This window comes from [Clostridium] aerotolerans DSM 5434, from assembly GCF_000687555.1.
GTDB classification, from domain to species: Bacteria; Bacillota; Clostridia; order Lachnospirales; family Lachnospiraceae; genus Lacrimispora; species Lacrimispora aerotolerans.
Map to the genome: position 1 here is coordinate 287,008 of NZ_JHWJ01000003.1, position 88,490 is coordinate 375,497.

General features: G+C 43.8%; 80 protein-coding genes (1 of these 80 running past the window's edge). 11 read left to right on the plus strand and 69 right to left on the minus strand.

Features of this window, described 5'->3' with window-relative positions:
* The 6 genes from T546_RS22930 to lgt all read right to left on the minus strand — a co-directional run.
* Positions 1-418: the 5' end (the start) of a peptidoglycan D,D-transpeptidase FtsI family protein gene (locus tag T546_RS22930; RefSeq protein ID WP_330371877.1), read on the minus strand. Its footprint begins 1,775 nt before the window's first position; only the first 418 of its 2,193 coding nucleotides appear in the window; its start codon is at positions 416-418; the stop codon falls past the left edge of the window.
* A gap of 40 nt (positions 419-458) precedes the next feature.
* Entirely contained in the window at positions 459-941 is a 483-nt protein-coding gene (locus tag T546_RS0106350; RefSeq protein WP_026890900.1) for an FtsB/FtsL family cell division protein, read from the minus strand.
* A 14-nt stretch (positions 942-955) separates the two neighbouring features.
* Entirely contained in the window at positions 956-1,897 is a 942-nt protein-coding gene (gene rsmH / locus T546_RS0106355; RefSeq protein WP_026890901.1) for a 16S rRNA (cytosine(1402)-N(4))-methyltransferase RsmH, read from the minus strand.
* Entirely contained in the window at positions 1,894-2,319 is a 426-nt protein-coding gene (gene mraZ / locus T546_RS0106360) for a division/cell wall cluster transcriptional repressor MraZ (protein WP_024836316.1), read from the minus strand. Before mraZ ends, rsmH begins: the two co-directional genes overlap by 4 nt.
* 465 nt (positions 2,320-2,784) lie before the next feature.
* Complete coding sequence (locus T546_RS24975; RefSeq protein WP_242842191.1) at positions 2,785-2,937, minus strand: Spo0E family sporulation regulatory protein-aspartic acid phosphatase; 153 nt, start codon at positions 2,935-2,937, stop codon at positions 2,785-2,787.
* Between the two features lies 1 nt (position 2,938).
* Positions 2,939-3,817: a prolipoprotein diacylglyceryl transferase gene (gene lgt, locus T546_RS0106370; protein WP_026890902.1), complete on the minus strand. Its 879-nt coding sequence runs from the start codon at positions 3,815-3,817 to the stop codon at positions 2,939-2,941.
* Positions 3,818-4,023: 206 nt separating this feature from the next.
* Here lgt and ychF point away from each other — a divergent pair, with 206 nt between their 5' ends.
* The 3 genes from ychF (at position 4,024) to T546_RS0106385 (ending at position 6,897) form a co-directional block, all read left to right on the plus strand.
* Positions 4,024-5,121, plus strand: a complete 1,098-nt coding sequence (gene ychF / locus T546_RS0106375; protein ID WP_026890903.1) for a redox-regulated ATPase YchF — start codon at positions 4,024-4,026, stop codon at positions 5,119-5,121.
* Positions 5,122-5,298: 177 nt separating this feature from the next.
* Positions 5,299-5,925 (plus strand): formate/nitrite transporter family protein, encoded by a 627-nt coding sequence (locus T546_RS0106380; RefSeq protein ID WP_026890904.1) that lies wholly within the window; start codon positions 5,299-5,301, stop codon positions 5,923-5,925.
* 165 nt (positions 5,926-6,090) lie between these two features.
* Positions 6,091-6,897, plus strand: coding sequence for an MBL fold metallo-hydrolase (locus T546_RS0106385; protein ID WP_026890905.1), 807 nt, complete (start codon positions 6,091-6,093; stop codon positions 6,895-6,897).
* A 42-nt stretch (positions 6,898-6,939) separates the two neighbouring features.
* On the opposite strand, the gene T546_RS0106390 is transcribed toward T546_RS0106385, so the two are convergent.
* From T546_RS0106390 to T546_RS0106465, 16 genes are all read right to left on the minus strand, one after another.
* Positions 6,940-8,427, minus strand: coding sequence for a glutamate synthase subunit beta (locus tag T546_RS0106390; RefSeq protein ID WP_026890906.1), 1,488 nt, complete (start codon positions 8,425-8,427; stop codon positions 6,940-6,942).
* Between the two features lie 13 nt (positions 8,428-8,440).
* Entirely contained in the window at positions 8,441-13,000 is a 4,560-nt protein-coding gene (gltB, locus tag T546_RS0106395; protein WP_026890907.1) for a glutamate synthase large subunit, read from the minus strand.
* Positions 13,001-13,571: 571 nt separating this feature from the next.
* Positions 13,572-13,838, minus strand: a complete 267-nt coding sequence (locus T546_RS0106400; protein WP_026890908.1) for an HPr family phosphocarrier protein — start codon at positions 13,836-13,838, stop codon at positions 13,572-13,574.
* Positions 13,839-13,949: 111 nt separating this feature from the next.
* On the minus strand, positions 13,950-14,567 hold the full coding sequence (locus tag T546_RS0106405; RefSeq protein WP_026890909.1) for an epoxyqueuosine reductase QueH: 618 nt from the start codon (positions 14,565-14,567) through the stop codon (positions 13,950-13,952).
* 82 nt (positions 14,568-14,649) lie between these two features.
* Positions 14,650-15,792 (minus strand): RNA polymerase sigma factor RpoD, encoded by a 1,143-nt coding sequence (rpoD, locus tag T546_RS0106410; RefSeq protein WP_024836325.1) that lies wholly within the window; start codon positions 15,790-15,792, stop codon positions 14,650-14,652.
* Between the two features lie 104 nt (positions 15,793-15,896).
* Positions 15,897-16,799: a diacylglycerol/lipid kinase family protein gene (locus tag T546_RS0106415; RefSeq protein ID WP_026890910.1), complete on the minus strand. Its 903-nt coding sequence runs from the start codon at positions 16,797-16,799 to the stop codon at positions 15,897-15,899.
* A 5-nt stretch (positions 16,800-16,804) separates the two neighbouring features.
* The gene (gene mutY, locus T546_RS0106420; RefSeq protein ID WP_330371879.1) at positions 16,805-17,899 is read right to left on the minus strand and encodes an A/G-specific adenine glycosylase; all 1,095 of its coding nucleotides are present in this window, start codon (positions 17,897-17,899) and stop codon (positions 16,805-16,807) included.
* 2 nt (positions 17,900-17,901) lie between these two features.
* Positions 17,902-18,879 (minus strand): biotin--[acetyl-CoA-carboxylase] ligase, encoded by a 978-nt coding sequence (locus T546_RS0106425; protein ID WP_026890912.1) that lies wholly within the window; start codon positions 18,877-18,879, stop codon positions 17,902-17,904.
* Between the two features lie 5 nt (positions 18,880-18,884).
* The gene (locus T546_RS0106430) at positions 18,885-19,193 is read right to left on the minus strand and encodes a DUF6637 family protein (RefSeq protein ID WP_034598059.1); all 309 of its coding nucleotides are present in this window, start codon (positions 19,191-19,193) and stop codon (positions 18,885-18,887) included.
* Between the two features lies 1 nt (position 19,194).
* Positions 19,195-20,130 carry an ornithine carbamoyltransferase gene (argF, locus tag T546_RS0106435; RefSeq protein WP_026890913.1) on the minus strand — a complete coding sequence of 312 codons (936 nt, stop codon included), beginning with the start codon at positions 20,128-20,130 and terminating at the stop codon, positions 19,195-19,197.
* An 85-nt stretch (positions 20,131-20,215) separates the two neighbouring features.
* Positions 20,216-21,373 (minus strand): patatin-like phospholipase family protein, encoded by a 1,158-nt coding sequence (locus T546_RS0106440; protein WP_026890914.1) that lies wholly within the window; start codon positions 21,371-21,373, stop codon positions 20,216-20,218.
* 82 nt (positions 21,374-21,455) lie between these two features.
* Positions 21,456-22,385, minus strand: coding sequence for an SPFH domain-containing protein (locus T546_RS0106445; protein WP_026890915.1), 930 nt, complete (start codon positions 22,383-22,385; stop codon positions 21,456-21,458).
* 2 nt (positions 22,386-22,387) lie between these two features.
* Positions 22,388-22,828, minus strand: a complete 441-nt coding sequence (locus T546_RS0106450) for an NfeD family protein (protein ID WP_026890916.1) — start codon at positions 22,826-22,828, stop codon at positions 22,388-22,390.
* 115 nt (positions 22,829-22,943) lie between these two features.
* The gene (locus T546_RS0106455) at positions 22,944-23,723 is read right to left on the minus strand and encodes a TrmH family RNA methyltransferase (protein WP_026890917.1); all 780 of its coding nucleotides are present in this window, start codon (positions 23,721-23,723) and stop codon (positions 22,944-22,946) included.
* A 13-nt stretch (positions 23,724-23,736) separates the two neighbouring features.
* Entirely contained in the window at positions 23,737-25,647 is a 1,911-nt protein-coding gene (locus tag T546_RS0106460) for an NAD(+) synthase (RefSeq protein ID WP_026890918.1), read from the minus strand.
* Positions 25,648-25,649: 2 nt separating this feature from the next.
* Positions 25,650-26,990 carry an MATE family efflux transporter gene (locus T546_RS0106465; RefSeq protein ID WP_034598210.1) on the minus strand — a complete coding sequence of 447 codons (1,341 nt, stop codon included), beginning with the start codon at positions 26,988-26,990 and terminating at the stop codon, positions 25,650-25,652.
* A gap of 200 nt (positions 26,991-27,190) precedes the next feature.
* Between T546_RS0106465 and T546_RS0106470 the strand changes: the two genes are divergently transcribed.
* Positions 27,191-27,631 (plus strand): RrF2 family transcriptional regulator, encoded by a 441-nt coding sequence (locus T546_RS0106470; RefSeq protein ID WP_024836337.1) that lies wholly within the window; start codon positions 27,191-27,193, stop codon positions 27,629-27,631.
* Positions 27,632-27,729: 98 nt separating this feature from the next.
* Here T546_RS0106470 and T546_RS0106475 read toward each other — a convergent pair whose 3' ends face one another.
* The 8 genes from T546_RS0106475 to T546_RS0106510 form a co-directional block, all read right to left on the minus strand.
* Entirely contained in the window at positions 27,730-30,099 is a 2,370-nt protein-coding gene (locus tag T546_RS0106475) for a ribonucleoside triphosphate reductase (protein WP_026890920.1), read from the minus strand.
* Positions 30,100-30,261: 162 nt separating this feature from the next.
* A complete protein-coding gene (gene hflX, locus T546_RS0106480) occupies positions 30,262-31,506 on the minus strand; it encodes a GTPase HflX (RefSeq protein ID WP_026890921.1) in 1,245 nt (414 codons plus the stop codon).
* Positions 31,507-31,519: 13 nt separating this feature from the next.
* Positions 31,520-32,296, minus strand: coding sequence for a tetratricopeptide repeat protein (locus T546_RS0106485; RefSeq protein WP_026890922.1), 777 nt, complete (start codon positions 32,294-32,296; stop codon positions 31,520-31,522).
* Positions 32,297-32,330: 34 nt separating this feature from the next.
* Positions 32,331-32,768 (minus strand): dUTP diphosphatase, encoded by a 438-nt coding sequence (locus T546_RS0106490; RefSeq protein WP_026890923.1) that lies wholly within the window; start codon positions 32,766-32,768, stop codon positions 32,331-32,333.
* Positions 32,765-33,427 (minus strand): SMC-Scp complex subunit ScpB, encoded by a 663-nt coding sequence (gene scpB, locus T546_RS0106495; protein ID WP_026890924.1) that lies wholly within the window; start codon positions 33,425-33,427, stop codon positions 32,765-32,767. Before scpB ends, T546_RS0106490 begins: the two co-directional genes overlap by 4 nt.
* Positions 33,420-34,244 (minus strand): segregation and condensation protein A, encoded by an 825-nt coding sequence (locus T546_RS0106500; protein ID WP_026890925.1) that lies wholly within the window; start codon positions 34,242-34,244, stop codon positions 33,420-33,422. The genes scpB and T546_RS0106500 overlap by 8 nt, the downstream gene beginning before the upstream one ends.
* 83 nt (positions 34,245-34,327) lie before the next feature.
* Entirely contained in the window at positions 34,328-35,182 is an 855-nt protein-coding gene (locus T546_RS0106505; RefSeq protein WP_026890926.1) for a metallophosphoesterase, read from the minus strand.
* 75 nt (positions 35,183-35,257) lie between these two features.
* Positions 35,258-35,476, minus strand: coding sequence for a hypothetical protein (locus T546_RS0106510; RefSeq protein WP_026890927.1), 219 nt, complete (start codon positions 35,474-35,476; stop codon positions 35,258-35,260).
* Between the two features lie 93 nt (positions 35,477-35,569).
* On the opposite strand from T546_RS0106510, the gene T546_RS22935 reads away from it, so the two are divergent.
* Positions 35,570-35,806, plus strand: a complete 237-nt coding sequence (locus tag T546_RS22935) for a helix-turn-helix domain-containing protein (RefSeq protein WP_024836346.1) — start codon at positions 35,570-35,572, stop codon at positions 35,804-35,806.
* Between the two features lie 82 nt (positions 35,807-35,888).
* Here the strand turns inward: T546_RS22935 and T546_RS0106520 are convergent, their stop codons facing one another.
* Together T546_RS0106520 and T546_RS0106525 are read right to left on the minus strand one after the other, a co-directional pair.
* On the minus strand, positions 35,889-37,259 hold the full coding sequence (locus tag T546_RS0106520) for a serine hydrolase (RefSeq protein ID WP_026890928.1): 1,371 nt from the start codon (positions 37,257-37,259) through the stop codon (positions 35,889-35,891).
* A gap of 139 nt (positions 37,260-37,398) precedes the next feature.
* Entirely contained in the window at positions 37,399-38,091 is a 693-nt protein-coding gene (locus tag T546_RS0106525) for an NUDIX domain-containing protein (RefSeq protein WP_026890929.1), read from the minus strand.
* 394 nt (positions 38,092-38,485) lie between these two features.
* Between T546_RS0106525 and T546_RS0106530 the strand changes: the two genes are divergently transcribed.
* Positions 38,486-39,142, plus strand: a complete 657-nt coding sequence (locus T546_RS0106530) for a phosphatase PAP2 family protein (protein ID WP_026890930.1) — start codon at positions 38,486-38,488, stop codon at positions 39,140-39,142.
* Positions 39,143-39,293: 151 nt separating this feature from the next.
* Here T546_RS0106530 and T546_RS0106535 read toward each other — a convergent pair whose 3' ends face one another.
* Both T546_RS0106535 and T546_RS0106540 read right to left on the minus strand, forming a co-directional pair.
* Positions 39,294-40,313, minus strand: coding sequence for a glycosyltransferase family 2 protein (locus tag T546_RS0106535; RefSeq protein ID WP_026890931.1), 1,020 nt, complete (start codon positions 40,311-40,313; stop codon positions 39,294-39,296).
* Positions 40,310-40,879: a CPBP family intramembrane glutamic endopeptidase gene (locus T546_RS0106540; protein ID WP_166429800.1), complete on the minus strand. Its 570-nt coding sequence runs from the start codon at positions 40,877-40,879 to the stop codon at positions 40,310-40,312. The genes T546_RS0106535 and T546_RS0106540 overlap by 4 nt, the downstream gene beginning before the upstream one ends.
* A gap of 396 nt (positions 40,880-41,275) precedes the next feature.
* Here T546_RS0106540 and arcC point away from each other — a divergent pair, with 396 nt between their 5' ends.
* Both arcC and pdaA read left to right on the plus strand, forming a co-directional pair.
* Positions 41,276-42,211, plus strand: a complete 936-nt coding sequence (arcC, locus tag T546_RS0106550) for a carbamate kinase (RefSeq protein ID WP_026890933.1) — start codon at positions 41,276-41,278, stop codon at positions 42,209-42,211.
* A gap of 343 nt (positions 42,212-42,554) precedes the next feature.
* Positions 42,555-43,304 carry a delta-lactam-biosynthetic de-N-acetylase gene (pdaA, locus tag T546_RS0106555; protein WP_242842193.1) on the plus strand — a complete coding sequence of 250 codons (750 nt, stop codon included), beginning with the start codon at positions 42,555-42,557 and terminating at the stop codon, positions 43,302-43,304.
* A 64-nt stretch (positions 43,305-43,368) separates the two neighbouring features.
* Here the strand turns inward: pdaA and T546_RS0106560 are convergent, their stop codons facing one another.
* From T546_RS0106560 to T546_RS22955, 20 genes are all read right to left on the minus strand, one after another.
* Entirely contained in the window at positions 43,369-44,121 is a 753-nt protein-coding gene (locus T546_RS0106560) for an ABC transporter ATP-binding protein (RefSeq protein WP_026890935.1), read from the minus strand.
* 6 nt (positions 44,122-44,127) lie between these two features.
* Positions 44,128-44,892: an ABC transporter permease subunit gene (locus tag T546_RS0106565; RefSeq protein ID WP_034598062.1), complete on the minus strand. Its 765-nt coding sequence runs from the start codon at positions 44,890-44,892 to the stop codon at positions 44,128-44,130.
* A gap of 14 nt (positions 44,893-44,906) precedes the next feature.
* Positions 44,907-46,016 carry an aliphatic sulfonate ABC transporter substrate-binding protein gene (locus T546_RS22940; protein ID WP_051629634.1) on the minus strand — a complete coding sequence of 370 codons (1,110 nt, stop codon included), beginning with the start codon at positions 46,014-46,016 and terminating at the stop codon, positions 44,907-44,909.
* A 4-nt stretch (positions 46,017-46,020) separates the two neighbouring features.
* Positions 46,021-47,124, minus strand: coding sequence for a histidinol-phosphate transaminase (hisC, locus tag T546_RS0106575; RefSeq protein ID WP_034598064.1), 1,104 nt, complete (start codon positions 47,122-47,124; stop codon positions 46,021-46,023).
* Positions 47,117-48,220, minus strand: a complete 1,104-nt coding sequence (locus tag T546_RS22945) for an iron-containing alcohol dehydrogenase family protein (protein WP_051629635.1) — start codon at positions 48,218-48,220, stop codon at positions 47,117-47,119. The genes hisC and T546_RS22945 overlap by 8 nt, the downstream gene beginning before the upstream one ends.
* 39 nt (positions 48,221-48,259) lie before the next feature.
* Positions 48,260-49,015 carry an amino acid ABC transporter ATP-binding protein gene (locus tag T546_RS0106585; RefSeq protein WP_026890938.1) on the minus strand — a complete coding sequence of 252 codons (756 nt, stop codon included), beginning with the start codon at positions 49,013-49,015 and terminating at the stop codon, positions 48,260-48,262.
* Complete coding sequence (locus tag T546_RS0106590) at positions 49,008-49,718, minus strand: amino acid ABC transporter permease (RefSeq protein ID WP_026890939.1); 711 nt, start codon at positions 49,716-49,718, stop codon at positions 49,008-49,010. Before T546_RS0106590 ends, T546_RS0106585 begins: the two co-directional genes overlap by 8 nt.
* Positions 49,715-50,416, minus strand: a complete 702-nt coding sequence (locus T546_RS0106595; RefSeq protein ID WP_026890940.1) for an amino acid ABC transporter permease — start codon at positions 50,414-50,416, stop codon at positions 49,715-49,717. The genes T546_RS0106590 and T546_RS0106595 overlap by 4 nt, the downstream gene beginning before the upstream one ends.
* 5 nt (positions 50,417-50,421) lie before the next feature.
* Complete coding sequence (locus tag T546_RS0106600; protein ID WP_026890941.1) at positions 50,422-51,249, minus strand: transporter substrate-binding domain-containing protein; 828 nt, start codon at positions 51,247-51,249, stop codon at positions 50,422-50,424.
* A gap of 17 nt (positions 51,250-51,266) precedes the next feature.
* On the minus strand, positions 51,267-51,689 hold the full coding sequence (locus T546_RS22950) for a NifB/NifX family molybdenum-iron cluster-binding protein (RefSeq protein ID WP_034598066.1): 423 nt from the start codon (positions 51,687-51,689) through the stop codon (positions 51,267-51,269).
* Positions 51,690-51,716: 27 nt separating this feature from the next.
* Positions 51,717-53,015 carry a nitrogenase component 1 gene (locus tag T546_RS0106610; RefSeq protein WP_026890942.1) on the minus strand — a complete coding sequence of 433 codons (1,299 nt, stop codon included), beginning with the start codon at positions 53,013-53,015 and terminating at the stop codon, positions 51,717-51,719.
* A complete protein-coding gene (locus T546_RS0106615) occupies positions 53,015-54,478 on the minus strand; it encodes a nitrogenase component 1 (protein WP_026890943.1) in 1,464 nt (487 codons plus the stop codon). Before T546_RS0106615 ends, T546_RS0106610 begins: the two co-directional genes overlap by 1 nt.
* Before the next feature lie 13 nt (positions 54,479-54,491).
* Entirely contained in the window at positions 54,492-55,331 is an 840-nt protein-coding gene (nifH, locus tag T546_RS0106620; RefSeq protein WP_334291586.1) for a nitrogenase iron protein, read from the minus strand.
* Positions 55,332-55,364: 33 nt separating this feature from the next.
* Positions 55,365-56,651, minus strand: coding sequence for a nitrogenase component 1 (locus tag T546_RS0106625; protein WP_026890945.1), 1,287 nt, complete (start codon positions 56,649-56,651; stop codon positions 55,365-55,367).
* 1 nt (position 56,652) lies between these two features.
* The gene (locus tag T546_RS0106630; protein ID WP_026890946.1) at positions 56,653-58,098 is read right to left on the minus strand and encodes a nitrogenase component 1; all 1,446 of its coding nucleotides are present in this window, start codon (positions 58,096-58,098) and stop codon (positions 56,653-56,655) included.
* Between the two features lie 20 nt (positions 58,099-58,118).
* Entirely contained in the window at positions 58,119-58,478 is a 360-nt protein-coding gene (locus tag T546_RS0106635) for a NifB/NifX family molybdenum-iron cluster-binding protein (protein WP_026890947.1), read from the minus strand.
* Positions 58,479-58,495: 17 nt separating this feature from the next.
* Entirely contained in the window at positions 58,496-59,368 is an 873-nt protein-coding gene (locus tag T546_RS0106640; protein WP_026890948.1) for a radical SAM protein, read from the minus strand.
* 90 nt (positions 59,369-59,458) lie between these two features.
* Positions 59,459-59,623, minus strand: a complete 165-nt coding sequence (locus T546_RS25875; protein WP_330371881.1) for a YezD family protein — start codon at positions 59,621-59,623, stop codon at positions 59,459-59,461.
* 526 nt (positions 59,624-60,149) lie between these two features.
* Positions 60,150-61,790, minus strand: a complete 1,641-nt coding sequence (locus T546_RS0106650) for a SulP family inorganic anion transporter (RefSeq protein ID WP_026890949.1) — start codon at positions 61,788-61,790, stop codon at positions 60,150-60,152.
* 124 nt (positions 61,791-61,914) lie between these two features.
* Positions 61,915-63,654: a restriction endonuclease FokI C-terminal domain-containing protein gene (locus T546_RS22955; protein WP_034598069.1), complete on the minus strand. Its 1,740-nt coding sequence runs from the start codon at positions 63,652-63,654 to the stop codon at positions 61,915-61,917.
* 139 nt (positions 63,655-63,793) lie between these two features.
* On the opposite strand from T546_RS22955, the gene T546_RS0106660 reads away from it, so the two are divergent.
* Positions 63,794-64,912 (plus strand): acyltransferase, encoded by a 1,119-nt coding sequence (locus T546_RS0106660; protein WP_026890950.1) that lies wholly within the window; start codon positions 63,794-63,796, stop codon positions 64,910-64,912.
* Here T546_RS0106660 and T546_RS0106665 read toward each other — a convergent pair.
* The 6 genes from T546_RS0106665 to T546_RS0106695 all read right to left on the minus strand — a co-directional run bounded on the left by T546_RS0106665 (position 64,909) and on the right by T546_RS0106695 (position 72,486).
* Positions 64,909-66,072 (minus strand): DUF4317 domain-containing protein, encoded by a 1,164-nt coding sequence (locus T546_RS0106665; protein WP_026890951.1) that lies wholly within the window; start codon positions 66,070-66,072, stop codon positions 64,909-64,911. The two genes, T546_RS0106660 and T546_RS0106665, sit on opposite strands and share 4 nt — an antisense overlap.
* 112 nt (positions 66,073-66,184) lie before the next feature.
* A complete protein-coding gene (locus T546_RS0106675; protein WP_026890952.1) occupies positions 66,185-66,559 on the minus strand; it encodes a desulfoferrodoxin family protein in 375 nt (124 codons plus the stop codon).
* A gap of 126 nt (positions 66,560-66,685) precedes the next feature.
* Complete coding sequence (locus T546_RS0106680; RefSeq protein ID WP_026890953.1) at positions 66,686-69,115, minus strand: hypothetical protein; 2,430 nt, start codon at positions 69,113-69,115, stop codon at positions 66,686-66,688.
* 29 nt (positions 69,116-69,144) lie between these two features.
* Entirely contained in the window at positions 69,145-70,020 is an 876-nt protein-coding gene (locus T546_RS0106685; RefSeq protein ID WP_026890954.1) for a carbohydrate ABC transporter permease, read from the minus strand.
* Between the two features lie 14 nt (positions 70,021-70,034).
* The gene (locus tag T546_RS0106690; RefSeq protein ID WP_034598071.1) at positions 70,035-70,964 is read right to left on the minus strand and encodes a carbohydrate ABC transporter permease; all 930 of its coding nucleotides are present in this window, start codon (positions 70,962-70,964) and stop codon (positions 70,035-70,037) included.
* Between the two features lie 88 nt (positions 70,965-71,052).
* The gene (locus T546_RS0106695; protein ID WP_034598073.1) at positions 71,053-72,486 is read right to left on the minus strand and encodes an ABC transporter substrate-binding protein; all 1,434 of its coding nucleotides are present in this window, start codon (positions 72,484-72,486) and stop codon (positions 71,053-71,055) included.
* Between the two features lie 213 nt (positions 72,487-72,699).
* Here T546_RS0106695 and T546_RS0106700 point away from each other — a divergent pair, with 213 nt between their 5' ends.
* Entirely contained in the window at positions 72,700-74,325 is a 1,626-nt protein-coding gene (locus tag T546_RS0106700) for a response regulator transcription factor (protein WP_026890957.1), read from the plus strand.
* Positions 74,322-76,112, plus strand: coding sequence for a sensor histidine kinase (locus tag T546_RS0106705; protein WP_026890958.1), 1,791 nt, complete (start codon positions 74,322-74,324; stop codon positions 76,110-76,112). The genes T546_RS0106700 and T546_RS0106705 overlap by 4 nt, the downstream gene beginning before the upstream one ends.
* 22 nt (positions 76,113-76,134) lie before the next feature.
* On the opposite strand, the gene T546_RS0106710 is transcribed toward T546_RS0106705, so the two are convergent.
* The 9 genes from T546_RS0106710 to T546_RS22960 form a co-directional block, all read right to left on the minus strand.
* Entirely contained in the window at positions 76,135-77,880 is a 1,746-nt protein-coding gene (locus tag T546_RS0106710) for an ABC transporter ATP-binding protein (protein ID WP_026890959.1), read from the minus strand.
* A complete protein-coding gene (locus tag T546_RS0106715) occupies positions 77,873-79,666 on the minus strand; it encodes an ABC transporter ATP-binding protein (protein ID WP_026890960.1) in 1,794 nt (597 codons plus the stop codon). Before T546_RS0106715 ends, T546_RS0106710 begins: the two co-directional genes overlap by 8 nt.
* Positions 79,667-79,764: 98 nt before the next feature.
* Positions 79,765-80,382, minus strand: a complete 618-nt coding sequence (locus T546_RS0106720; RefSeq protein WP_026890961.1) for a TetR/AcrR family transcriptional regulator — start codon at positions 80,380-80,382, stop codon at positions 79,765-79,767.
* A gap of 119 nt (positions 80,383-80,501) precedes the next feature.
* Entirely contained in the window at positions 80,502-81,374 is an 873-nt protein-coding gene (locus T546_RS0106725) for a cysteine ABC transporter substrate-binding protein (RefSeq protein WP_026890962.1), read from the minus strand.
* Positions 81,375-81,395: 21 nt separating this feature from the next.
* Positions 81,396-82,148: an amino acid ABC transporter ATP-binding protein gene (locus tag T546_RS0106730; protein ID WP_026890963.1), complete on the minus strand. Its 753-nt coding sequence runs from the start codon at positions 82,146-82,148 to the stop codon at positions 81,396-81,398.
* Between the two features lie 5 nt (positions 82,149-82,153).
* Positions 82,154-82,831: an amino acid ABC transporter permease gene (locus tag T546_RS0106735; RefSeq protein ID WP_026890964.1), complete on the minus strand. Its 678-nt coding sequence runs from the start codon at positions 82,829-82,831 to the stop codon at positions 82,154-82,156.
* Complete coding sequence (locus tag T546_RS0106740) at positions 82,791-83,471, minus strand: amino acid ABC transporter permease (protein ID WP_026890965.1); 681 nt, start codon at positions 83,469-83,471, stop codon at positions 82,791-82,793. Before T546_RS0106740 ends, T546_RS0106735 begins: the two co-directional genes overlap by 41 nt.
* 484 nt (positions 83,472-83,955) lie before the next feature.
* The gene (locus T546_RS0106745; RefSeq protein ID WP_026890966.1) at positions 83,956-85,899 is read right to left on the minus strand and encodes a methyl-accepting chemotaxis protein; all 1,944 of its coding nucleotides are present in this window, start codon (positions 85,897-85,899) and stop codon (positions 83,956-83,958) included.
* A gap of 366 nt (positions 85,900-86,265) precedes the next feature.
* On the minus strand, positions 86,266-88,344 hold the full coding sequence (locus T546_RS22960) for a methyl-accepting chemotaxis protein (protein WP_084326192.1): 2,079 nt from the start codon (positions 88,342-88,344) through the stop codon (positions 86,266-86,268).
* Between the last annotated feature and the right edge of the window lie 146 nt (positions 88,345-88,490).

Below are 88,490 nucleotides of genomic sequence, written 5' to 3' on the forward strand. Positions count from 1 at the left end.
TGTCCGTTTTGTATTTATCATATTTATTTTTATCATCATAGGTAAGCTGCTTGGCATAGAGAACGTATTGTTTGCCCTTCTTCTCCTGAATCAGATTCATGATCTCTGTACGGTCATAACCAAAACATTCTGTAAGGGCTGTTACCGACGGCTCTAGAAATGCATCCGGGTCAGACATGATCTGTTTTGGATCGAGGATCAAGTTATAAACCTTCTCGCTTGCGGCAAGATACGTTCCATTCCGGTCCAGAATGTCACCTCGTTTAAAGGGAATCACCCTGCTGTCATATTCCTGCTGAGACAACACAATCTGATTATAATCTTCTTTTTTATGGGTCATCAGATTATAAAGGACCATAACCAATGCAAACAAAGCCAGCGTAATTACAAGCACCGTAATCGCCAGCTTTTCCTGCATATAACGTGGGAATACTTTACTCTTATTATTCCTGCTTTTGTTAGTATTTCGGGATATCCTCATTCTGTCTTACATACTCACTTTCCGTTTTATCATAGTGAAGGATCTGGTCTTTATTTGCATAGACCATACCAAGTTCTTCAGTGGCCACCTTATACACATGATCCAAATCAACGGAAGTTTTAATACTCATCTCCAGTGCGTTGTTTTCAGTTCGTAGTTTTTCAAGCTTCGCTTCTTGTACCTCAATTCCGTGAATATTGGTTGTAATTGATGACTGAATATGCAGATACTTAATGCAGATAAAGAGGGTGCAGACGACAGCAGCCGTCAGCATAAGAACATAGGGTAAATCCATTTGCAGAGCTTTTTCACGATTTCGCCTTACTCTGTGATTGACAGATGTCCGGCGGACTTCATCTGGCGTACGGGCCGGCATAGATGCTGGCATGGCTTTACGGACAGTATTTCCGTGTACATAAGCAGTATTCCCGTAGGAACGCACATTTTTATTGGCAGCCACTCGAATTTCCTCCCTTAATCTATACGCTCAAATACCCTAAGCTTGGAACTCTTTGAACGCTTATTCTCTTCGATCTCTTCCTCTGTTGGTATGACAGGTTTTCTTGTAATAACCTTACCTTTGCTTTTATTACCGCAGACACATACTGGAAAACCCGGTGGACAAATACATGGATTTTCGTTTGTCTTAAATCTTGCTTTTACGATCCGATCTTCCAGAGAGTGGAACGTAATGATAGATAAACGTCCACCTGGATTTAGCAAATCGATCATGGTATCAAGGGACTGACTGAGTACCTCCAGTTCCTTATTGAGCTCAATTCGTATTGCCTGGAATGTGCGCTTGGAAGGATGTCCTCCCACTGCTCTTATCTTTGCAGGAATCGCATTTTTAATAATCTCTGACAATTCGCCCGTTGTCTTTATAGGCTTTATTTGTCTTTCTCTCACAATATGTTTTGCAATATTTTTCGCAAACTTGTCCTCGCCATAATCTCTTATGATCCGGTATAAATCAAATTCGCTGTATTCGTTAATGATATCAGCGGCCGTCTGATCGTTCCTCTGATCCATACGCATATCAAGAGGTGCATCTTCTTCTCTATAAGTGAACCCTCTCTCCGGCACGTCAAGCTGATGTGAGGATACCCCCAGATCCAGATAGATACCGTCCACCTTTTCAATGCCAAGTTCCTTCAGCACTTCTTTTATATTTACATAATTGCTTCTTACAACTGTAACTTTATCTTTATGGTCCTTGAGCCGTTCCGTAGCCGCTGAAATGGCAGCTGCATCCTGGTCAATTCCGATTAATCTTCCGTGTTCTGACAGGCGTTCGCATACGAAAAGAGCATGTCCTCCGCCTCCCAGGGTTCCGTCAACATAGATTCCATCTGGTTTTATATTCAGGCTGTCAATGGTCTCATTTAGCAGCACTGACTTGTGTTCAAATATCATATTCCAAGTCCTTCCATAGCTTCCGCAATTTCTTCCATATCATCATAGGTATTGGCTGCTGTCCATGCATCCTTGCTCCAAATCTCGATTCGGCTTCCTACTCCCACTAAAACTGCATCCTTATCAATGCCTGCATGTTCTCTAAGCACGGCTGGAAGAAGAATTCTTCCCTGCTTGTCCACTTCACAGGAGGACGCTCCGGCGAGAAAGAATCTGGAGAACTTTCTTGCATTGGTATTGGTCAGCGGCAGGCTTTTTAACTTTTCTTCCAGGGCAGTCCATTCCTTATTATCATACACAAATAAACAGCCATCTAAGCCCTTCGTCACAACGAATTCTTCTCCAAGCTGTTCTCTGAATTTCGATGGGACAATGAGACGTCCCTTGGCATCGACTGTATGATTGTATTCGCCCATGAACATACCAATCACCTGCTTGTACAAGGTAGAGTGGATTAATTACTTTCCCACCATTTTCTACCACTTTGTACCACTTTCCTCCACTTGTACTTTAATTTTAGTACATTTACCTGGAAATAGCAAGGAGATTTTTGATTATTTTTCATTGATTTCGGTTACAAAGGGGCGGAAATACAAGCTTTACCATTTTTTCCCAAAATTTGACATGGCTTTTCCATACCACTCTCTTTATCAGAGTTTCTTCATATTATAATGAACATTCTCCTCTAAAATATCATGGTAATTATTTGCATAATAAAGAGTCTGGCTCGCCAGACTCTAGCGCTGACGCGCTGGCACGTTAGTGACAATCTACATTTAGAGCGTCATGTGCATCCCGCCCGGCAGGTTTTTTTGTGTAATAGGGCGTAATTTCCTGTTACACAAAAAAAGTGGGAAGGCATCTGGCCTTCCCACTTTCATATAAAATTAATAACCCGCTTCTATATATTGCTCAATTAATTTATCCAGTTCTACACTCCTAAGATAAATAACATCTCCATCATCATGATCAATACTTTTATTCAGTCTTTCCCTAGCTTCTTCAATATTACGGATTAACTCTTCTTTTGAAATCATCATATCATGTTTCTCCTTTGCTCTTTAATCTAATCTGTCTGTGTTGGAAGAAGAGCACAAGAGTAGATACCACTACCAGGATCAATGACAGTGCCTGAGACACCGGAATGCCAGTACCAAAGAATATTAGCTGGTCCGTACGGATTCCTTCTATCCATACTCGTCCTAAGCCATAGCCAAGCAGGTAGATAAGAAACATCTCCCCATCAAACCGTTTGCGTTTACGGTACCAGAGCATAAAAACAAGCACGCAAAGGTTCCACACCGACTCATAAAGAAAAGTGGGATGCACCTGTATATACTCTACACCATTCTCAACGATTAAATGGTTTAACAGTTCCTTTGATATCATATTCTCGTTAACTAGCGCCCTTCTGATTCTCATAGCAAACAGGCCGTCTGTATATCCGCCAAACGCTTCGCAATTAAAGAAGTTTCCCCATCTTCCTATAATTTGCCCGGTTATCAGTCCAAGACATCCAGTGTCCGCCAAGGAAAAGAAGGAAAGTTTCTTCACCCTGGTATAGACGATCAGAGTTAAAGCTGCGCCAATGACACCGCCATAAATAGCCAGCCCCCCTGCTCTCAGGTTCAAAATTTGTAACAGGTCATTTTTATAATTAGCCCAATCGAAAATCACATAGTAAAGTCTGGCACTTATAATAGAAACAACGATAGCATACAGGGCAAAATCCAGATAGATTTCCGGGTCTTGTCCTCTTCGTTTTGCGTCATTAGAAGCAATCCAGAGGCCTGTTAGAATTCCGATCCCAATGATAATCCCGTAGAATGCAATGCGGAACCCAAATATCGAGATACTGTTTCGCAAATGAGCAATGGTAATACCCAAATGCACAAAACTAATATCCGCCGTATTTGCCATTCGTCTTCTCCTTTCGATTTTTCTTTATTTTACCCCGTGAAAACACAAAAATCAAACAGATTCGCCCGACATATTCAACTATATTTCGACAACTGCAGGGAATCTTATGTTTTTTATCTTTTTTTTTTGCGGATAATATGTTATTCTATATTAGTTGTAAATAAAAATCAACCATGAATATTAACAATATTAGGAAGGTAATTGCTATGAAATTAGGTATTGTCGGATTACCGAACGTAGGTAAAAGCACTTTGTTTAATTCTCTCACAAAGGCTGGGGCAGAATCTGCCAACTATCCGTTCTGTACTATTGATCCAAATGTAGGGGTCGTTCCCGTTCCGGATGCACGCCTGGGTCAGTTGGCTGAACTCTATAATTCTCAGAAAATAATCCCAGCTGCCATTGAGTTTGTGGATATCGCAGGTCTTGTAAAAGGAGCATCAAAAGGAGAAGGTCTTGGAAACCAGTTCCTCTCCAACATAAGAGAGGTTGACGCCATCGTCCACGTGGTACGTTGTTTTGAAGACGGCAATGTGATTCACGTTGACGGAAGTGTAGATCCCTTGCGTGATATTGAGACCATTGATTTAGAACTTATCTTTTCCGATCTTGAGATTTTAGACCGCCGTATCTCAAAGTCCACCAAGGGGGCAATGAATGATAAGTCTCTTGCAAAGGAACTGGATATCTTAAAGAGAATCAAGGCCCACTTAGAAGACGGCAATCTGGCAAGAAGCATGGAAATTGACGATGCAGATGAACTGAATTTCGTCTCTACCCTTAATCTTCTTACCTTTAAGCCTGTTATTTTTGCTGCCAACGTTTGCGAAGACGACCTGGCTGATGACGGTGCCACCAATGAGCACGTTGCCAAGGTCAGAGCTTTTGCAGCAGAAAACAACAGCGAGGTTTTTGTCATCTGCGCTCAGATCGAACAGGAAATTGCCGAACTGGAAGAGGATGAGAAAAAGATGTTCTTAGAGGATCTTGGTCTGACTGAGTCCGGACTTGAAAAGCTCATTGGCGCAAGCTACCATCTGCTTGGTCTTATCAGCTATTTAACTGCCGGTCCTATGGAAACAAGAGCCTGGACCATTGAGGAAGGCACAAAAGCACCTCAGGCTGCCGGTAAGATTCATTCTGATTTCGAACGCGGCTTTATCCGTGCAGAAGTCGTTAACTTCAAAGATCTTCTGGACTGCAAGAGCTACAATGCTGCAAAAGAAAAAGGACTTGTACGTTCCGAAGGGAAGGAATATGTGGTTAAGGACGGAGATGTCATCCTCTTCCGCTTCAACGTTTAAAGCTTATCAGCCGGTGCCTGAAAGCACCGGCCTTTCTTTGCCCAAATTAAGATGATAATTTAATATCAAATGTATCTTTATTCTTGCAAACTGTTTCCATTATGCTATAATATGACAGGGCAAAAAACCCCAACTAATTTAACGACATCAAGTGACAAAGGAGAAGGAGTATTTAAAATGAAAACAATTATTAAAGCAATTGCAGCAGGAGTCTGTATTGCCATGGGAGGAATTATCTATCTGACTCTTGAAAACCGGATTGCTGGTTCTTTTTTATTTTCCATCGGTTTATTTACGATTTATACGTTTGGTTTTAACCTGTATACCGGAAAAATCTGTTATATCGTTCACGAGGGTCCTGCATATTTAAAAGAAGTTCTGCTGGTCTACATAGGAAATCTGATCGGAACCCTTGGTTCCGGTATCATCTTCCGCAATACCAAACTGGAAAAATTAGTGGAGCATGCAACGGAAATCGTAGATTTAAAATTATCCGATACTTTATTCAGCACCTTTGTGATGGCTTTTATGTGCGGAGTGTTGATGTGCATCGCTGTCATCGGCTTTCAGACGATTAAGGACGGCGTAGGCAAGCACCTGGCTCTCATTCTTCCTATCATGGTATTTATCCTTTCCGGTTTTGAACATAGCATCGCGGACATGTTTTATTTCACAATGGCAGGAGCCTGGAGCACAAAGGCTGCCCTGTATATGCTTGTAATATCTCTCGGAAATCTGGTGGGAGCATGTATGATTCCTCTTTTAAAGAAAACATTCAAGGAAGATTTTCCTTCTTTACACTAAATACGATACGAATCTAAAAAAGGAGCACAGCCATAAGGTTTGTGCTCTTTTTGGTCATATTATGCATTTTTTATCCATATGCTGTATTTTTTTGTAATCTTAACTTTATTTTAACTCGTTTTATGCTATAATGAAGGCAATAAAACAGCCAGATCAGGAGTTCATATGTTAGTGAAAATAGTCGTAGACAACAATACTTTAGTAGACCAGTTTTATAAAGGGGAGCCTGCCGCAAGTTTTTACATCGAAATTGACGATTTAAGGATCCTATTTGATACCGGATTTTCTGACATAGTTCTTTCCAATGCAGAAAAGATGGGAATTGATTTGACCAAACTGACCCACATCGTACTTTCCCATGGACACAACGATCATACCAATGGATTGAAATATCTGGATGAAGCCATAGATTTATCCAAGGTTACAATCATCTCTCATACTGGCTGCTTTCACCCGAAGAAAGCAGGAAACCAAAACATTGGCGCCCCATTTACCGAGGATGAACTATTTGAAAAGACCGAATACATTCCCTCTGACACCCCGTATTTCTTATCCGATCATTGTGTATTTTTAGGTGAGATTCCAGAAAAGCATTCCTTTGAGCAGAGAAGTCCTTTCGGCAAAGTTATGAGAGAAGGTGAATGGCAGGATGATTATCTTATAGATGATTCTGCCATCGCTTTAAAGACCTCCAAAGGACTGTTCCTTATCTCCTCCTGCTCTCACAGCGGTATCTGCAATGCTCTTGATTATGCAAAGGAAGTCTGCAAGGAAGATCACGTTGCCGGTGTTCTGGGAGGGTTTCACCTGTTAGATGTAGGCGAGCGTTTTGTACAGACTGTGAATCACTTAGAAAGCTGCCAGGTGGATCAGATTTATCCATGTCACTGTATCTCTCTTCTTGCAAAAGCTAAGATGATGGACAAGTTACCGGTACACGAGGTAGGTGTCGGACTGACCATAGAGATATAAGAGTAAGCACAAAAAAGGGAGACTCAATTGTCTCCCTTTTATTTATGCCAGATTGGAATATCCCATTAAGTTCTTATCCACCTCTTTGGCCACCTCTCGGCCTTCTCTGATTGCCCATACAACAAGCGACTGGCCTCTGTGCATATCTCCGGCCACGAATACCTTATCCACGTCCGTGCGGTATTTCCCTTTTGGAGTCTCCACATTGGTGCGTTCATTTAATTTAACTCCAAAGGCATCAGCCACATAGCTCTGGGCTCCAAGAAATCCAGCTGCAATGAGAACAAGATCTGCAGGCACTTCCTTTTCGCTTCCAGCTACCGGCTCCATCACGAGCCTTCCGGTCTTCTCATCTATCTTCTGTTCCAGCTTCATTAAGACAGCCTTTACAAGCTTACCGGATTTATCTTTGATAAATTCCTTAACCGTTGTCTGATAGCTTCTTGGGTCCTTTCCAAACACCGCTATGGATTCCTCCTGGCCGTAATCGGTTTTTAACACCTTGGGCCACTGAGGCCAGCTATTGTCTGCAGCTCTCTTTTCCGGAAGCTTTGGCATCATCTCCAGCTGGGTAACGGAAGCACAGCCGTGACGTATGGCAGTTCCCACACAGTCATTTCCAGTATCTCCGCCACCGATTACAATGACATGCTTGCCTTTCGCAGAGATATAAAGATTATCCTGAAGATCGGAATCAAGAAGACTTTTTGTGGTGGACTTTAAGAAATCCACTGCAAAGTATATTCCCTGAGCATCTCTTCCCGGTACCTTTAAATCTCTTGGATTGGAGGCTCCGCAAGCCAGAATAATGCGGTCAAAATCCTTTAATAAATCCTTTACCTTGTGATTCTTTCCCACATCTGCTCCCGTTACAAAGGTAATACCTTCCTCTTGCATGATCTTTACCTTACGGTCGATGATATGTTTTTCCAGCTTCATATTGGGAATGCCATACATCAAGAGGCCACCAATACGATCCTCACGCTCAAATACAGTAACTTTGTGGCCTCTCTTATTTAACTGGTCTGCCGCCGATAAGCCGGCAGGGCCGGAGCCAATGACTGCAATCCGTTTGCCTGTGCGGATCTTCGGGGGATTAGGGGCTGCAATCCCCACTTCATATGCCCGCTCAATAATGGCAAATTCATTTTCTTTGATGCTTACCGGATCACCGTTTAACCCACAGGTACACGCGGCCTCGCAAGGGGCCGGGCATACTCTGGCGGTGAACTCCGGAAAGCTGTTTGTCTTTTTCAGTCTTTTATAGGCCTGCTGCCAATTTCCGGTATAAACAAGCTCATTCCATTCCGGTATCAGATTGTTGATCGGACAGCCGGACACCATGCCTTTGATGATCACTCCGGATTGGCAGAAGGGAACGCCGCAATCCATGCAGCGTGCCCCCTGGCATCTCTGTTCTTTCTCAGAAAGAGGCAGATGGAACTCGTCGTAGTTCTTAATACGAGTCTTGGGGTCTACCGTTTTTCCTGTTTTTCTGTCATATTCTAAAAATCCTGTTGGCTTTCCCATGTCCTACTCCTCCTCATCCTTTTGAATTGGCATAAAATGCTTCAATCTGTGCCTGTTCACTGCTTAAACCTTTTTCTTCCATCTGAACGATGGTATTCATCATGCGTCTGAAATCATGAGGCATGATCTTTTTGAATTTAGGCAGATACTCTCCAAAATTATCAAGGATTTCTTTTCCTTTTGCGGAATTGGTGTAAGCCACGTGCTCCTTGATCATCTCTTTCAGTTCCAGAACATCATATTTATTTGTAACCTCTTCAAAGGAAACCATTTCCTTGTTAAGTCTCTTATAAAGATCTGTCTTTTCATCCAGAACATAAGCAATTCCACCGCTCATACCTGCTGCAAAGTTCTTTCCGGTAGAGCCAAGGACCACAACGCGGCCGCCTGTCATATATTCACAGCCATGGTCGCCTACGCCCTCTACTACGGCTGTTGCACCAGAGTTACGGACACAGAATCTCTCTCCTGCCACACCGCAGATAAAGGCTTTGCCGCTGGTCGCTCCATAAAGTGCCACATTACCGATTACGATATTGTCCTCTGCTTTAAACTTTACGCCTTGAGGAGGATACACCACCAGCTTACCGCCGGAAAGTCCCTTACCGAAATAATCGTTGCTGTCACCTATCAGCTCCAGGGTCAGACCCTTTGGTATGAATGCTCCAAAGCTCTGTCCGCCGCTGCCGGTACAGTTAATGGTAAAGGTGTCTTCTGCCAGCCCCTCCGGATACAGTCTGGTGATTTCTGAACCAAAGATAGTACCAAGGGCACGGTCTGTATTGGAAACATCAATTTGAAGTCCCTTTTTCTGACCCGCTAAAAGTGCCTGCTTTAATTTCTTTAAGATGGTCTTTTCATCCATGGTCTTATCCAGTTCAAAGTCATAGATTTGCTTACTGCTGTAAGCTGCGCGCTTCTGGTCTGCATATGGATTACCTAAAATAGCACTCAAATCCACCTTGCGGGCACGCTCTGATGGGAGAGCTTCTTTTTTCTTTAAAAGATCCGTTCTTCCTACCAGTTCATCTACTGTACGAACGCCAAGCTTTGCCATATACTCTCTCAGCTCTTTGGCTATAAAATACATGAAGTTAACGACATACTCCGGCTTCCCTTTAAACCGCTTGCGAAGTTCCGGATTCTGGGTAGCAACCCCTACCGGGCAGGTATCCAGATTGCAGACTCTCATCATAACGCAGCCAAGGGTCACAAGGGGCGCTGTTGCAAATCCAAATTCTTCCGCGCCTAACATACACGCAATGGCAACATCACGGCCGGTCATCAGCTTTCCGTCTGTCTCCAGAATTACTTTATCACGAAGCCCGTTCATAATCAGGGTCTGATGAGCCTCAGCCACACCAAGCTCCCATGGAAGTCCTGCATTGTAAATGGAGTTTCTTGGAGCTGCTCCCGTTCCTCCGTCAAAGCCTGAGATAAGAATTACCTGGGCACCTGCCTTGGCAACACCAGCAGCAACCGTACCGACTCCTGCTTCTGAAACAAGCTTAACTGAGATTCTTGCTTCGGTATTGGAGTTTTTAAGGTCATAGATCAGCTGCGCCAAATCCTCAATGGAGTAAATGTCATGGTGAGGAGGCGGGGAGATCAGTCCCACACCGGTTGTGGAATGTCTTGTCTTTGCAACCCAGGGATATACCTTCTGTCCCGGAAGCTGTCCGCCCTCGCCTGGTTTCGCACCTTGGGCCATCTTAATCTGGATTTCTTTTGCACTTACCAAATATCTTGAGGTAACACCAAAACGACCGGAGGCTACCTGCTTGATTGCAGAACAGCGGTTTACGCCATCAACGCCTGGATTTAACCGCTCAAGGCTCTCTCCGCCCTCACCACTGTTGGATTTTCCGTGAATGCGGTTCATGGCGATGGCCAGAGTCTCATGTGCCTCCTGAGAAATGGAGCCGTAAGACATAGCACCTGTCTTAAACCGTTTTACAATGGAGTCCTCACTCTCTACTTCTGCCAGCGGAATTTCTTTTGACTTGGAATAATCAAGATCCAAAAGACTTCTTAAATTCACCATCTGGCCTTCATCTGTAAGAGCATGGGTGTATTCCTTAAATGTTTCATAGCTTCCTGTCCTGGTAGCTTCCTGAAGAAGATGTATGGTGAGAGGATTATATAAATGCTCCTCCTGTCCCGCTCTCTCCTTATGGCTTCCCACACTGTCAAGGGTGAGATCCACATCAAGTCCTAAGGGATCAAAGGCTGCTGAATGAAGATCATCTACATCATCTGCAATGTCTTCCAGAGTGATTCCCTCCACACGGCTTACGGTATCTGTAAAGTATTTATCGATCACATTCTTTGAAATACCAACCGCTTCAAAGATCTGGGCTCCCTGATAAGACTGTATGGTGGAGATTCCCATTTTGGATGCGATCTTGACAATTCCGTGAAGAACGGCTGAATTGTAATCTTCCACAGCTGCATAATAATCTTTATCAAGCATTCCGCTTTCAATGAGATAATGAATGGATTCCTGAGCCAGATATGGATTGATGGCACAGGCTCCATAGCCAAGGAGGGTCGCAAAATGATGGACTTCTCTTGGCTCTCCGCTTTCTAAAATTAAGGCCACGGAGGTTCTCTTTTTTGTTTTCACCAAATGCTGCTGCAGCGCAGAAACCGCCAGCAGGGAAGGAATCGGTACATGGTTCTCGTCAATATCACGGTCAGACAAGATGATGATATTTGCCCCATCCCTATGGGCCCGGTCCGCTTCCAGAAACAGTCTGTCAATGGCCTTTTCTAATGAAGTGTTCTTATAATATGTGATCGGGATCACTTCTACCTTAAAGCCAGGCTTCTTCATATGCTTGATCTTTAATAGATCGGTGCAGGTCAGAATCGGATTGCTCACCTTAAGTATCTTGCAGTTTTCTGCTTTTTCTTCCAGAATGTTGCCTTCCTCTCCTACGTAAACCGTAGTGGAGGTAACAATCTCTTCACGAATGGAGTCAATCGGAGGATTTGTAACCTGAGCAAACAGCTGCTTAAAGTAATTATATAAAGGCTGATGTTTTTTGCTGAGCACCGCCAGAGGACTGTCTGTACCCATAGCAGAAACTGCTTCCGCTCCATTTAAGGCCATAGGGAGAATCATGGTCTTATACTCTTCATAGGTGTAGCCATAGGTCTTCTGCATTTTGGCCCGTTCATCCCGGCTCAATACAGGAACTCCCTTATTAGGGATCTGAAGATTCTTAAGCTCGATGAGATTGGAATCCAGCCATTCCCCATAAGGCTTACGGGTTGCATAATATTCTTTTAACTGTTCATCTGTAATGAGACAGCCTTTCACCGTATCAATCAAAAGCATTTTACCAGGACGAAGACGTTCCTTTCTCACCACACGGCTCTGGTCAATATCAATGGCACCAACCTCAGAGGCCAGAATCATATGATCGTCATCCGTGATGTAATATCTGGAAGGACGCAGACCGTTACGGTCAAGGACAGCTCCTAAAAGATCACCATCACTAAAGACGATGGAAGCAGGACCGTCCCAAGGCTCCATCATGGTAGCGTAGTAACGGTAGAAATCCTTGATTTCCTGAGGCATGGACTTATCATGCTCCCATGGCGCCGGAATTGTCACCATAACAGCGAGGGGAAGATCCATTCCGCTCATGGTCATAAATTCCAGTGCATTATCAAGCATGGCAGAATCGGAGCCTTCCTGATTAATAATAGGAAGTACTTTATGCATGTCGTTCTGAAAGTACTCTGATTCCATATTTTCTTCTCTGGCCATCATCTTATCTACATTTCCGCGAATGGTGTTAATCTCGCCGTTGTGTACGATCAGACGGTTGGGATGAGCTCTCATCCAGCTGGGGTTGGTGTTCGTACTGAAACGGGAATGAACCACAGCGATTGCTGATTCATAATCCTTATCCTGAAGATCCTGAAAGAACTTTCTAAGCTCTTTTACCAGGAACATACCTTTATAAACGATGGTTCTGCTGCTCAAGGAAACCACATAAGTGTTATCATTGCTCTGCTCAAAAACTCTTCTGGACACATAGAGCTTCCGGTCAAAATCCAGTCCTTTATTTACATCAGAAGGTTTTTTTACGAAGCCCTGAGCAAAGTAAGGCATGCAATCGACAGCCTTCTTTCCAATGAGTTCCGGATGAGTCGGTACTTCTCTCCAGCCTAAGAACTGAAGCCCTTCCTTCTCCACAATAATCTCGAACATCTTCTTGGCCTGATTTCTGGCGAGTTCATCCTGAGGAAAGAAGAACATACCAATTCCGTATTCTCTTTCTTCTCCGATTTCAATTCCCAGGGTCTTAGCTGCTTTCTTAAAAAACTTATGGGAGATCTGAAGCATGATTCCAACACCGTCGCCAGTCTTTCCTTCTGCATCCTTACCTGCTCTGTGTTCCAGATTTTCGACGATATGTAGTGCCTGTTCAACGGTCTTGTGGGTCTTTTCACCTTTCATATTGGCAACAGCACCAATACCGCAGTTATCATGCTCAAAACGGGAATCATAAAGTCCCGGAGTCACTATTTTGTTTGGGGAGTATAAACTCTTATCCATAATCTCATCCTTTCCCAACTGCCAGTTTTGCTTTCGAGTGTTACAGTGTTACAGTAATTTTAGTTGATAATACTACATTTTTATCACTTTGTAAATGTGTTTTATTTGCTAATTGTCAGATAATTAGACATTTTGGTATTTACAAAAAATTATGTCAGTTTATTTATATTTGTATCCTATTATTAATCCTTATACAAGTGCAATTAAGGCCTCCACAGAAGAAAATGGCTAAAATTCCTAATTAAATTAAGCTATAACTTTCCAAGTTTAAGAGAGCCTTTATTTTTTTATAGCCAAAGCCATGAAACAGGACAATCTACCCCCCATCTGTTCCCTATTTACGCAAGTACGAGCAATGTATGGCGGTACTTTACAACCGGCGGCATTTTATATGCCGCCTGCGGAGGAGATACTTTATTTAATAAAGCATTTTATCTCATTGCCCATCATGCATATCCTGCCCGGCAGAGCTTTTTTATGTAGCAGGGCGTAATTCTAGAATACGTAAAAAAAGCCCTGGGAATATCTTCCCAGAGCTTTTGCCCGTTTCTTAATAAACCAAACGATACGATTACATCTCGCCAAGGCCGCTTTCAATTGCCTCAGTCATAGTCTGCATAGCTGCTGCTTCATCTTCGCCATCACAGATTAAAGTGATTTCAGCACCACTTTTAATTCCTGCTGCCATAACGTTTAATACGCTCTTTGCAACAATTCTCTTCTCGCCATACTCAACAATTATATCAGATTTAAACTTCATAGCTGTCTGAGACAGAACTCCTGCTGGTCTTAAGTGAAGTCCGGATGGATTTATTACAGTCAGTGTTTTAGATAACATTTCGTTCTCTCCTTTATCCTCAATTTTATATACTCCTTGCTGTTAATTTTATTACAATATCAAGTTTGTGTCAAGCCAAACCCGGCATGTCTTTTTTATTTTGCAAGGCGGTCAATCTTCCTTTCGCTGGGAAAATATGCAGCCGCAGTAATCCTGGCGGTACAGCCCGTGTTCCTTTGACAATTCCACCGAACGTTTATAACCATTCTTCTTTTTAAAGTCGGAAGGAAGGTAAGGAACCCGGTATTCCCTCGCAAGCTTTTCACCAATTTCATTTAACTTATCTGCATTCTTTAAAGGGCTGATGGACAGCGTGGTAGTGAAGTAATCAAAGTGCTCTGCCTGAGCGATTTTAGCCGCCTCCTGGAGGCGCAGCTCATAGCAGCGAAAACACCGCTCTCCACCCTCTGGCTCCTTCTCATAGCCCTTTATGATCTGGTAGAACTCCTGAGGCTCATAGGCGCCATTTACGATTGTTACCGGGTGTATAAAGTCCATACCGGCAACAAGACGCTCCTGTTCCTCTACCCGCCTGCCATATTCCTCCGGTGGGTAAATATTGGGATTATAAAAATAAATCGTTATAGCAAAATACTGGGATAAATATTCCAGTACATAACTGCTGCAGGGTGCACAGCAGCTGTGTATCAAAAGTCTTGGAACTTTCTTTTCCTCTTCCAGTCCCGCAATGATCTGATCAAGTTCCTTCTGATAATTTCTACGGTTCATGATGTCTCCCTTCGCCATACGAAAACAATGTACGAAAAAATGCAAAAAAGGCGTAGAATCTTTCTGCTACGCCTTTTGCTTCTTATAAGAAGTCCCGGATACGCTTGCTGCGTACAGGATTCCTTAACTTTCTAAGTGCCTTTGCCTCAATCTGCCTGATACGCTCTCGGGTAACATTAAATTCTTTTCCCACTTCTTCCAATGTACGTGGATGGCCGTCTTCCAGACCAAAACGAAGCACAATAACCTGACGCTCTCTCTCTTTCAAATCGCCGAGAAGGGCATCGATATGTTCTCTTAACATCACGGATTCTACGTTGCCTTCCGGAGTTACCACATTGTTGTCCGCTACAAAATCCCCAAGGTTTGAATCGTCCTCTTCACCAATTGGTGTTTCCAGGGAAGCAGGTTCTCTGGCGATCTGCATGATCTCCATGACCTTGTCCTCAGTCATGTCCAAAGCTTCCGCAAGTTCAGCCACCGATGGTTCATATCCCAGTTCCAGAGTAAGTTTTCTCTGCATCTTGGACATTTTATTAATGGTCTCAACCATATGCACAGGCACACGGATCGTTCTTGCCTGGTCTGCAAGCGCTCGGGTCACAGACTGACGTATCCACCAAGTAGCATATGTACTTAATTTATAACCTTTGGTATAGTCAAACTTTTCAACGCCCTTAATAAGACCCAGGTTTCCTTCCTGAACCAAATCAAGAAAACTCATTCCGCGGCCGGTATAGCGTTTTGCAATACTGACCACAAGACGTAAATTTGCTTCGATTAAACGTTCTTTGGCGTCATCGTCGCCATCTGCTTTTCTCTTAGCAAGGCGCAGTTCTTCCTCTGCGTTTAAAAGTGGTACTGTACCGATTTCCTTTAAATACATGCGGACAGGGTCCTCTGTGCCGATGCCTTCAAGCAAATCAATAGCGTCAAGATCGATATCTTCTTCATCGATGTCCTTTATGAAGCCATCATCAATATCATCGTCTAAAAGAAGATCTTCTGACATGAGCACATCATCAGCCAAAACGGAATCGTCAATGACCGGGACCACGTCAACGCCGCGGTTCTCCAGGTACGTATAAATCTGATCCATCTGCTCTGCAGTCAACTCTTCTCCTATGAAGAAGTTATTAATCTCCGTTACGTCCAAAGCATTCTGCTTTGTTTTTGCAAGATCGACAAGCTTACCCAGCTTCTCTAAAAAATTTTCCTTTTCCACTTAATAACGTCCTTTCGCTAAGAAGTATACATAAAGCCCACACAACATTTCATTATATACTACCATGCTTCATATTTCAACATATTTCTTTTGTAAAAGCAGAATTATTGCTTTTTTTGCGGATTTCTCAAAATCCGGATTTGTTTCTTCAAATTAAAAATTTCAACTTCCCTTCTGGATCCTCCAAACTCACCATCAAGGACCCAGTCGATGGGCTCTTCAGGGAATATCTTGATGCAACTAGTCCGTAGCTTGTGGACGTATTCGTTAGGTTCTTCTTTGAGAAACATATAATTAATGATATTGGTAAAGTCAAGAGGTGTTTTGGGAGTTCGGATCAGGAGGACCTCAAACTCTCCGTCATTTAAAGCAACATCCTGGGTGACCAGCCCTTTAAAGCCTCCAACGCTTATGGTGTTGGTGATCATGCCGAAGATAAAATTCCCTTCTAAAACAACAGAATCGCATTCGACACGAAGTACATAAGACTTGATGGAAGCAAGGCTTTTCATCCCCTCCATGATATATGCCTGATGTCCCAGAACATTTTTAAAATCCTGAGGCGTTAAATAAGCAACTTCAGTAAACGCTCCGAAGGCTGCGATGTATACAAAGTGCCTGTCCCTGCAGAAGCAGCCAATATCAATGGGGTAAGGTACACCTGATACAACCGTTCTGGCAGCCGTTATCATATTCTTTGATATCTTAAGACTGGAAGCAAAATCATTGGTGGAACCAGCAGGAATATAACCAAGCCTTGGGATTTTATCAAGCCTCATCAGTCCGTTGATGGTCTCATTTAAAGTGCCATCCCCTCCGCTGCAAACCACCAGATCCATTGATTCTCCAAAGGCAGCTGCCGCCTCGGAGGCATCTTTCGGCCCCTGGGTCACATGCACATGAAGCTCATACCCTGCTTTCGTAAAGATATCAAGAATTTCCATTAACTTGTTTTTGATCTGCGCCTTGCCGGATCGCGGATTAAATATAAAAAGCATCTTTTTCATTATAATCACCTGACCAACTTTGTATACGCCTTAAAAGCACCTGGCAGAGAATAAGTTTTTTTGATTTCTTCCGGAGTGACCCATAAATAGTCACCGCCCGGCATTTCTTCTAACTCAACACGGTATGCCGTCATATTCCATTCCACGTGGCTGAATATATGTCTGGAAGGAGGAAGCTCTTCAATGTTCCCTTCCTTTACTTGCAAAAAGGAAAGAAGCTGAGCTTCATCAAGGTGACCCTCTGCATTAGGGAATTCATACAGAGAAGCCAAAAGCCCGGTTCCCTCTCGTTTCCTTATGGCAACCCGGCCTTTTAGCCACAGCAGCATAACAGTTTTATCCTCAGATTTCCTTGGCTTCTTCGGTGTCTTCACTGGTATCACTCCAGTTAGATCCTTCTCTCTTGCAACGCAAAGTGAGCTTAAAGGACACCGGTCACAAAGAGGAGCGCCATTGGGAATGCAGACCACTGCACCGATCTCAATCAGGCCCTGATTATAAGAACTGGCTGCCTCCTTTGGCATTACTGCTTTTAGTTTTTCTTCTATGCCAGACTTAACTGACTGCTTTAGAATATCTTCCCTGCTTCCTGTGACCCTAGAAATCACCCGAAGCACATTCCCATCCACAGCAGGAACCGGAATTCCAAAGGCTATGGAGGCAATGGCTCCAGCTGTATAGGATCCGATTCCAGGAAGCTTTTTTAGCTCCTCATAGGAGGCAGGGAGTTCTCCCCCATACTGTTCTACGAGAAGCCTGGCTGCTTTCTTTAAATTCTTCGCCCTGCTGTAATAGCCAAGGCCTTCCCACAGCTTTAAAAGTTCGTCCTCCGAAACCTCTGAAAGATCGCCAATGTGCGGAAGCGCTTCCATAAAACGGGCGAAGTAAGGCTTTACCGCCTCCACCCGGGTCTGCTGCAGCATAATTTCGGAAATCCACACCCGATAGGGCCTCGGGTCTTCCCTCCAGGGAAGAATCCTTCGATGTTCCTCATACCAGGAAAGAAGGGGACGTTCCATTGCTTTTAAACGGTTTTGATCATCTAGTGCAACACCCTGTGGTTCCAGGGTCTGCAGCTTGTCATATAGCGATTGCTTCATTTCTATACATATCCATAGAGTCCCCGGACAGATACTTCACCGGAGATCACATGTTTTACCTCTCCTGACTGCATTTCAACAAGAAGCTCTCCCTTCTCGTTAATTCCCAAAGCTTTTCCAGTATAATCACCGGCATGATCCAGAATCTTTACCTCTTTGCCTGCATTGATCATACAGCTATTATAGACACTTATCAGCCCGGATAAATCACCCTGGCTGATAAATTCTTCATAATACCGTTCAAAAGCTTCTAAAACGGAGGCGATCAGAGAACTTCTTCTCACCTTTTTTCCAGTTTCCAGATATAGAGAAGTTGCCATAGAAGAAACCTCCTGGGGAAATTCCTCCATATTTACATTAATGCCAATGCCTGCTACCACGTAATGGATTCCTTCCAGCTCTGCACTCATCTCGGTCAGAATTCCGCACAGCTTTTTCCCGTTGGCAACAATATCATTGGGCCATTTGATGAAAGCTTCCAATCCGGTCTCTTGTCTGATTCCTTCATGAACCGCCAAAGCAGCCACCAAAGTAAGCATGGAAGCAGATCCCGGCAGAATGTCTGGTCTTAGGATCAAGCTCATAAACACATTGGTTCCAGAAGGAGAAACCCATTCCCTTCCTCTTCTGCCTCTTCCTGCTATCTGACAGTCCGAAACCACAAGCGTTCCGGACTGCGCGCCTTCCTCAGCCAGACGCTTGGCTCTTATATTGGTGGAATCAATGGCATCGTGGTATTCCACCACTCTGCCAAATTTCCCCCGGATACAACTTTCAATCTCCGTTTTCGTCATTATATCACAGGAATCGATGAAATGGTACCCTTTATTTCGAACCGCTTCAATTTTATAGCCTTCTTCCTCCAGCTGACGGATCACTTTCCATATGGCTGTTCTGGAAACACCAAAGCGTTCGCAAAGCTCCTGTCCTGAAAGATAGCCTTCACTTTCCTTCAGAAGTTTTAATATTTCTGTTTTCAAACTCCTCACCCCCGCCATATACTTACTGCACTGACAACGGAAAGAGCAAAAAGGCAAACTCCGAAAAGAGTTGCTGCAATGGCCGCTGCTTTTTTCTTTTTCTCTCTGCCGCTTAACCGAATCTTGTAGATTCCATGAATGAGGTTAAGCGCTCCGGCAAGAAAAAAGATGACCGGCAGCAATACCATATGTTCTTCTGGGTTTAAAAATGAAATAACTGACAGCACTACAATCAGGATACCAACTACAATGTGGACAAGATCCACGATCATGGAGGCATTTCTTAAGTTTCTTCCTCGTTCCTGTATATACATCTTACTCTCCTAAGGTTGCAACCATAACCGCCTTAATGGTATGCATTCTATTTTCTGCTTCGTCAAATACTACCGATGCGCCGGATTCAAATACATCCTCTGTCACTTCATATCCCTTGACAGCCGGCAGGCAGTGCATAAAGATGGTAGTATCCTTGCCTGTTTGTTTCATAAGTTCCTGGTTTACCTGATAAGGCTTTAAAATGGCAATTCTCTCGGCTGCCTTATCTTCTTCTCCCATAGAGCACCACACATCCGTGTAAATAACGTCTCCATCTTTTGCAGCGGCACAATCCTCTGTTATGGTGATCGTGCTTCCGCTTTCCTTTGCATATCCCTGGCACAGCTCCACCAGTTCTTCCTCTGGCCACAGACTTTTCGGTGCAAGGATGGTAAAATGAACTCCCATCTTACTCATTCCTATCATCAGACTGTTTGCCATATTATTACGTCCATCACCTGCATATACAAAATGAAGGCCTTTTAAATATCCAAAATGTTCTTTCATGGTGAGAAGATCTGCAAGTATCTGGGTCGGATGATCATCATCTGTCAGTCCGTTCCAAACAGGTACGCCTGCATATTTAGCCAGATCTTCTACTGTTTTATGCTTAAATCCACGAAACTCAATGCCGTCAAAAATCCGTCCAAGGACTCTTGCTGTATCCTCCACACTTTCCTTATGTCCGAGCTGGATATCATCCTTACCTAAATATTCCGGATGGGCACCTTCATCAACGGCAGCCACTACAAAGGAACATCTGGTGCGGGTAGAGGGCTTTTCAAAGATCAAAGCAATGTTCTTTCCTTTTAAGGAGCTTCCTGTGATGCCCTGCTTCTTTTTTGCCTTTAAATCCGCTGACAGATCCAATAAATATGCGATCTCCTCCGGTGTATAATCTTTTAATGTGATAAAACTTCTTCCCTTTAAGTTCATAGCGCTTCCTCCGTGATATGTTGTATTTTTATACATCATTATAGTATATTATGCATAAACATGCAACATCTTTTTATAAAAGAGGTTATAAAATGGGATTTTGTTCTTCCTGGAGTTTTATTTTTCTTTTTATTTCATCAAAAAGGCTTTCCACGGTATAGATCTGGAACCGTTTTACCTTCAGCCGTCTGGCCATGTCCTCTAAAAGTGCAAGGTACATGTCCTTATAATCCCAATCCGTTTTCAGTTTAAAATCAGCTGCCAGCTTGGGAAACAGCTTCTCTGTAAAAGCTCTGTATCCGGTTAAGGTTTCCAGCCCCTCTTCGGTCACAATATCCTTAATATAGTATTTTAACAGCTCCAGCTCAGACATCATACGGTCAAAATAATAAGGCTCTGAATTAGGTGCGTCAATGTAATAGACCTTGCCGCAAAGCCCGTACAAAAGTCTCTGGGCGTCATAATAACCTAATGTCATGTTTTTTCTGGCAAGCCGTTTATCAAACTCAAGGATTCCTCCTAAGTCCTGCCTGGGAGCGATGTGGGCCACGGTTACATTTTCCGGTATTTTGACCACCCGTTCCTTATCAAAGCCCCAGCCATAGATACGGATGACAATAATGTTCTGATATCCATGATCCAAAAGAACGTTGATTGGAACATTGTTAAAGCCGCCGCCATCTATATATTTCTTTCCATTCAGCTTCTCATTTTTAAAGGCAAGAAAATTGGCGCTGGCAAGCAGCATATCCTTTACCGTGCCAATCTCGCTGGTCCTGACATCGACAGCCAGCTCTTTTCTGTCTGATACCGAATAAGTCACCGCAAAAAGCTCTCTGCAGGAGTTGCGGATCTCCCCCTCGTCTCCTACTACCTCTGAAATCAGATTCTTTAAAGGTGTAACATCAAATCCTCCGTCCTTAAAAAACTGCAGTCCGCTGTTGATCAGTTCGGAGAGACCTAATGATTTGAAATTCTTGTTCTTTAGTGCTTTTATGGTATCGTCGCTGACTGCCATGACCTTGGAATAATCAATGTTCTTCCAGATCTCTTCCGCACGCTCTAGGTTATCCATACAAATCAGTGCGCCATTTAATGCGCCTACGGATACCCCTGCGATACCTTTTATCTTTACTCCGGCTTCTTTCAGTGCCTTCCAGGCTCCAATCTGATAAGCACCCTTAGCGCCGCCGCCTTCCAGTACAAGTCCATACTCCTTATCCAAATCCAGTTTCAGTTCCATAAGACCTCCTTAAAACCTTCCTGTGACTGAAAAACGCAGCAAGAAGCATTACGCCCCCTGCTGCGGTAGTCTAAAAATCCAATTATTCCATATCCTTAGGAATCTCTGTAATGGAAGAAACAAGTCCTGCCAATCCCTGAATCTCAGACGGGATAATGATTTTCGTTGCCTTTCCGTCAGCAGCTGCCTTAAATGCCTCCAGGCTCTTTAACACAAGAACAGACCGGTCAGCTCCTGCTTCTTTGATCATGCGGATACCGTCTGCAGTGGCTTGCTGTACTTTTAAGATTGCTTCTGCCTCACCCTCTGCTTCACGAACCCTCTTTTCTCTTTCCGCTTCTGCTTTCAAAATTGCTGCCTGCTTTTCAGCCTCAGCATAGAGAATCGAAGATTCCTTATTACCCTCTGCAACTAAGACAGTAGATTTCTTTTCACCTTCTGCTCTTAAGATCGCTTCACGACGCTCACGCTCTGCCTTCATCTGCTTTTCCATGGCATCCTGAATGGCAGCCGGAGGCATGATGTTCTTAAGCTCTACACGGTTTACTTTAATACCCCAGGGGTCAGTAGCAATATCAAGGGTTTCTCTCATCTTTGCATTGATGGTTTCTCTGGAAGTCAGAGTCTGGTCAAGCTCTAAATCACCAATGATATTACGAAGGGTGGTAGCTGTCAGATTTTCAATGGCCATAATAGGATTTTCCACACCATAAGCATAAAGCTTAGGATCTGTAATCTGGAAGAATACTACCGTATCAATTCTCATGGTAACATTATCCTTTGTGATTACAGGCTGCGGTGGGAAATCAGCTACCTGCTCCTTTAAATTCACACGCTTTGCTACGCGGTCAATGATTGGCAGCTTAATGTGCACACCTACTGACCATGTCTCTAAAAATGCTCCCAAACGTTCTACAACTAAAGCCTGAGCCTGTGGCACGATACGCACACATGAGGCCAGTAATACCAGAATAATAATCAGCACAATAATTACTAACGCAAAACCCAACATACTTATGTTTCCTCCTCTTCCTTACTTACAATCAACTTAACACCTCGGATATCCTTTACTTCCACCATTGTGCCTACAGGATAAATACTATCATCCTTAAGCGCCCTTGCAGTCCATTCCTGACCGTTAAGTAAAACAGCCCCTTTTGCCTCCACGTTATTGATTTCGGCTGTGACTCTTGCATGCTTACCGATAAGGCTGTCAATATTCGTCTTTACGGTGTTTTTGTTTACATACCGGAGTGCAAATGGTCTGGTGAAAAACAAAAGAACAAAGGACACGATTACAAATGCTGCCAGCTGTACCTGTACGTTCACACCGAATAAGGCCAGCAAAAATGCAATCAATGCTCCCCCTGCAAACCAGATGGTGGTAAGAGCCATGGTAACTGCTTCTATTCCTAAAAGCACCACGAAGGCAATCAACCAATAGATCGCTTCCATATTATCATTCCCCTTCCCTGCCGGTTACGGCAAATCTGTCTGTGTCACTATCATACTATATGTTTCAATATTTCTCAATATTTACGCCAATAAAAGCCTTACATTTTTCTGACGCTTATTGTCTTCGCTGTCTTGCGGCCTCGAACATAAGTACAGATGCAGCGACTGCTGCATTTAAGGATTCCACACGTCCCATCATAGGAATCCTTACCAGGGCGTCTGCCATAGCGGTGATTTCATCTGTAAGGCCGTTCCCTTCATTTCCAATTAAAAAGCCTGTATCAACAGTATAATCCTCTTTTTCATAATTATTCCTGCCTTCCAGATGAGCTGCATAAAGTCTTACTCCCTGGGCTTTTAAATTCTTTAACGTGCCGGGAAGGTCACTGGTGTAGAGAAACGGCACCCGGCAGACAGAACCCATAGTAGAACGGATCACCTTTGGATTGTAGATATCTGCCGTGGTATCATCCATAATAATGCCGGTGATCCCTGCACCTTCTCCTGCCCTTATTATGGTGCCTAAGTTTCCAGGATCCTGAATATTTTCAAGTATCATAAGGAATGCAGGAGAAGTGACGGATTGCAGATCCCCAACTTCATAGGAATACTGACGGACAAGAGCTAAAATGCCTTGAGGCGTCTGGGTATCAGACATAACAGAAAATACATCGTCCGCTACCGTTTCAAAGGGAAGTCCTTCTACCAGCTTCCGGCGGGATTCATCCTTTATAAAGCTTTCGGATACATAAACGCTGTCAATTCTGTCTCTTGGAATCTCCCGAAACATCCGTAAGCCTTCCGCTACAAAAAGTCCCGAAAGCTTCCTTGCCTTCGCTTTTTTTGCCAGATTCATTACCTGTTTTACTTTTGCATTGGCACTGCTGGTAATCATAACATACCTCTTTCTATAAATGATCCAATTCTTCCAGCCACAGACGACTTACTGCATCGCTTGGCATTCTTAAATCTCCCCTTGGTGATACCGCTACAGATCCAACCTTTGGACCATCCGGCATACAGGAGCGCTTGAACTGCTGGCTAAAGAATCGTTTGTAAAAGACCTTGAGCCATTTTAAAATAATCTCGTCCTCGTACTGGCCCTGAAATGCGTAAACTGCCATCCGATAGATTTTTTCCGGATGGTAGCCAAACCTTAGAATCTGGTACAGGAAGAAATCGTGAAGCTCGTAAGGCCCTACAAGGTCCTCTGTTTTCTGGGCGATTTCTCCGTCTTTTGGCGGCAGAAGCTCAGGACTGACCGGGGTATCAAGGACATCTAACAGTACCTCTTTTAAGGTCTCTTCCTCGCAGGTATCTGCATAATACCGCACCAGATGGCGCACCAAAGTCTTTGGTACCGACGCATTGACGCCATACATGGACATATGGTCACCGTTATAGGTGGCCCAGCCCAAGGCCAGCTCAGACATATCTCCCGTTCCGACTACCAGACCATTGAACTGGTTAGCCATGTCCATAAGGATCTGTGTTCTCTCCCTGGCCTGGGAGTTTTCGTACGTCACATCATGAACGTCAGGATCGTGTCCAATATCCCTGAAATGAATGGTAACCGCTTCTTTTATATTGACCTCAGTGAGCTCAGCCCCCAGTTCTTTTGTCAGCTGACAGGCATTCTGATACGTTCTGTCCGTAGTTCCAAAGCAGGGCATGGTCACCGCATGAATCTGATTTCTGGGTATCTCAAGCATATCAAAGGCTCTTGCTGTGATAAGAAGGGCAAGGGTAGAATCCAGACCTCCGGAAATACCGATGACCGCATTGCGGCATCCAGTATGAGAAAGTCTCTTTTTTAGCCCCATAGCCTGAATGGCAATGATTTCTTCACAGCGTCTACTTCTCTCCGCTTCATTATCCGGGACAAAGGGCCTTGGATCAATATGGCGTTTTAGATGAAGCTCTTCTTTTTTCATGCGGAAGGAAATGACGGTGTAATCGTTTCTGTCCGCAGGAGGAAATGTTGTCATCCGCCGTCTCTCATGATTGATGCGCTCTAAATCCATGTCTCCATATACGGTCTCGTTGCCAAACCGTTTGGATTCTGCCAGCAGCGTTCCATTTTCCGCAATGAGATTCTGGCCGCCAAACACGAGATCCTGCGTAGATTCCCCTTCTCCTGCATTGGAATAGATGTAGCCGCACACAAGGCAGGCAGAATGGCCTGTTATCAGGCTTCTTCTATATATATCCTTCCCTGTTGTTTCATCGCTGGCAGAACAGTTTACAATGACTGTAGCACCTGCCAGTGCGTGGCGGATGGAAGGCGGGTTTGGAACCCAGGCATCCTCGCAGACCTCGGCCGCTATCATAAGGCCTGGAATGTCCTCACAGGCAAAGATTAAGTTAGTTCCCATAGGGATATCCTGTCCTTCCCATTTGGTGAAAACAGGAATTTCATTGCCTGATTCAAAATAGCGGAGTTCATAGAATTCAGAGTAGTTAGGGAGATTCTTTTTTGGAACAATTCCAAGAATCTTCCCGTCCTGTACCGCTACGGCTGTATTATAAAGCTTTCCAAGGTTCTCCCATGGCATGCCGAGGAAAACAAGGATGTCATGGCCCTTGGTGGCCTTTAAAATCTCTTTCAGTTCCTTTTTTGCTTTGTGCAGCAGAGCATCCTGCCCAAAAAGATCTCCGCAGGTATAGGAAGTAAGACAAAGTTCAGGGAACACGATAATTTTTACATGGTTTCTAATTGCTTCTTTAATAAGCTCGCAGATTTTTTCCCGGTTAAATTCCGGATCTGCCACTTTTACGTCAGGGGTCGCTGCCGCAACCCGGATATATCCATGTTTCATCCTTATTTATCTCCTATCTTTTTATCAATGTCTTTAGGTATCCATTTTGTCTTTAAGGCGTAAATAATATCCATAATCGTCGTTGTTATCCATGTGATAGGATAACACCACATCACTGCTTCAAAACTGGGGAAAAATGGGACCAACAGATTAATGTATATCATTCGAAGAATACACATGTTTCCAACGCCGATCAGCATGGAAACTATGGTTCGCCCACTGCCTCTGATGCTGCCCATTAATATCTGATGAATGGCAAGAGTCCAGTAAAATGGGAGAAGAATCAGCATAGTGGCATTTCCATAAGCAATGACTTCTTTATCCGGCGAGAATATGGAAAGAATACGCTCGGCGTCTAAAAACAGTACAACGGAAATAAGCAGCGTGTATATCATGCTTATGATGATTCCCTGTAATATTCCCTGTTTCACCCGTTTCCATTTACCCGCACCGATGTTCTGACCGGTAAAGGTGGTTGCTGCCAGACAGAAGCTTTGAAGGGGCAGCATGGCGAAACCATCGATTTTCGAGTAAGCACCAAATCCAGCCATAGCAGCAGCTCCGTAGCTGTTTACATTGGCCTGGACCACAACGTTTGACAGAGAAATAATGGACTGCTGAATGCCGCTTGGGATTCCAAGCTTTAAGATTCTGTTCATCATCTTCTTATCGATTCGGATCTTTGATAAGATAAGCCGATGGCTTTCCTTTGTTTTCATCAGTGCCATCACTACCAGCACAGAAGAGACTGCCTGAGCGATAACCGTTGCAAATCCAGCGCCTGCCGTTCCCATTTGAAAGAGAACCACAAACACAAGATCCAGTACAATATTCACTACAGAGGAAACGCAAAGATAATAAAGAGGCCGTTTGGAATCTCCCACCGCCCTAAGGATTCCTGCCCCCATATTATACAACAGATTAAAAATGGAGCCCAGAAAGAAAATTCTCAAAAAGGAGATTGCGCCAGGCAAGACCTCAGCAGGTGTCCCCATCCAGATCAAAAGAACCGGGGACAAAATAACGCCAAGGATTGTCAAAAGGACGCCTCCTAACAGGCTTAAGGCAATGGATGTATGGACGGCATCATAAAGCTTTTCCTCATCCTTTGCTCCGTAATACTGGGATATGATAACTCCCGCTCCCGTACCGATTCCCATTGACATACCAATGATTAAATTGATCAGGGAATTGCTGGAACCTACGGCAGCCAGGGCTTCACTGCCCACGAAATTTCCTACAACGATGGAATCCGCGGTGTTGTAAAGCTGTTGAAATAGGTTTCCGATGAGAAGCGGCATGGAAAAAGCAAGTAGCTGTTTCCAAATAACACCTTCGGTCATAATTACATGATCTGCTCTTTGTTTTTTACTCACATGATCCTCCTGCTCTTCTCCAGTCCTCCCAATGTGTATTAGTATACATCCATTTTACCAAATTGGGAAGCCGGAGAATTTAAGGTTTACTTTTTCTGGTATTTCGTGTAAAATACACTAATATCCTACTAAACAGATAAGATTAATTAGGAAGGAGTTTTTTAGCAATGACATTTTCTACCAAGGGGCGTTATGCGCTTCGTATGATGCTTGAATTTGCACTTCATCCCAACGAATGCACAAAGATTAATCAGGTGGCTCAGCGCCAGGAAATTTCGGACAAGTACCTAGAACAGATTGTAACCATCCTAAGCCGGGCCGGTCTCGTGAAAAGCCGCAGAGGTGCCAAGGGAGGGTATTTTCTCACTAAGGATCCTTCGGAATATACCGTTGGCATGATTCTTCGGCTTGCTGAGGGCAGTTTAGTCCCAGTGGCCTGTATGGAGGATGAGGTAAACCACTGCCATCGTGCAGATATCTGTGCAAGCCTTATGGTATGGAAGAAGCTGGACGACGCAATCTCCGGTGTCATCGACAATATTACCCTTGCCGACCTGGTGGAAGAACAAAGAAGATTGGACCGTGAATATCATCATTATGAGATATAGTATCCGTAATACCCATACTTTAGCATGGAAATGCGCCTTGAGCGGCCTTTAAAGCCAATCAAGACGCATTTTTATTTATACTCTTTTAAGGCGGTTCGTTATAACTTTCCTGCCCTCTCCGCATACTTTCTGATGTCAGAAGCATTGGTAATCTTATGAATCAGACCTTCCTTTACCACTACCAGTGTAGGCGCCTGCATGATCCCAAGGGTCTGCGCCAGCTCTGCATTCTCCTCTGCATCCACAGCCTCATATTCTACATTCTCCAGGAATTCCTTTGCCGTGCGGCAGTTCGGACATGTCTTTGTGGTAAACAGATATGCTCCCGTTGGAATCTCTGTTTTCTTAGTAAGAATCTTCTCTGTTTTTTCCTCAGCAGCTGCCTTTTTCTTTGGCAGCCCCAGGGGATTATAGTTGATCCGGTTCTTATATTCCTGGGTTTTCCCCTCATTCCAGTTCTGTACCGGACGGTAATAACCAGTGATCCGGCTGTATACTTCTGCTGGCTTTTCACAGTGGGGACAGATCTTATGCTCTCCTGATAAGTACCCGTGCTCCGCGCAAATGGAATAGGTCGGGGACATGGTGTAATAAGGCAGCTTATAATGCTCCGCTATTGTTTTCACCAGCTTGGCAGCCGCCTGCCAGTCCGGGAGCTTCTCCCCTAAAAACGCATGGAATACCGTTCCGGAGGTATAAAGCGTCTGAAGCTCATCCTGGATATCCAGAGCATCGAAGATATCAGCCGTAAACTCCACGGGAAGGTGGGAGCTGTTGGTATAGTAAGGAGTATCTCCTTCCTTACCGGCAGTCTTAATTCCCGGATAGCGCTCTTTATCATGCTTGGCAAGACGGTAAGCCGTGGATTCTGCCGGAGTTGCTTCCAGATTATAAAGGTCGCCGTATTGCTCCTGATAATCGGAAAGCCTTTCTCTCATATGGTTTAATACGTCTTTTGTAAACTTCTGAGTTCTTGCCTTTGATAAATCTTCTTTCAGCCATCTGGCATTTAACCCTACTTCGTTCATTCCGATTAAGCCTATGGTTGAGAAATGATTTTCAAAGGTGCCAAGATACCGTTTCGTATAGGGATAGAGGCCCTGGTTTAAAAGCTTCGTAATGACCTCACGCTTTACTTTTAAGGACCTGGCGGAAATATCCATCATGTGATCCAGACGACTCATAAAGTCGGCTTCATCCTTAGCCAGATAAGCGATTCTTGGCATATTAATGGTCACAACGCCTACGGAACCGGTACTTTCGCCAGAGCCGAAGAAGCCTCCGGTCTTTCTTCTGAGTTCCCGCAGATCAAGGCGTAAGCGGCAGCACATGCTTCTTACATCGCTTGGCTCCATGTCGCTGTTTATATAGTTAGAAAAATAAGGAGTTCCATACTTGGATGTCATCTCAAAAAGAAGTCGGTTGTTTTCTGTGTCGGTCCAGTCAAAATCCTTTGTAATGGAATAGGTGGGAATGGGATACTGGAAGCCTCTTCCATTGGCATCCCCTTCGATCATGGTCTCGATAAACGCTTTATTGACCATATCCATTTCCAGTTTGCAGTCTTTGTACTTAAAATCCATCTCTTTCCCGCCTACGATGGCATTTAATTCTGCCATATCAGATGGTACCGTCCAGTCCAGAGTGATATTGGAAAAGGGTGCCTGTGTTCCCCAGCGGCTTGGCGTGTTTACGCCGAAGATAAAGCTCTCAATGCATTTTTTCACTTCTCCATAGGATAAGTTATCTGCCTTTACAAAAGGTGCCAGATACGTATCGAAGGAGGAGAACGCCTGGGCGCCAGCCCATTCATTCTGCATAATTCCAAGAAAATTAACCATCTGATTGCAAAGCACAGATAAATGCTTTGCCGGTGAAGAGGTTATCTTACCAGGAATACCGCCGAGCCCTTCCATTAAAAGCTGCTTTAAGGACCAGCCGGCACAGTAACCGGTCAGCATGGATAAATCATGAATATGTAAATCTGCATTTCTATGAGAATCTGCAATTTCCTGATCGTATATTTCTGAAAGCCAGTAATTTGCCGTAACAGCACCGGAATTGCTTAGGATCAGTCCTCCTACGGAATATGTAACCGTAGAATTTTCCTTGACCCTCCAGTCTTCCACCTTCACATAGTTGTTTACCACATCTTTGTAATCCAGAATCGTATTCTTCATATTCCGGACTTTCTCTCTCTGTTTTCTGTAAAGGATATAAGCCTTTGCCACATCCGTATAACCGGCCTGCTCTAACACATGCTCCACACTGTCCTGGATTTCCTCCACAGATACCTGGCTTTCTGACATCTTGGTCTGGAAATCTGCAGTTACCCGGAGAGACAACAACTGAAGAATCTCATCGTTATACTCCTTTTGTGTCGCCTTAAACGCTTTCTTAATGGCTTCTGTGATCTTAACTAGGCTGAATTCAGCTATTTCCCCATCTCTTTTAACTACCTGGATCATTAAAACCTAACTCCTTTCCTATAAGAACCCCTTTTTGACTTCAAAATCAAACACAAAAATATTATAACAGAGTGAAATCAAAAACACAATATGTAGATTGGTTTTTTAACACCACTTCTACATATTGTGTTTTCTTTCGTCGTTAATTAAATCGGCGCTGCCTTATAAACTGGCAAACAACTCCGATGGCACATAAGCACTTACATAGATACCGTCGTCCCGGTATTCTTCTGCCAACAGCTGTCCGTACTTACGGATCAGCTGGATCTTACCTGCTTCGTTGTAGGAATAAACTTTTTCTAAATGTATTTTCTGATTTCGTAAAATCGTTTCCACAAGGCTTAAAAGATCGTCAAGCCCCTCTCCTGTCCTGGCTGAAATCCTTACCTGATGATCAGAGGTAACGTCCCGAAGAGTGGTATGAGGGTCTGCTTCATCCATTTTGTTAAAAACAGTTACCATCACCTTATCGCTGACCTCCAGTTCCCTTAAGGTCTCATACACCACATACATCTGCATATCCATGTTAGGATTTGAGGCATCTACCACGTGAAGAATGATATCGCTGTATTTCGCCTCCTCCAGCGTGCTTTTAAAGGCTTCAATCAGATGATGAGGCAGCTTTCTGATAAATCCTACGGTATCCGTAAGAAGTATCTGCTGTCCGCCAGGAAGGTTTAGGTTCCTGGTGGTAGGATCCAGAGTTGCAAACAGCTTGTCTTCCGCCAGAATTCCTGCGTCGGTAAGCCGGTTAAGCAAAGTGGATTTTCCCGCATTGGTATAGCCTACAATAGCCGCCACGGTTACGTGATTCTTATCTCTCTGCTGCCTTGCGACTTCCCGGTGGCGTTTTACATCCTCAAGCTCCGCTTTTAAGATACTGATTCGGTCGTGTATCAACCGGCGGTCCATCTCCAGCTTCTTCTCTCCAGGTCCCCTGGTTCCGATTCCGCCTCCCAGACGGGATAAAGAGCTTCTAAGCCCCACCAGACGGGCGGCCCTGTATTTTAACTGGGCAAGCTCCACCTGAATCTTTCCCTCTCTGGTACTGGCCCTGGCAGCAAAGATATCGAGGATTACCATGGTTCGGTCCATCACCTTCATATCCAGCGCCTGTTCCAGATTCCGAAGCTGCGCAGGAGAAAGCTCATCATCACAAACAACACCTGTGGCGCCAAGCTCCCACGCCCGTTCCTTTACTTCCTGGATCTTCCCCTTTCCAAAATAGGTTCCTGGATGGATCTTCTCCCGGTTCTGTATCATCTTATCCACAGTCACTGCTCCCGCTGTTTTCACAAGCTCTTCCAGCTCATCAACGGAAGCGATGGTATCATCCCCATCTCCTGTACTGACAGCGATGAGAATGACCTTTTCTTCTATTTCTTTTAAATCAATTAGTTCTCCCATAGATTCAACCAACCTATCTCGTCTTTAAAAATGTGATCTCCCGCTCCGCCGCCTCATCCGGACCGTGAACGGAGACATACTTCTGCATCAATGTCAGGGCCTCTTTAAAATCTCCCTTATACTCCATGGCGACTGCCTGATTAAATAAGAGCTCAGGCACCTCACCGCTGTCTTCCAAGGAAAGACCCTGGTCATAATAACTTAAGGCGGAATCATAGTCTTTCTTTGCTATACTTAAAAGCCCCAGCTGATTGTAGAGTCTGGCACTTTTTTGCCCTGCTGTTATAGCCGCCTGGTAAAGAGCCATGGCATCATCGAAAGCTCCGTTCTTTTCCATAAGAGCTCCTACGGATAGAAGGGCGTTTAGTTTTCCCGGGGATTTAAAATCTTTTTCCGTTTCCCCGCTCTTTTTATAATCCTCCAAGGCTCCGGTTAAATCTCCGGCTTCCGCTCTTGATATGGAACGCAGATTTAAATATTCCGGTTTTTTACCGTCAGCTTTTATGAGTTTATCATAGGTTTCTCCAGCTTCCTTATAATTACCTGCTAAAAACTCTGCTTCCGCCCGATATTTTAATATATCGATATCCACCTTCTGGACCAGACCTTTTGAGGAATGAATGGCCTTATCAAAGGATGCGATTGCCTCCTCATAATTGCCTTCCTGTAAGGCAGTGATCCCTGCATCCCGGTACGTATATCTGCTGTCTTTGCCTCCGCAGCCCTGGGATAAGGTAATCACCAGACCAATAAGGACAGCAAATGCTGCATATCCAGTCTTTTTTCTCATGCTATTATCTCCAACTTTATAAAAGCTATGAATGTTATTGTTTTCCCGTGCTTCCGTGACCGCCCCGGTCCTCATTAGTCAGCATGTCCACCTCTGAAAATTCAAAGGCAGGCTGATGCTCCATGATACGGAATTGGCAGATTCTGTCATTGATATGAATGACGGTGTCTCTTAAGGCATAAGCTGGAAAGAACCACTGGTCATTATCTCCGCAATAGGTCTCGTCAATGATTCCCATGCTGTTCGTCTGAATAATGCCGTAATTTTTAAAGGTACTGCTTCTTGGAACCACGTGTGCCTCATAGCCAGCCGGAAGTTCCATGGCAATGCCAAGAGGAATCAGCTTAAACTCACCAGCCTTCATCTCCACTTCCTTAGCCGCTCTTAAGTCGATCCAGTCTGACTTTCCGCCGATATAGGAGAGACGCTCGATCTCCTCTGTAAAATACTTTATTTTAATGGTCCCTGTCACCTTATTTCCTCCTGTAAATCCTCTTTTTTCTTATCTTCTTCTGTCATTAGATCTCCGCTGCCAGTAAGTTCTTCTTCTACTTCCATACGGATCTCAGCCGCTACCACAGGATCTGCAACCGGCAGATTCTGAGTGGAGCCAATGCCGAATCTTCTTAAAAATTCTTCTGTTGTAGCAAACAGTGCCGGCCGTCCAGGGGCATCAAGCCGCCCTACCTCGTAAACCAGATTATATTCTACCAGCTTATTGACCGCATGATCTGATTTAACACCTCTGATTTTTTCGATCTCCAGCTTTGTAACAGGCTGTTTATAGGCAATGATGGAGAGAGTCTCCAAAACCACATCGGATAGTACCTGTTTTTTAGGTGTAGCTGCCACACGGATCAAATGTTCATAATATTCAGAACGGGTGCACATCTGATAGCTGTTTTCAAGCTCTATGATCTGCATGCCCCGCTTCCCTGTATCATAACGTTTTTTCAGGCGGAGAACTGCTTCTCTTGCAGCGTTTTCATCCTGTCCAATGGCTGCGGCAAGACGGCTTAATTCCACAGAATTGCCCATGGTAAAAAGAACTGCTTCAATCACTGCTTCCCAGGCTTTTTCCTCTTTTGTGATCTTCTTTAGCCCTTCCTCAAAAAGAGTTTCTTTATCCATCTGCTTCTTCTCCCCTGATTCCTTGTTCATCTTCCATCAAATCCGTTAAATCAAGCTCTCCTTCTTCCCCTTCCTCTTCCAGGGTCTCAATGAGCATATCATCAAACAAATACTCCTGGGTCAAACGGATCTTTCCGATCTTCATCAGCTCCAGGAGCGCTAAAAACGTTACTACAACTTCCACTTTATCCGTCTGCCTCTCCAGCATCTTGCGAAAGGAAAACTTACGGTGCTGTCTGGCATAGGTCATAACGGATAAGATCTTGTCCTCCAGACTGACGGCTTCCTTTTTGATGTTGCCGAAGCTGCTTCTGATCGGATCGATCCGGTCAGACTTTCGCTTCGTCACCTGTCTGAAAATTTCCTGGAGCTTTGCCAGGGTAAGTCCGTCAAGGAGCTTATCCAAATCAACCGGCGGCTCATACTTTGCCACCTCTGGCGGAAGGGTGTTGTCTTTATAAAACAGGCGGTCAGCTCCTACCTCCCGGTCCTTTAATTCCAAAGACATGTATTTGTAATATTTGTATTCTAAAAGACGCGCTACCAGTTCTGCTCTGGGATCTTCCTCTTCCCCGTCTTCGTTCACTTCTTTTGGAAGAAGCATGCGTGCCTTAATATCAATCAGTGTTGCTGCCATAACAAGGAACTCGCTGACAATGTTTAAATCCTCTGTTTCCATGTTACTGACATACTCCAAGTACTGTTCCGTAATGGTCGCAATGGGAATATCATAAATATTCACTTTATTCTTTTCAATCAAATGAAGCAGCAGGTCTAGCGGCCCCTCAAAAATATCCAGTTTATAAGAGATTCCCATACATTCCTCCAACGCACATCTAATGCACCACGGACTAGTATAACAAATCCTGCTTCATCTGTAAATATATGCCAGCCCCAAAATCATGTTTTCCGTTTTAAATCCACTACTACCAGTTGGGGTTTGTTGTTGAATCTGATATTAATGGAGTGGGTCCCAAGGCCTCTGCTGACTATCATATACCTGCCGTCCTCTTCAAAGGTCCCGGCGCAATAGGGGTTGAAAAACTGAAATTGGGGAGTCATTACCCCGCCTAGAACAGGAAGTCTTATGGTTCCTCCATGAAAATGTCCTGAAAGGGTCAAATCAGCTCCCCAGCTCTTGCATCCACGAAAATAAAGGGGGGAATGGCACAGAAGAATCTGAAACTGTTTTCTCTCTGCCTTTCCCACCTTTTTTTCAATGCGTTCCCTGGTCAATTCTTCCCGATGAAACTTTTTGTAATAAGGGTATTCCAAATCAATACCAGTCACAGCCAGATCCTGGCCAAAAAGCTCTGTTGCGTTTTCAAGAACCTTTACGCCCATGTTCTTTAAGCTGTCTCTGTACTCCTCGTACTGCTTTCCATAGACCTCCGGCTGCCAGCACATCCTGTTTTCATGATTGCCGTTTCCGCAGATCACCGGATAGCGGTCCGTCAGCTTCTCAAAAAGACTTAGAGGGACCATGGTATCCGCACTTCCCTTGCTGACGAGCATATCACCGCCCACAAGAATCAGTTCCGGACTGATCCGGTCAATGGCATCAAGTAACTTCTGGTTATTCTCACCGAATTCATGATTGTGTAAATCAGAAAGAAATAAAATCCGATGATCCTTTCTGACTTTATGGCTTTTAAGAACAATATGTTCCTCGGAAAGCTGTTCCTTTTCATATTCTGAACGCAATAAAAAGCCTGCGATGGCAGCGAGACAAAAAACTCCGGCAGCAAATAACATATGGTTTTCCTCAACTTCCGTTTTATTTTCCTGCTGTCTTTTCATCATACAATGAACTGCCTGCATCGTCAAGGCTTAAGAAAACCAGTCTCCTGCCAGATATTCAATGACCAGATTCGGCAGTATTACCATTAAGCCAATTCCTACGCTCATAACAATGGTACTAAAAAGATACTCTTTATATCCCTGAGTTCCTGGCTGAGGGGGAACCGTAAACGCAAGGCGGTAGATGGAACAACAAATAACCAAAAAACAAATCAGATAAAAAATTGCATTAAAGACATTTCTTTTCATTCGTATAATCCTCCTTGCATATAATATACGCCAATTATGGATAATATGCAATACCAGATACTCACGGTTTAATTATGGTTAGAGGTGACATATATGATTGTTTATGACAGGCTGTGGGAGACCATGAAAAAGAAAAACGTCAGCCAGTATCATCTGATTAAGTATTATAAGGTTAGTGCCGGACAAATCGGCAGGCTTAAGAAAAATAATTTTGTATCCACCCATACCATTGATATGCTCTGCAAAATATTAGATTGCAGCGTAGAGGAAATTATGGAATACCGGGCGGATATTATGGAAGTCTCCACCGAAACAGATCAGGAAACGTAAAAGCCAGGACTGACCGCTTTAAAGTATGACCCAAAATGAAAAAAGAGCCTGTCCGGCTCTTTTTTTACGTATAGAACAAGGATTACTTTACCCATACACCTGACCCGTTCACCTGATAACCATCGGGTGTTGTAGTATTCTTTAGCATAATCCCATCTCCGCCTAAATAATACCACAGGCCGCTGCTTTCTACCCAGTAATTGCGAGCCATGGCGCCGCTTGGTTTTAAGTAATACCAGGTGCCGCTTGATAATTCCCGCCAGCCGGTTGCCATGGTTCCATCTGGATTAAAATAATAATCTGCTCCATCGATATTCAGCCATTGACTGGCTGCTTTATTCCCATCCTGTCTTTTATAATACCAATGGCTGCCACTTTTCTCCCAGCCACCAGTAGAATTCTGTGTTAGAGTGTTCCCACTGCCTTTTACAGAAAACCCGTAGTCTAACAGAGCCTTTGTATCTGCGTAGTGGGTAGACTTACTTTTCATCACAACGGCAATCAGACGGACTCCGTTCTTCTCTGCACAAGTAACCAGGGTATTGCCTGCTGCTGAGGTATAGCCTGTCTTTCCTCCGATGACACCGGGATAATACCTTGCGTCTGTGGAATTAATCATCTTATGTCCCATGGTTATGGTTCTGGCCCCTGCTTTTTTCGTTGCAGGTATCTGGTAACTTACTGTGGAGGTCACCTTTCTCACCTTATCATTCTGGAACGCCGCTCTTGCAATGAGAGCCATATCCCGGGGCGTCGTATAATGGCCGGAATTTGTAAGGCCATTGGGATTGACGAAATTCGTATTGGTACACCCAAGCTCTTTGGCTTTTGCATTCATAAGAGCTGCAAAGCCACTGACGCTGCCTGAAACATGCTCTGCCAGTCCATTGGCCACTTCATTGGCGGATTTCAGCATAAGACCGTAAAGGCTCTGTTCCACTGTAAGGCGGTCACCTTCCACCAGTCCTAAGGTAACGGCTCCTGATTCCATATTGGTTGTGGCTGTCTTTGAATATACGACCGTATCCGATAAATTCGTCCGCTCAGCTACGAGGAGTGCTGTCATTAACTTCGTTATGCTGGCGGGGTAATATCTGGTCTCAGCATTCTTTCCATATAGAATCGTACCAGTCTGGGCATCTAGTAAGACTGCGCCCTCTGAGGCGATCTGAGGCTGAGCTACATTGGAAGCATTTGCGGTATTTGCTGCGTTGCCTGTGCTTACAGAGCTTCCTGAATTTGCTGTATTGCCTGTGCTTTGTGAAGCGGCTGGCTCTGTTGTTTGTGTGCTGCTTCCTGGTAGTCCTGCCCCTGGTCCGGTTGAGTTTTCCGTATTCTGGCCGGTAGAACCCGGAAAGGGCTGGACCACAGGAACATCACCATAGGTGGGCATTGATGCGAGTATACTGAAAACGATTGCCAGACTGCATCGTCTGAGTGATTTTTTTGTCATTTCCTCTTCTCCTGTAAATATGTACCTGCTCGTCTATTTTCTTCCAACAGTATATCACATAATCCAAATTTTTCCGCTTAAATTTTTCTTACAAACTTATGGCAAAAAGCGCATCACCCGGATGGATAATGCGCTTTTACTAAAAGTTCTGTTCCCTATATTCTTTTTCCAGCTCTTCCAGCCGGTCCATGGCAACATTTAAAATTTCCGCATGATCGAACGCCAGTTTCTCCTGTTCCAGCATATCAATCGCTGGTAAAAGTTCGATCTCCGTCTCCTTCTTCCACATCAGTCCCTGACGGTGATAGGTCTCGGTGATACGGTATGTCATATAAATATGATCTTCGTCGTTTTCAACTGTGAGTGAATAGGTCGATCCGTTTTCCAAATCGGAAAGCTTCTTTTTCCTTACCTTGAACCAGCCAGCTTTTTCTGCATCATCAGATGCCATAGGATTTAACTGATCTTTTGGTACGGCAGCCAGGTACGATACGGATATCACTCTGGTCCTGGGGTCCCTCTTTACAGCGCCCCAGGTATAGAGCTGCTCTAAGCTTATCCCTTCTACCCCTGTCTCTTCATAAAGCTCTCTGGCAGCCGCTTCTTCCAGCGACTCATCAAGACCTGCAAAACCTCCTGGTATTGCCCAATGTCCGATGTAAGGATGATTTTTCCGCCGGATTAAAAGGATTTCCGCTTCCGCATCTTCCTCTTCTAAATCCATCGCAAAAATCAGCACATCAACCGTCACGGATGGACGTTCATAATCCCCCGGACGATACTGCAAAAGAAACTCCTTTTCCGTCAATCCCTCTTCATTCTTTCGTTCCATTCTGTCCTTCTTCCTACCAGAATCTTAGAATACCGTTTGCAAAGTCCAATGATGACTACACTCTGCCACAGCTAGAATACTGGATTTCCTATGGTTATCAAACAGGCCTGCCCAGGGGCACTGCCTGAAGTCTTTCACCGTTATGTTCTCCTGATTTCCATCCTCTGCTAATTAAAGTCTGCTTATATACTATACACAAAGATTGACGCTGTATCAACTATTTTATAAAAAGATTATATTTACAACTGGTAAATTTTAACGGTAAAATAAAACTTCATGGAATAAAATATTAACATTTCTGAAATACTATTGTACTGTGAAAACGAGTATGATATAATCCACCAAAGTTGATCAATAAAATCCTGACCACAAGAACGGAGAATGGTGACTTATAATGAAAAGTCTATTAAAGAAATACAGCCACGCCTGGTTGCTGGGCTACGCTTTTATTTATCTTCCATGGTTTATGTACCTGGAAAAAACGGTAACAAGCAACTACCATATCATGTATATTGCACTTGATGATCTGATTCCATTTAATGAATATTTCATCATACCTTATCTTTTATGGTTTTTTTATGTGGCTGGTGCCATAGGATTCTTTTTCCTTACCGACGTAAAAAGCTATTACAAGCTTTGTACCATGCTTTTTACGGGAATGACTATCAGCCTTATGATCTGCACTGTATTTCCTAATGGAACGGATTTCAGGCCTGTCATAGACCCTACAAAAAATATTTTTGCTAAGACGGTTTCTTATCTTTATGCCGCAGATACTTGTACCAACGTATTCCCAAGCATCCATGTGTACAATTCCATTTGTGTGCATCTGGCTGTTATAAGAAGCGAAGGATTGAGGAAACATCATTTGGTCAAGACTGCTTCCTTTGTACTGATGGTTTCCATCTGTCTTGCCACTGTATTTTTAAAACAGCATTCCGCATTTGATGGCTTTGGTGCCATGTCTATGGCTTATGTTATGTATTACTTCGTTTACGCAGGAAATTATGAGCCCAGTAGAAAAAAGGTTTCCGAAAAGGCAATTGGGTAACAAACAGGGTATCGCAAAATCACATTTCATTGAGTGATTAGGCGGTACCCTTTATTTCTGCAGGATAACAAAAAGAGTAAACCACTCCCCACTGGATAAACACAGGACTATGAGTCTGTATTTATATTCAGGTTGTGATTTACTCCGGTTATTAATTAAACCCAAAGAACTTCTGAGTCATTTTATAAATTGCAATTGGAAATTTCATGCCACTTTTTCCGGGAAGATTGAGTCCCTGGCCCATGAATCCCCATCGAAGGCGGAGAAACAGTTTTAAATTCAGCTTTCTTAAATGCTGCCACAGCTCTCTTTTCTTTTCTAAGTTTTCCTCAGTTCCTGATTTGATTGCCAGAATGGAGGAAATCGTCATCATGATTTCCAGATACCGAACCATATAGCGGCGAAGCTTTCGCTGCTTGATTTTCATGATATCATAGTAACCAAGCATCAGCTTTGTCACTCGAATCTGCTGGTCAATCCGCCCGATCATCACCTGTTCGTTTACAGACTGATCTTCTCTTCCGATAAAATACCGGTAAAAATTTACGTCAAGGTAATACATGGTCTTAACGTGAGGTAAGGGCTGATATACAAAAATATTGTCTACATAGAAGGTATGCTTTGGAAGCTCCAGTCCGCATTGTTTTAAAAGGTCTGTCCGGTAAATCACCGAATGCATCAGAATGTACTGGCCAAGGATAAATACTTTAACATCATCCCAGTCAAATAATTCATTCTTTGGAAGAGCTGATCTGTAGTTCATCACCTTTTTCCGTTTTACCCCTTCTTTTTCATAAACAAAATTGCTGATCAGCATATCCAGGGTCTTTTCACCGTATACAAAGTCTCTTAAGGTATTTAATATTTCCATATAAGCGGAATAATCTACCCAGTCATCGCTGTCTACTACTTTAAAATAAATACCGGTGGCATTTCTAAGTCCGGCATTGACGGCCTCTCCATGGCCTCCGTTCTCCTGATGAATCGCTTTGCAGATGGTTGGATATCTGCTTTCATATTCATCAGCAATGGCTCCTGTATTATCTTTCGTTGAGCCATCATCTACGATAAGAATCTCAACTTCTTCTCCGCCGGGCAACAGTGATTCAATGCAGTGCCTCATGTAAGATTCAGAATTATAGCAAGGAATTGCTACAGATAAGAGTTTCACACCAAATCCTCCTTTAATTGATTTTTTCTATAAATCTGCATTGCACTAAATATCGATACGAGGAAAGACAAAATGGCTGTAACTGCCATCGCTGTCCCATTCTCCCTTCCTGCCAGCAATGTCCCTAAAGCTGTATTTGTAATAAGCAGGGACAGTAAATTGGCTGATATATGAAGAAGGATAGGTGCCAGCAAAGTATACGACACCTCATAAAGCCAGGCAAGTGCGATTCCAATGATAAAAGCGTACACTCCCTGAGGGAGATTTCCATGATAAATCCCAAATAATGCCGCGGATATCAGGGCAGACGGCATAAAGGAGAGTCTGTCCCTTAAGGCGGCAAAGCAAAGACCTCTGAAAATAAATTCTTCGGCAATGGGTATTAAAATTCCGGCAGCTCCAATCTGCATTAGAACCGGCGGTGTATAAATTGCTTTCTTCGCCTCTTCATAGGCTGGGGATAAGTTAGCCAGCCTTGTAATCGCCACGATTTCATTGCCAAACACGCATAAAGCTGCTCCAAACAGCAGAATATACCATAGAGAGCCATAAAGCTTGCTGTTCATGGCAGGTTTACTGCGCTCCCTTTGATCTCTCCGGTATAAGAGATAGAGAAAAGGCGTACACAGGATAGAGGACAAAGCAGCTGAAGTTAATGCACTTAACTTAAAATTCAGAAACAATAAGCTGGAAACTCCGGTATAAAAAAACATTGGAACTATGAGATGGAGTATCAATGGTATCATGAATAGGAGTCCTTTCGCTTTTTAGTTTCTTTCTAAACATTATACCACCTGATCTTAAGATATCCATAATTATTTTTATAATTCTTTCGAAAAATTACCATACCTTTTTCTTCATATTCTTCCATTCCTTAAAACCTGTTGCTTTTTTTACCGCCGGATAATATAATATCTTTATCTTTTTTAATAAAATTACGATGGAACTGAGAGGAAACTGATATGGCAAAAAAACGTATTGTTATGGCGTTGGGACATAATGCTTTGGGAACAAATCTGCCTGAGCAAAAAGAAGCGGTTGGCAAAACTGCCAAGGTAATCGCTGATTTTATTGAAGCCGGCTGGCAGGTAGCAATCACTCACAGCAACGCGCCCCAGGTTGGCATGATCCACACCGCCATGAATGAGTTTGGCAAGCTGCATGATGGTTATACTTCCGCCCCCATGTCCGTATGTTCTGCCATGAGTCAGGGCTACATTGGTTATGACCTTCAGAACGGAATACGCGCGGAGCTGTTAAAAAGAGGAATTTACAAGTCAGTGGCAACGATTTTGACTCAGATGATGGTAAATCCTTATGATGAAGCATTTTACACCCCTATGAAGCCCATTGGCCGTTTTATGTCGGCAGAGGATGCAAAATCAGAGGAAGAAAAGGGAAATTATGTAGAGGAAGTTCCTGGCAAAGGCTTTCGAAGAGTCGTGGCTTCTCCAAAGCCTGTTTCCATTGTTGAGATCGATATCATTAAAGCCATTATGGATGCCGATCAGATCGTGATCGCATGCGGTGGTGGCGGTATCCCGGTCATGGAGCAGGGCTATGTATTAAAGGGAGCCAGCGCTGTCATTGAAAAGGACCGTGCAGCCGGGCTTCTTGCAAAGGAAATTGATGCCGATGTGCTTATGATCCTTACAAGCGTGGATCATGTGGATTTAAATTTTGGAAAAGAAAATGAAACTCCAATCAGTCAGATGAATTTAAAAGAGGCTTCTGATTACATTCAGGACGGTCAGTTTGAATCCTCTTCTATGCTTCCAAAGATTGAAGCTTCTGTTGATTTCATTGAACACGGAAGAAATAGAAAAGCGATTATTACTTCTTTAGAAATGGCTAAGGCAAGCCTTGAAGATAAGGGCGGCACCATTATTGCAGAATAATACTTATAAGATAGAATTAAAAATTTTGGCAGGGGTATGATACCATATCTCCTGCCTTTTTCTTATCCTCCCATTTCTACGGATATAATCACATTTTACGTTTTTTCTTTCACATTATTATCAAAAACGGTATACCCTCTATAGGTTCTTTGGTTTCTCCATGAAATTATGTCGAATAGGAATGCATCTGACTTCATATATTGAAACAAATATACTGACGGAGTTTATCGATATGAAGTTTCTAAAAAATCTAAAGATAACGGAAAAGATCCGGTCGATTCCTGTTTCTCCGGAAACGGGCATATGGTCTCTTAAGATTTTTCTCCTGTTTCTCTGTGCTTTTATGGCTGGCCGCATGGGCGCTATGTTTACCTCACATCAAAAAGCGGTTACAGCGGCCTCTGACGGAAACTGGGGTCTTAGCTTCCAACAGGAAGGCCAACCTCCCGTAGCCAATGCCACCATGGATTATTTAAAACAATTTGATTCCTATTACGCTCAGAAAACACCGGATAAAGTCTTATACCTTACCTTTGATGCCGGTTACGAAAACGGCAACACTCCTGCCATACTGGATGCGTTAAAGAAACACAATGCCCCAGCGACCTTTTTTGTGGTGGGAAACTACATAGAAACCGCACCTGATCTTGTAAAGCGTATGTTAGCAGAAGGCCACACGGTAGGAAACCACACCTACCATCATCCGGATATGTCTAAGATGTCTTCTAAGGATTCCTTTGAAAAAGAGCTAAAGGATTTAGAGACCTTATACGAAAAAACCACAGGACAGCCCATGAAGAAATATTACCGTCCGCCTCAGGGAAAATACAGCGAAGCCAATTTACAGATGGCAAAGGATATGGGATATAAGACCTTTTTCTGGAGTCTTGCCTATGTTGACTGGTATCAGGATAAACAGCCCTCAAAGGAGGAAGCCTTTAAAAAGCTTCTTGGCAGAATTCATCCCGGTGCCATCATCCTTCTTCACAGCACTTCCACTACCAACGCTCAGGTTCTTGACGAACTGCTGACCAAATATGAAGAAATGGGTTATAAGTTTAAATCTCTGGATCAGCTGGTGTCTGAGCAGTAATCATATCAAATGGATGCAAAACGGCCGCTTCTCTTAGGAATCGGCCGCTTTCTATGTACAGGAATCATATGGCATAGTCTCTTGTTATTTCGTTTTCCCTCATGATATGAGACAGTATGATTTTTTCATAATAGCTCCTGTCATTTCCTGTCACTCTTGGGCGTGGAAGTTCAATGTTTATATCCAGCCGGATATCATTATCTTCTATAATAATGACCCGGTCTGCCAGCTTCACTGCTTCACTTACGTCATGGGTTACGATAATTGCCGTAAATCCAAGCTCCTTCCACAAAGCTTCAATCAGGTCCTGCATCTCCAGTCTTGTTAAAGCGTCAAGAGCTCCTAATGGCTCGTCAAACAAAAGCACCTTGGGATGCCCGGCAAGGGCCCTGGCAAGGGATACCCTTTGTCTCTGACCTCCGCTTAGTACGTGAGGCCACTGCGTCTCCTTTTCTGACAGACCGACACGTTCCAGAGCCAGCTTTGCCAGATTTTCGTCATGCTTTGATGCCCCCAGGGTTACATTGTCAATGACTTTTTTCCAGGGAAGGAGTCTGGGTTCCTGAAAGACAAAGCGGATATTGCTGTCGACTCCTGTCTTTTTTACTCCGTTAATTTTTATTTCCCCTTCTGTTGGAGTTTCCAGTCCCTCCATCAGTCTTAAAAGAGTGCTTTTCCCACAGCCGCTTTTCCCTACGATTGCAATAAACTCACCTGGTTTTATGGTCAGATTGATGTCTTTTAGTATGGTGTTAACTCCGAATCTTTTCGTAAGGCTTTCAATCTTTATCTCATAACCCTCTTGTTTCGTTTCCATAGAATATCACTCCCTCCATCGAATTAATGTCCTTTCCAACCAGGTGGCTGCAAAATCTGACAGCTTTCCAAGAATTGCATAGAGTATAATTGCAAGTACGATTTTATCCATCTGCAAAAGTTCTCTGGCGGACATTGCCATATAGCCGATTCCTGCGTCTGTGGCTATCTGTTCGGAGGCAATTAAAAGCAGCCACATGGTTCCAAGAGAGAGCCTGAGTCCTACCAAAATGGAGGGAAGGGCACCTGGCAGGATAATTTCTGTAAAGATGCGGATTCTGCCCAGTCCATACACTGCCCCCATTTCCATTAGGCCTTTATCTATGCTTTTAATCCCATGGTAAGTATTGATATAAATGGGGAAAAACACGCCGAATGCAACCATGTACACCTTGACCCTTTCTCCGATTCCAAACCAGATAATCATCAAAGAGATTGCCGCCAGAACCGGTATGGTCCGAAGCATCTGTATGGACGTATTTAAGGTCAGATCCAGCAGCTTATTTAAGCCTGTCAGAAATGCCAAGGTCAGACCAATGAGGCCTCCAAGCAAAAGCCCTTTTGCCGCCCTTTCTGTGCTGACTGATAGATATTCTAACAGCTGGCCGCTTTTTATCATATCCCCTACACGGATGATAACTTTATCAGGGGAAGGCATTAAGGTATTATTCATACCTGGGCGAGTAGATAAATACCACAGGAGCAGAGCGAGTGCCGGTATGATCCATGGGATCCCTAACTTTAATATACTTCCTCTTTGTTTTACCACCATATCTGCATTCCGCCTTATTTTAGATTATTCAGAGCTTTTTCGTATATTGGATAAAAAGACTTATCATAAAAGGATGAAACATCTGCTTTTTTATCCAATACCTTTAGCTCATAAAAGGAATCCGCAACACTCTGTTCTGAAGAAACGACGTTATCATCAATCCCTATAAAATGATATAAATATCCTCTGTCCTTATAGGTCCTTTTTAGTAAGTCAAGTGATTCTTCATAGGTGCTTCCCGTAGGCTCTGCCTGTATTTTTGCCCATTCCTCCAAGTGAGTTTCTGCCCATTCATAGCCTTTTTGAACTCTGGCAAAATAATCGGCGATTGCTTCTGTTTTTTTCTCGTCTTTGAAAGCAGTATTGGATATTTCAAAAGGAAAATTACCGGAAAGGATATTGACCGCATCCCCTATTGTGACAGCTCCATTGGCTTTTGAAGCATTGATAGAATTTCCATAGCTGGCAAAGGCATCAATCTGACCTCCAATGAGTGCAGTCACTCCATCCGCTGTGGTTATTTCCACAGGATCGATATCACTCCAGGACAAACCTTCCTTTTTCAGCATTTCGTTTAAAAAGTAATGGGCCGTCGTATTTTTTATGTACCCTACTTTTTTCCCTTTTAGATCTGCAATTGAATTGATTCCTGATGTTTTTAACGCCACGACCTCCTGATTCTGAGGGCTGCTGCTGTTGATTAAAATGATCTTAAAATTGCCTCCTCCCTGTGCCTGGGAAGCAGCAATTGGAGGAATCTCACTGGTGCCGGTAAAATCAATCTGGTCCGACGCCAATGCCTCCAGACAGAGATTTCCGCCCTGGAATACAAAGTATTCCACATCGTAACCATCAAAATCATCAAGTCCCGCTGCCTTTAAAAGTGCTTCGTGAACCTTCCAGCCTGTAATTCCATAACGCAGATGAATCTTTTCCCCGGCTGCTGATTGATCCTTTGGCTGGGACTGAGACTGGGACTGAGACTGGGACTGAGACTGGGACTGTGACTGTGTCTGGGCTTCTTGCTTTGCCGGCTCCGTTTGTGCCTTAGGGCCTGATGCTGCTGCACAGCCAGTTAAAAATATTGCCATGGCTGCCGATATGATTGCGATTTTTTTCTTCATTCTCTTACTCCTCCTGATTGCGCGTCTCTATTATGTTTTTTTTAAGTATTTCTAAGACCTTAACATTCTCTTCATAAGTACCCACAGATACCCGTATGAACCCATCAAGGCCAAATTCAGAACCATTTCTTATAATAATGCCATTCTTTAGAAACAGGGCTTCTGCTTCCTCTCCCTTCATTCCTGCCTGAAACAATATAAAATTTCCATTGGAAGGTATGTATTTTAACCCCAGTCCTTCCAACTCGGAATAGTATAAATGGAGGCTTTTCCTGTTATTTTCTAAAACCCTTTGTTTAAAATCCTCATCCTCCAGGCTTACTATGGCAGCCTGCTGAGCAGTATAGCTGACATTTATGGGGTTTCTGATTTTATTGATTCTTTGAATCAGGGAACCACTTCCTATGCCATAGCCAATACGGAAGGAAGCCAGCCCGTATAGCTTTGAAAAGGTGCGGAGAAGTATTACATTCTCATGGGTTTTGATGATATCTATGGTATTGAAATACTCCTTCTCCACAAAATCAATGTAAGCCTCATCAAGAACGATCAAGATAGATTCTGGAACCTTTTCCACAAAGGAAAGTAACGATTCTTTGTCTAAAATGGTACCGGTGGGATTGTTGGGATTGCAGATCCAGATTACCTTTGTTTTATCAGTGATACTTCGTGTAACTGCTTCTAAGTCGATAGCAAATTCCGTTAAAGGTACTAGTACCGGGATTGCGTTCATCTGCAAGGTCACATTTAAGTACCAGCCAAAGGTGGGATATGGAATGATGGATTCTTCTCCCGCCTCCAGATATGCATGAGCGATGAGAGCGATTAGTTCAAAAGAGCCATTTCCAAATACCAGCTGTTCCGGTTCTACTTGATGAAGCTTACTTAGGGTTTCTCTCAGCTCCGTACAGTTGGGATCTGGATAATAAGACAGCTGGCTGTGCCGATCCTTTAAAAGGTCCGCCACCTTTAAGGAACAGCCTAACCGGTTTTCATTTCCCGCTAATTTAATAATTTCAGTCAGACCATATTCCCGTTTCACAGATTCTAAGGATTTAGCCGCCTGGTAAGGGGCGATTTTTTCTACTCCGCTTCTTTCCTTAACCATAGATTTCTTCCCCTTCCCTTCTGACTGATTTTACATAGGCATCGGCTTCAAATGCAGCATTTACGATGGCTTTCTCATCAGAATTACCTTCCAATAGTAAAAGGTCAGGAAAAACTTCATGGATTCTGTCAGAAATGATTTGCAGCTTAGCTTCTGCCTGTTCAGAGATTCCGATTTCTTCCAGGGTGAAAGCAACCTTAAGCTCCTGAAACTTTCTGACAATCCCTTCGATCTGGTCCTGGGGTTTCTTTTCCAGAATTGCCTGCATGATCAGTCCAAAGGCAACCAGCTCTCCATGAAGTGTATTCCGTGTTTCTTTTATGATTCTGGAGGAATGGTAAAAGGGATGGGCAAACCCGGAGAAAGCCTTATCCCCTACATAGCTTCCCACATTGCCTGCAAGAAAAAGTATGGCATCTACGGTTTTTACTGTTTTCTCATCAATGGATTTATCAATGGAAGCATCAATTACTTTTGCTGCGTCCTTCACAAGAAAGTCAAAGGCCAGCTTTGCACTATTAACGGAATTTAAATAAGAAAAGCTGTTTCCCTGATGCACGGCTGTCTCATACCATTTTGCAATCGTATCCACTACACCTGCTCTTAAATACCGGACAGGCGCCTTGGCCAGTATGTTGGTATCTGCCACAATCAGCTTTGGTGACTGCTTATTATGCCTGAAATGGTTGAAATTTCCCTCATCTGTATAAAGTACGGAAAGGGCTGCCCATGCTGCACAGGTGGCAGCAATCGTAGGTACGGATGCCACCGGCAGCGAAGAGAGATCACCGGCTGCTTTTACTGTGTCAATGACTCTTCCTCCTCCGACTGCAATCAGAATCTCTATGTCGTTCTCCCTTGCAAGGGCTGCAATTTCCTCTGCTTTTTGCAAGGTGGGATAGCCTTCAAACTGATACTCCATATAATGGATTCTTTCCACTCCAAGACTTTCGATTACATCATCTTCCGTAACCTTCCTTGCTGTCTTTGACCATATGATTAGTGTACGCTTTCCATATGGTTTCACCAAAGAACCCAATAATTTGATGGCTCCTGGCTCGCTTATGTAAATTTCTGGTGTTTTAATTTGCAGCATCACAGTCTCCTTTCGGTTTTTCTGTCAGATTGTATCCACCTAAATGGAATAATTGGGATCCAGGGAAATGATCCTGGATAAAAACTGTCTGGTCCGCTCCTCCCTGGGATTTGAAAAAATAGCTTCCGGAGTCCCCTCCTCAACCACAACCCCGCCATCCATAAATATGACTTTGTCAGCCACATCCTGGGCAAAGGACATCTCGTGGGTCACTACGATCATGGTTATTCCCTTTTCTGCCACCCGTTTGATGATGTCAAGTGTCTCACCCACAAGCTCAGGATCCAGGGCAGAGGTTGGTTCATCAAAGAGTATCACTTCAGGGTCTAAAACAAATGCCCTGGCAATTCCTACTCTCTGCTGCTGTCCGCCGGATAACTGTGCAGGATAATAATCGTATCGGTCGGATAATCCCACCCAGTTCAGTGCTTCTTCTGCCTGCTCTCTCGCCTTGGCCTTTGGTACACGTCTTGCTGTCACCAGGCCCTCCATCACATTTTCAATGGCCGTCTTATTGGCAAACAGATTGTAGTTTTGAAACACAAATGCGGTCTTCCTTCTTATATTTAAAATCTCCTTTTTCCCTGCCCTCTTTAAGTCCACCTCCGTATCACCAATGGTAAGTCTTCCGCTGTCTGCATTTTCAAGAAAATTGATACAGCGAAGCAGGGTAGTTTTGCCTGATCCGCTGGGGCCTAGTATAACCACCACCTGACCGTCTTCTACCTTTACCGATACGTCCTTAAGGACCAGATGCTTTCCAAACTCTTTTTTGATATTTTTCACTTCAATCATAAAGATTCCTCCTGAATTTACCGGTATACTTCTTTAACTTCTGGGCCAGACCTTCCACAACTGCCGTAAATGCCCAGTAAATCATTGCGGCAGCGGCATACCCTTCGAAAAATGCATAGGTTCTGGAGCTTGGTATTGTTGCACCCGCCACGATTTCCACAATGCCGATAGCCATAACAACGGAAGAAGCTTTAATCAGTCCTACCACATTGTTAATCAGCATGGGAATGGCCACTGGAATCATCTGGGGGATAATGATTCTTACTATCGTCTGGACCTTTGTAAGCCCCACGGAATCACCAGCCTCATTCTGCCCTTTATCAATGGAGAGAAGGGCTCCCCGGATTGCCTCTGATATGGAACAGACAGACGTCAGGCTTAAAGCAAATATTCCCACCCAGATGTTATTTACATCGGAAACCTCACTTTTAAGATGGAGAAAGGCTGCCAGGTCGTTAAATTTCAGCATAAATATCAGATTATAGATCATAAGAGCCACAACAATAGGAACTCCCTGATAAACAGTGACGAATAATGCCAATAGCGAGCCTATGACTGGTACTTTGTATACACGTACCAGTGCAATCAGAGTTCCCAGACTCAAACCGATCACCAATGGAATGAATACCAGTCTTAAGGTATTTGGCAGATAGATAAGACCATATATCAGACTTTCTTTAAAATGATCCAGGTTAAAATTCATCCGATTTCCTCTTTTCCATAGTTCATTTTATTGTTTAACCGAAAGAACACCAGCCTGACAGAAAGGCTAATAACAATATAGATAATTACCACTAACACATAAGCTTCCAGTACGTGCTTTGTGGCGGTGCCAATGGTCTTTGCTCTTCCCATGATATCAGTGACTCCAATCAGGAATACAAGGGAGGAATTTTGGAACAGACCCACCAGATCTGATCCAAAGGGAGGCAGAGCCGTCTTAACCATCTGAGGCAATACGATCCGGTAAAATGTCTGAAATTCCGTAAGTCCTGCGCTTAAGCCAGCTTCTGTCTGCCCATAGGGAATGGAGGTGATGGCACTGTAAAAAATAGCGGAAAGAAATGCCCCCTGATTGAGAATAAAGGTTACATAAGCAAAATTAACTGCCCCCCACTCCCGGTTTATCTTCGTTCCAAGAACAGGGTCTAAAAGTGCCGGGATCCCATAATACACCAGCATCAGCTGTACCAGCATGGGTGTTCCTCTCATAAAGGATACATAGACTTTGACCAATTGACTTAATCCCGGTATTTTCTTTATCTGAACCAGAACGATGACCATTCCAAGAAGAACTCCAAAAACAGTTGCATAGACCACAATGGAAAAGGTAACTGACAGGTACGGAAGAATCTTAGGAATATTTTCGTAAAACCGATCCCAGGCAAACAGTTTCCCCATATGAATTACTCACTTTCTGTATAATCTCCGCCGATGACATCCACGGATATCTTAGCAAGTGTTCCATTTTCTTTTAACTGCTTTAACGCTCCATCCACTGCCTCCTGTAATTTTGTATTATCCTTTGCAAACACAAAGTAAGTGGAGGATGTCTGAACCGGATCACCGGTTACTTTAATCGACGGGCTTCCCTTTTCATAGCTTTTATTTAATTTATCAACATCCCGGGCAGTCATAATGGTAGCGTCCCATACTCCGTTTAAAAGCCCGGTAATGGTCTCTTCATCTGTGGAATTATTTACATAATCAACTCTGATCGGATTATCCTTATGATCCTTATTATAGTTTTCCAATATGTAAGCGGAATTTGATCCGGAGGAACTCTTTACCTTTTTCCCTTTTAAGTCGTCAAGAGACTTTACATCATCCCGGTTTCCTGCTACGGTCAGATAGGTGACGTAGGTTGTGTATGGTTCCTTTCCAAAGAGATACTTTTCATCCCGTTCCTTGTTCCATTCATATTGATGCGCTCCGATATCAATCTTTCCTGCATCAAGAGAGATGAGCACATTGGCAAAATCAGAGGTCTTATATTCAAACTCATATTGGGGAAGTAATTCATCCACTGCTTTTAATACTTCGTATTCATACCCTGCTAAGTTTCCCTTATCGTCTAAGTAGCAATAAGGCTCGTAAGAGTTTCCCGTACCTACTACTACCTTCTCAGCTCCGCCTCCCGCTGAGGCTTCCTTTTTCCCGCAGCCGGCTAAAGTAACTCCCCCCAGAATCGTTAAAAAACCAGCAAAAACATATTGTCTCATTCTACTTTTCATAATCATTCTCCTAATTTCTATCTTACATTGGCAATGCCTCTCAGCGTCTGATGATGATCCACCCTATGAAAATACATCGTTATTTTATGCAGAGCCTCTTCAATGTCCCCCTCTACCTCAAAGGAGCTGATGGCTTTTTTATCCAGCTGCTTTAAAATGGGAGTTCCGGTCTTTTTACTAAGTACGCACCTGCAGTCGGCAATGGAATCCACTCTGGGATTGGCAGGACCGCTGCCATGACAGCCGCCTCCTTTGCATTCTCCCTTATCCGGGCAGGCAGAGACCGATCCTTCTAGAGCCGTTTCGAAAACCGTTCTTCGTTCCAGGAAACCAAACGCTCCATCATCGGATACTTCATAAATCAGGAATTCCGCTGCCGAGCCAAAGTTTAAATCAATGTTAGCCTGATCCGATGATGCGATTGCTATTTTATAGGACATGGCGTTCCCTCCTTTCACACTCACCGGTTAATTGAATCTGGTCTTTGCCACGGAATAGATGTCTTCAATCAGCTTCAGACCTCCGTCATAGCCCACATAGAAGCTATTCATAATAAGCCTTTCATTCACCGGCCATGAGACATTTAAAAAATGACCGTTGGTCTGTTTTGCCACCTCTTTTTCCCAATAGCCTCCAAGGATCAGGGGATAACCGTGGTAATCGTGGGATTTGATCTCATTGTGGATCTTAAATCCGTCAGTTTCAAAGCTGACACTAGCCTCTATTCCATAATTTAAATCTTTAAAATAGGAGCTTATTGCCTCCCTGTATTCTCTTGGAGTGTCATCCACTACAAATTGTTTTGCAGGGAACAGCCCTAAATCGTTGACCAGGAATTTGGTGATTCCCAGTGCATAATGTGCATCTGAGACAACGGTAAATTGTTTTGACATTACCCTGGTCTCCAGGAACAGATCGGCATAGCGCTCTATATAATAGTAGTAATAGGCTTCCTGCTCCTCAATGATGGCTTCCACCTTTTCCTTTGGCACACCCGCATACTCTCCTACTGTCCGAAGAAATTTGCTGGTTTCAAATGCGCCGATGGGAAGGGTTGGGTAATGAAGGAAGGGAATCTTTAATTTCTGCTCCATTTTTTTCATATTACCAAGACCTACCCATGGCGAAATGAGAAGATTAAATTCTGCCGCCGGGATCTTTTTTACACTGCTTAACCCTCTGTTGTAGCCAAAGATGATATTAGGAACCAATCCAAGTCTTTTTATGAGATCCTCCAGTGCCCGGAAATTCCCATGCCAGAATTCATTTTGATAAGGTACATCTGCCCATATATTTACAAGTCCCTTTACCCTTATATCAGAAGGCTCCAAAAGCTGATCAATAATGGAATCGATGACCTGCTCATGACCTTTGTAGTTATTCCCCTTAAATCCAGCGGTTGACGCATAGATTACCGGCTTTCTGGCATCCCGAAATCCCTCCACCACTTCCTCTGTGTTATCTCCTACAATTTCAGGGATACAGCCGGTCAGCACTACATACAGATCTGCATCAATGACCTCCAGAGAATGCCGGATGGTAGATTCCAGCTTTTTTACTCCACCAAACACCACGTCCTTTTCATTGATGCTGGTACAGGGGTAAATATTGGGAGAAAAATAGCCGGAGCTTCCAGAGGAGCTTGAAAGCTTCTGGGCACACCCTGGGCCGGAATGGAGAACAGGAATGGCACGGTCTATTGCCTGAACCGTCTGCATGGCGCTCATCGCACACTTGTAACGCTGCTTATCTAATATTTTTGCCATCAGCCAATCGCCTCCTCTAAGAAATTCCCCACCTCCTGCTGATACCACCAGTCGGTATAAGGAAGTTTTACTCTCTTTGCCAAATTTTGTTCAAAGCTTCTGTTTCTTATGGTATCAAGGACCGTATGAGCAAATTCCAGGGTGTGCTTGTAGCCAAATATCATATATTCATCCGCTACAAAGATCGCCGGAGTCCCCTGCTTAATGGCCCATACCGTAGAACCTGGATGTCTGGATAGATAAAGGTCGGGACGGTACTTATTTAAGATGTTCATCACCTCAAAATTCTGCTGGTCCGCCACACTGGTCTCAAAGTTAATATCATTGTCAAGAAGATAGCTCATGGCGGGAGGAACTTCACCATTTTCATATTTCTTGTCATAATGCCAGGCCAATGCCCAGACCACTTCGATTCCCAGTTCATTTAAGACTCTTGTCACTTCAAAGGTATAACCAGGGCCCATGCCAAGAACTGCTTTCAGACCTTTTAATTCCTTTTTCACTTCTTCGATCTGAGGAATATAGATGCTTCGTTGTTCTTCTATGTAGGCTTCTACCTCTGATGATTTTCCTGCAACCCTTCCGATTTCTCTGAGCCATGTCTCAAATCCAACAATTCCCAAAGGATTTATGGTTCGGATATAAGGAACTCCATAAGCTTCCTCCAGACCATTTCCAAGATAATTTCCCAGGGTACCGCAAATACAGGTAGTTGCTACGGATTCGGATAAGTGCTCAAGTTCTTCTATGGTGGCATTGGCATATAAAAATATGGGGTCCAGATCAAAGTTTTTGAAAATTTCTATGATTTCATTTCTGGCACTTTCATAAAAGTTTTTAAAATTGATGGTGTTCCTTTTTTTCTCTGGCGGCTTTACGATTCCGCTAAGCACGGCATGGTCTGAAATATCAAAGCCTGTGGCCCAGATTCTTGATTTAAAGCCTTCGCAGTGAACCGGAATCACGGGTACAGAAATCTGATCCTTTAATTCCTCCACAACACTGTCAATATCCTCACCGATAATTCCGGTCGCGCAGGAGCTGCTGACAAAGATAGCCTTTGGCTGATATCGTCTGTTCACCTCCAAAATAATATCCGAGAGTGCTTCTGTAGAGCCAAAAATGGTATCGTTCTCATCCATATCTGTCCCGATATAAACAGATTTATTGATGACCCCTCGTTTGGCTGCTACCTGGTTGGTCACGATATACTGAGAGCTTGCTGTTGCAGAACAGCCGGACGGTCCATGGTGAATGATGGCGATATCCCGGATTCCTCCCAGCTGGCCCAGTGCACAACCGGATAAGCAGGTACTGGACTGAGAAAAACACCGTCCGCATCCCTTTAAGCTGCCGCATTTGCTCTGACTGGCAAGGTCGTGTAAATCTCCTACATATCCAGTAATGGAGCCTAACCGGTTCTCTCTGGTCGCCAGATTCGAATTTGATAAATTGATTGCCATAATCTTCCTCCCTTTAGATTTTATAATCATCCCCGATATTCATCAGTCCGAACTCCAGAAGTATTTCCTCCAGCCGATCCTGTTCCATAGGGGTTGGAATGGAATAATCCTTATTGTCAATCACGGCCTGTGCAAGGCTTCTATATTCGTTAGCCTGACTGGAATCTGGTCTATATTCAATGACAGTTTTGCGGTTGATCTCCGCATGCTGAACAATATTGTCTCTGGGAACGAAGTAAAGAAGCTTTGTTCCAAGTTCTTTGGAAAAGGCCCGTAGGAGATCCAGCTCCCGGTCCACATTCCTGCTGTTGCAGATAATTCCGCCCAGCCTTACTCCTCCTGACTTCGCGTATCTTTTAATTCCTTTTGCTATGTTATTCGCTGCATATAGTGCCATCATCTCACCACTGGCTACGATATAGATTTCCTTTGCCTTCCCTTCCCGGATCGGCATCGCAAAGCCGCCGCAGACCACATCTCCAAGTACATCATAAAATACGTAATCCAGGTCCTCAGTATAAGCCCCCAGATTCTCTAAAAGTCCGATGGAGGTAATGATACCTCTTCCCGCACAGCCTACCCCTGGTTCCGGTCCCCCTGATTCCACACATCTGGTTCCTCCAAACCCTTCCTTTAAGATTCGTTCAAGCTTTACACCATCCCCTTCTTCCCTTAAGGTATCAAGAACCGTCTTCTGCGCCAATCCGCCTAAAAGCAGTCTTGTAGAATCTGCCTTTGGATCGCAGCCTACGACCATAACCTTTTTTCCAAGCTCCGATAATCCTGCAGTCAGATTCTGAGTGGTGGTGGATTTTCCGATGCCTCCTTTCCCATAAATAGCAATTTGTCTGATTTCTCCCATGGTTATAATACTCCTTCCTATCTTCTATAAATTGTCATACAAATCTTCGATTAATGTGAGACTTCCCCGGTAGCCTGCGTAGGCTCTGTTAAAAATCAGGCGGTCTTTGATTGGAAATGCAGCTACGATAAATTGCACTTCCTTTAAAGAGGTGATTTCCTCCTCATTGCTGCTTCCTATGACAAGGGTGATATCCTCCTCTTCCATAAGGACTTTATTGATCTCATACTGATCCGCAGTAAATACCACTTTAGGGGGCCTGGCATATTCCAGACTGGTGAGTTCAGCAATAATCCTCTCCTTATCCTCCTGTCTGAAAATCGGTTCCGTAATCACAACGAGAACCGGAGTAAAACTGTAATCGTTTGCCAGATATCTGGTGATTCCAACTGCAGTACTTGCATCTGCTGCCACTGCAAACCGTTTCCAGCTTAAGGTACCAATGGCCTGAGCCAGATAATGGTACACGTAATCGTCTTCTTCCTCTATGACCTCATTCAAAAGCCGGTCATCAATGTTTAATGCCTCACCCACCATGAATAAAAACCTCTTGGTATCACTGGCACCAATGGGAATTCCGGGATAACGAATGGAGGGAACTCCAAATTTTTCAGTAAACTTTCCTGCCGGACCCTTGAATATCCATGGATGGAGGATGATATTCAGTGCCGCTTCTGGAGCCGTTTTGATGGTCTCAATGGTCTGATGCTCCGTAAAAAATGTATTTACCTTAAGTCCCAGCTTTTTTAAGAGCCTTGAAATCTCTTCTAAATTACCGCTCCAGAAAGGGTCATGGTAAGGTATGATACCAAATAAATTGACCAGATTTTCCACCTTTTCTTTCGGCTCTTCCATGACCTGATCAATCATGGTGTTCCAGATGACCTCGTACCCTAAATTGCTGTCTCCGGCAAAACCAGGTGTATCAATGGGGTAGACTTTATGGCCTTTCTCCTTAAATTTATCCGTAATACTTACGATATCATCGCCGATAATGCCTGCCGTACAACCTGTAAGGACGAAAAATGCATCTGCATCCATGATATCAATGGCTCCCTGTATGGTGGTTTCCAGCTTTTTCGTTCCTCCAAACACCACTTCCCGTTCCAGCATATTGGTGGAAGGTATGGAAACGCTGCTGACAAAACAGGAATTCTTATTTCCTGACTGTCCCTGGTCAGATGCCGTTGACTGCATACAGCATCCAGGGCCTGCATGATAGATGGGGCATACCCGGTCAATGGCACCCAGCACAGAATTGATTCCGGCAAGCACACAGCCGCCCCTTGGATTTTCAACTACTTCAGACATTTCATTCACCTCCAATGATGTACTTAAATGCATCTTCCTGATACCAGCTATCCTTGTAAGGAAGCTTGATATGCTGAGACAGCTTAATGTTAAATCCCGGATTCTCCAGCTGATCCGCTATTTTATTCCCCAGGAACAAAAGCCCGTCATAGCCCATGGTAGGCCGTTTCATATCGAGAACATGAGTGGTTGGAATCCCAAGCTTAGCTGCCCACTCCGGCACTCCAATGAATACATCAGGTCTTAGCTTTTTCACCAGATTCACCTGTTCAAAGGGCTGCATATTTGCGATATCAATCACAAAGTCAGGGTGGATGGTATTTAAATATTCAATATCTGTCTGGGCGTCCTCATCGTAGGTAGGTGTTTCAAGTCCCACAAGCTCCATTCCAAAGTCATCGATGAGCGCTGCTGCCGCAAAGGAACGGCCGGTTCCTCCACAGATGAATACCCGTTTACCTTTCAGCCTGTTTTTAATGGATTCCACCAGCGGAAGTATCCGCTCATGCTCCCTTGCAATAATCTCCTCGGCTTCTTTTTCCTTTCCCACCACACCTGCAATTCCGCGAAACCAGATATCTGTATTGCGCACCCCAATGGGCATAACGGTATGGGAATAAGGAATGTCGTAATCTTCATATAAGGTCTTCATAAATTCATCGGCGAACACCTTACATATGGAAGTGGAAGCCTGAGCAGCCGGAATCTCCTTCATCTTTTCTAAGGAGCTGTAAAATGGAATATAATTCACCTTTAATCCAAGAAGGGATAACATACGTTCCATCTCCACCTGATCCGCATAGCTTATGGATACCGGTGCAAACAGGTTTACCAACCCCTCCTGCTTTTCTAACTTCTCCTGCTTTAATATGTATTTGTTAATGGAGATAAAGGCGGCATCAAACCCGGAGGCACAGATCTTTGATTTAAATCCCTCACAGTGTATGGGAATGATCAGAGCTTCCGTGTCTTTTTGAATTTCCTTTATGATGGCATCAATGTCGTCTCCTATAATTCCTGATGCACAGGAAGCAAATACAAAGATCAGCTTCGGCTGATACCTTTCTACGGCATCTTCCACTGCCTTTCTTAGCTTTTCCTCTCCACCGAATATTACATTGTTCTGATCCAGGTTTGAAACTATGATTCTTGGATTTTTAATATGCCTTACCCCTCTGTGGGCCTGCCCTACCCGGTATTGGTCCACAGCCATGGACGTACAGCCTACACAGCCCTGAGGAGAATGGGCGATAAAGACAGAATCCTCCAGAGACATTAAAGCTGCCATGCTGTTGATCTGCTGGCATTGAAGCCCCTGGGCAAAGCTTCGGTCTGCTTTCTTTAAGCAGCCCTTTTTATAATCCGATTCGGCATTGACTCCCGTGGTACCCAGGTCATTGTACCTCTTTGGCCTGCTTTCCCTGATTCCTGAATAAGTTTCACTCATAGTATTGATTCCTCTCCTATCTATCTTTCCACGAACAACTTCTGAACCTCCACAAAGGAAAGCAGTCTTTGTATGGACTCTTCTAAAAGTCCTGGCAGTTCATATGCATCAATGTGAAAGCGGTCCAATGCCGCTCTGGCTCCGCTGCCTATTTGACTGACCAAAACATAGTCACAATCCTTTAACCGATCTGCCAGCAAAAATAACTGATCCTCATCATGCTCCTGCCCCTGGCATACAGGTTCTGTTGTTCTGCTTTCTATATATTGGAAGGTCATAGTCTCGCTGTCCGCTTCTACAATATAAAACACACTGGCCTTCCCGAAATGCAGGTTCACTACCTTACCGTCTGATGACGCAATTCCTATTTTATATCTCATAATCTCCCCGCCTTTTTTTATCCATGAGAAAATGTATCACTGCCAGCTACTCTTCTTTGATAAATCATGTCTCCGTAATCTTTACCCCCAAGCATTCCGACTGCATCGGCACGGCAATGCTGGCAGTGGCGAAAAACATCAATGTGTTTTCCTGCTAGTGATCTGGCTTCGTCAATCTCTTTACAGCCAGGTGCTTTTTCACCAGAAAGATCCGACTGAGGTATTAGAGGAATGATATTATAAATACTGGCACCAGCCTCTTTCACGGCTCTGGCAATTTCTTCGATATGGTCTCCATTGATTTCTGGAACCAGAACGGAGTTTACCTTTACCGTAATGCCTGCATCCGCAATCTTTTTGATGCCCTCCAGCTGATTTTTAATTAAAATGGCGGCGCCTTCCGTGCCTATGTAAACTTTGCCGTGATATACGATAAAGCGGTTCAGCCTTGCTTCAATTTCAGGATCCACCGCATTGACTGTTACGGTCACGGATTCTACTCCCAGCTCAATGATTTCCTCCGCCCGTTCACTTAAAAGCAGCCCGTTGGTACTCATACACTTAATCAGCTGAGGATAATGCTCCTTGATTAGACGAAATGTATCAAGGGCATAATCCGTTGCCAGGGTATCCCCTGGACCTGCGATACCGGCAACTGTAATTTCCGGACACAGCTTTAAGGCTTTCTCTAACACCTCCAGTGCCTCTTCGGGAGAAAGCACTTTGGAGGTTACTCCGGGCCGCTCCTCATGGTCATTGATTTTCCGGTCACAGAATTTACAGGATATATTGCAGCCAGGGCTTACGGGAAGATGAATCCTGCCTGTGTTATTTCTGTTGCCCCCAAAACAGGGGTGAGAATTTTGAAGTTTAGAGTATGTGTTTGCCATAATATTCTCGCTTTCTTAAATTTAGATAACAAAAAAGACAACCTTTGCCTGATACGCACTTATGCTATATCAGAACCTCCGGTTGTCCAGTCAGTCCTTTAATCTGATTTTTTCAATTTTATCAATTTGCACGATTTTTCCATCCTGAATGGTAATAGTGATTGAACCATATTTAACATCTTCTGCCATCTCTCGAATCAGTCTGATGTATTCCGCTTCAGGTTGGGAAGCATTGGAATAGGATATTTGAATCACCTTCTCTCCTGTTAAGATTTAATCTTTCATTATCAGGTGGTTTCCTTTCATAATGCATGTGGATCTGTTTTTCTATGGCCTGAATCTCTCTCTGTATTATTGATAGAATATGATCAATCAATTTTATGTAATAAAAAACAGGTACCATATTAGTACCTGGCTGCTCCTAACAATTGGGATTCAGGCGGACTAATACAGATGAAAACAGACCGTAGTCATACACATGCACACAGCCTTACAATAACAGCAACCATTATCTTTGTTGACAGATGAAATTTGCTTTGTAAAATAGACTGTGTTTTTCATAGGTAAGGCGTCCTTTCTTAATTCCTATTATCTTTATATGTTAATATGTATGTAATTATAGTATCATATATTTCTGTTGTCAATATTTTTTTTCAATTATTTATGTTATTAAGTCTTGTCCTTTATTTGCAGTATTCAAAGGTGTATTGTCACAAAATAATAACCGCTGGAATCATATGGAGTGATCCAGCGGTTAATTTTATAAATAATATTTCATTTTTTACAGTCCTGATGCACGCAAAAGCGCATCATCAATACTGCAGACAAAATTCTCTCTTCCTATTAAATCTGCAAAACCAGCCTTCTCCATAATGGACATTGGCTGCTGGTTTACGTGGGAAAGAACCAGAACTACATTTTTCTTTTTTAAATTCTCGTAAAGCTTATGAAGACTTTTTAATGCCGTAGAGTCCATGGCCGGAACACTTCGCATTCTTAAGATCAGCACTCGCTTTCCGTCTTCTAACACTACCTTTGATATCTTATCAGCCGCTCCAAAGAACATGGGGCCATTGATTTCAAACACGGATACGTGTCTTGGTACAGGCTTTAAATCCGCCTGATCACCACCTGCGATCTCCTTTTCATCCTCCAGATACCGCCAGCCGCTTACCTCTGCCACATCTGCCATCCGTTTCATGAACAGCAGGGAGGCAATTACCAGCCCTACACCAATGGCAGTTACAAGATCAAATGCCACAGTCAGAATAAAGGTAACTAAGAGTACTGACCAGTCACTTTTAGGAGCTGTCTTAAGAATAGAAAGAAACTCTCTCCATTCACTCATATTATAAGCCACCATAAAAAGTATGGCTGCAATGGCAGGCATGGGAATAAGAGCGGCAAAAGGCATAAGGAAAACGAGAACCAGTAAAAGAAGTCCTGCATGTACCATACCTGACACCGGAGTCCGGCCTCCATTCTTAATGTTGGCGGCAGTCCGCGCAATGGCTCCGGTCGCCGGAATTCCTCCAAATAATGCGGAACAGGTGTTACCGACTCCCTGGGCAACAAGCTCCATATTGGAATTATGCCTGCCTCCTGTCATTCCATCAGCCACCACACAGGAGAGTAGGGACTCTACGGCTGCTAGAACTGCAATGGTCAGGGCATCAGGCAGAACCTTTCCCATCAATTCAAAGGAAAAAACAGGTGCATGAAATGCCGGAAGGCTTGGTGATATGGTATAAAGGTCTCCGATGGTATTGACCGGAAGCTCAAAGAACTTTACAAAAAATGCGGTCACTACGACTGCAATGAGGGAAGCCGGAACCTTTTTCACAAATTTGGGCCAGACCACAAGAATTCCCAGGGCTAAGACTCCAACAAGAAATGTCATGGGATTAAAGGTGTTAAAGCACAAAACCACCTGCTTTAGCTTTCCCATGGTCTCCACTGGTGCCTCCATAAAGGTCAGTCCAAGAAAATCTTTGATCTGACCAATTAATATGGTGACTGCGATACCAGTGGTAAATCCAGTGGTTATGGTAAAAGGAATAAAGCGGATGAGGCTTCCTAAGCGGAGCACTCCCATAAGAACCAGAATGATACCTGCCATCACGGTAGCCAGTGCAAGGCCATCCATACCGTTCTTTATCACAATGCCTGCAACAATAGAAGCAAATGCTGCTGTAGGACCTGCGATCTGTACCTTACTGCCTCCTAAAAAGGAAATGACAAAACCAGCCACAATCGCTGTATAAAGTCCCTGTTCCGGAGTCACTCCAGAAGCAAGGGCAAGAGCTATGGAAAGAGGAAGTGCAATAATAGCAACAATAATTCCCGATATAAAGTCCTTAACAAACTGCTCTTTTGTGTAATGCTTCATTGATAAAAAAAACTGGGGTACCATATCTTTCATGCTTTCTTATCCTTTGTATATTTTATATTTTAACAAACATTTTAAAATATAGTTCTGTTAAGGGAAGAATGCAAGCTATTTTTGAATGTTTCTCAATTAGTACAAGAATAATGCGGAAAAACGGCTATGTAAGGGACATTGGAAGGGAGATTTCATCGTTGCAATCAAAATATTGGAACCATTCCTCATAGTTAAGCCTTCCTGATTTCAGCTCCTCTGCCATTAAGAGCAGATTGACGGAATTGACTGCCGCTCCGCAGATTCCTGACCTCATGGAAATAAGTTCAATCCGGTCTTTAAAGCCTCCGGTGAAGGAACCTGAGATAAATGCAAACCGGAAATGAGCCACAGACTCGTCAAAGACCTTCCACCACTGGTTTGGATTTAAACGAACAGCCCGCTCCTTATTTTCCTCAATATACCGATAGATCTCATCCGCCTGCTTGATTGGAAGAGAGTATCCTTTTCCATATGCTTTATTATCAATGATCAGCCCATGGGCTCCGTGGTACACACACACATCAGGCTTTCTGGTATCCCCAAGTCTTGCGCCCATGAACCCAAGTTCGGCTGTAAAAAGCTCCGCTGTCTTCATCTCATAATCACGGTCTGAGCTTCCGTCAAAGCCAAGATCCACTAAAATCAAATATCTGTGGTCCACATGAGTCAAATGAGTTCTTAGATAATCTTTAAAAACAGAGACTTCTGATTTAACAGGCGAGGCAAATTCTCCATCTTCCGGAAGCTCTAAGCCCACAATCTCCTCCATGATCCGGTAGGTATCTCCTGATTTTTTCACCTGGAGGCCGATGTTTTCAAAGCTTCTGATATCATCAAGTATGGTTTCTGTTTCTTCTTCAAGCCCTTTGCTCTCTAAATACTCCTTAATCTGTACAGGGGAACGGTAGCTGCCTTCCAAGTATTTTATAATATAGGTCCTTCTGTTTCTTAAGTAGTCCCGGTCAGCCACTTTAGTCGCAAGCATGTCCCACATGACCCGCTTGGGAATCCTGGCAAATCTGGATACTCCTGTTATGTGCTTTATTACCGTTCTTCCTTTTAGTGTAAGCTTATAAGACTGAGGTATCATCGCCGATGAGCTCTTTTTCCCGGTACCTGTGGTCACTTCCTTTGCAACCTTGCTGATCCAGCCCATCTGTATGAGCCAGCTGCAAATGGTGCGGACGTACTTATCACTGGTACCTTCTGTATCCTGTAAAAGCTTTGTCCTCTCCTCTTTTGTTTCTGCTTCCAAAAGTCCTTCTAATATCATGTACTGAGGGATAGAAGTAAAACCAGCTTCCCCGATAAAGCCAAGTCTTGCACCTATTTCAAATTTCGTCAGATGTTCTTCTTCCCCTAATAAGGACATAACTCTGCAAACTGGAGGATAAGATAAAAATGCTGTTTTAAGGACTTCTGCCTCTTCTTCGCTTCCTTCCAAAGCCAATGCATACTGATGACCCAGTTCTGTAATGGAACAAGCATCCTGTGTTCTGCTGTAGGAAAGAAATCCCACACTGACAGCCCATCTTAAAAAGGAATCTGCAGGCCAGTCGCTTTGGTATTCCTTACGCTGCCCTGGAAGCACGGCCTGTATGATGCCGGAACAGGGTGCATTGCTTCTTGTATAACCGACAGGGGTTCCCTTTCCCTTCAGATGGGTATATGGAATACATATTATCTCCTCAGAAAGCTCACGGATAAAATCATCCCTTCCATCCTTTTCGGAGATAAGTCTTGGGATTTTATCCGTACAAAGAAGCCGGTTGATTCTGGATCCCGGCACAAATACGGATACCACATTCTTTAAATTTCCCAGGGTATAAGCCTCCTGTACCCAGCCAAATGTTCTGTCTGCCACTGTTATTTCCTCTTCGTTTTTTCTTAAAGTATAGCATAGCCCAATGTGATGCGCAAAGCGTTTTGGTTTGTTTCAGGGAGTGATTCTGTGATATAATGCAGATTGCCCAAAGAAAACAGCAGGAAAGGAACAAAAGAACATGGGAAAGTTACAGCTTATGATATTGTTTTTTCTTATTACATCCCTTTTTCTCCACGTGAAAAATTTCAAAAAGGACAGAAGCTATATTAAAAGTTTATTTGCCGGAAAAGAAGGAAGTGAAAAAAGAATCCGATATCTTGATTACATACGGTTACTTGCTACGCTCCTTGTGATACTGGTTCATTGTGTGGATTCTTCCACCGCAGAGATGGAAAGGGAAGGAAGCGGCTATTTGGCTATACAGGCGGTCATTTCAATTCTCCTTGTATGCAATACCCTGTTTATCATGAATAGCGGCGCCTTGATTTTAAACAGAACAGAGGGCTCCTTATTGCAATTTTATTACAAGCGTTTTACCCAGGTGGCTATCCCTTTTGTCTGCTACTATTTCATCTACATACTGTTATCTACCCGGTATTTTAACTCCGGATTATTTAGTGGCCTTATAATGGCTTTAAAGGATATGGCTGCTGGCCCCATAGACTGGGCGCCTCACCTTTGGGTCATATATGTGATTTTATCCCTGTATCTCCTGGCACCGTTTTTTTCTATTCTATTAAAGAACTTATCCGACGGCTTGCTTCATGGGCTTGCTGCAATCATTCTTCTCATGGGCTGTGTGTCCCTTTATCTGCCTGTCTTTGGCCTGCCTATTGACTTATCTCTAATGATAAGCCCCTGGCTGGGGGTGTTTTTACTGGGATATTATTTTGCACACCCGGCTTCCTTGCCGAAAAGGCATCAATTCTATGTGCTTTCAGCAGTCTCACTGGCAGGTACGGTTCTGGTGACTTTCATTCGCTCGGACTATGAAGCCATCCTACAGGCAGATGGGGCTCCCATGATGACACTATTAGGCGGCTCCATCTTTCTGCTGCTCCGTTCCCTGGAAAACAAACTTCCGTCTCCAGGGCGGATTATGAAATTCTTAATTCGATACAGCTATTCCATATTGATGGTACACTGGGCAGTGCTCTATGTGGTCCGGGATCATATTGGCATTACGGATAATATTCCTCTTGCCTTTCTCCTGGTCCTCTCTCTGTCTGCTGTTTCTGCCTTTGTTTATGACCAGACCGTTGTCTTTCTCGTTCAAAGACTTTTTAAAAGGACTTAATCCACATCCTCCTCTAAGGCTTGTGTCTGGGCTGCTATCGGCCTAACAGTGATTCCATTGATTTCCACATGCTCACTGATGCCAATTACAATACAGGGACGGCCATCGATCATGCGGTTTTCCACCAAATGAGTCTTGTCGGGAGCAACCTTAATGCTCACATCCGTTGTCTTAATCTCAAAGCTTTTGGTGTTGACCACGTTGGAAGCAATAAAACCAGGATTCTTTTTTTCTTCGTCGGCTTCAAACCTCTGGTCGAATTCCAAAAGCTTTTCTTCGCTGGCTCCATTGGTCTCCAAAAGCCGTTTCATCTGATACTTGTCCAAAGTAAAGGGAACTGGTTCGTCCTTTGTCTCCTCTAACATCTCATTCAGACTTTCATGAATGTTCTTTACGGTCTCAAAATCACAATTTTCTCCCAGAGTCTCCTCTACGATTGCCTGAAATGTCTCCTTCTGGCTCTTGGCTGACATTGGTATGAAGCAGCCCAAAAGCTCGTCAATGAGCCGTTCCGGCATCTGCTCCGGGTTTTTGGAATAATAAAGCAGTCCATGAATGTCCGTATTCCGGTCTGTAAATGCCGGGAAGATAAAGCCTGTATCCGGTGCCTCCACAATCCAGTCCCTGCTTCTGTTCTCAATTACATTGGTTTCTGAATTATAGCAAAGACCTGCTTTTGAAAGCTTCACCGGACATACGGCGCACTGTATGAACTCATAGACAAAGTCAGAAGCATCATACATCTCCAGGCCATCAGAGGATTTTGCCGGAATATCATAAGCACAGTGAATCAAGATTATGTAGTAATTTTCGCCGTAATCATAGCTTGCAATGAGCTTATCATAAAATTCCTCAATCAGTGCGTCATCCTTTAGCTGGCTGTCCCTCAGCTTTAACAGAAAGTTCTGAGTTCCTCCCTCCTCTTCTGTTGACAGAGGAAACTCCATATTTACCAGATTCTTTCCTATAGACCCAGACAGACCGCTCCTAAAAATAGTAAAATACTTAAAAGCCTCCTCCTCTGGAAGGGATAGGAACGCTTCTTTAAGCTCAGTCCTTTTATTTTTTTCTGCATCCACATAGCAGCCGCAGATTCTGCTGATGGCACAATTGGCTGGGGTATAAAGCTTTTTTATTTCATTGGTCTCTTTTTTATTCATGTCCTTGTTTCTCCTATCTGTGGCCTTAAGCCATTTGCCTTAACCCCATGGGCCAGGTCCCTTAAAAAAAGCTCACGGACCATATGGCCTGTGAGCTTTTCACTCTTTTTGTTTATGCTTCTGCCTTCCATAAGCCATGGAGGTTACAGTACTCGTAGGCCGCAATGACTTCATCGCCTTCTGTAAGCATGAATTCGGCAACTGGTTTTTCTCCTGGACTCAACAGTTTTCTCTGATTTCCCTGTTTTGTCTCCAGGGCAATCCAGCCGATAAAGTGTTCCGGAAGCATAGGGTGTTCTACAGATCCTACTGTAACAGTTACGTGTTCCCCGTTGACCTCAATGACAGGGACATGTTTCTCAGTAGCTGCATCCGTGGTGTTGGCAACCAGCTCCTTCATCTCATCGTTACAGCAGGTAATGGTACCGCCCTTTTCCTCAACGACCGCAACAATATTTCCGCAATGATTACACTTTAAAAACTTCATGTGAATAACCTCCCTTATGTATGTTTTCTAAAAGAAATTACAAAGAAAAGTATACCACATTCAGGTTGGTTTTACAAGATATTCCACCGGGAAAAACATTGCAATTTAAGCTTTTTTCATTTCTATTTATACATACTGAGTCTTATTCTCACAGGCTTCAAACTTAAGAATTTCATTGCCGCACCTGAGTGTTCCAGTGCCTTTATCATAGGACGGCTTCTTTGTGATACAGTCATTTAAAAACGCTTCCAGACTGCCATAGTTCTCCTGGCTTTCACAAATACAGATATAGGCTGCATCCCTGCTGGCTGCCCTGTATTCACAGTCCGTAAGCTCATCCTGGTATGGCTTTAATTCATGGCTGCACCAGATACCAATGTATCCGGTTCCGGCTTCTCCAGCCAGCCAGCCTTCCTTCATCACCTGTTTTAAGAACCGGCTCTGAGGCCAGTAAAGATGAGTAAAAGGAATGGGGTGGCTTTCTGGTATACGGTAAATGGAATACAGTACATTCTTCACCTGACGGATTGCGGGCATGATTCCATTGCCAAACCAATACCCCGGCCTTACGGAGCTTGCCTCGCAGCTTCCACCAGGATGATTTACGAATATGACAGCGGCTGGATCAAGGGCAGCATACCACATATGCTGCTGGTAGCCAAAGACTCCAGGCTGAAACTCCGTGGTTCCATGGAAGCATTCATTTAAGGATTTTACATAGGCAAAGCTTCCTGCATCTACGCCATCCCTTCCATAAATATTTTCCCATTTTCTTTTCATTCCTTCCCTTGGGGACTGGACTGAAGTCATCATGTAATGGTCATTTTTCTCGATGCATATGCTGGCATTGCTTTCATCATAGGAGAGAGAAAGAGGTTTCTTCATGAGAGCCTTAAGCTCTTCTTTGATCTTGTACTTGCTTGTGGCAAGAAAGATGATCCATTCGCTGAACCAGTCAGGCGCTTCGGGGTCAATTAAATTCACCAGGCTTTGGATATCCTGGGCATAAGGGTAAAGTGCTTCTCTGTATACACGTCCCATGGGTGCGATGGAAACCCCTTGAAAGGTCTGGAGAGACAGGTCATGAAGGAGACGGTCTGTTGTTTTTACTGCCATCTGTGAAAGCTCTTCATCCCCAAAATCCACCACATTTAGAAGTGCAGCAAAGGTGATAGGCGTATATCCGCCGCTGTGGAATTCATCAAACCCTTCTGAAAGGGTTTCTTTTAGCCAGTCATGGATTCTGGTTCTTGCCTTTTCTTTCATTTCCCTTCCTGTCTTACCGGAGCGGGGAAATACATCCTCCGGATAGCATTCTCCTGCAATATAAGCGCTGACAAAGAACATGAGGGAATGATTTTCACTCCAGAAGCACATTCCGTCATTGCCTGTCTCATCCATCCAATAGCGGTAATTTAACATCACCTCTTTGCAGCGGGCAGCCAGAGCCTCATCCATTGGGTAAAGCTTCATGAAACGAACCATAGCACAGGAGAGAAAATCAGAACAATCTCTTCTGCTTGCAATCTGATCTAATGACTTATAAATCTCCTTTTCATCAATTTCATGAATTGCCCCTGTATAGCGGCGGGCAAGGACCGGATACATGGAAAAGTTATCCCCATCTCCTCTTGGAATCTGTAGAACGGAAGCGATTCTCTCATAAACTCTCTCTTTATTTCTCTCCGGGTTCGTTTCACCGCTCCACACCGGTCCCAAAAGCTCCTGGCGCTCAAAGCGCCTTGTAAGAGTCTGTCCGCAGGTACTTACTTCCACAGAGAAATAGGGGTTATGGGCGTCCAGAATCTCTTCTCCCTGTCCCGATATATCCTTTTTTACATATCTGCTGCCATAAAGAGAAAAGTCCACCGGTCTTTTATCATAAACAATGGTGGTGCTCTCTGGTGCCTTATTAGGAAACGCTAAGACTCCTTTCGTTACACGGATTCCTGACAGCCATTGGCCGGCATCGACCGCTTCCTCTGCTGCGTCCATGCCAGGAAGCTTTACTTTAATATGACTCCGCTCTTCTCCAGGAATCTGAATGGCAAATAAGGTTCTGGTATCCCTGACCCCAAGATTTTGGAGCCTCACAAACACCAGGTTATCCCCCTTCTTTAAACGAAACTTCAAAACCGCTCTGTTGATCGGCTTATAAACCGGAGTCTCAATTCCCCCGCTGTGCTCTCCATTTACCCATACATCAACGGCTCCATAGCTCCACAGCCATGCCTCTGCCTCAAGCTCCTCTTCCACATGGAGTATGACTGCTCCGTGAAGCTCGATCTTTTTAAGCAGGGGGTAAAATAATGATTTATCTACAAACCAGTTTCCGTAGGTATAATAGTATTCCCAGGGCATGGAAAGGGAGCTTTGCACTCCTAACCGGATTTCTCCTTCCGGCATGATGGGGCTGTGATCCACAGCCTCTTTGCGCATGATCTTTTCACAGGCCAGCTGGTCCTTTCCGGTAACCGGACTGGAATAAGGAGTTTCCTTTCTTCCGCTTACCAGATAATTGGTGATATAGCCGTATTCATTTAATGTTAATTCCATCTATAGAGTCCCTCTCTTCCTTCTATTCATTATCCCTTGACAGCCCCCGCCGTGATTCCTCCCATAAACTGTCTGCTTGCAAAGAGATAGACCAGCACGATTGGTACAATGGCTATGGAGGAGCCTGCAAACAGGATGTTCCACGCGGCTGCACCGTCTCCTGCATTTTGAAGAGCCACGACACCTACGGTCAGGGGACGAAGCTTTTCGTTGGTCATGGTGAAAATAAGAGGCAGGATATACTCATTCCAGCCGCCGCGGAAGGACAAAAGTGCCACACTTGCAAGAGCCGGTTTTAAAACAGGCAGAATGACTCTGGCGTATATTCCAAAGAAACTGCAGCCATCCATTTTAGCTGCCTCATCAAGCTCTTTTGGTACACTGTTCATAAAGCCGTGTATGAGAAATACATAGGTGGCCTGACCGCTTCCTGCTGAAATCAGAATTATGGAAATCAGAGTTTTGTTCATATGAAGCTTTACTGCCAGCTCAAACAGAGGACGAAGTGCTGCACTGCCTACATTGATAAACATAAACATGACCATGGCATTGTAAATCAGGCTTTTTAACCGGAATTGTTTTCTGGAAAACACATACCCGGCCATACTGCTGACCATAAGAGAAACTGCCATGACTCCAAAGCTGATTATTAGGCTGTTGACCGTGTATCTGGAGAAATTGGCCATCTCCCAGGCCTGAGTGTAGTTATCCAGGATGAATTTTTCAGGAAGAAGCTTAAGACCACCGCTTACCAGCTCACTGTTTAATTTAAAGGAGCCAAAGCCTATGTAGACCACCGGATAAACAGTCAGAGCTGCTAACAGGAGAAGGAGCAGAAAAATGACTCCATTGACTGCCTTTGTTTTTTTCGATTCTACAGAATGACCCGTTCGTTCTTTTGCCATTGTTTCTCTCCCTTCTAGGATATATCATCCATTTTTTTACTGAACCTTAGATAAATAATCGTTACAATACCCACGATTAGAGCGGATATGATGCTGAGTACAGAGCCATATCCAATCTGAAGCTGGGCTGCTGCGCGGGAGGTACCAAATACCATTTGAAAAATATAGGAGAACATAACGTGGGTGCGGTTATTTGGCCCTCCGGCAGTCAGTACAAGAATGGATTCATAATCCTTAAAGGCGGTTGTTATAGCAAGCATGATAACTACCTTAAGCACGGGACCAAGCATGGGAAGGGTGATTTTAAAGAAGGTCTGAACTCCGGTAGCTCCATCGATCTGGGCGCTTTCATACACATCAGAAGGTATGCCTGTAAGCCCGGAAATAAGAAGTATCATATAATTTCCAAAGGCTCCCCATACGGCGACAATAACGACTGCTATCATGGCAGTCTTGCTGCTTCCCAGCCAGTCGATGGGCGCCTGTATGAGTCCTGCTCCCTGAAGAAAGCTGTTAAGCACCCCGTTATAAGTTGCAAAGATAAAATACCAGATCAGGCTGTATACTGCTGAGCTTATGACGGTGGGAAGAAAATAGATTCCCTGAAAAAGCTGACTGCCAAACCGCTTTCTCTGTAAGAGCACTGCTGTCACCAGGGAAAGGGGTAGAACAAACAGCAGCTTTAAAAACGCATATTCAAAGGTGTGAAGAACACTTTTCCAGTATATAGCATCTGTGGTCATACGTTTGAAATTTGCAAGTCCCACGAAGTATGCTTTAAATCCGTTGTAATCATAAAACACATATCGAATCAGCCATGCAAACGGATAGATTGACATTACCACAATAAAAAATATAGTTGGAAAAAGCATGAGCCACATGGGGATGTCTCCATTGTTCCATTTCCTTCTGATCTGCTGTCCCATGGATTTTTTTTCGTTCATTCTTATCACTCCTTACTTTTTGCCCTGACCGGAATAAAAAGGCTGCTGCAGGACAGCAAATCTGTTTGCAGCAGCCAATATGCCAGTCTTATTGTTCCAGATACTCTACGGTACCTGCACTTGAATGAAGGGGATCATAATCTTTAATGACGAGACGTTTTGTTTTTCCCATCTTAACCTCTTTATCCAGTGCGTCATTATATGTTTTATTCAGCGTTTCGATGGTCTCATCAATGGAGCCGCCTTCTGGAAGACATGCGTTCCATAAGGCATCGCGGTAATTCTCTCCCTCTGGGGTTACAGAAGGCGGTACCGGAAGCACGGCTTCGTAATCTGCACCTGCAAAGTCTGCCATTCTGCCAATCTTTGTCTTGTCAATCTTACCTTCCATGTACTTGGAGATAGGAAGTGCATAACCACCTTCAAAATATCCCTTTAACACTTTTTCAGAACCAAAGTACTCAATGACTTCCCATGCTTCTTTTGCATGAGTGGTAGAGCCGCTCATCATGTAGCCTGTGTTGGGACTGCACGCTTCGCTTCCTTTGATTTCACCGTCAAGCGTTGGCAGTGGAGCTACTCCCCATTCAATCTTAGCCGGGAACTGCTCGGTAAGTACTGTGGCTTCCTGGGAGGCATTGGCATGAATGCCTGCGTGGCCCTCGGAAAACTGCACGCGGACCGGATCGATCTTCATGGAAGCAGAACCAGGAAATACGCTGTTGTCTGCAAACAGCTGGCGAACCATTTCCAGATATGGTTTATAGCCAGTAAAATCAAATTTTCCCTCTTTGTAGTTATAGGGGGTAATGCCGCTCATCTCAGCAGAATGCTCCAGCCAACGCTCAAAGGGACCGCTTGCGCCCGGGAAAATGATTCCGTAATAATCTCCTTTTCCAGCTTCTGTGATTGCCTTGGCTACCGCTGGAATGTCACTGATTTTTTTCGGCACTTCAAGACCCAGCTTATCAAAGATCTCTTTGTTGTATACAATTCTGGAACCACTTCTCTTTCCGCATGGCGCCCAATAGATCTTATCTCCTTGTACGTTATAGCCTTCATACTTGTGTTCATCCACTTCATTGACTTTTTTAAATTCATCTGTCATGTAATCATTTAAAGGCTGTATGATTCCGCTTTCTGCAAAATCCTTAAAACTCTCTGCCTCTACCTGAGAGAAAATATCCGGCGACTGTCCGGAATTGGCAGCCATGGTAAGAAGATTTACATAGTTCTCGGTCTGAACCACGTAATCAATCTGGATGTGGTCATTGGTCTTGTTGAATTCATCAACCACCTTATTCATATACTCCAGGTCGTGACGGTTGTTGGTCCATACTGTGATCGTTACCTTTTCTCCAGAAGCAGCTTCCTTTTTCGTCTCCCCGCCAGACTCACTTTTTTGTGATTCCGGGTTTGATGCTTTGCTCTCAGTACCACCACCAGAGGAACAGCCGGTAAGCGCCGAAACTGCCATCATTCCAGCAAGGCCCAGGGCCGCAAGTTTTTTTATTTTTCTCATAATTCTCCTCCTTTTAATTCGTCATTTCTTATAAAATCTAAACGATTTGATATCATCATAATAATGTATTTTGCTTTATAAGAACACCACATTTTTTACTATTTATATCACATTTTTTACGATATCATCAGAAAGCATTGGGCTGTATTGCTTTTGATTGTGCACAATGCTATAATCATGTTTACTTTCAACTAAATGCTAAAAGGAGACGATATGAACCCATTTTCAACCATCACGCTTCTTATTGTTGACGATGAAGCTGAGATACGTTCCGGCCTGCGTTCCATCCTTTCATGGGAAGACTATGGTGTTTCAGTGATCGGCACTGCCGCAAGCGGGGCCGAGGCTCTCGATAAAATCCGCTATTACGAGCCAGATATTCTCATCACTGACATCCAGATGCCTGGAATGAGCGGCCTTGAGCTGGTTCGCAGGGCAAAGAAGGAGCAATTTGATTGCTCTTTTGTGATTTTAAGCGGGTATGATGAATTTGAATATGCCAAATCTGCCATTAAATACGGGGTCAGGGAGTACTTATTAAAACCAATCTCCATAAAGGAACTGACGGAAATTATCCTCACTCTGAAAGAGGATATTTTAAGTAAAAGAGATATCCACAGTGACAGGCTTTCTACCCTCCATAAGTTAAGAACTGCTCAGATTTCTATCCAAAAAAACAATCTCATCCCCCAGCTTTTAAGAGGGGATTTAACAGCTCCTGAGCTTTTAGAAGTCATACAGGATTATTCCCTTCCCATACGGGATAAGGAGTGCTGCATCGTCTACATACAGGCATTTTCTTTACATTTAAGCGGGGAGGAATTTCCGGAGGTCAGTCTTTGTATTGGAAAGCTGAAGCACTCCCTGGAAGAGTGTCTCGCTGGCACTTCCATACTGATTAACGAGTATCCGCCTAACGGTCTTTTGCTGCTTGTAAATCTACCTTTTACCGCACCAGATGGCAGTAGCTTAAAAGAAACAATAAAAGCCCATATAAGCATGAGAGCGGAAAGGGAAGAACACATCCAGATTGCTGCTGCAATCGGAACGCCTGTCCCATCCCTGTTAAGCATCCTCGTCTCTTTTAAGGATGCAAGACAGGCCATCACCTGGCATATCTATCCCCAGGCAGGCTCTGTGCTGGAATCCCAGGAGCTTTCCATGGACCAGCCTCCCATTATCATGCCTGGAAATGAGATTTTAGAAGCCATATTAAAAGATAATCCAGAAGAAATCAAAGTTCATTTTAATGAGTATCTGGATCAGCTTTTAACAACAAAAACACCACCCCCTTCCTATCTTTACAGCATGTGCAATTATCTGATCATTACCTTACAGAGTCAGCTTTCTAAATATTTAGACGGCACTCCAAAAAGCTACACTGGCAATTCCTTTGCAACTCTGCAGAGCTTAAATTCCCTGGAGGAAATCCGGGCTTTTATGTGCCGGATCCTTGGTGGGTTTGCAGAGGAATTATCCGTAAGCCGGGCGGTAAAAAGTGACCCTCTCATTGAAAAGGCCATGGATTATATTAATAAGAATCTTTTAAAAAGTCCGAGAACAGAAGATGTCTGTTCCTACCTTGGATTAAGTAAAAGCTATTTCAGTACATATTTTAAAAATAAGACCCAGTTAAATTTCAGGGATTATACCCTGGATTTAAAGATCAACTATGCACAAGAGCAGCTTAAATTCTCTGAGCACACCCCCAGCCAGATTTCCATGCTTCTAGGCTATGAAGATTATCGGTCGTTCAGCCGGGCGTTTAAAACCAGAACCGGCCTAAGCCCTACGGATTACCAAAAGCAGTACACCGCAGAAGAAAGGAGCCGCCAATGATCAAACGGTTTGCCAATCTAAAGGTCCGTTACCAGCTGCTGATCGTAATGCTACTTATTACCTCTGCGGCTCTCTTTCTCATTGGGCAGCTTTCCTATTCCTATTTTTACAGGAGAAATGCCAATGAGCTGATGAAAAAGGCGGAAAGCTCGGTCCACATGGCAGGGGCTTCCCTCTCCTCTCAGCTTACTTCTCTTTCCACCGCTACCAACCATCTTTTAGTAAACCCTCCCTTTCCCAGAATGATATGGGATATCAATAACCGGAATTTCACCGGATATGCAAAGTATTTTTCCGGGGCCGTGGCACTTACTGAGCCATTTTTACAAAATCACGACTTAATCAGCAATGTGATTATCTGCGGAGAGGATAATATCGTATTCAGCCCCTCGTCTCTTGGTATCGCCGACTCCTTCTCCCAGCTTTTTCCAGAGGATATCTGGGCGTCAAAAAAGATAACTGTGCTGCCGACCCGTCAGAACTTTACGTTCCGCCAGGGCGGGATCATCCCGGTTTGTTATCCGGTTTCCTCCAATATAAACTCAAACAGCCTCATCTATCAGGACAAGCCTGGAAACCGGAAAGCCCGCTTTATCCTGATGATTGATACCACACAGATCCGCTCCTATTTTGAACGGATGTCAAACCGTTATACCTACTGCATGTATCTTGCAGATGAAGACGGCAATCCTCTCGATATCCGAGCGGATCAATATCCGGATGCTTTTTTACCGGAAGTAAAGGACTGGGTAAAAGCGGAAACATCTTCCTCAAACGGGAGTATAGGTCTTTCAAAAGACCAGCTTCTGATCACAAAGGAAGCCGTTTCCTTTTGCGGCTTGAATGTGGTACATCTGACTAAAAAGTCTGCTCTAGTGGGGGATACCAGGGAGCTTCGATCCTTTTTTATACTTGTATGGCTTGCCTGCTTTCTGGCGGCTGCTCTTCTCTCCTTTGCCCTTTCCAACCTTCTCACCAGAAATATCAAGGTCCTTGGAAAAATCATAGGACGTATTAACGATGGGGCGTACCATAATAAAACGGAATTTACCCATACCGATGAAATCAGTCTTTTAGGGATACAGCTTAACAAAATGTATGATACCATACAGCTTCAGCTGGAACAGATTAAGGAAGAGGAACAAAAAAAGGCCCAGGCAGAGATACAGATGCTATCAGAACAAATCAATCCTCATTTTCTTTACAACACGTTAGAATGCATTCATTTTCAAGTATTAAACGGACACCAACTGACAGCCGGGGAAATGTTAGAAAGTCTGGGGCGGTATCTGCGCACCACCTTAAACGTTGGAAAGACCTTTGTGACCGTGGAAAAGGAAGTGGAGCATGTGACCCTGTATATGGAAATCATGAACCGCCATTCCTCTTCCGGCATACAATTTCATACGGAAATCCATCCTTCCCTGAAAACAGGGATGATCATGAAGGTGCTGCTGCAGCCTCTTGCAGAAAATTGCATCAAGCATGGCTTTGAAGGTTTTGTTCGCGGCCTTGAGCCGGTTCCTCCTCAGATTACCATTACCATAACTCCTGCCGGAGATAGCCGGATGAGGATCGAGGTGTCCGATAACGGAAAAGGCATAGACATAAAAAGGGCTTCCGCCCTGATGAGAGCGGAAACCCCTGAATCAAAAGACCATTTCGGCCTTCACAATATTTACAAAAGACTCCATACCTGTTATGGAGAAGAGGCAGAACTGTCATTTACCAGCATTCCATACCTAAAGAACAGCATTATCATTGAAATACCGGATCATCCGGTCTGAATCTTAAGAGAGGAATTTTCCCTTAGGAAAGCGTCCATTTCTGGCTTTGGGTCTGAAGGTCTACCATATGCCGGTATATTCCGTTGCTTTCATAAAGCTCCCTGGGACTTCCCTGCTCTGCTACCAGTCCATCCTTTAACACGACGATTCGGTCGGCCTTTGCAACGGTTCTCATACGATGGGCAATGATGAGAACCGTCTTATTACGGACAAGATTGGAGATGGCCCCCTGTACCATGGACTCATTCTCCACATCAAGAGAGGCTGTGGCCTCATCGAGGAGAATAATCGGGGCATCCTTTAGAAGAGCTCTTGCAATGGACAGCCGCTGCCTCTCTCCACCAGAGAGAACGGAGCCATTTTCCCCGATTTTTGTATGGTAACCATTGGGAAGGCGGTTTATAAAGTCACTGCACCTGGCGGCTTCGGCGGCCGCCATGACCTCCTGGTCGGTGGCATTTTTTCTTCCGATGCGGATATTTTCCAGAATGGTACTATTAAAGAGAACCACATCCTGAAATACCACAGAAAAATTCTTTAAAAGGCTTTCCGGGTCTATGGTGCTTACGTCAGCGCCTCCAATGGTAATTCTTCCCCGATCCAGATCCCAGAACCTGGCCGCCAGTCTGGCTGCCGTACTCTTCCCTCCGCCTGAGGGTCCCACCAAGGCTGTTACCTGGCCCTGAGCCGCCCGAAAGGATACATCTCTAAGAACTGGTTCTCCCTTATGATAGGAAAATCCCACATGGTCAAAGGTAATATCATAGCCTTTATAATCGGCATCTTCTACCCCTGTCTGTACCTTCTGTTCTTCAATCTCTTTCATTCTCTCCACCCGAAGCATGGTGGAAAATACCGCTGACAGATTACTAAGACAGCCAATGAGCGGTCCGTAGATCCGGGTAGCAGCAATCATAAAGATTAAGAAAGGCATAAAGCCAATCTGCTTTTGAGCCAATAAAATGCTGCCGCATAGAACGGTGGTTGCCATTCCAATCTTTAATACCATTTGGGATGAGGTGACCAGTATTCCGTTGATCACTTCCATTTTCATGGTCTGTGATTCTGCTTCAACAAGCTTTAGACTTAACCGTTTTAAATAATCCTCTCTCTGGTTGTTGGCTTTGATATCCTGTATCGTCTCAATGCATTCCTGTATTCCGTCAGAAGCCACAAGAAGCATCCCTCTCTGCTTTCGCTCCATCCGGTCAATCAAAGGCCTGATTCCTGCGGAGAGCAAAAAAGCAGCTGGCACCACCCAAAGCATGGAAAGCCCCATTCTCCAGTCCAAAATCAAAAGACTGATTCCAATCAGAATTGTGGAGGCAAACGCTCCAAGAAGCTCCGGGATGAAATGGGAAAATGCTTTCTCCATCCAGGCACAATCCCCCATGATGGTTGTAGTTAAATCTGAGAGATCCCGTTTTCCAAAAAAGGAAAGAGGAATCTTTCTAAGCTTTTCTGCAAGTCCGATTCTCATGTTGGCACTTTCCTCGTAGGAGGCAAGAAAGGTGGCATTGTACTGGTTGTATTCAAACAAAAAGATGAGAATGAGAAATAAAATGCTAAGTCCTGCATATCCTAGAAGCCCCACCCCATGTCCAGCCGTTCTAAGTACAGGGCTTAAAAGCTGATCCAGCAACAGGACAAAGAGTGACATGGGCAGAATAAAGCCTATGTTTGTGAGAGTACAGGCAATGACTGCCTTTGTCAGGTCTTTTCCTCCCTGTTCGCTGAGAGCAAAGAGTTTCTGTAAATATTTACTCACGATGTTCACCTACCTTCCAAGAAACCGATGTCTGATAATCTTCCCACATCGTTGCGTACAGTCCTCTTTTATGTAGCAATTCCTCATGGGTTCCGGCTTCCTCAATTTCCCCATGATTCATTACCAGAATCTGATCTGCCTTGCAGACCGTTGACAAGCGGTGGGCAATCATAAGAACCGTCTTTCCCTTTACCAGAGTCTCAAATGCCTTTTGAATCTCATATTCATTATCCGGGTCCGCAAAGGCCGTGGCCTCATCAAGAACAATAATAGGAGCATCCTTTAAAACGGCTCTGGCCAGAGCTATTCTCTGACATTCTCCTCCAGACAGATAAGTCCCTTTGCTTCCCACCAGAGTGTTAAGTCCCTGGGGAAACTTCTTTATGATATCCTCGCACCTGGCCGCCTTGACTGCCCGTTCTACCTCTTCTCTGGAAGCATCTGGTCTTGCAGCCTGTATATTTCTTAAGAGTGTATCTTTAAACAAATGGCTGTCCTGAAATACAAAGCTTATATTTTTCATCAGCTTCTCGGTCCCCATTTCCCGTACATCTCTTCCACCTACCAGAATCTTTCCACTATCCACATCATAAAAGCGGGATAAAAGGCTGGCTACCGTTGATTTTCCGCCTCCTGACGGCCCAACAAGAGCAACGGTATGCCCTTCTGGTATCTGGAAGGAAACACCTTTGACTGCCGGCATATTATCCTTGCCATAGGAGAAGGTGACATCCTTAAATTCTACCAATGCACTGGCAGGAGCTTTTGGATGTTCAGGCTCCGTTAATGGCTTCTCATCAATAATGTTCATCACTCTGCGAAGAGCTTCTTTTGCCTGCATGGTATTTTCACTGGTCCACATGATCTTATCCATCATGGTGACACAGACCGGGGTGAATAAAATATAGAATATCAAATCCATAAGCACGGTTAAATCGGAGGCTCCAGTCGCTTTTTTTGAGACAAGAAGAAGTCCTGCCGGAATCAAAAAAGCAAATATACCGTTAATGCTCATGGTATAGGCACACATGGGAATCCGCATGGATAAGGTATATTTTACTGACCAGTCCCGGTATCGCAATATGGATTCGTGGAAATTCTTAAAGGAAAATATGCTCTGCTGAAAGGTCTTTACCACGGGTATTCCTCTTACATACTCCACAGCTTCATTGTTCATGTCTTCCAGGGCATTTTGATACTGCTTCATGGATTCTACCGAACCAGGTCCCATCATGCGTGTTAAAAAACAGAGTCCGATTGCTACAGGCAAAAGGCTGATGAGCCCAAATCTCCAATCAAAAGAAAAGAGAAGAAAAAGAACGGCTGCCGGAGTAACGATTGCTCCTGCCAGATCGGGAAGCTGGTGCGCCAGATACGTTTCTGTCTGCCCCGCTCCATCATCAATGATTCTTCTGATCTTACCGCTTCCCAGGCTTTTAATATAGCCGACCGGAAGCGTGGATAAATGATTCATAGCAACTGTTTTCATATTTCTTGCTGTACGGAATGCAGATAAATGGGTGCACATCAATGCCATAAAATAAAGCAGCATACTAGAAAGGGAGGCCCCTACAGCCAGCCACCCATACCGTACCAGATCTCCGGTCTGGTTCACATTGGGCCACTCTGTCACAGCCCCTTTTACCGCCAGCCACATGTATATATAAGGCAAAAGCCCCACAATGGTACTGATACCTGACAGGACACAACCAAGCCAGGTGAGATACTTGTAGTTTCCTGCAAAGGTCATAAGGGTGACCTTTTCTGTGTCAGGAAGCTTTGTCATGATTAAACTTTTATCTTTCATTTTTCCCCTTTCGGACAATCTGTTATGTTCTTTCGTAGTTAGTATAAACTAATCGTCCATGATAATAATATGGGGCATCAAAGCCCCATAATTTTCTTCCAGCCAGCGTGCTGGAACTGAATCAGCGCAGAGGCATAGGAAAGCGCCTTTTCCCTGGGAACGTCATGTGATACAAACTCCAGAAGCTGGAGAAAAAAGGAACGTGATATGATGTGGATTAAGGTACTGTCAATATCCATCACCTCATGTCCCAGTGATTTCATCACTTTGATAAACTCCCAGCTTGAGGCTTCCTCAATTTCTGCCAGCTGGTCCAGATAGCTGTCACACCACCCGGTACTGCTTTTTAAGAACAGAAGCTTAAATATGTCAAATCGATCATAGACGTAATTGACAATGGCAGGCGCTGATTCGTCTGAAATATCATCTAACGCATTTGCCTGTAATTCGGGAGGCAGCTTGGCAAACTCTTTATGTGCCTGTAGGTACATCTCCAAAAGCCCATCAGCTGCTTCCCCGGTTAATTCATCAAACAACGCTTCCTTACTGGGAAAATACCCGTATATGGCTCCTGTCGTCACAGAAGCCTCTTTCGCGATTCTTCGAAGGGAAGCTCCCTCATACCCGTATTTCATAAACTCCTGCATTCCCGCATCCAACAGTTCCTGGCGGGTATTGTTTTTCTGAGCGCTCATAACCTCTCCTTTTTCCATTTATAACACCGTTATATAACAGTGTTATAATAGAACAAAAAAAGCAGGACGTCAATACGTCCTGCCAATAAAATTTCTCATTAATTGCGTTTTAACCTATATTATACCTGACCGCCTTCTACTACCAGATTTTCCGGATCAATTTCATCTCCGTAAACTGGCTTTAAGGTCTCTTCAAAGTCTTTATGGAAGAACTGCTCGTTTCCAAGAGTCTTGATTTCTTCATTGATCCACTCTAACAGCTCTGTGTTGCCTTTCTGAACAGCAGCTGCAATGGTATCTGTATTACCAATGGATTCAATTCCAACGGTGAAGCCTTTATTTTGAAGTGCCCATGCAAGAACCTCGGTGTTATCAGTAGAGAACGCATCTCCTCTTCCATCTGCAAGTGCATCGTATGCCTCCTGATACTCGTCAAACTTTAACAGCTTGATTTCAGGATGGTTCTGAGAGAAATAAGTTTCTGCAGTAGTTCCTTTTACAACGATCAGAGTCTTATCCTTTAAATCTGCTGGATCCTTGATGAGTTTGTCATCAGGAGAAACGACTCCAAGAGCTACCTTCATATATGGAAGAGCAAAATCCACCTGCTCTTTTCTTTCATCTGTTACTGTAAAGTTAGCAAGAATTACATCGACTTTAGCAGATTTTAAGTATTCCACACGGCTTGCTGCCTCAACGTATACGAATTCTACTTTATCCTCACTGCCAAGAAGGTCCTTTGCAAGACGTTTTCCAAAATACACATCATAGCCCTGGATCTTACCATTGGCATCTACATAGCCAAATGGATTCTTATCGCTGAATACACCAATTTTAATGGTTCCTGATTCCTTGATCTCAGAAAGGGTTCTTGCCTTTGCTGATGGGCTCTGAGCTCCGCCTGTACTGTCTTTAGCTGGAGCGCTGCAGCCAGCTAAAAGCCCTGCTGCCATAGTAATACCTAATAATGCACCTAATAATTTCTTTTTCATAATGATTTCCTCCTTTTATATTTATATCGCTTCATAATGAAACGTATTTAAAAACTGTTTGGCTCGCTCTGTCTGGGGAGAAGCAAAGAATTCCTCGGGTTTCCCCTCTTCCACTACCAGCCCCTGGTCCATAAACAGAACCCGGTCTGACACTGCTTTGGCAAATTCCATCTCATGGGTAACGATGACCATGGTCATTCCGTCCTTTGCCAGCTCTAATACTACCTGTAACACCTCTCTTACCATCTCCGGGTCGAGAGCTGCTGTAATCTCATCAAGGAGCAGAATCTCCGGATGCATGATCAGCGCTCTTACAATAGCAACTCTCTGCTTCTGACCGCCGGATAGCTGTCTTGGGTATGCATCTTTTTTATCCAAAAGCCCGACTCTCGCTAAAAGCTGTTCGGCCTCTTTGATCAATTCCTGTTTCTCTCTTTTTTGAACCTTTGAGGGTGCTAAGAGAATGTTGCCTAAAATAGTGAGATGAGGAAACAAATCATAGCTTTGAAAAACCATTCCTATTTTCTGACGAATGGAATATGCATCCTTTCTGTCACTTTCAATTACCTCATCCTTAAACCGGATGGTACCGGAATCAATGGGCTCCAGCATGTTAAGACATCGTAAAAAGGTACTCTTTCCGCATCCGGAAGGGCCTACAACGACTACTACTTCTCCTTTTTCCAAAGAAAAAGAGATATCTTTTAAAACCGGCTGCCCGTTCTCATATGATTTTTTCAGATGCTCCGTTGTTAATATTACTTCCTGCTTCATATTTATCAATCCTTTAATTTTTTGTCTAGCATTGCTGCTGCTCTGGAAAATGGGAAACAGATTGCAAAATACATGATAAAAATAACCCCGTAGACCCAAAGAGCTGCATCAGGAACCGTATACCTGGATGCGTCGATGATCTGTTTTCCAACCTTTACTACCTCGATGACTCCGATGAGCACCACCAAAGACGTGGTTTTTATCATTCTCGTTAAGAGGTTCATCACCGATGGAAGAAGTCTCCGCACGGTCTGTGGGATAATGATATACCGGTAAACCTGGAGCTTTGTCATGCCCAGGCCAAAGCCGCTTTGATACTGATGAACGGGAATGGACTGGAGAGCACTTCTTACCAGATCGCCCATCTCTGCCGTACCCCAGAAGGTAAATACAATGACAGCGGCCCAGGAGCCGGGAAGGTTTATATTCCAGTGCTTTGCAGCGCCAAAGTAGACCAGGAACAAAAGAACCAGCTGAGGCATGATTCTCACAACCTCCAGATAGAGCCTGCAAACAAACCGTATTGGTTTTTTCGGGCTGGTCATTACGATTCCAAGAAGCATTCCAAGAACAATGGAAAGTGCCATGGAGATTACGGCAATCCGCAGAGACTCCCATAGCCCTCCGCAGAGTCTTAAAAAGTTATTTCCCTGGAACAGCACTTGAATTCCCAAATTCTGCATAACGGACCCTCCTTTCTACCCAGGAACAGAGTAAGGATATTGGCAGAAGAATGATCAGATAAGCAGTTACCAGCATAAACAAGGCTTCATCTGTTTTGTAATAGATACCAATCAAGTCCTTTGCCACAAACATCAGATCCGCAAGAGCTACGGCACTGAATACTGAGGTTTCCTTAATCAGGAAAATAATGTTGGCGCAAAATACAGGTACTGAGGTCGCAATGGCCTGTGGCAGAATGATATGTTTAAATACCTGCCCTTTGGTAAGCCCAAGGCTTAAGCCTGACTCTGATTGAATCTTCGGCACCTGCTCGATTCCTGTACGGAACGCTTCCGCCATATAGCTTCCTCCCAAAAAGGCCAGACCAGTGATAGCACACCCTTCTGAGCTTAATACGATTCCAAGCTTTGGAAGCCCGAAGTATAAAAAGAATAACTGGATAAGAAGCGGTGTATTTCTGGATATTTCTATGTAAGCATTTACGAAAAGACCCAGCACCGGTATCTTAAATACTTTCACAAGGCTGCACAAAAGCCCGATCACAGTTGAAAGCAGAATCCCAAGAAAGGAGATTCGGAGTGTAATTCCTGCCGCTTCCACGTATAACGGTGCATTGGCACGAATGAATTCAAAATCCATGATGTTCGTTTCCTTTCTTTAATCTCTGATTCATAAAATCCTTCCTCCCTGATTGCTATTCATAAAAAGGAAGCAGGTACACGACATACCTGCTTCCTTCCATCTATTTTCTCTTTAACAAGATAAAATTGAGGATTTCAGATATCGATGCGCACACAAAAAAGCTGTATCTCTTCTTAAGAAATATCTACAGCAACAGCAACACTTCATCGGTTGATTCTTGTTCTGTTTGCAGCTCATCTTCATATCCTAATCTCCTTATTCATACTATATATATATGTTTACTATACTGTGACCTCTTGTATTTGTCAATATTTTTTTATGAATTAAATTTTACCAGGAAATGAGGAACAAAAATTTACTTTATTAAATCCTTACTTTAAATAGAAAATTTTAGAACTAAATTCCCGTTCCTCTTCCTATTAAAATCTCCCTGTAAACAATGGCTGCTTACAGAGAGATTATGCTATCGATATCGGTCTTATTATGAATTTTCAATGCGGAATTCTTCAATTAATTCCTTAAGCTGCTGCATCTGGTTTAACAAATCCCCGCTGGTTGCAGCACTCTCTTCTGCTGTAGCTGAGTTTGCCTGGGTAACCATGGATATTCGCTGCATTCCTTCTTCAAGCTCTGTGACACGGTTGGACTGATTTTCTAAGGATTCAGAGATTTTAGCTACCAGTGTATTGATACTTCCAGTCTGCTCCACTATAGTCTTAAATACGCCTGCTGTCTGTTCCGTATTCAGTTTTCCCTGTGCCACAGATTCTATGGTGCTGTGGATCAAGTCAGTCGTCTGCTTTGCCGCATCTGCACTCTTTGATGCAAGCTGACGGACCTCATCTGCCACAACAGAAAAGCCTTTTCCGGCGTCTCCTGCACGAGCTGCCTCTACCGCTGCATTTAATGCCAGAATGTTGGTCTGGAATGCAATATCATCAATAATCTTAACGATGCTTTGAATTCGTTTGGAGAACTCATCAATATTAGCCATGGACTGTAACAGCCGTTCCATCTCCTCATTGCCTCTTTGAGTCTCTAACAGTGCGGATTCCGTAGCCTCCTTCATTAATGAGGAGTGCTGGGCATTATCCTTAATATAGCTGGATACCATCTCTAAGGAATTGGTAAGTGCTTCTGTAGTCGCTGCCTGCTCTGCAGAATTTTCTGCAAGATTTCTTCCTGTTAATGCCACCTGCTCGGAGCTGCACCGTACCTGATCGGAGGACTCAGCAATGTGATAAAGAGTGCTGTTAAGGGAATGAAGTATCTGCTCCAGCGCATGTTCAATAGGAACAAAATCACCCTTATACTGGACTTCACTCTTGACGGTTAAATTCTTTGATGCCACTCCATTTAACACTGCTGAAATATCTGATATATAAGTGCGCAGTCCGCAGATGGTATTCTGAAGTGCCAGTAGAAGCCGGGCGCTCTCATCATTTCCGCTTGTCTCAGGTACCTCCAAAAGTAAGTCTCCCTCCGCCAGCTTCTCAATTCGGCGTGTTGCCAGCACAATAGGCTCTGTAATCTTCCGGGCGAAAATACTGGTAATAAATATAGCAAGTAAAATAAGGGCAATTCCTGTTAAGGCGCACATTGCAATGGTAAACCGTACTGCTCCCTCGATCTGAGTCACCGGCAAGGTAACTGCAACATTCCAGCCTTCCGGGCCGCTTAATGGGGTGAAGCCTACCAAACGACGAGCCCCTTTATAAAAGCTGAATCCCGTCCCTGTTTTTCCTTCCATCATCTGCTTAAATATCTTTGAAGTAGGGATATAAGAGGAGTCTTTCTTTGCAAGCTCAATATAATCCTTGGGGTTAGTTACATCATCGGGGTTTGGATGAACGACGGTGACTCCATTGCGGTCAATTACAAAGGCGTATCCACTTTCACCCACTTTAATCTTTGTCAAGCTATCCATAATGGTCTGGTATGGCAATGCTCCGTATAAAACCTTCCCCGTATTACCAATAGGCGCTCCGATATAAAGAACAAGCTTGTTCTCTGAATTTACAAATGGATTAGAGATATAGGCTACCCCGTTCGCTGCCTGTTTAAAGAATTCCTGGTCTGCGATCTGGTCTCCCTTATCATTGGTTCCCTTGGAATCTGCAATGGTTATGTAGTCAAAGCCCGCTGCTGCTGCCTCTTCACTCAGAAGAAGCTTCTGATCGGAGACAGATGTCTTCCCATCGGTCAGAAACCCTTTGGAAGCAGTGATACTTAGTTCACTGCGGTAAATATTCAGCACAGAATCAATCCCCTGTTGATACGCTGCTGCAAGATATGAGGAATTCTTTTTTGCTTCTTTCATGGAACTATTATAATAAAGAAAAGAAGAAATGGTAGTCAGAAATATGACGGTAAAACCTAATAATAATGAAATAAAAAGTAATAGCTTGTTTTTTAAATACTTCACGATTCTATGCCTCCTTGGTGTAACCGAAAAGCCTCCTTCATTTTTAACACCTTCATATTTCTGGCGGAATGATCTATGACGGGCTGATATCTTTCTGCCATAGCTCATCCGGATCAATAAATTTATTCACGGTATCAAAAACTATCGTACTATGTTTTTCGACTTGTTTTTTGCATAGTATACCATAAATGGCAAAATTCGGCAACCGAACTCTTATGTATTTCAGAGACAATTTACACATATTCAAAGCAAAATGAATGGAAAAGTCTTATAAACACAGGAAAACGCCTGGTCTGACTCCTTCTGACCGGCGTTTTCTTGATATTTTTATTCAATTACTCTGTTTATTTTTTGTGTTTCATCTATTTAATAGAGAACAAATTTGCTCACTTCATTATTAAGAACCTGAGCCTGGGCTGCTAGCTCCTCGCTGGATGCAGAGCTTTCTTCTGCAGTTGCTGCATTGGTCTGGACAACAGCAGACACCTGGGAAAGTCCCTGATTAATCTGACTGATGGAGACGGCCTGTTCCGAAGAGGCTTTGTCAATCTCCTGAATCACTTCTACCATCATCTGCGATTTTAATGCTACATCCTGAAGAGTCTCTGAGGTCTCAGCAGCCGTTTTCTCGCCTTCCGCTACAGTAACGGAAGAAAGTCCGATCAGCTCCGAGGTCTGCTTAGCTGCCTCTGCTGATTTAGCAGCAAGATTTCTGACTTCATCGGCAACCACTGCAAATCCCTTACCGGCCTCGCCTGCTCTGGCAGCCTCTACCGCAGCATTTAGAGCAAGTATATTTGTCTGGAAAGCAATGTCCTCAATTACCTTAGTAATACTTGATATTTTCTCAGAAGCCTGACTGATTTCATCCATGGCTGCGTTAAGTCTTTCCATATGATGATTGCTTTCTGCCAGGCCTTCTCCTGCCTGACGAACATAATCGGAAGCCTTTCTTACATTCTCTGCATTCTGTTCTGCCTGCATGGAAATGCTGATAATAGAAGCACTCAGCTCCTCTACGGTAGCCGCCTGTTCCGTAGACCCGGAAGCAAGGGCCTGGGCTGCAGAAGAAACCTGTTCTGCTCCAGTATTCACCTGATCAGCCGTAATTTTTATGGCTGTCAGAGTTTGATTTAAGGAATGAGATATCTGTAACAACGCTTCTTTAATCGGCTGGAACTCTCCTGCGTAATCCTGTTCCAGATTTATTTTGATATCTCCTCTTGCCATAGTTTCAAGAACAGAGGTGATTTCCCTGATATATCCAATGTAGCGGTTTAACTGAACCACCGTACGGTTTAAAGCATTGGCAAGCTGTCCCGTCTCATCCTGGGATTTGACATCTGCTGATATGTCAAGCCTTCCATCTGCAATCTGATTCGCGGTGTTGGTCAGTGCCTTTAATGGTGCAACAATTCCTTTGGATACAAGGAAGATCATTCCCACTACCAGGAATACTGCAATCAGGAATATAACAGTCATTGCAGCGGCAATCTTATTATACTCACTGTAAAATTCATTTAAAGGAAGTCCTGTTGCTACCATCCAGCCGGTATCACCAATCTTACTTACATATCCGTGTACCTCTACTCCATGGGAAGAATACTGAATTTTTCCTTCTAAAGAAGTTAAAAGTGCCTGCTTAATGCCATCGGACATATCCTGTTCGCTGACCTTTTTATTAATCATCTCCTCCTTGGGATGATAGATGATCTGTCCGTCTGCGGCAGTAACTATGTAAAATCCGGTATCTCCAAGCTGATAAGAACCGATGGTCTTTTTAAGTCCATCCAAGGAAAAATCAATGCCTACCGCTCCTACGATCTGACCGCCATTTCCTGAATACACAGGGGAAATGATACTTACGATCTGGGCCTTTGTGGTAAAATCCTCGTAGGGTTCCGTCATTACTGTTTTCTGTTCTTTTAACAATGTCTGGTACCAGGGCCGCTCTGATATCTGATAATCTGCATCGGATACAAACCCATTGGATTGTGCAAGCTGGCTGCTGTCAAAGTCAGAAATCCAGATGCTAAGAATGTTTTCCTGATCTGTATCACTATTGTTTTTCAATGACTGGATTACATCTGCAAAATCCTGACTATCCTGGATTTTTGTACCTGGCTTTAAGTCTGTAAATAATTTTTGTATCTGCACACTTTTAGAGAGCTGATCGGCACTGTTTTTATACCGGTCGAAAAACTTCTCCATCTCAATGGAAGCTGTCTCTGATTTTGCCTCCAGCTTCTCCTCTGTCAGCTGATCCACATTCACCCGCACCAGATTCAGTAAAATAAGCCCCACGATACAGTAGGATAAGACGACTGGAACTCCTATAAAAATAAGTATTTTAGCCAGTAAACTTTTTAGGCCAGCTGCTTTGGCCTTGGCACCAGAAGAACTGCTTTCTTCATTACTTTTCCCTTTTTTCTTACGTTCAGACATGACTTTTTCTCCTCTTAGTTATTTGCCTACTCAGGAAACGTAGTATTGTATTTCCTCTTCCTCCTGTTGAAATGCTTCTTGATTCCTGCTAACAGAAATGTTAATATTGTTTACCTGTTTGACGTGACGCAGTATACTTGATACTG

Coding starts and splice junctions, on each gene's coding strand:
- rsmH (WP_026890901.1), bottom strand. CDS start 1,897: ATGATATTTGAACACAAGTCAGTGCTGCTAAATGAGACCATTGACAGC.
- mraZ (WP_024836316.1), bottom strand. CDS start 2,319: ATGTTCATGGGCGAATACAATCATACAGTCGATGCCAAGGGACGTCTC.
- T546_RS24975 (WP_242842191.1), bottom strand. CDS start 2,937: ATGATGATTTCAAAAGAAGAGTTAATCCGTAATATTGAAGAAGCTAGG.
- lgt (WP_026890902.1), bottom strand. CDS start 3,817: ATGGCAAATACGGCGGATATTAGTTTTGTGCATTTGGGTATTACCATT.
- ychF (WP_026890903.1), top strand. CDS start 4,024: ATGAAATTAGGTATTGTCGGATTACCGAACGTAGGTAAAAGCACTTTG.
- T546_RS0106380 (WP_026890904.1), top strand. CDS start 5,299: ATGAAAACAATTATTAAAGCAATTGCAGCAGGAGTCTGTATTGCCATG.
- T546_RS0106385 (WP_026890905.1), top strand. CDS start 6,091: ATGTTAGTGAAAATAGTCGTAGACAACAATACTTTAGTAGACCAGTTT.
- T546_RS0106390 (WP_026890906.1), bottom strand. CDS start 8,427: ATGGGAAAGCCAACAGGATTTTTAGAATATGACAGAAAAACAGGAAAA.
- gltB (WP_026890907.1), bottom strand. CDS start 13,000: ATGGATAAGAGTTTATACTCCCCAAACAAAATAGTGACTCCGGGACTT.
- T546_RS0106400 (WP_026890908.1), bottom strand. CDS start 13,838: ATGTTATCTAAAACACTGACTGTAATAAATCCATCCGGACTTCACTTA.
- T546_RS0106405 (WP_026890909.1), bottom strand. CDS start 14,567: ATGAACCGTAGAAATTATCAGAAGGAACTTGATCAGATCATTGCGGGA.
- T546_RS0106415 (WP_026890910.1), bottom strand. CDS start 16,799: ATGAAAAAGATGCTTTTTATATTTAATCCGCGATCCGGCAAGGCGCAG.
- mutY (WP_330371879.1), bottom strand. CDS start 17,899: ATGAAGCAATCGCTATATGACAAGCTGCAGACCCTGGAACCACAGGGT.
- T546_RS0106430 (WP_034598059.1), bottom strand. CDS start 19,193: ATGTATATACAGGAACGAGGAAGAAACTTAAGAAATGCCTCCATGATC.
- argF (WP_026890913.1), bottom strand. CDS start 20,130: ATGAACTTAAAGGGAAGAAGTTTTATCACATTAAAAGATTATACACCG.
- T546_RS0106440 (WP_026890914.1), bottom strand. CDS start 21,373: ATGGAACTGAAACTGGATTTGGATAAGGAGTATGGACTTGTACTGGAA.
- T546_RS0106445 (WP_026890915.1), bottom strand. CDS start 22,385: ATGTTGGGTTTTGCGTTAGTAATTATTGTGCTGATTATTATTCTGGTA.
- T546_RS0106450 (WP_026890916.1), bottom strand. CDS start 22,828: ATGGAAGCGATCTATTGGTTGATTGCCTTCGTGGTGCTTTTAGGAATA.
- T546_RS0106455 (WP_026890917.1), bottom strand. CDS start 23,723: ATGATTACCAGCAGTGCCAATGCAAAAGTAAAACAGGTAATGAATCTG.
- T546_RS0106460 (WP_026890918.1), bottom strand. CDS start 25,647: ATGAAACATGGATATATCCGGGTTGCGGCAGCGACCCCTGACGTAAAA.
- T546_RS0106465 (WP_034598210.1), bottom strand. CDS start 26,990: ATGACCGAAGGTGTTATTTGGAAACAGCTACTTGCTTTTTCCATGCCG.
- T546_RS0106470 (WP_024836337.1), top strand. CDS start 27,191: ATGACATTTTCTACCAAGGGGCGTTATGCGCTTCGTATGATGCTTGAA.
- T546_RS0106475 (WP_026890920.1), bottom strand. CDS start 30,099: ATGATCCAGGTAGTTAAAAGAGATGGGGAAATAGCTGAATTCAGCCTA.
- hflX (WP_026890921.1), bottom strand. CDS start 31,506: ATGGGAGAACTAATTGATTTAAAAGAAATAGAAGAAAAGGTCATTCTC.
- T546_RS0106485 (WP_026890922.1), bottom strand. CDS start 32,296: ATGAGAAAAAAGACTGGATATGCAGCATTTGCTGTCCTTATTGGTCTG.
- scpB (WP_026890924.1), bottom strand. CDS start 33,427: ATGGATAAAGAAACTCTTTTTGAGGAAGGGCTAAAGAAGATCACAAAA.
- T546_RS0106500 (WP_026890925.1), bottom strand. CDS start 34,244: ATGGGAATCTCTTATAAACTGGATATTTTTGAGGGGCCGCTAGACCTG.
- T546_RS0106505 (WP_026890926.1), bottom strand. CDS start 35,182: ATGTTATTTGCTGCCGGAGTTTTTTGTCTCGCTGCCATCGCAGGCTTT.
- T546_RS0106510 (WP_026890927.1), bottom strand. CDS start 35,476: ATGAAAAGAAATGTCTTTAATGCAATTTTTTATCTGATTTGTTTTTTG.
- T546_RS22935 (WP_024836346.1), top strand. CDS start 35,570: ATGATTGTTTATGACAGGCTGTGGGAGACCATGAAAAAGAAAAACGTC.
- T546_RS0106520 (WP_026890928.1), bottom strand. CDS start 37,259: ATGACAAAAAAATCACTCAGACGATGCAGTCTGGCAATCGTTTTCAGT.
- T546_RS0106525 (WP_026890929.1), bottom strand. CDS start 38,091: ATGGAACGAAAGAATGAAGAGGGATTGACGGAAAAGGAGTTTCTTTTG.
- T546_RS0106530 (WP_026890930.1), top strand. CDS start 38,486: ATGAAAAGTCTATTAAAGAAATACAGCCACGCCTGGTTGCTGGGCTAC.
- T546_RS0106540 (WP_166429800.1), bottom strand. CDS start 40,879: ATGAACAGCAAGCTTTATGGCTCTCTATGGTATATTCTGCTGTTTGGA.
- arcC (WP_026890933.1), top strand. CDS start 41,276: ATGGCAAAAAAACGTATTGTTATGGCGTTGGGACATAATGCTTTGGGA.
- pdaA (WP_242842193.1), top strand. CDS start 42,555: ATGGCTGGCCGCATGGGCGCTATGTTTACCTCACATCAAAAAGCGGTT.
- T546_RS0106560 (WP_026890935.1), bottom strand. CDS start 44,121: ATGGAAACGAAACAAGAGGGTTATGAGATAAAGATTGAAAGCCTTACG.
- T546_RS0106565 (WP_034598062.1), bottom strand. CDS start 44,892: ATGGTGGTAAAACAAAGAGGAAGTATATTAAAGTTAGGGATCCCATGG.
- T546_RS22940 (WP_051629634.1), bottom strand. CDS start 46,016: ATGAAGAAAAAAATCGCAATCATATCGGCAGCCATGGCAATATTTTTA.
- hisC (WP_034598064.1), bottom strand. CDS start 47,124: ATGGTTAAGGAAAGAAGCGGAGTAGAAAAAATCGCCCCTTACCAGGCG.
- T546_RS22945 (WP_051629635.1), bottom strand. CDS start 48,220: ATGCTGCAAATTAAAACACCAGAAATTTACATAAGCGAGCCAGGAGCC.
- T546_RS0106585 (WP_026890938.1), bottom strand. CDS start 49,015: ATGATTGAAGTGAAAAATATCAAAAAAGAGTTTGGAAAGCATCTGGTC.
- T546_RS0106590 (WP_026890939.1), bottom strand. CDS start 49,718: ATGAATTTTAACCTGGATCATTTTAAAGAAAGTCTGATATATGGTCTT.
- T546_RS0106595 (WP_026890940.1), bottom strand. CDS start 50,416: ATGGGGAAACTGTTTGCCTGGGATCGGTTTTACGAAAATATTCCTAAG.
- T546_RS0106600 (WP_026890941.1), bottom strand. CDS start 51,249: ATGAAAAGTAGAATGAGACAATATGTTTTTGCTGGTTTTTTAACGATT.
- T546_RS22950 (WP_034598066.1), bottom strand. CDS start 51,689: ATGTCCTATAAAATAGCAATCGCATCATCGGATCAGGCTAACATTGAT.
- T546_RS0106610 (WP_026890942.1), bottom strand. CDS start 53,015: ATGGCAAAAATATTAGATAAGCAGCGTTACAAGTGTGCGATGAGCGCC.
- T546_RS0106615 (WP_026890943.1), bottom strand. CDS start 54,478: ATGGCAATCAATTTATCAAATTCGAATCTGGCGACCAGAGAGAACCGG.
- T546_RS0106625 (WP_026890945.1), bottom strand. CDS start 56,651: ATGTCTGAAGTAGTTGAAAATCCAAGGGGCGGCTGTGTGCTTGCCGGA.
- T546_RS0106630 (WP_026890946.1), bottom strand. CDS start 58,098: ATGAGTGAAACTTATTCAGGAATCAGGGAAAGCAGGCCAAAGAGGTAC.
- T546_RS0106635 (WP_026890947.1), bottom strand. CDS start 58,478: ATGAGATATAAAATAGGAATTGCGTCATCAGACGGTAAGGTAGTGAAC.
- T546_RS0106640 (WP_026890948.1), bottom strand. CDS start 59,368: ATGGCAAACACATACTCTAAACTTCAAAATTCTCACCCCTGTTTTGGG.
- T546_RS0106650 (WP_026890949.1), bottom strand. CDS start 61,790: ATGAAAGATATGGTACCCCAGTTTTTTTTATCAATGAAGCATTACACA.
- T546_RS0106660 (WP_026890950.1), top strand. CDS start 63,794: ATGGGAAAGTTACAGCTTATGATATTGTTTTTTCTTATTACATCCCTT.
- T546_RS0106665 (WP_026890951.1), bottom strand. CDS start 66,072: ATGAATAAAAAAGAGACCAATGAAATAAAAAAGCTTTATACCCCAGCC.
- T546_RS0106675 (WP_026890952.1), bottom strand. CDS start 66,559: ATGAAGTTTTTAAAGTGTAATCATTGCGGAAATATTGTTGCGGTCGTT.
- T546_RS0106680 (WP_026890953.1), bottom strand. CDS start 69,115: ATGGAATTAACATTAAATGAATACGGCTATATCACCAATTATCTGGTA.
- T546_RS0106685 (WP_026890954.1), bottom strand. CDS start 70,020: ATGGCAAAAGAACGAACGGGTCATTCTGTAGAATCGAAAAAAACAAAG.
- T546_RS0106690 (WP_034598071.1), bottom strand. CDS start 70,964: ATGAACGAAAAAAAATCCATGGGACAGCAGATCAGAAGGAAATGGAAC.
- T546_RS0106695 (WP_034598073.1), bottom strand. CDS start 72,486: ATGAGAAAAATAAAAAAACTTGCGGCCCTGGGCCTTGCTGGAATGATG.
- T546_RS0106700 (WP_026890957.1), top strand. CDS start 72,700: ATGAACCCATTTTCAACCATCACGCTTCTTATTGTTGACGATGAAGCT.
- T546_RS0106705 (WP_026890958.1), top strand. CDS start 74,322: ATGATCAAACGGTTTGCCAATCTAAAGGTCCGTTACCAGCTGCTGATC.
- T546_RS0106715 (WP_026890960.1), bottom strand. CDS start 79,666: ATGACAAAGCTTCCTGACACAGAAAAGGTCACCCTTATGACCTTTGCA.
- T546_RS0106720 (WP_026890961.1), bottom strand. CDS start 80,382: ATGAGCGCTCAGAAAAACAATACCCGCCAGGAACTGTTGGATGCGGGA.
- T546_RS0106725 (WP_026890962.1), bottom strand. CDS start 81,374: ATGAAAAAGAAATTATTAGGTGCATTATTAGGTATTACTATGGCAGCA.
- T546_RS0106730 (WP_026890963.1), bottom strand. CDS start 82,148: ATGAAGCAGGAAGTAATATTAACAACGGAGCATCTGAAAAAATCATAT.
- T546_RS0106735 (WP_026890964.1), bottom strand. CDS start 82,831: ATGCAGAATTTGGGAATTCAAGTGCTGTTCCAGGGAAATAACTTTTTA.
- T546_RS0106740 (WP_026890965.1), bottom strand. CDS start 83,471: ATGGATTTTGAATTCATTCGTGCCAATGCACCGTTATACGTGGAAGCG.
- T546_RS22960 (WP_084326192.1), bottom strand. CDS start 88,344: ATGTCTGAACGTAAGAAAAAAGGGAAAAGTAATGAAGAAAGCAGTTCT.